The 112,687-nt window shown below is 70.5% G+C and carries 107 protein-coding genes, 1 tRNA gene and 5 pseudogenes (1 of these 113 cut by a window edge); 68 read left to right on the top strand and 45 right to left on the bottom strand.

The annotated features are described in order from the left end of the window. Positions 1 to 44 precede the first annotated feature (44 nt). Positions 45 to 287 (bottom strand): response regulator transcription factor, encoded by a 243-nt coding sequence (locus tag ACFWBD_RS13665; RefSeq protein ID WP_385666561.1) that lies wholly within the window; start codon positions 285 to 287, stop codon positions 45 to 47. Between the two features lie 298 nt (positions 288 to 585). Beyond that, positions 586 to 750, bottom strand: a complete 165-nt coding sequence (locus ACFWBD_RS13670; RefSeq protein WP_385666563.1) for a hypothetical protein — start codon at positions 748 to 750, stop codon at positions 586 to 588. 330 nt (positions 751 to 1,080) lie between these two features. Between ACFWBD_RS13670 and ACFWBD_RS13675 the strand changes: the two genes are divergently transcribed. After that, positions 1,081 to 2,019 (top strand): LuxR C-terminal-related transcriptional regulator, encoded by a 939-nt coding sequence (locus ACFWBD_RS13675; RefSeq protein ID WP_385666564.1) that lies wholly within the window; start codon positions 1,081 to 1,083, stop codon positions 2,017 to 2,019. Between the two features lie 286 nt (positions 2,020 to 2,305). Next, positions 2,306 to 2,866 (top strand): hypothetical protein, encoded by a 561-nt coding sequence (locus ACFWBD_RS13680; protein ID WP_385666566.1) that lies wholly within the window; start codon positions 2,306 to 2,308, stop codon positions 2,864 to 2,866. On the opposite strand, the gene ACFWBD_RS13685 is transcribed toward ACFWBD_RS13680, so the two are convergent. From ACFWBD_RS13685 to ACFWBD_RS13725, 9 genes are all read right to left on the bottom strand, one after another. Further along, positions 2,805 to 3,644, bottom strand: coding sequence for a thioesterase II family protein (locus ACFWBD_RS13685; RefSeq protein WP_385666568.1), 840 nt, complete (start codon positions 3,642 to 3,644; stop codon positions 2,805 to 2,807). The genes ACFWBD_RS13680 and ACFWBD_RS13685 overlap by 62 nt on opposite strands. A gap of 1 nt (position 3,645) precedes the next feature. Continuing rightward, positions 3,646 to 4,164: a flavin reductase family protein gene (locus ACFWBD_RS13690; protein WP_385666569.1), complete on the bottom strand. Its 519-nt coding sequence runs from the start codon at positions 4,162 to 4,164 to the stop codon at positions 3,646 to 3,648. Positions 4,165 to 4,293: 129 nt separating this feature from the next. Continuing rightward, a complete protein-coding gene (locus tag ACFWBD_RS13695; RefSeq protein ID WP_385666571.1) occupies positions 4,294 to 5,046 on the bottom strand; it encodes an SDR family NAD(P)-dependent oxidoreductase in 753 nt (250 codons plus the stop codon). A 116-nt stretch (positions 5,047 to 5,162) separates the two neighbouring features. Then, positions 5,163 to 6,182 (bottom strand): guanitoxin biosynthesis L-enduracididine beta-hydroxylase GntD, encoded by a 1,020-nt coding sequence (gntD, locus tag ACFWBD_RS13700; protein WP_385666572.1) that lies wholly within the window; start codon positions 6,180 to 6,182, stop codon positions 5,163 to 5,165. Beyond that, positions 6,139 to 7,452, bottom strand: a complete 1,314-nt coding sequence (locus ACFWBD_RS13705) for an MFS transporter (RefSeq protein WP_385666573.1) — start codon at positions 7,450 to 7,452, stop codon at positions 6,139 to 6,141. The genes gntD and ACFWBD_RS13705 overlap by 44 nt, the downstream gene beginning before the upstream one ends. Continuing rightward, positions 7,449 to 7,676: an MbtH family protein gene (locus ACFWBD_RS13710; protein ID WP_385666575.1), complete on the bottom strand. Its 228-nt coding sequence runs from the start codon at positions 7,674 to 7,676 to the stop codon at positions 7,449 to 7,451. The genes ACFWBD_RS13705 and ACFWBD_RS13710 overlap by 4 nt, the downstream gene beginning before the upstream one ends. Positions 7,677 to 7,799: 123 nt before the next feature. Beyond that, entirely contained in the window at positions 7,800 to 13,943 is a 6,144-nt protein-coding gene (locus ACFWBD_RS13715; RefSeq protein ID WP_385666577.1) for an amino acid adenylation domain-containing protein, read from the bottom strand. Next, a complete protein-coding gene (locus ACFWBD_RS13720; RefSeq protein ID WP_385666579.1) occupies positions 13,940 to 20,389 on the bottom strand; it encodes an amino acid adenylation domain-containing protein in 6,450 nt (2,149 codons plus the stop codon). The genes ACFWBD_RS13715 and ACFWBD_RS13720 overlap by 4 nt, the downstream gene beginning before the upstream one ends. Before the next feature lie 277 nt (positions 20,390 to 20,666). Beyond that, a complete protein-coding gene (locus ACFWBD_RS13725) occupies positions 20,667 to 21,533 on the bottom strand; it encodes an alpha/beta fold hydrolase (protein WP_385666582.1) in 867 nt (288 codons plus the stop codon). A gap of 75 nt (positions 21,534 to 21,608) precedes the next feature. Here ACFWBD_RS13725 and ACFWBD_RS13730 point away from each other — a divergent pair, with 75 nt between their 5' ends. The 7 genes from ACFWBD_RS13730 (at position 21,609) to ACFWBD_RS13760 (ending at position 28,435) form a co-directional block, all read left to right on the top strand. Further along, on the top strand, positions 21,609 to 22,475 hold the full coding sequence (locus ACFWBD_RS13730) for a helix-turn-helix domain-containing protein (RefSeq protein WP_385666584.1): 867 nt from the start codon (positions 21,609 to 21,611) through the stop codon (positions 22,473 to 22,475). Positions 22,476 to 23,044: 569 nt separating this feature from the next. Further along, positions 23,045 to 24,628, top strand: a complete 1,584-nt coding sequence (locus ACFWBD_RS13735) for an ATP-binding protein (protein ID WP_385666586.1) — start codon at positions 23,045 to 23,047, stop codon at positions 24,626 to 24,628. Next, positions 24,625 to 25,032 carry a roadblock/LC7 domain-containing protein gene (locus ACFWBD_RS13740; RefSeq protein WP_020126464.1) on the top strand — a complete coding sequence of 136 codons (408 nt, stop codon included), beginning with the start codon at positions 24,625 to 24,627 and terminating at the stop codon, positions 25,030 to 25,032. Before ACFWBD_RS13735 ends, ACFWBD_RS13740 begins: the two co-directional genes overlap by 4 nt. After that, positions 25,029 to 25,376, top strand: coding sequence for a DUF742 domain-containing protein (locus ACFWBD_RS13745; RefSeq protein WP_385666588.1), 348 nt, complete (start codon positions 25,029 to 25,031; stop codon positions 25,374 to 25,376). Before ACFWBD_RS13740 ends, ACFWBD_RS13745 begins: the two co-directional genes overlap by 4 nt. Beyond that, a complete protein-coding gene (locus ACFWBD_RS13750; protein ID WP_385666590.1) occupies positions 25,357 to 25,983 on the top strand; it encodes an ATP/GTP-binding protein in 627 nt (208 codons plus the stop codon). The genes ACFWBD_RS13745 and ACFWBD_RS13750 overlap by 20 nt, the downstream gene beginning before the upstream one ends. Beyond that, entirely contained in the window at positions 25,980 to 27,197 is a 1,218-nt protein-coding gene (locus tag ACFWBD_RS13755) for a cytochrome P450 (protein WP_385666592.1), read from the top strand. Before ACFWBD_RS13750 ends, ACFWBD_RS13755 begins: the two co-directional genes overlap by 4 nt. A 2-nt stretch (positions 27,198 to 27,199) precedes the next feature. Next, the gene (locus ACFWBD_RS13760; RefSeq protein ID WP_385666594.1) at positions 27,200 to 28,435 is read left to right on the top strand and encodes a cytochrome P450; all 1,236 of its coding nucleotides are present in this window, start codon (positions 27,200 to 27,202) and stop codon (positions 28,433 to 28,435) included. Positions 28,436 to 28,589: 154 nt separating this feature from the next. Here ACFWBD_RS13760 and ACFWBD_RS13765 read toward each other — a convergent pair whose 3' ends face one another. Then, positions 28,590 to 28,952 (bottom strand): hypothetical protein, encoded by a 363-nt coding sequence (locus ACFWBD_RS13765; RefSeq protein ID WP_385666596.1) that lies wholly within the window; start codon positions 28,950 to 28,952, stop codon positions 28,590 to 28,592. A gap of 38 nt (positions 28,953 to 28,990) precedes the next feature. Between ACFWBD_RS13765 and ACFWBD_RS13770 the strand changes: the two genes are divergently transcribed. Then, on the top strand, positions 28,991 to 29,170 hold the full coding sequence (locus ACFWBD_RS13770; protein WP_385666598.1) for a DUF6480 family protein: 180 nt from the start codon (positions 28,991 to 28,993) through the stop codon (positions 29,168 to 29,170). 270 nt (positions 29,171 to 29,440) lie between these two features. Here ACFWBD_RS13770 and ACFWBD_RS13775 read toward each other — a convergent pair whose 3' ends face one another. Continuing rightward, entirely contained in the window at positions 29,441 to 29,686 is a 246-nt protein-coding gene (locus ACFWBD_RS13775) for a hypothetical protein (protein WP_385666600.1), read from the bottom strand. A gap of 498 nt (positions 29,687 to 30,184) precedes the next feature. After that, positions 30,185 to 31,540, bottom strand: a complete 1,356-nt coding sequence (locus tag ACFWBD_RS13780; RefSeq protein WP_385666602.1) for a lipase family protein — start codon at positions 31,538 to 31,540, stop codon at positions 30,185 to 30,187. 749 nt (positions 31,541 to 32,289) lie between these two features. On the opposite strand from ACFWBD_RS13780, the gene ACFWBD_RS13785 reads away from it, so the two are divergent. Then, complete coding sequence (locus ACFWBD_RS13785) at positions 32,290 to 33,081, top strand: class I SAM-dependent methyltransferase (RefSeq protein WP_385666604.1); 792 nt, start codon at positions 32,290 to 32,292, stop codon at positions 33,079 to 33,081. A 449-nt stretch (positions 33,082 to 33,530) separates the two neighbouring features. Here ACFWBD_RS13785 and ACFWBD_RS13790 read toward each other — a convergent pair whose 3' ends face one another. Then, complete coding sequence (locus ACFWBD_RS13790) at positions 33,531 to 35,423, bottom strand: NAD-binding lipoprotein (protein WP_385666606.1); 1,893 nt, start codon at positions 35,421 to 35,423, stop codon at positions 33,531 to 33,533. Positions 35,424 to 36,108: 685 nt separating this feature from the next. Beyond that, positions 36,109 to 36,786, bottom strand: a complete 678-nt coding sequence (locus tag ACFWBD_RS13795) for a GAP family protein (RefSeq protein WP_385666608.1) — start codon at positions 36,784 to 36,786, stop codon at positions 36,109 to 36,111. A 360-nt stretch (positions 36,787 to 37,146) separates the two neighbouring features. Here ACFWBD_RS13795 and ACFWBD_RS13800 point away from each other — a divergent pair, with 360 nt between their 5' ends. The 4 genes from ACFWBD_RS13800 (at position 37,147) to ACFWBD_RS13815 (ending at position 40,161) form a co-directional block, all read left to right on the top strand. After that, positions 37,147 to 37,710, top strand: coding sequence for a cysteine hydrolase family protein (locus ACFWBD_RS13800; protein ID WP_385666838.1), 564 nt, complete (start codon positions 37,147 to 37,149; stop codon positions 37,708 to 37,710). A gap of 182 nt (positions 37,711 to 37,892) precedes the next feature. Continuing rightward, a complete protein-coding gene (locus ACFWBD_RS13805; RefSeq protein ID WP_385666610.1) occupies positions 37,893 to 38,174 on the top strand; it encodes a hypothetical protein in 282 nt (93 codons plus the stop codon). Positions 38,175 to 38,602: 428 nt separating this feature from the next. Then, positions 38,603 to 38,911, top strand: a complete 309-nt coding sequence (locus tag ACFWBD_RS13810; protein WP_385666612.1) for a hypothetical protein — start codon at positions 38,603 to 38,605, stop codon at positions 38,909 to 38,911. Between the two features lie 302 nt (positions 38,912 to 39,213). Further along, positions 39,214 to 40,161: a hypothetical protein gene (locus ACFWBD_RS13815; protein ID WP_385666614.1), complete on the top strand. Its 948-nt coding sequence runs from the start codon at positions 39,214 to 39,216 to the stop codon at positions 40,159 to 40,161. Between the two features lie 561 nt (positions 40,162 to 40,722). Here ACFWBD_RS13815 and ACFWBD_RS13820 read toward each other — a convergent pair. Both ACFWBD_RS13820 and ACFWBD_RS13825 read right to left on the bottom strand, forming a co-directional pair. Further along, positions 40,723 to 41,688, bottom strand: a complete 966-nt coding sequence (locus tag ACFWBD_RS13820) for an SDR family NAD(P)-dependent oxidoreductase (RefSeq protein ID WP_385666616.1) — start codon at positions 41,686 to 41,688, stop codon at positions 40,723 to 40,725. Positions 41,689 to 41,925: 237 nt separating this feature from the next. After that, positions 41,926 to 42,165 (bottom strand): hypothetical protein, encoded by a 240-nt coding sequence (locus ACFWBD_RS13825; RefSeq protein ID WP_385666618.1) that lies wholly within the window; start codon positions 42,163 to 42,165, stop codon positions 41,926 to 41,928. A gap of 235 nt (positions 42,166 to 42,400) precedes the next feature. Between ACFWBD_RS13825 and ACFWBD_RS13830 the strand changes: the two genes are divergently transcribed. The 3 genes from ACFWBD_RS13830 (at position 42,401) to ACFWBD_RS13840 (ending at position 44,229) form a co-directional block, all read left to right on the top strand. Beyond that, on the top strand, positions 42,401 to 43,270 hold the full coding sequence (locus ACFWBD_RS13830; RefSeq protein ID WP_385666620.1) for a helix-turn-helix transcriptional regulator: 870 nt from the start codon (positions 42,401 to 42,403) through the stop codon (positions 43,268 to 43,270). Beyond that, a complete protein-coding gene (locus tag ACFWBD_RS13835) occupies positions 43,270 to 43,500 on the top strand; it encodes a hypothetical protein (RefSeq protein WP_385666622.1) in 231 nt (76 codons plus the stop codon). Before ACFWBD_RS13830 ends, ACFWBD_RS13835 begins: the two co-directional genes overlap by 1 nt. A 366-nt stretch (positions 43,501 to 43,866) precedes the next feature. After that, positions 43,867 to 44,229: a hypothetical protein gene (locus ACFWBD_RS13840; protein WP_385666623.1), complete on the top strand. Its 363-nt coding sequence runs from the start codon at positions 43,867 to 43,869 to the stop codon at positions 44,227 to 44,229. Here ACFWBD_RS13840 and ACFWBD_RS13845 read toward each other — a convergent pair. From ACFWBD_RS13845 to ACFWBD_RS13860, 4 genes are all read right to left on the bottom strand, one after another. Then, positions 44,205 to 44,831 carry a hypothetical protein gene (locus ACFWBD_RS13845; RefSeq protein WP_385666625.1) on the bottom strand — a complete coding sequence of 209 codons (627 nt, stop codon included), beginning with the start codon at positions 44,829 to 44,831 and terminating at the stop codon, positions 44,205 to 44,207. The two genes, ACFWBD_RS13840 and ACFWBD_RS13845, sit on opposite strands and share 25 nt — an antisense overlap. 78 nt (positions 44,832 to 44,909) lie before the next feature. Continuing rightward, positions 44,910 to 47,204, bottom strand: a complete 2,295-nt coding sequence (locus ACFWBD_RS13850) for an FtsX-like permease family protein (RefSeq protein ID WP_385666627.1) — start codon at positions 47,202 to 47,204, stop codon at positions 44,910 to 44,912. A 3-nt stretch (positions 47,205 to 47,207) separates the two neighbouring features. After that, a complete protein-coding gene (locus ACFWBD_RS13855) occupies positions 47,208 to 47,957 on the bottom strand; it encodes an ABC transporter ATP-binding protein (RefSeq protein WP_385666629.1) in 750 nt (249 codons plus the stop codon). 87 nt (positions 47,958 to 48,044) lie between these two features. Then, positions 48,045 to 48,206 (bottom strand): Arc family DNA-binding protein, encoded by a 162-nt coding sequence (locus ACFWBD_RS13860; protein WP_385666630.1) that lies wholly within the window; start codon positions 48,204 to 48,206, stop codon positions 48,045 to 48,047. A gap of 29 nt (positions 48,207 to 48,235) precedes the next feature. On the opposite strand from ACFWBD_RS13860, the gene ACFWBD_RS13865 reads away from it, so the two are divergent. After that, positions 48,236 to 49,225 carry an RNA-guided endonuclease InsQ/TnpB family protein gene (locus ACFWBD_RS13865; RefSeq protein WP_385666632.1) on the top strand — a complete coding sequence of 330 codons (990 nt, stop codon included), beginning with the start codon at positions 48,236 to 48,238 and terminating at the stop codon, positions 49,223 to 49,225. A gap of 49 nt (positions 49,226 to 49,274) precedes the next feature. Here ACFWBD_RS13865 and ACFWBD_RS13870 read toward each other — a convergent pair whose 3' ends face one another. Next, on the bottom strand, positions 49,275 to 49,790 hold the full coding sequence (locus ACFWBD_RS13870) for a PadR family transcriptional regulator (protein WP_054237748.1): 516 nt from the start codon (positions 49,788 to 49,790) through the stop codon (positions 49,275 to 49,277). A gap of 124 nt (positions 49,791 to 49,914) precedes the next feature. Between ACFWBD_RS13870 and ACFWBD_RS13875 the strand changes: the two genes are divergently transcribed. The 12 genes from ACFWBD_RS13875 (at position 49,915) to ACFWBD_RS13930 (ending at position 62,253) form a co-directional block, all read left to right on the top strand. Continuing rightward, positions 49,915 to 51,183 (top strand): ABC transporter substrate-binding protein, encoded by a 1,269-nt coding sequence (locus ACFWBD_RS13875; protein WP_385666634.1) that lies wholly within the window; start codon positions 49,915 to 49,917, stop codon positions 51,181 to 51,183. A gap of 224 nt (positions 51,184 to 51,407) precedes the next feature. Next, positions 51,408 to 53,039 carry a glycoside hydrolase family 13 protein gene (locus tag ACFWBD_RS13880; RefSeq protein WP_385666840.1) on the top strand — a complete coding sequence of 544 codons (1,632 nt, stop codon included), beginning with the start codon at positions 51,408 to 51,410 and terminating at the stop codon, positions 53,037 to 53,039. Between the two features lie 55 nt (positions 53,040 to 53,094). After that, entirely contained in the window at positions 53,095 to 54,423 is a 1,329-nt protein-coding gene (locus ACFWBD_RS13885) for an ABC transporter substrate-binding protein (protein WP_385666636.1), read from the top strand. Positions 54,424 to 54,429: 6 nt separating this feature from the next. After that, complete coding sequence (locus tag ACFWBD_RS13890) at positions 54,430 to 55,788, top strand: ABC transporter permease subunit (protein WP_385666638.1); 1,359 nt, start codon at positions 54,430 to 54,432, stop codon at positions 55,786 to 55,788. Continuing rightward, entirely contained in the window at positions 55,785 to 56,630 is an 846-nt protein-coding gene (locus ACFWBD_RS13895; protein ID WP_351763894.1) for a carbohydrate ABC transporter permease, read from the top strand. Before ACFWBD_RS13890 ends, ACFWBD_RS13895 begins: the two co-directional genes overlap by 4 nt. Positions 56,631 to 56,694: 64 nt before the next feature. Further along, positions 56,695 to 57,003, top strand: coding sequence for a hypothetical protein (locus ACFWBD_RS13900; protein ID WP_385666640.1), 309 nt, complete (start codon positions 56,695 to 56,697; stop codon positions 57,001 to 57,003). 104 nt (positions 57,004 to 57,107) lie between these two features. Next, positions 57,108 to 57,578 carry a GNAT family N-acetyltransferase gene (locus ACFWBD_RS13905; protein ID WP_385666642.1) on the top strand — a complete coding sequence of 157 codons (471 nt, stop codon included), beginning with the start codon at positions 57,108 to 57,110 and terminating at the stop codon, positions 57,576 to 57,578. A 192-nt stretch (positions 57,579 to 57,770) separates the two neighbouring features. Further along, on the top strand, positions 57,771 to 58,622 hold the full coding sequence (locus ACFWBD_RS13910) for an RNA polymerase sigma factor SigF (protein ID WP_385666644.1): 852 nt from the start codon (positions 57,771 to 57,773) through the stop codon (positions 58,620 to 58,622). Positions 58,623 to 58,692: 70 nt separating this feature from the next. Further along, positions 58,693 to 59,115 carry a hypothetical protein gene (locus ACFWBD_RS13915; RefSeq protein WP_385666646.1) on the top strand — a complete coding sequence of 141 codons (423 nt, stop codon included), beginning with the start codon at positions 58,693 to 58,695 and terminating at the stop codon, positions 59,113 to 59,115. 17 nt (positions 59,116 to 59,132) lie between these two features. Continuing rightward, positions 59,133 to 59,501: a low affinity iron permease family protein gene (locus ACFWBD_RS13920; protein WP_385666648.1), complete on the top strand. Its 369-nt coding sequence runs from the start codon at positions 59,133 to 59,135 to the stop codon at positions 59,499 to 59,501. A gap of 385 nt (positions 59,502 to 59,886) precedes the next feature. After that, a complete protein-coding gene (locus ACFWBD_RS13925; RefSeq protein ID WP_385666650.1) occupies positions 59,887 to 60,513 on the top strand; it encodes a class I SAM-dependent methyltransferase in 627 nt (208 codons plus the stop codon). Positions 60,514 to 60,900: 387 nt separating this feature from the next. Continuing rightward, positions 60,901 to 62,253 (top strand): phosphatase PAP2 family protein, encoded by a 1,353-nt coding sequence (locus ACFWBD_RS13930; RefSeq protein ID WP_385666652.1) that lies wholly within the window; start codon positions 60,901 to 60,903, stop codon positions 62,251 to 62,253. Positions 62,254 to 62,657: 404 nt separating this feature from the next. Here ACFWBD_RS13930 and secD read toward each other — a convergent pair whose 3' ends face one another. The 3 genes from secD to ACFWBD_RS13945 all read right to left on the bottom strand — a co-directional run bounded on the left by secD (position 62,658) and on the right by ACFWBD_RS13945 (position 67,106). After that, positions 62,658 to 64,886 (bottom strand): protein translocase subunit SecD, encoded by a 2,229-nt coding sequence (gene secD, locus ACFWBD_RS13935; protein WP_385666654.1) that lies wholly within the window; start codon positions 64,884 to 64,886, stop codon positions 62,658 to 62,660. 604 nt (positions 64,887 to 65,490) lie between these two features. Continuing rightward, positions 65,491 to 66,156 (bottom strand): response regulator, encoded by a 666-nt coding sequence (locus ACFWBD_RS13940; protein WP_385666656.1) that lies wholly within the window; start codon positions 66,154 to 66,156, stop codon positions 65,491 to 65,493. Then, the gene (locus tag ACFWBD_RS13945) at positions 66,153 to 67,106 is read right to left on the bottom strand and encodes a HAMP domain-containing sensor histidine kinase (protein WP_385666658.1); all 954 of its coding nucleotides are present in this window, start codon (positions 67,104 to 67,106) and stop codon (positions 66,153 to 66,155) included. The genes ACFWBD_RS13940 and ACFWBD_RS13945 overlap by 4 nt, the downstream gene beginning before the upstream one ends. Positions 67,107 to 67,463: 357 nt before the next feature. Here ACFWBD_RS13945 and ACFWBD_RS13950 point away from each other — a divergent pair, with 357 nt between their 5' ends. From ACFWBD_RS13950 to ACFWBD_RS13960, 3 genes are read left to right on the top strand one after another with little or no spacing between them, the layout of a single operon-like run. Next, positions 67,464 to 67,790, top strand: a complete 327-nt coding sequence (locus ACFWBD_RS13950) for a TraR/DksA family transcriptional regulator (RefSeq protein WP_385666660.1) — start codon at positions 67,464 to 67,466, stop codon at positions 67,788 to 67,790. A 32-nt stretch (positions 67,791 to 67,822) separates the two neighbouring features. Beyond that, a complete protein-coding gene (locus tag ACFWBD_RS13955; RefSeq protein WP_385666662.1) occupies positions 67,823 to 68,197 on the top strand; it encodes a TraR/DksA family transcriptional regulator in 375 nt (124 codons plus the stop codon). After that, positions 68,194 to 69,015 (top strand): hypothetical protein, encoded by an 822-nt coding sequence (locus tag ACFWBD_RS13960; protein ID WP_385666664.1) that lies wholly within the window; start codon positions 68,194 to 68,196, stop codon positions 69,013 to 69,015. The genes ACFWBD_RS13955 and ACFWBD_RS13960 overlap by 4 nt, the downstream gene beginning before the upstream one ends. 365 nt (positions 69,016 to 69,380) lie before the next feature. Here the strand turns inward: ACFWBD_RS13960 and ACFWBD_RS13965 are convergent, their stop codons facing one another. The 3 genes from ACFWBD_RS13965 to ACFWBD_RS13975 are packed head-to-tail and all read right to left on the bottom strand — an operon-like array spanning position 69,381 to position 70,587. Next, positions 69,381 to 69,764 carry a toxin Doc gene (locus ACFWBD_RS13965; RefSeq protein WP_385666666.1) on the bottom strand — a complete coding sequence of 128 codons (384 nt, stop codon included), beginning with the start codon at positions 69,762 to 69,764 and terminating at the stop codon, positions 69,381 to 69,383. Further along, a complete protein-coding gene (locus ACFWBD_RS13970; RefSeq protein ID WP_351763878.1) occupies positions 69,764 to 70,003 on the bottom strand; it encodes a hypothetical protein in 240 nt (79 codons plus the stop codon). The genes ACFWBD_RS13965 and ACFWBD_RS13970 overlap by 1 nt, the downstream gene beginning before the upstream one ends. Positions 70,004 to 70,056: 53 nt before the next feature. Beyond that, positions 70,057 to 70,587, bottom strand: a complete 531-nt coding sequence (locus ACFWBD_RS13975; RefSeq protein ID WP_385666667.1) for a hypothetical protein — start codon at positions 70,585 to 70,587, stop codon at positions 70,057 to 70,059. A gap of 349 nt (positions 70,588 to 70,936) precedes the next feature. Between ACFWBD_RS13975 and ACFWBD_RS13980 the strand changes: the two genes are divergently transcribed. Continuing rightward, a complete protein-coding gene (locus ACFWBD_RS13980) occupies positions 70,937 to 71,128 on the top strand; it encodes a hypothetical protein (protein WP_385666669.1) in 192 nt (63 codons plus the stop codon). 112 nt (positions 71,129 to 71,240) lie between these two features. On the opposite strand, the gene ACFWBD_RS13985 is transcribed toward ACFWBD_RS13980, so the two are convergent. Both ACFWBD_RS13985 and ACFWBD_RS13990 read right to left on the bottom strand, forming a co-directional pair. Next, entirely contained in the window at positions 71,241 to 72,224 is a 984-nt protein-coding gene (locus ACFWBD_RS13985; protein ID WP_385666670.1) for an NADPH:quinone reductase, read from the bottom strand. Between the two features lie 20 nt (positions 72,225 to 72,244). Further along, positions 72,245 to 72,823, bottom strand: a complete 579-nt coding sequence (locus ACFWBD_RS13990; RefSeq protein ID WP_385666672.1) for a PadR family transcriptional regulator — start codon at positions 72,821 to 72,823, stop codon at positions 72,245 to 72,247. Positions 72,824 to 72,871: 48 nt separating this feature from the next. On the opposite strand from ACFWBD_RS13990, the gene ACFWBD_RS13995 reads away from it, so the two are divergent. After that, on the top strand, positions 72,872 to 73,342 hold the full coding sequence (locus ACFWBD_RS13995) for an ester cyclase (RefSeq protein WP_385666674.1): 471 nt from the start codon (positions 72,872 to 72,874) through the stop codon (positions 73,340 to 73,342). 377 nt (positions 73,343 to 73,719) lie between these two features. Continuing rightward, the gene (locus ACFWBD_RS14000; RefSeq protein ID WP_385666676.1) at positions 73,720 to 74,184 is read left to right on the top strand and encodes a hypothetical protein; all 465 of its coding nucleotides are present in this window, start codon (positions 73,720 to 73,722) and stop codon (positions 74,182 to 74,184) included. Between the two features lie 113 nt (positions 74,185 to 74,297). On the opposite strand, the gene ACFWBD_RS14005 is transcribed toward ACFWBD_RS14000, so the two are convergent. Continuing rightward, positions 74,298 to 75,392 (bottom strand): barstar family protein, encoded by a 1,095-nt coding sequence (locus ACFWBD_RS14005; protein ID WP_385666678.1) that lies wholly within the window; start codon positions 75,390 to 75,392, stop codon positions 74,298 to 74,300. Between the two features lie 162 nt (positions 75,393 to 75,554). Between ACFWBD_RS14005 and ACFWBD_RS14010 the strand changes: the two genes are divergently transcribed. Beyond that, on the top strand, positions 75,555 to 76,256 hold the full coding sequence (locus ACFWBD_RS14010; protein ID WP_385666680.1) for a 2-phosphosulfolactate phosphatase: 702 nt from the start codon (positions 75,555 to 75,557) through the stop codon (positions 76,254 to 76,256). 65 nt (positions 76,257 to 76,321) lie between these two features. On the opposite strand, the gene ACFWBD_RS14015 is transcribed toward ACFWBD_RS14010, so the two are convergent. After that, complete coding sequence (locus ACFWBD_RS14015; RefSeq protein WP_385666682.1) at positions 76,322 to 76,915, bottom strand: TetR/AcrR family transcriptional regulator; 594 nt, start codon at positions 76,913 to 76,915, stop codon at positions 76,322 to 76,324. A gap of 197 nt (positions 76,916 to 77,112) precedes the next feature. Here ACFWBD_RS14015 and ACFWBD_RS14020 point away from each other — a divergent pair. Together ACFWBD_RS14020 and ACFWBD_RS14025 are read left to right on the top strand one after the other, a co-directional pair. Next, a pseudogene (locus tag ACFWBD_RS14020) lies at positions 77,113 to 77,175 on the top strand (hypothetical protein); the annotation flags it as partial. 107 nt (positions 77,176 to 77,282) lie between these two features. Beyond that, entirely contained in the window at positions 77,283 to 77,549 is a 267-nt protein-coding gene (locus tag ACFWBD_RS14025) for a GMC oxidoreductase (RefSeq protein WP_385666684.1), read from the top strand. A 112-nt stretch (positions 77,550 to 77,661) separates the two neighbouring features. Here the strand turns inward: ACFWBD_RS14025 and ACFWBD_RS14030 are convergent, their stop codons facing one another. Continuing rightward, positions 77,662 to 78,360, bottom strand: a complete 699-nt coding sequence (locus tag ACFWBD_RS14030) for a type 1 glutamine amidotransferase domain-containing protein (protein WP_385666686.1) — start codon at positions 78,358 to 78,360, stop codon at positions 77,662 to 77,664. A 609-nt stretch (positions 78,361 to 78,969) separates the two neighbouring features. Further along, positions 78,970 to 79,628 (bottom strand): annotated as a pseudogene (locus ACFWBD_RS14035) (NADP-dependent oxidoreductase); the annotation flags it as partial. Positions 79,629 to 79,739: 111 nt separating this feature from the next. Between ACFWBD_RS14035 and ACFWBD_RS14040 the strand changes: the two are divergent. From ACFWBD_RS14040 to ACFWBD_RS14070, 7 genes are all read left to right on the top strand, one after another. Continuing rightward, positions 79,740 to 80,330 (top strand): TetR/AcrR family transcriptional regulator, encoded by a 591-nt coding sequence (locus tag ACFWBD_RS14040; protein ID WP_385666688.1) that lies wholly within the window; start codon positions 79,740 to 79,742, stop codon positions 80,328 to 80,330. Between the two features lie 496 nt (positions 80,331 to 80,826). Next, the gene (locus ACFWBD_RS14045; protein WP_385666690.1) at positions 80,827 to 82,032 is read left to right on the top strand and encodes a cytochrome P450; all 1,206 of its coding nucleotides are present in this window, start codon (positions 80,827 to 80,829) and stop codon (positions 82,030 to 82,032) included. 326 nt (positions 82,033 to 82,358) lie between these two features. Beyond that, complete coding sequence (locus tag ACFWBD_RS14050) at positions 82,359 to 82,787, top strand: hypothetical protein (RefSeq protein WP_385666692.1); 429 nt, start codon at positions 82,359 to 82,361, stop codon at positions 82,785 to 82,787. Between the two features lie 302 nt (positions 82,788 to 83,089). Further along, positions 83,090 to 84,148 (top strand): type III polyketide synthase, encoded by a 1,059-nt coding sequence (locus tag ACFWBD_RS14055; protein WP_385666694.1) that lies wholly within the window; start codon positions 83,090 to 83,092, stop codon positions 84,146 to 84,148. Positions 84,149 to 84,612: 464 nt separating this feature from the next. Next, positions 84,613 to 85,206 carry a VOC family protein gene (locus ACFWBD_RS14060; RefSeq protein ID WP_385666696.1) on the top strand — a complete coding sequence of 198 codons (594 nt, stop codon included), beginning with the start codon at positions 84,613 to 84,615 and terminating at the stop codon, positions 85,204 to 85,206. 223 nt (positions 85,207 to 85,429) lie between these two features. Further along, complete coding sequence (locus tag ACFWBD_RS14065; RefSeq protein WP_385666698.1) at positions 85,430 to 85,558, top strand: hypothetical protein; 129 nt, start codon at positions 85,430 to 85,432, stop codon at positions 85,556 to 85,558. A 52-nt stretch (positions 85,559 to 85,610) separates the two neighbouring features. Next, a tRNA-Met gene (locus tag ACFWBD_RS14070) sits at positions 85,611 to 85,684 on the top strand. 330 nt (positions 85,685 to 86,014) lie between these two features. Here ACFWBD_RS14070 and ACFWBD_RS14075 read toward each other — a convergent pair. Together ACFWBD_RS14075 and ACFWBD_RS14080 are read right to left on the bottom strand one after the other, a co-directional pair. Further along, positions 86,015 to 86,443, bottom strand: a complete 429-nt coding sequence (locus ACFWBD_RS14075) for a MarR family winged helix-turn-helix transcriptional regulator (protein WP_385666700.1) — start codon at positions 86,441 to 86,443, stop codon at positions 86,015 to 86,017. Next, the gene (locus ACFWBD_RS14080) at positions 86,443 to 86,859 is read right to left on the bottom strand and encodes an SRPBCC family protein (RefSeq protein WP_385666702.1); all 417 of its coding nucleotides are present in this window, start codon (positions 86,857 to 86,859) and stop codon (positions 86,443 to 86,445) included. Before ACFWBD_RS14080 ends, ACFWBD_RS14075 begins: the two co-directional genes overlap by 1 nt. 849 nt (positions 86,860 to 87,708) lie before the next feature. Here ACFWBD_RS14080 and ACFWBD_RS14085 point away from each other — a divergent pair. From ACFWBD_RS14085 to ACFWBD_RS14105, 5 genes are all read left to right on the top strand, one after another. Beyond that, entirely contained in the window at positions 87,709 to 89,268 is a 1,560-nt protein-coding gene (locus ACFWBD_RS14085) for a flavin-containing monooxygenase (protein WP_385666704.1), read from the top strand. Positions 89,269 to 89,602: 334 nt separating this feature from the next. After that, entirely contained in the window at positions 89,603 to 90,970 is a 1,368-nt protein-coding gene (locus ACFWBD_RS14090; RefSeq protein ID WP_385666706.1) for an SWIM zinc finger family protein, read from the top strand. After that, on the top strand, positions 90,967 to 93,699 hold the full coding sequence (locus tag ACFWBD_RS14095; RefSeq protein WP_385666708.1) for a DUF6493 family protein: 2,733 nt from the start codon (positions 90,967 to 90,969) through the stop codon (positions 93,697 to 93,699). The genes ACFWBD_RS14090 and ACFWBD_RS14095 overlap by 4 nt, the downstream gene beginning before the upstream one ends. Before the next feature lie 486 nt (positions 93,700 to 94,185). Then, on the top strand, positions 94,186 to 94,680 hold the full coding sequence (locus tag ACFWBD_RS14100; RefSeq protein ID WP_385666710.1) for a MarR family winged helix-turn-helix transcriptional regulator: 495 nt from the start codon (positions 94,186 to 94,188) through the stop codon (positions 94,678 to 94,680). Then, positions 94,677 to 95,135: a MarR family transcriptional regulator gene (locus tag ACFWBD_RS14105; protein ID WP_385666712.1), complete on the top strand. Its 459-nt coding sequence runs from the start codon at positions 94,677 to 94,679 to the stop codon at positions 95,133 to 95,135. Before ACFWBD_RS14100 ends, ACFWBD_RS14105 begins: the two co-directional genes overlap by 4 nt. Before the next feature lie 15 nt (positions 95,136 to 95,150). Here the strand turns inward: ACFWBD_RS14105 and ACFWBD_RS14110 are convergent, their stop codons facing one another. Next, complete coding sequence (locus ACFWBD_RS14110; RefSeq protein ID WP_385666714.1) at positions 95,151 to 96,761, bottom strand: cation acetate symporter; 1,611 nt, start codon at positions 96,759 to 96,761, stop codon at positions 95,151 to 95,153. Between the two features lie 263 nt (positions 96,762 to 97,024). Between ACFWBD_RS14110 and ACFWBD_RS14115 the strand changes: the two are divergent. Both ACFWBD_RS14115 and ACFWBD_RS14120 read left to right on the top strand, forming a co-directional pair. After that, a pseudogene (locus ACFWBD_RS14115) lies at positions 97,025 to 97,556 on the top strand (DUF6879 family protein). Between the two features lie 660 nt (positions 97,557 to 98,216). Further along, the gene (locus ACFWBD_RS14120; protein WP_385666716.1) at positions 98,217 to 98,384 is read left to right on the top strand and encodes a hypothetical protein; all 168 of its coding nucleotides are present in this window, start codon (positions 98,217 to 98,219) and stop codon (positions 98,382 to 98,384) included. 152 nt (positions 98,385 to 98,536) lie between these two features. On the opposite strand, the gene ACFWBD_RS14125 is transcribed toward ACFWBD_RS14120, so the two are convergent. Then, entirely contained in the window at positions 98,537 to 99,205 is a 669-nt protein-coding gene (locus tag ACFWBD_RS14125) for a GntR family transcriptional regulator (RefSeq protein WP_385666718.1), read from the bottom strand. Between the two features lie 129 nt (positions 99,206 to 99,334). Here ACFWBD_RS14125 and ACFWBD_RS14130 point away from each other — a divergent pair, with 129 nt between their 5' ends. From ACFWBD_RS14130 to ACFWBD_RS14160, 7 genes and pseudogenes are all read left to right on the top strand, one after another. Further along, a complete protein-coding gene (locus ACFWBD_RS14130; RefSeq protein WP_385666720.1) occupies positions 99,335 to 99,766 on the top strand; it encodes a VOC family protein in 432 nt (143 codons plus the stop codon). A gap of 47 nt (positions 99,767 to 99,813) precedes the next feature. After that, entirely contained in the window at positions 99,814 to 100,467 is a 654-nt protein-coding gene (locus tag ACFWBD_RS14135; protein ID WP_385666722.1) for an NAD(P)H-binding protein, read from the top strand. Positions 100,468 to 100,802: 335 nt separating this feature from the next. Next, positions 100,803 to 101,927, top strand: coding sequence for an NADH:flavin oxidoreductase/NADH oxidase (locus ACFWBD_RS14140; RefSeq protein ID WP_385666724.1), 1,125 nt, complete (start codon positions 100,803 to 100,805; stop codon positions 101,925 to 101,927). A 184-nt stretch (positions 101,928 to 102,111) separates the two neighbouring features. Beyond that, positions 102,112 to 102,363, top strand: a pseudogene (locus tag ACFWBD_RS14145) (aldo/keto reductase); the annotation flags it as partial. A 50-nt stretch (positions 102,364 to 102,413) separates the two neighbouring features. Continuing rightward, positions 102,414 to 102,743, top strand: a complete 330-nt coding sequence (locus ACFWBD_RS14150; protein WP_385666726.1) for a hypothetical protein — start codon at positions 102,414 to 102,416, stop codon at positions 102,741 to 102,743. 354 nt (positions 102,744 to 103,097) lie between these two features. Beyond that, positions 103,098 to 103,307 (top strand): annotated as a pseudogene (locus tag ACFWBD_RS14155) (carotenoid biosynthesis protein); the annotation flags it as partial. Between the two features lie 122 nt (positions 103,308 to 103,429). Continuing rightward, the gene (locus ACFWBD_RS14160) at positions 103,430 to 103,819 is read left to right on the top strand and encodes an MBL fold metallo-hydrolase (protein WP_385666727.1); all 390 of its coding nucleotides are present in this window, start codon (positions 103,430 to 103,432) and stop codon (positions 103,817 to 103,819) included. A 113-nt stretch (positions 103,820 to 103,932) separates the two neighbouring features. Here the strand turns inward: ACFWBD_RS14160 and ACFWBD_RS14165 are convergent, their stop codons facing one another. Further along, positions 103,933 to 104,286 carry an ArsR/SmtB family transcription factor gene (locus ACFWBD_RS14165; RefSeq protein WP_385666729.1) on the bottom strand — a complete coding sequence of 118 codons (354 nt, stop codon included), beginning with the start codon at positions 104,284 to 104,286 and terminating at the stop codon, positions 103,933 to 103,935. A gap of 109 nt (positions 104,287 to 104,395) precedes the next feature. On the opposite strand from ACFWBD_RS14165, the gene ACFWBD_RS14170 reads away from it, so the two are divergent. Further along, positions 104,396 to 105,508, top strand: a complete 1,113-nt coding sequence (locus ACFWBD_RS14170) for an alkene reductase (protein ID WP_385666730.1) — start codon at positions 104,396 to 104,398, stop codon at positions 105,506 to 105,508. A 40-nt stretch (positions 105,509 to 105,548) separates the two neighbouring features. Next, a complete protein-coding gene (locus tag ACFWBD_RS14175) occupies positions 105,549 to 105,830 on the top strand; it encodes a hypothetical protein (RefSeq protein ID WP_385666732.1) in 282 nt (93 codons plus the stop codon). Here the strand turns inward: ACFWBD_RS14175 and ACFWBD_RS14180 are convergent. Further along, a complete protein-coding gene (locus ACFWBD_RS14180; RefSeq protein WP_385666733.1) occupies positions 105,783 to 106,631 on the bottom strand; it encodes an RNA polymerase sigma factor SigF in 849 nt (282 codons plus the stop codon). The two genes, ACFWBD_RS14175 and ACFWBD_RS14180, sit on opposite strands and share 48 nt — an antisense overlap. 237 nt (positions 106,632 to 106,868) lie before the next feature. Between ACFWBD_RS14180 and ACFWBD_RS14185 the strand changes: the two genes are divergently transcribed. The 4 genes from ACFWBD_RS14185 to ACFWBD_RS14200 are packed head-to-tail and all read left to right on the top strand — an operon-like array spanning position 106,869 to position 109,919. Further along, entirely contained in the window at positions 106,869 to 107,672 is an 804-nt protein-coding gene (locus ACFWBD_RS14185) for an alpha/beta fold hydrolase (RefSeq protein ID WP_385666735.1), read from the top strand. Continuing rightward, entirely contained in the window at positions 107,672 to 108,967 is a 1,296-nt protein-coding gene (locus tag ACFWBD_RS14190; RefSeq protein ID WP_385666736.1) for a PP2C family protein-serine/threonine phosphatase, read from the top strand. Before ACFWBD_RS14185 ends, ACFWBD_RS14190 begins: the two co-directional genes overlap by 1 nt. Next, positions 108,964 to 109,302 carry an STAS domain-containing protein gene (locus ACFWBD_RS14195; protein WP_385666738.1) on the top strand — a complete coding sequence of 113 codons (339 nt, stop codon included), beginning with the start codon at positions 108,964 to 108,966 and terminating at the stop codon, positions 109,300 to 109,302. Before ACFWBD_RS14190 ends, ACFWBD_RS14195 begins: the two co-directional genes overlap by 4 nt. Before the next feature lie 44 nt (positions 109,303 to 109,346). After that, positions 109,347 to 109,919: an ATP-binding protein gene (locus ACFWBD_RS14200; protein WP_385666740.1), complete on the top strand. Its 573-nt coding sequence runs from the start codon at positions 109,347 to 109,349 to the stop codon at positions 109,917 to 109,919. A 288-nt stretch (positions 109,920 to 110,207) separates the two neighbouring features. Here ACFWBD_RS14200 and ACFWBD_RS14205 read toward each other — a convergent pair whose 3' ends face one another. Beyond that, entirely contained in the window at positions 110,208 to 110,339 is a 132-nt protein-coding gene (locus ACFWBD_RS14205; protein WP_385666742.1) for a hypothetical protein, read from the bottom strand. Between the two features lie 158 nt (positions 110,340 to 110,497). On the opposite strand from ACFWBD_RS14205, the gene ACFWBD_RS14210 reads away from it, so the two are divergent. After that, the gene (locus tag ACFWBD_RS14210; protein WP_385666744.1) at positions 110,498 to 110,983 is read left to right on the top strand and encodes an ATP-binding protein; all 486 of its coding nucleotides are present in this window, start codon (positions 110,498 to 110,500) and stop codon (positions 110,981 to 110,983) included. Positions 110,984 to 111,151: 168 nt separating this feature from the next. Here ACFWBD_RS14210 and ACFWBD_RS14215 read toward each other — a convergent pair whose 3' ends face one another. From ACFWBD_RS14215 to ACFWBD_RS14225, 3 genes are all read right to left on the bottom strand, one after another. Further along, positions 111,152 to 111,502 (bottom strand): STAS domain-containing protein, encoded by a 351-nt coding sequence (locus ACFWBD_RS14215; RefSeq protein ID WP_385666746.1) that lies wholly within the window; start codon positions 111,500 to 111,502, stop codon positions 111,152 to 111,154. A gap of 464 nt (positions 111,503 to 111,966) precedes the next feature. Continuing rightward, positions 111,967 to 112,137, bottom strand: a complete 171-nt coding sequence (locus tag ACFWBD_RS14220) for a hypothetical protein (RefSeq protein WP_020131495.1) — start codon at positions 112,135 to 112,137, stop codon at positions 111,967 to 111,969. A 409-nt stretch (positions 112,138 to 112,546) separates the two neighbouring features. Beyond that, positions 112,547 to 112,687: the end of an NAD-dependent malic enzyme gene (locus tag ACFWBD_RS14225; protein WP_385666748.1), read on the bottom strand. The gene runs 1,509 nt beyond the window's last position; only the last 141 of its 1,650 coding nucleotides appear in the window; its start codon lies beyond the right edge, outside the window; its stop codon occupies positions 112,547 to 112,549.

Genomic DNA, 112,687 nt, shown 5'->3' on the forward strand with positions numbered 1-112,687 from the left:
CAGGGATCACCCACCGGCGCCCTCCGCCGTCGAGGGGGAGGAGACTACGCCTGTGCCAGGCCGAGGTCGTGGTGCCGGGAGACCTGAAAGGCCAGCACCATGAGATGCGCGCGGTTGCTGACTCCCGCCTTTCCCCGGATTCTGCGCAGGTAGGTGTCCACGGTGTGCGGACTCAGATTCATTCTGCGCGCGATGGAGGAATACGTGTGGCCCTCGGCGAGATAGCCGAGCACTTCGAGCTCACGGTCGCTGAGTTGATCCAGTATTTCGACGGTGAACGGACTCACAGGTGTGCCTTTCTTGGTGAACGCAAGGGCCTCACGGCCGGGCCTTCGCCGGCCCGGTGGACGGGACTGCCGGACCCGCCTCGCGCGCCGCCGGGCCGCTTGCCGGTGACGCGGGTTAAGGTGCGCCCGTGGTCGGGGGACGACACTGTGGGGGTGTGCAAACCGAGTGGTGACCGTCTGCCCGATCCGGGGGCGGCGTTCTGACCTGGCGCCATGGCCGGTTCCGGACACGCCGTTTCCGTCATGGCCTCAGCCGTCGCGCCGTTCCCCGGACTCACCGAGCCGCGTGCGGACCGGGTCAGCTGCCCGAACTGCCCCAGCCGCTGTCGCCGGAGACGGTGATGCCGGCCGCGTCGGTCACCACGTCGTTGATGACGCGACCGCCCCACCCGCTGTCCCCGTCCGTCCCCCCGCCGCCGGCGAGCACGGAACGCGCGGCCGCTCCGGGTGCGGGCGCCGGCACGGTGTGGGTCGCTCCCATAAACGCGCCGAATGCGATGCACGCGACGGCGGAGGCTGCGGCGGCGGCACGGAAGGATTTCATGTGGGGCGCTCCTGGTTCTGATTTTCTCGAACGGAACCGATAGTTCCGCGTATTCGATCTCCGGTGCCTCAAGACTTCCGTGCCGACGGCGGTCATGACCAGCGGCCGAGGTGCTCACCAAGCTGCCCCGCAGCAAAACGAACAGGGGATGAAATGGTTATACCGGACCAGAATCGGGCAATCGAGCCGCCTGCGAGACCCAGTGACAGCGAAGTCGCTCTGTACCGCTGGGTAGCGGCCAACGAACGCATGGACCCGGACCGCGCCGCCCGGGAACTGGGCCTCGCGCGGGAGGAGGTGGAAGCCGCCGTCGTCTCCCTGACCGAACTCGGCCTGCTCAAACCCGATTTAGACGACCCGGTGCGGCTGCGTCCGGTCGACCCGGACCTCGTGGCCGCCGTGGTGACCATCTCCATGGAGGCGGCGATCCGCACCCAGCAGGCCGAACTGCACCGCATCCGCGACCAGTTCGCCAACCTGCGCGGCCACTACCGGGACAGCCTGAGCCGGGAGTCCGTCGACCTCGAGGTGATTCCCGGAGTGGAGGAGGTGCGGGCCGCCCTCAACCGGGCCGCCGAGGAGTGCATGGTGGAGATGCTCACCAGTCAGCCCGGCGGGAACCGCGTTCCGGAGGTCCTCCAGGAGGCCCTGGCCCGCGACACCGCGATGCTCTCGCGCGGGGTGCGGATGCGCACGCTGTACCACCACACGGCACGCTTCAACGGGCCCAGCCAGGCCTATGTCGCCACCGTGTCCGCCCTCGGCGCCGAGTACCGCACCGCGCACGAGCTGTTCGGCCGGCTGATCGTCTTCGACCGCAAGATGGCCTTCGTCCCCGAACGCGGCGGCACATGGGGTGCCGTGGTGATCCGCGAACCCTCGGTCGTCCACTACCTGTGCGAGGTCTTCGAGCAGGCGTGGACGCAGGCGGCGCCGTTCTCCGACGCCGCCGCCGACGGCCTGGAACTGGTCGCGAAGGACATCCACCGGACGATCGTGCGGCTGCTCGCGGCCGGCCTGAAGGACGAGAGCATCGCGCGCCGGATCGGCATGTCCCTGCGTACCGCCAGGAAACACATCGCCGACATCATGGAGACACTCGGAGCCGAGAGCCGCTTCCAGGCCGGGGTCCTCGCTGCGCACCAGGGACTCCTCGACGAAGCCCCGGAGGCCGCACCCGTCGACTGACCCGGGCGCACGCCGCGGACCGCAGGGGCGCCGCCGGGTGGCGACGGACCGCCACCGGTTCGGTACCGTGATCCCGGGACTGTCCCAACCCCCTTTGTGTGCAGCAGAGTTCCTGCAAACCGCGGGCACGGGTCGACGCCACTGGCGCCGCTCGTCCCTGCGGCCATGTGGCGGATGAACAGGAGACCTGCCCTTCCCGGGATGTCCCGTGCACCACGGACGGGCCGTCCGCGCGTGAACCACGGCACGCGGGACGTTGCGGGTGCGATGCGGAGCGGAGCGGGACGTGGATTACGAAGGAGACTGGGGGAAGGGCGCATCCGGGCTGGAGCTCTTCGTCAGGGATCTGGCCCTGTGTCTGTCGGTCCACCGGGACAGGGGGCCGGCCCTCGTGTGGCCGGACGGCGTCGACGCCGTCCTGTCGGGGAACGACGGCGTACGGCGCGGGCGCGCGGACCCGGAACCCGGGCCGGACCTGGAACCTGACCGGGACCTGGAACCCGAGCCGGACGGCGTGGCCGCCGGGACGACGGACCTCACCTCCGGGCTCGGTGAACTGCTGGGCTGCCGTGTCGGGAGTTCGTATCTCACCCTGCCCACCGGCGCGCAGAGCACCGGCAACACCGCGGCGACCGATCTCGTGCTCCTCCCCGTGCGCGGAAGCTGCGGCGGCCGGGTGGAACCCTCGCCGCCGGGGCAGGCCCGCGCGGTACTGGACCGCGCCCTGGAACTGCGGCTGAGGGTGGGGGAAGCGCTCTACGTGCCGAACGGTTTCGGCTACGCGCTCAACGGGGCGCATTCGCCGTGCACACTGCTCGTCCTCGCGCTGCACCCGCCGGTCTGGTGAGCGGGCGCACCGACGCCAGGAGCCGCTCGCGCAGGTCGGCGGTCAGCGCCCGTCGGGCCTCGCGCAGATAGAAGTGCCCGCCCGGGAAGGATCTCGCCTCGGCCGTCCCCCGGGCGTAGCGCCGCCACTCCCGCACGGCCGCCTCGCTGACGGCCGGGTCCTGGCGTCCGTGATACGCGAGGACCGGAGTGTCCAGCGGCTCGGCCCCGGCGTCGGGCCGGTAGGTGTCGATCAGCCGGTAGTCCGCCCGGACGGCGGGCATGACGATGGCGCGCAGCTCGTCGTCGGCCAGGACCTCGGCGTCGGTGCCGCCCTGCGCGAGGAGTTCGGCCACCAGCCCGGCGTCCGACAGCAGATGCCGGGAGCGCCTTCGGAGCAGGTGCGGCGGAACCATCGCGGAGACGAAGAGGTACGACAGCTCGATCCCGTGACGCGCCCGCAGCAGCTGCGCCGCCTCGTACCCGACGGCCGCGCCCATGCTGTGCCCGAACAGGGCCAGCGGCCGGTCGGCGAGCGGGACGAGGGCGGTGGCGACCGCTTCGGCCATCTCCGCCATGGTGGTGACCGGGAGTTCGTGGAAGCGGTCCTGGCGCCCCGGGTAGCACACCGCGAGCACGTCCACCCCGGGGGACATCAGCTCCGGCCAGTCGCGGAAGAACGTCGGCGAACCGCCCGCGTGCGGCAGACAGACCAGGGTGGCCTCGGCCGCGGGCGGTTCGGCACCGTAGCGGCGCAACCAGGCGCCCAGGCGCTGTGACCGAGTGGTGGGGACGTCCATGTCACACCTCCGGGCGGGTCTGCCGACGGGCGAAGTGGATCAACGGCTCGGCGTTCTCGTCCGTCTCCGCGTGAACCACGTGACCGATGACCAGGGTGTGGTCCGCGAGGGGCACGTACCGGGTGACGCGGCACACCACACCGGCCACCGCTCCGCCGATGGGGGCGCCGTGCGAGGAGACATGGTCGACGCCGTCGAAGCGCCGGACCGCCGGCAGCTCGGCGAACCGTGCGGCCAGTGCGCGCAGCCGATAGGGAAGCACGCTCACCCCGAAGCGGCCGGCGGCCCGGATGTGCCGGAGTGTTCCGCTGCCCGAGGCGAGCGAAGCCAGGAGGGTGGGCGGCCGGTCGGTCAGGGAGAGGACCGCGGTGGCGGTGCAGCCGACCGGGTGCTCCCCGTCGTAGGCGGTCACCACGGTGACACTGCGGGCGAAGCGGGTCATCACCTCGCGGAACACCTCCGGCGGGACCGTCTCGGGCCCGCCCGCGGGAGTGACGGCTTCCCTGGTGGTCGCTGTCATGGGTGAGGTTCTGCCTTTCGGGGCGTGGGGTTCTGTCGACCCCCGGCGCGTACGGCCGTCCCGCCCGGCAGGGGCGCCGAGGCCGGGCGGGACGGTGGCCACGGAGGGCGGCAGAGGGTGCCGTGTGGATCAGGCCGGCACGGAGGCGCGTACCGCCGTGCCGAACTCGGCGGTGGTCGCGCCCGCCGTCTCACCGCCGTCGACGACCAGCTCCTGGCCGGTGAGGAAGGCGGCCTCCGGCGAGGCCAGATAGTGGAAGGCCGCCGCGATCTCCTCGGGCCGGGCGTGCCGGCCCGCCGGGATCCGGGCGTTGACGTCGGCCAGCATGTCGTCGGTGTACTCGGCGAGCTGCATGGGTGTCAGGACCGCTCCGGGACTCACACAGGCCACCCGGATGCGGGGACTGAGTTCCAGGGCGAAGGTCTGGGTGAGGGCGATGATGCCGGCCTTGGTGGCGTTGTAGTCGGCGTAGTGCGGGTAGCCGCGGCGGCCGTTGACGGACGCCGTCGCCAGCAGGACCCCGCCGTCGCCGTCGGTCATGAGGCGGGCAGCGCTCCGCCACAGGCCCAGGGTGCCGAGGAGGTTGACGTCGATCACACGGCGTGCGGCCTGCTCGGTGATGTCGAGGACGCCGTGGCGGACACTGATGCCGGCGTTGGCGATGACGACGTCCAGGGAGTGGTCCCGGTGCACCCGGGCCAGGGCGTCGTCCACGGCCTGCCAGTCGGCGACGTCGCAGCGGATCCACGAGACGGGACCGCCGGGCTCGTCCTGGGGTTCGGCGATGTCCAGGCTGACCACACGGTCACCCGCTCGCGCGAAACGCTCGACGGTGGCCCGGCCGATGCCGCTGGAGCCACCGGACACGACGATGGTGCGCATGTCTTGCCGTCCCTTTCGGTGAGGGGAACGAAGGAGGTGGTGAGGGGAGTGTTCAGGGAGAGGGGAAGAGGGGGGAGGGAGAAGGGGGCGCGGGGAGGGGCGGGTGTCGGGCGTGGTCAGAAGAGGACCCGCCTGTCCCCGGGCGAGGCGTGCGAGGTCGTCTTGCGCAGGTCACGGCTGACGATCATGCGCTTGAGCCAGCGGTCCGTCCCGTCGTGCGCGGCCCGGAAGGCCCTGCGGCCGTGCACGGCGACATAGTTGTCCACCACCGCCAGGCTGCCCTGCTCCACGACCACGTCGAGCTGGACCCGCTCCAGCTCCTCCATCAGCTCGTCCAGGGCCTGCCGGGCGGCCCCGTCCCGGCCCGCGCACGTCATGAACGGGTAGTCGATCCGCAGGTAGGGGCGCTCCCGGTCACCCGACAGGACCGGCACGGGCTCGGGGTCGGACTGCATCCGCAGCATGCCGGCCAGGGCCGGGTGACCGGGGTGGCGCTCCTGGAGCTGTCGTACGTGCTCGTCGTCGGGGCGGATGAGGAAGCTCGGCGTGCGGAGCAGGTCCGCGGTCTCGTCACTGATCTTGACGTCGCGCACGGACGACACGATGGTCGGCACCCGTTCGTGGTTGCGCATCCCGAAGAGGAGCAGGTAGTCGCAGCGGCCCGGGTGGAAACCGTCCTCGGTGTGGAACTCCAGCAGGCACTCGCTGCCGTGGCCGCTCTGCCGCAGTTCGTCGCCCCGGATGGGCAGCAGGTTCTGTACGACCCGGCCCAGCTGGAGGGTGGAGAAGGTGAAGGGGTCGCCGAGGGCCGTGCCCACCATGGCCAGGAACAGCTCCTGGTCGAGGGGCGGGCCGTCGGCCGGCACGTCGGCCCAGTGGGCGGGGGTGGGGCCGACGGCCTCGTCGTCGACCGGGAAACCGTGGATCACCAGCGCCGCGGCGGGTTCGGTGCGGCGGAAGTGCTCCAGGAAGGTGCGCAGTCCGGTCGGGAGGTGCGAGGCCGCGTCCCAGTGCCGGTCGTAGAAGGCGGACTGTGCCGGGGCCGGGGTCGAGTCGCGCAGGCCGGCGAGCGCCTCCTGGATCTGTTCGGTCTCAGCGGCGGACAGGACGTATTCGAGGGGAAGACCGTGATACATGCGGGGACCTGCCGGTTTCTGATGAGGAGAGCGACGACGGGGCGGACGGGGGAGCAGCGGGCGGGCGGGTGGACGAGGCGGGGACGGGGATCAGGGAGGCGGCGGCGCACAACAGGCACAGGACGCCGCTGAACCGGAAGGCGTCGGCCGCACCGCCCTGGGCGAGCAGCGCGCCGCCCAGCGCCGTGCCCAGGCCACTGCCGAGGGCGTCCGCCGTGCCGAGGAAGCCGAAGGCCCTCGCTGTGCGGCCGGGGCCGGCGTCGCGCGCCACCTGCGCGGAGACGAGCGGCAGGGCGACGGCCAGGAGGACGCCCTCGGCGAGGGACACGGCGACCGCCGCGGCCACCGAGCCCACCAGCGGGTACAGGCAGGCGCAGCAGCCGAGGAGCAGTGCGGCGCAGCGGATGCGTGCGTGCCGGGACACCCGTGGCAGGACGGCGCCGGCCCGGGGCGACAGGACGAGCGCGGGCAGCGCCAGGCAGGCCGCGGACCAGGCGATGAGCGCGTTCCGGGCGCCCAGGTCACGGAGGTACACGGCCCAGACCACGGAGTAGCCGCCGTAGAGCGCCGTGATGCCGAACAGCAGCACCAGGGGCGGCCACAGTGTGCCCAGCAGGGCGGACGGGGGGCCGGCCGCCGGCTCGGGGAGCGCCGGCGCCGGAAGCTTCTCCCTCGCTGACAGCCGGGCGCCGGAGTCGCTCGCCGTGGCGCGCTCGCGCCGGTCCGCCGTACCCGCCACCGCGGCCGCGGTGAGGGCGACGGCGGTGGCCGCCCACGCCGCCCCTGTGGTGCCGCCGTGCAGGAGGACGGCTCCCGCGCCGAGCGGGCCCACCAGGGCGCCCAGCATCTGCGCGGCCGTCAGCCGGCCGTAGGCGCGCTCCAGCTGGTCCGGACCCGGCCCCCGGCCACCGGGAGCGTGCGCGGCCAGTGTGGCGCGCAGTCCCGTCGCGGTCAGCGCCGCCCCCGCCATCAGCAGGAAGTCGGCGGCGGCCAGGCTCCACCACGGGGTGAGCGTGGCGAACGCCAGACAGCCGGCGCTCTGCACAACCGTGCCCAGCAGCGTCATCCGGGTGGTGCGCCGGCGGTGTCCCCAACGGCCGGCGGCGAGTTGGGCCAGCGCCCCGCCGGCCGCGGCCGCGGCCATCACCAGCCCGATCGCGCTCTTGGCGACCCCCCGGTCGAGGAGGATGAGCGTCTCCGCCGAGAACAGGCCGAGCTGGCTCGCCCGGGCGAGGAAGGCGACGGCCGTGACCGGAAGGGGCGCGCTCACCGCGCCGGCGCGGCGTCGGCGGCCATCGCCCGGACCAGGCTCGCGGGACGGATGTCCGTCCAGTGCGCGCCGATGTGGTCCAGGCAGTCCTGGCGCGAGCCTTCCGGCCGGGCCACCGTCCAGCCGGCCGGCACCTCGGCGAACGAGGGCCACAGGGAGTGCTGGTTCTCGTCGTTGACGAGGACGAGGAAGGTGCCGTCGGGGTTGTCGAAGGGGCTGCTCATGGGTTCCTCCTGGTATGCGGGCATGGATGGGTCGACAGGGGTGCGACATGGGGGCGGCATGGGGGTCGTGAGAGGGGGATGCCGAGGGGCGGGCGCCCGTGCCGGCCGGGTGTGACTCCTCGGTCAGCCGAGGCGTCCGGCGAGCGCCCGGGGGGTGGGCCGGTCGAAGACCGCGCGCACCGGGAGCCGGGGATCGAGGCCGAGGGCGCGGACGCGGCCCGCGAGCCGCAGCGCGCGGAGCGAGTCGCCGCCCAGGGCGAAGAAGTCGTCGTCGGGGCCGATGTGTTCGAGACCGAGGACCTCGGCGAACAGCGCGCGTACGGCGTCCACGGGGCCCTCCGCGGGAGCCGGCCGGCCGGGGAGCCCGGTGAGCACCTGGCGGAGTCCGGCCGCGACGCGCTCGGCGGTGTCCCGGTCGAAGAGGTCGGGCCGGTAGCGGAGTTGCAGGTGGAGCCGGTCGCCGGGCACGCCCATGACGGTCATCGGGTAGTGGTAGGCGTCCCGGCCCTCCAGACCGGACAGCCGTACGTCGCCGGCGCGCACCTCGTCCGTGCCGCCGGGGTAGTTCTCGAAGACGGTCGAGGTGTCGAAGAGCGGGGTGCCGCCGGCCAGCGCGTGGATGCGGGGCAGGCCGAGGTGGTGGTGCGGCGCGAGGGAGGACTGCTCGTCCTGGACGCGCGCGAGCAGGTCTTCCAGTGGTTCGCCGTCCGTCAGACGCACCCGCACCGGAACGGTGTTGATGAACAGCCCGACCCCGTCCTCCGCCCCGGGCAGCTCCGGGGGACGCAGCGACACGGTGGCGCCGAAGACCACGTCACGCCGTCCCGTCGCCTCGGCCAGGACGAGCGCCCAGGCCGTCTGCAGCACGGTGTTGAGCGTGACCCGCAGCGTGCGGGCCAGCTCGGTCAGCGCGGCGGTCTCCGACTCGGTCAGCTCCGTCACGACCCGCTCGGGCAGCAACGGCGTACCCCCGCGTGCGGCGTGCGGCGCCAGCAGGGTCGGTCCCTCGAGCCCGTCGAGCGCGTCCCGCCAGGCCTTCTCCGCGGCGTCCCGGTCCTGCCCGGCCTGCCAGGCCAGATGGTCGCGCACGGTGGCCCCGGGCAGCGGCCTGGGCAGGTGCCCCGCGCCCCCCTCCCGGGCCTCGTACAGGGCGAACAGATCGCGCAGCAGCACCGGCAGGGACCAGCCGTCGAGCAGGAGGTGATGGACGGTCAGGATCAGCGTGTGGTGCTCGGCCGTCTCCCGTACGAGGGTGAAGCGGGCCAGTGACGGCCCCGTGAGCGGGAAACGGGTGCCGCGGTCCGCGGCCAGGAGCTCCGCCCGCTCGGCCTCCCGCGCGACGGGGGAGAGGTCGTGTTCGGCCCAGGACGGTTCCACGTCCCGCAGGACCACCTGCACCGGTGTGCCGGAGACGAGGGTGTCGAAGGCGGTGCGCAGCGGGGCGTGCCGGCGGACCAGGTCCCGGCACGCGGTGCGCAGGGCGTCGCGGTCGAGTGGGCCGTCCAGTCCGAGGGCCAGCTGCACGGTGTAGACGTCCGCCGTCTCCTCGTCGTACAGCGCGTGGAACAACAGCCCTTCCTGCAAGGGCGTGAGAGGCAGCACATCGGTCACCGTGTGCCGGGCCCAGCGAGTCTCGAGCGCGTCGAGCTCGTCCTGGCCGATCCGCTCGCCCGCGACGGCGACGACCCCGAGGTCGGACGGGGTGAGACCGCCCCCGCCGGGACCGGCGGTGTGCGCGACGAGGGCGCGCAGCGCCCGGAACCAGGTGTCGGCGAGTTCGCGCACGCGCGCCTCGTCGAGCAGTTCGCCGGGCCAGGACCAGTTGGCGACCAGGCGGGGCCCGTCGGGACGCTCCTCGGTGACGGCGTTCAGGTCGACGGCGTGCGGCAGCGGCATCCCGGGGTCGGCCGGGGAGATGAGGGCGTCGGCCTCGTCGGCGGCCTCCCAGTCGCCGGTGTGGCCCGCGGCGAAGCGGCCCAGGTAGTTGAAGCCGAGCTGCGGGGTGCGGCCGGCGGCGAGCAGGGGACCGGTGTCGCGGTTGAGGTGGCGAAGCAGCCCGTAGCCGATGCCCCGGTCCGGTACGGCGCGCAGCTGTTCCTTCACGGTCTTGACGGCACGGCCGAGTGCGGCCCCGCCGGCCCACACGTCGTGCCAGTCTGTGGCGCGGGCGTCGAGACGTACGGGGTACAGGGCGGTGAACCAGCCCACCGTGCGTGAGAGATCGAGGCCGGGGGCGATCTCCTCCTGCCTTCCGTGGCCCTCCAGGTCGACGAGGACGCCACCGGGTCGCTCCGGTCCGCGCCAGTGGGCGACGGCCAGCGCGAGAGCGGTCAGCAGGATGTCGTCGATCCCGGCGTGGAACGCCTCGGGCACGGCCGTCAGCAGCGCGGCCGTCTCCTCGGCGGGCAGGGTCAGGGTGAGGTCCTCGCGGGTGGCGTAGACGTCGCGGGCCGGGTCGAGCGGGCGGGCGGTCAGCAAGGGGTCCTCGGCGGCCGACACCTCCTGCCACAGCGGCAGTTCCGCCGTGCGCGCCGGGGAGTGGGCGGCCTCGGTGAGACGGTGCGCCCAGGTGCGCAGGGAGGTGGGCACCGCATCCAGCGCGGCGAACGCGTCCTGTCCCGCCACCGCCGCCCGCCAGGCCGCCGCGAGGTCGGGCAGGAGGATCCGCCAGGACACACCGTCCACGGCGAGGTGGTGCACCATCAGCAACAGGCGGCCCGGCTCCGCCTCGCCGCGGTCGAGCCACACGGCCCGCAGGACCCGGCCGCCGTGGGGGTCGAGTGCGCGCTGTGCCGCCACGGCCAGGTCCGCGACGGTCTCGCCGGGTCCGCGATACCGGGTGAGACAGTCGGCGGCCCGCACGCTGCCCCGGGCGGCGACGTCCAGCGTCCACCGGCCGTCACCGTCACCGTCGCCCGCACCGCCGTCGCCGAGCCGCAGACGCAGCGCGTCGTGCCGGTCGAGGATCGCCTGGAGAGCCGTGAGCAGGTCCTTCTCGCGCAGCCCGGCCGGGACGCGCACCAGCGTGGACTGGTGGAACCCGGCCACCGGCCCGCCCTGCTCGCGCAGCCAGTGGGTGATGGGCGTGGCCGGCACGGGTCCGGTGCCGGCGCCGTCGGGCTCGGTGGCGGGCGCCGGGCCGGCCGGGGAGGCCACCGTGGCGAGCGCGGCCACCGTGCGGTGCCGGAACACGTCGCGCGGGGTGAGGGTCAGCCCGGAGCGGCGGGCCCTGGCGACGAGCTGGATGGACAGGATGGAGTCGCCGCCGAGTTCGAAGAAGCCGTCGTCCGGCCCGACGCCCGGCACACCGAGCACCTCGGCGAAGAGCGCGCACAGCGCCTCCTCCACCGGGCCCTCGGCGGTCCTTCCGCCGACGGCGGTGAACGCGGGGGCGGGCAGCGCCCTGCGGTCGAGCTTTCCGCTGAGCGACAGGGGAAGCCGCGCCAGCGGCACGAACGCCTGCGGGACCATGTGCTCGGGCAGGCCGCCGGCGCAGTGGGCGCGCAGCGCCTCGGCGTCGAACTCGGCGGCGCGTGCCGGGTCCGCCGGGACGACGTAGGCGACCAGACGTCTGACGCCGGGCCGGTCCTCGCGGACGACGACCGCCGGGGTGCCCACGGACGGGTGACGGGCCAGGACGGACTCGATCTCGCCGAGCTCGATGCGGAAGCCGCGGATCTTCACCTGGTCGTCGGCCCGCCCCAGGTAGAGGAGTTCGTCGTCCTCGGTCCAGCGCACGATGTCGCCGGTGCGGTACATCCGCGAGCCCGGCGGGCCGAACGGGTCGGCGACGAAGCGTTCGGCGGTCAGCGCCTGCCGCCCGTGGTACCCGTGGGCGAGTTGGACGCCCGTCAGGTACAGCTCGCCGGGAGCGCCCGGGCGGACCGGCTGCAGACCCGCGTCGAGGACGTGCACGCCGGTGTTGTCGACCGGGCGGCCGATGGGCACGGAGGCCGTGGACGCGCCGCGGTGGCTGCGCCGGTGGGTGACGTCGACGGAGGCCTCGGTGGGGCCGTACAGATTGTGGAGTTCGGTGCCGGCGGTGTCGAAGAGGTCGTGGAAGCGGTCGGCGAGGGGGGCGGGGAGCGCCTCGCCGCTGCAGATGACCCGGCGCAGGCCCGTGCACTCGGCGGCCGCCGGGGTCCGGAGGAAGGACTCCAGCATCGACGGCACGAAGTGCAGCGTCGTCACGCCCTCGCGCCGGATCAGCGCCGCCAGGTACTCGGGGTCCTTGTGCCCCTCGGGCCGGGCCACGACCAGCGTGGCGCCGGTGATCAGCGGCCAGAAGAACTCCCACACCGACACGTCGAAACTGGACGGCGTCTTCTGCAACACCCGGTCCGCGGGCGTCAGTTCATAGGCGGACTGCATCCACAGCAGCCGGTTGACGATGCCCTGGTGAGGGACGAGCACCCCCTTGGGGCGGCCGGTCGAACCGGATGTGTAGATCATGTAGGCGGCCTGGCGCGGGTCGACGCGCGGCAGCTCCCCGCCGTCGGGCACGGCCTCCTCGGCCAGCCGGCCGTAGACCTCCGGGGTCACCACCAGGGCGGGAGAGGCGTCGTCGAGCATGTACCGCACCCGGTCCGGCGGATAGTCCGGGTCCACCGGAAGATACGCGGCTCCCGCCTTGTGCACGGCGTACAGCGTCACCAGCAGGTCCACGGACCGGGGCAGGGCGACGGCGACGATCCGCGACGGGCCGGCGCCCCGGGCCCGCAGGGCGTGCGCCAACCGGGTGGCGCGCTCGTCGAGTTGGGCGTACGTCAGCGTGGTGCCCTCGAAGACGACGGCCGGCGCGGACGGTGTGCGCGCGGCCTGCGCGGCGAACAGCTCGGGCAGGGTGGTGGCCGGATGCGGGACGGCCGGGCCGGTCCCGGCGGCCGGCAGCGCCGCCCGGTCCTCCGTGTCGAGCGCGCCGACGCTGCCGCAGGGCAGTCCGGGGGTGGCGGCGAGGGCGCCCAGGATCCGTACCAGACCGCGGGCGAGCCGCCGGGCGGACGCCTCGTCCACGACGTCGGCGCGATGGCTCAGGTCGAGGCGCAGCCGCCGTCCGGGTACGGCCGTCAGACTGAGGGGGTAGTGCATCGTTCCCGTGGTGGCCGTGTCCTCCAGGAGGGCGACGCGCACTCCGCCGAAGGTCCGGTCCAGCGCCTCCTGGTCGAAGGGGGCGTTCTCGAAGACGACCGCGGTGTCGAACAGGTCACCGAGACCGGCCAGCCGCTGGATGTCGGCGAGACCGAGGTGATGGTGCGGGAGCAGAGCGGCCTGTTCCTCCTGAATGCGCTCCAGCAGGCCGCCGAACGGTTCGGCGGGATCCAGGCGCACCCTGACCGGCACGGTGTTGATGAACAGACCCACGGTCTCCTCCACGCCCGGCAGTTCCGCCGGCCGGCCCGAGACCGTCGCCCCGAAGACCACGTCCTGGCGGCCGGTCGTCCGGGCCAGCGACAGCGCCCAGGCGGCCTGCACCAGGGTGTTGACCGTGATACCGCGCGAGCGGGCGAACCGGGTCAGGTCCGCGGTCAGCGACTCCGTGAGACGGGTGACCACGCGCTGGGGGAACACGGCCGGTCCGCCGCCCGACCCGGCGGCCGCCAGGAGGGTGGGTTCGTCCAGGTCGCCGAGGGCCGTGCGCCACGCCTGCTCGGCGGCCTCCCGGTCCTGCCCGGCCAGCCAGGCGAGATGCCGGCGGAAGGAGGGCGCCGGCGGCAGCCCGTCGGCGCTGCCACCCCGGTCGTACAGCTCGAACAGATCGCGCAGCACCAGCGGGAGCGACCAGCCGTCCAGCAGGATGTGATGGTTGGTCAGGAGCAGGACGTGCCGGTCGGCGGCCATGCGCAGCAGCCGGAAGCGTACGAGTGGAGGGGCGGAGAGGGTGAAGCGGCGCTCCCGGTCCTCGGCCGTGATCCGGTCGAGCGCGGCGGACCGCTCCGCCTCGGGCAGCGGGCTCAGGTCGTCCTCCGCCCAGGGCGCCTCGACGGCACGCGGCACGATCTGGACCGCCCGTCCCGTCCCGCGCTGGAGGAAGCCCGCCCGCAGCGCGGGGTGCCGCGTCAGCACGGTCCCGCAGGCCGTCCGCAGGGCGGCCCGGTCGAGCGGGCCGGTCAGCTCCAGCGAGGTCTGGACGGTGTACACGTCGCTGCCCTCGTCGTCGTACAGGGCGTGGAAGAGCATGCCCTCCTGGAGGGGCGTCAGCGGCAGGATGTCGAGGTCGGGGCGGTTGCCGGTCGTCGACCGGGGCGCGGTGCTCGGTGTCGCGTTCACTGGGCGGACTCCCATTCGGCCACCAGCTCGGCCAGTTCGTCGTCGGGCAGGGCGATCGGCGGCAGTTCGGCTTCCTCGGACCACGCGGGGGCCTGCGCGGCCGCGTCCTGGGCGACCGGGGCGAGCGCGGCGGCCGTCCGGTGCGTGAAGACGTCCCTGGCGGTGAGGACCAGTCCCGCCCGCCGGGCCCGCGCGACCAGCCGGACCGAGAGGATGGAGTCGCCGCCGAGGGTGAAGAAGCCGTCGTCGGGGCCGACTCGGTCGAGGCCGAGGATCTCGCCGAAGAGGGCGCAGAGGAGTTCCTCACGGGGGCCGGCCGGGGCGCGTCCCGCCGCGTCGGCCGTGACGGAGGGCGCGGGCAGGGCACGTCGGTCGATCTTGCCGTTGCGGGTCAGCGGCAGGCCGGGCAGCGTCATGAACGCGGCGGGTACCTGGTAGTCGGCCAGCAACGGGATGAGATGGGCGCGCAGTTCGGCGTCCGTCGGCGCGTCGACACCGGGCGGCGGCACCACGTACGCCGTCAGCCGCTTGACGCCGGGAGTGTCCTCGCGCGCCACCACACAGCACCGGGTCACCGCGGGGTGCCGGGCCAGAGCGGCCTCGATCTCGCCCGGCTCGACGCGGAACCCGCGGATCTTGAGCTGGTCGTCCGCGCGGCCGAGGAAGACCAGTTCACCCCGGTCGTTCCAGCGGACCAGATCGCCGGTGCGGTACATGCGTCCGCCCGGTGCGCCGAAGGGGTCGGCGACGAAACGCTCGGCGGTCGCCTCCGGACGGTCCAGGTAGCCGCGGGCCAGTCCGGCGCCGGCCAGGTGCAGTTCACCGGCGACGCCCGGCGGCACGGGCCGCAGCGCGCTGTCCAGGACGTAGGCGCGCATGCCGTCCAGCGGCCGCCCTATGGGCACCGTCGCCGGTACGTCCTGCTCGGCGCGCATCCGGTGGCGCGCGGCGAACACGGTGGTCTCGGTGGGCCCGTAGCCGTCGACGACGACCAGGTCCGGGTTGACGCTCATGACTGCGCGCACGGCCCGGCCGGGAACGACGTCGCCGCCCGCCCACACCTCCCGCAGCCCGGCGAAGCTGCCCGGCGACTCCTCGGCCAGCAGCCGGAACAGCCCCGCCGTCAGCCACAGCGCGCTCACGCCGTGCTCGGCGACGAGCCGCTCCAGGACCGGCCCGTCCAGCTGGCCCGGCGGCGCGAGGACGATCCGGCCGCCGCCGAGCAACGGCACCCACATCTCGTACGTCGCCGCGTCGAAGGCCTGGGTGGAGTGCTGGAGCACCGACCGGTGCGCCTCGGCGGCGAACGCGCTGTCCCCTGCCAGGTCCACAACGGCCCGGTGGGTCACGCCGACGGCCTTGGGCTCACCGGTCGAGCCCGAGGTGAACAGGACGTAGGCGAGCTGGTCGGCGCGGACCTCGGGGAGCGGTCCGGTGGCGCCGGGCACGGCCGGGCCGGGTTCGTCCACCACGAGGAGCCGCCCGGCGTCGAGGTCCCGTGCCGTGGCCCTCGAAGCGAGGTCGGTCAGCAGGATGCGGGCCCGCGTGCCGCTGGTCATCGCGCGCAGCCGGTCGGCGGGGGAGCGGGCGTCGAGCGGCATGTACGCGCCGCCCGCCTTGAGTACGGCCAGCAGGGAGACGATCAGCTCGGGCGAGCGTTCCTGGAGGACGGCGACCCGCTCCTCGGGCCGCAGTCCGAGAGCGAGCAGCCGACGGGCCAACGCGTCGGCCCGGGCGTCGAGTTCGGCGTAGCCGAGGGTCCCGGCGGCGCCGGTGACCGCGACGGCGTCGGGCGTGCGCGCCGCCTGTTCGGCGAACCGCCGGTGGATGGCGCTGTCCGACGGGGGCACGACGGCCGCGTTCCACTCGTTCAGTACGCGGGAGCGTTCCGCGGGGGACAGCAGATCGACGGCGGCGAGCGGGGCGTGCGGCGCGGCGGTGAACGCCTCCAGGAAGCGGGCTGTGCGCGCGACGACGGCCTGAGCGGTGGCGCGGTCGACGAGATCGGGGCGGTAGGCGAGCCGGAGGGTCAGCCGCTCGCCCGGTTCGGCGATGAGCGTCAGGGGGTAGTGCGTGGCGCCGTAGCTGTCGGCGGTGCGCACGGTCAGCCCGGCCCGCTCCCGGACGTCGGCGTCCCCACCGGAGTGGTTCTCGAAGACCGTGGAGGTGTCGAAGAGCTGGTCGAGCCCGGTGTGCCGGCGCAGGGCGGCGAGGCCCACATGGTGGTGCGGGGAGAGCGCGGACTGCTCGTCCTGGACACGGGCCAGCAGCCGTTCCAGCGGTTCGGCCGCGTCGAGCCGTACCCGGACCGGCACGGTGTTGACCAGCAGACCGGCCAGCCGGTCGACACCGGGGAGTTCGGGCGGGCGCAGGGAGACGGTGGTGCCGAAGACGACGTCGTCGCGGCCGGTCAACTGCGCCAGAGTGACCGCCCACGCGGCCTGGACGACGGTGTTGGGCGTGAGGGATCGGACGCGGGCGGCGGCGGTCAGCGCGGCGGTGCGCGCCGGGTCGAGGGTCACCCGGACGTGCTCGGCGAGGACGGGTGCCCGGCCCTGGTCCGCGTCGGGCACCGCGAGCGTCGGCTCCCCGACGCCGTCCAGCGCGGTGGCCCACGCCTTCCCGGCCGCCTGCTCGTCCTGCGCTTCGAGCCACTCGGCGTAGTCGCGCAGGGCGAGGGGGGCCGGTGTGCCGAGGTCTTTGCCCGTGTATCCGTCGAGCAGGTCGTCCAGCACCAGGGCGAGCGAGGCGCCGTCCAGCACGATGTGGTGGCCGGTGAAGACGAGGACGTGCCGCTCGGCGTCCAGACGTACGAGCAGGAAGCGCACGAGGGGTGCCGCGGCCATGTCGAAGGAGCGCGCGCGGTCGGCGGTCAGCTCGCGGGCGATCCGCTCCCGCCGGCCGTCCGCCGGAAGCCCGGTCAGGTCCAGTTCGGTCCACGGCACGCTGTGCGCCCCGGTGATCACCTGGACGGCCCGACCGGACACGGTAGCGGTGAAGGCCGCGCGCAGGCACTCGTGCCGGGCCAGGAGCGCGTCGCAGGCGGCGCGCAGCCGGTCAGGGCGCAGCGGGCCGGACAGTTCGTACGCGGTCTGCGCGATGTAGGGGTCGATGCCGGCCCTCTCCCCGTCCGCGCCTTCGTACTGGGCGTGGAAGAGCATGCCCTCCTGGAGCGGGGTGAGCGGCAGGACGGCGGTGTGCCCGGGGTGGGAGACGGCGAGGGCGGCGCGCTCGCCGTCGTCCAGGGCGACCAGCGGACGGCGGGAGCGGACGGGCGGCTCCCGGCTCGGCTCCGGGCCGCGCGCCGCCTCGGCGAGCCTGGCGACGGTCTTGTGCCGGAACACGTCCCGGGAGTCGATGACGACCGAGGCCTCCCGGGCCCGCGCGGTCAGCCGAACGGCCAGCGGGGAGTCGCCGCCCAGGGCGAAGAAACTGTCGTCGATGCCGACCCGGCGCACGTCGAGGAGTTCGGCGAACAGGGCGCACAACGTCTTCTCGACGGGGGTGCGGGGCGCGCGGCTGTCGGCCGCGGCGGTGATCTGCGGGGCGGGCAGGGCGGCGCGGTCGAGTTTTCCGTTGTGGGTCAGGGGCAGCGCGTCCAGGGCGACGTAGCCGGCCGGGACCATGTACTCCGGGAGGGACGCGGCCAGGTGCTCCCGCAGCGCTCCGGCGTCCGGCACGCCGACACCGGGGGCGGGCACGACGTAGGCGACGAGCCTGCGCACCCCCGACCGGTCCTCGCGCACCACGACCCCGCACTGGGCGACGGACGGATGGGTGGCCAGGACGGACTCGATCTCCCCGGGCTCGACGCGGAAGCCGCGCAGCTTCACCTGGGTGTCGGCCCGGCCCACGTAGACCAGGAGGCCGTCCGGGCCGCGGCGGACGAGGTCGCCCGTGCGGTACATCCGTTCGCCGGGAGCGCCGAACGGGTCGGCGACGAACCGTTCCGCGGTGAGCGCGCCCCGGCCCAGATAACCGCGGGCCAGTCCGGCGCCGGACAGGAAGAGTTCTCCCACGGCCCCGTCCGCGACGGGGCGCAGGGCGCTGTCGAGGACGCGGGCGCCCAGGTTGTCGACGGGTCGTCCGATGGCGGGGGAGGCCGCCGCGCGCAGGTCGCAGTACATCGAGTCGACGGTGCACTCGGTCGGCCCGTAGACGTTGCGGGCGGTCAGGCCCGGGGTGGCGCGCAGCTCGGCCCAGAGGTCGTCCGGGATGGCCTCTCCGCCGAGCACGAGCACGCGGGGGCGGTGCGCGCCCTCCAGGAGTCCGGCGGTCAGGAGCTGGCGGGCGTGGGTGGGCGTGGTGTCGAGCAGATCGACGGCGTGCCGGTCGGCGTAGCCGGCGAGCGCACCGGCGTCCCGGCGGGTCGCGTCGTCGACGACGTGCAGCTCGTGCCCGGCGACGAGCCACAGCAGCGCCGTCCAGGAGGCGTCGAACACGAACGCGTTGGTCAGCGCCACCCGGAAGCGCTCGACGCCCGCCTCCGCCACGGCAGGTTCGATGAGGACGCGCCGGTGGTGCTCGTAGAGGTTGCTCAGACTGCGGTGCTCGACGGCGACCCCCTTGGGCCGGCCGGTGGATCCGGAGGTGTGGATGACATAGGCGAGGTGCCGGGGGAGCAGGGGCCGGGTGCGGTCGCCGTCCGTGGGGTCGGTGTCGGGCAGCCCGGGCAGGCCGAGCCCGGCGTCCTCGAGGAGCAGCACCCGCGCGTCGTCGCCCCGGGGGAGGGCGCCGGCCAGGCCGGCGGTGGTCAGGATCAGCGCCGGGTCGGCCTCGGCGAGGATCTGCCGGGTGCGCTCGGCCGGGTGGTCCGGGTCCAGCGGGACGTAGGCGGCACCGGCCTTGAGGACACCGAGCATGGCGACCACCGTGTCGGCGCCGCGCGGGAGAGCCAGCGCCACGCAACTCTCGGGTCCGACGCCGAGGCCGGCCAGGAGATGGGCCAGCTGGTTGGCGGACGCGTTGAGCTCGTGGAAGGTGAGCGTGCGGCCTGGGGAGACCAGGGCGCGGGCGCCGGGGGTGCGGGCGGCCTGCGAGGCGAACAGGTCGGCGACGGTGGCGGGGGCGATCGAGCGCGGCGGCTCACCGGTGCCGGACAGCGTCGCCTCGGTCTCCGGTCCGGTCAGGGTGTCCAGACGGCCGAGGGGCAAGGTGGGGTCCGCTGTGGCCATGGCGGTGAGGAAGGCCAGGAAGCGCTCCTGGATCCGGGCCAGTTCACCCGCCTCGTAGAGCGCGGGGTTGGCGTCGAACGAGAACTGGAGCCCGTTGCCGTCGGAGCGCTCGTAGACGGAGAGGGAGAGATCGCCGACCGGCCCGTTGGACATGTTGTGAACGGTGATCGGATGCCCGGCGAACGTGACGTCGAAATCGAAGGGCATGATATTGATCATCGGGCCGAAAAGATGCCGACCCTCGTCGAGCAGGCGCAGATCACGACGCAGATCACCGTACGGATAGCGCTGGTGACGCAGCAGCTTCCTGAGTTCCCCGGATACATCGCGCAGCACGTCCCCGACCGTCATCTCCGGGGAAAGGCTGACGCGCAGAGGGAGTTCGTTGGACACCATTCCCGGCACGTTCCGGGCCTCGGCTCCATGGCGGGCGGAGACGGGAATTCCGAGGGTGATGTCACGTATTCCGGTGACACGATGGAGATGTGCGGCGACCGCCGCGACGACGACGGCCGACCAGGTCGTGCGGGAGGCTCGGGCGGTGGCGCGCAGGCTGTCCAGGACCTCGGGGGAGAGACGGGTGAGGTGGCGCAGGAACGTGTCCGAGGGCGGTGCGGTGCCTCCGGAGCCGGCGAAGGTGGCGATCTCGTCGGGACGGTCGGCGAACCGCTCGGTCCAGTGCGCCCGGTCCTTGCCGTACTGCTCGGAGTCGCGGTAGGCGGTCTCACCGTCCAGCAGTGCGGTGTACGGCGCGAAAGCGCCCTCGTCGGTCGGCTCACCGGCGGCCAGTGCGGTGTAGACGCGGGCCACGCGGGCGGTGACGGCCGCCGCTGCGAACGCGTCGACGACGAGGTGGTGGTAGCGCTGGTGCCAGAAGTAGCGGTCGTCGGCCAGCCTGATCAGGGCGTACCCGAACAGTTCCCCGTGGGCCAGGTCGACGGGACGCGCCAGATCCGCGGCGATGTACGCGCGCGCCGCCGCCTCCGGGTCGTCCTCGCCGGACAGGTCGAGCCGGGTCAGCCGGGCGCCTGGCGCGGCGCCGAGCACCTGCCGAGGGCCGTCGCGTTCCTCCGTCGGCCGGATGTGCAACGTTTCGGCCTCGCGGACCACTTGCTCCAGAGCGGTCTCGAATATGTCCCCGTCGACCGGCCCGTGGATTTCCACGAATTCGCCGACGTTGTAGACGGGAGAATTCTGATTCAGCTGGTGCGCGAACCAGACCCCGCTCTGGGCTGCCGTCAACGGCAGCGAAGTGTGCTGGGCAGCAGACATGACTCCACCTCGGTCGGAGCTACGGCGGTCGGGAGCACCGCGGAATACCGTGAACGTGCCGCGCCGCATGAGTCCTTGCGCAGGGACCGGACGCTTTACAGATGATTTCCTCGACGCGTTTTTCGCTCAAGTCACGGGATGGCGTTACAGAGGCGTGGTCGGCGCGCTCGGGGATCAGCGCACCGACGCACTCCAGCCCTCTCCGACCGTGCCCCTCTGTACGCCCCGGACGAGGTGGGTCTGGCCGTGGCCTCGATGCGCGGGTGGGTCAGATCTTTCAAGTGGCCTTGGGCGCCCGAGCGGTGTGGCTCGCGGCGAAGGACAGGAGAAGTGCGGCGGTCCGCGCCGGATCCTCCAGAATGGGTGTGTGTCCGGCCCCGGGCAGCAACTCGACCTGCGCGCCCGGAACGAGGCGGTAGTCGGCCGCGGACGACGGTCGCCACCGGCGGTCCTGGTCGCCGAAGATCACCTGCAGTGGCTTACCGAGGACCATCAGCCGATCCGGGAGAGCACGCTGGTTCAGGTAGGCGGTGGACGCCTGCATGGCTGCGGCGACCGCGCGGTAGGTCATGCCGCGCAGTTCGTCGACGAGTTCCTGTGGGACGTGGTAGCCCGCGCGGAATCCGGTGCTCGCGAACCGGCGGATCCGCTCGTCGGTCGGTGGCCACTGCGCGGGGTCGATCGCGGCGGACCCGGGCGCGATGAAGGCACCCATGCTGGGGCCGGTGTTGATGAGCGCGAGCGCGGTCACCAGGTCGGGTCGTTGCTCGGCGAGAGCGGTGGCGGCATAGCCGCCGCTGGAGTGGCCGACGACGAGGGCGTGCTCGACGCCGAGCCGGTCCAGTGCCATGCCGATCCTGCGTCCCTGCTCCGGGATCGCGTAGTCGCCGCCGGCCGGTTCGGCCGAGCGGCCGTGGCCCGGCAGGTCGATCCGGATGACGCGATGGCGCGTGGCCAGCAGCGGAACCAGCGCGTCCCACGATCGGCTCGAGGAAGCGGAGCCATGGATGAGCAGGAGCACAGGGGCGTCGCGAGGGCCGTCCTGGCGGACGTGGATGTCGCCGTGCTCCAGGCAGAGGATCGAATCCTCGGTGGTGGCGGCGGCGTCGTCGTTCACATGAGGGTGCCTGTCGGGAGGAGTCATGAGTCCACTGTCGCCACCGCTGCTCACCGGCGGCTTGGACGAATGTTCCCTCCTCGGCCCGCGTAGCATTCGGTGATGGGGTCCACGACGGCCGAACGTGACGAGCCCGCCGGGTGGGACGTCGCCCGTCCGCGGCGGCCCGGCCGGGCGGCCGGTGTCGACATGGCGGGGTTCCAGGTCCCTGGCCCGCTCGTCGGTGGTCTGCGGGTGGTTCCGCACCCGGCCGTGATGCTGATCCTGGAGTGGGGGGCGACTTCGTCCACCGTGGAGGACGACGCCGGGCGACGACATCGGGGAAGTCTCGTCGCCGGCCCCGGGTTCGGCTCCGGAGGCGGGGTTCGGGCGTGGGGCGAACACGTCGAGTGCGTGCAGGTGCGCCTGTCCCCAGTGGTCGCGGGCACGGTCCTGGGCGCCTGTCCGGCCGATCTGGCCGGTTCCCCGGTGTCCCTCGACGACCTCTGGGGCAGGGAGGCGTCACGGATTCGCGAGCAACTGGGCGAACTCCCCTTGTGGGAGTACCGCTTCGCCTTCATCGACACGTTGCTCGCCCGCCGCCTTGAGGCGCGGTCGCTGATGGACCCGGCGGTGGCCTGGGCCTGGAACCGGATCGTCGTCGGCAGGGGCCGAGTCCGGATCGACCACCTGGCGGCCGAACTCGGATGGAGCCGCAAGCGTCTGTGGTCCCGGTTCCACTCCCACATCGGCATTCCACCGAAAGCTGCCGCGAAGCTGGTCCGATTCGACCACGCCGTACACCGTCTCGTCGCGGGCGAAGGCGCAGCCCAAGTCGCGGCGGACGGCGGCTACTGCGACCAGTCCCATCTGCACCGGGACGTCATGGCGTTCACCGGCACCACTCCGGCGACCGTGCTGAGCGAGCCGTTCCTGACGGTGGACGACCGCGCCTGGCCGACCACGGAACCCCCGACTGGCAACGGCTGAAGCAATGAAGGACCGGGGACCGCACCTACCGGTATCCCGGCTCGGCGTGGGCGACGAACCGCGTCAGGGTTCGCTCAACAGCTCCAGGAAGTGCCGCAGGTCATCAGCCGCTCTGTCGAGCTCGGGTTCGTCCAACGACGCCGTCCGCGTCCGGTAGAACACCCCACCAGGGCCGCGACAAGACGGGCGGCCGCGGTGGCCGGGTTGGGCACACCGCCGAAGGAGCCGGAGTGGATGTCCTGGTCGGGGCCGAACAGCCGGATCTCGCACAGCTCGCACAGCTCGCACAGCCCACTCGGCCCGCTCGGTCCGCACAGCTCGCACAGCCCGCACAAAGAATCTCTGGTCAGCCGGGGGAGGAGGCCGTCGAGCGGGGTCGTCCAGCGCCGACATATCGCGTCCCCTGCTGGGGAGTTTGCGGACTCTGCTGGTCGAACACTGTTCGGCGTGATCGAAACTCTCGTATAGTGACGCCCGGTTGATCACCGACTACAAACTTCTGTGCATTATCTGCCCCTTAGGACGACACAAGGGTCGCGTTCCCGAGCGGCCACCCGAGGACCTGAGCGATGACCGCGCCCGCCCCTTCCGGCGACCGATCCACCATCCGTTCGCTGCTTCCCCTGCCCCTGCTGACCGCCGCCCTCTCCGCCCTTGCCGTCATATGGACCGTCACGTCCGTACCCGAGTCGGCGCAGGCGCTCGTGGGCAGCGGCGGCGCCACCGCCGCGGTCCTGCTGTGCGTGGCGGTCACCTTCGCCGTGCACGCGCGGCGCGCCGGGCGCTCCGTACATGCCGCGCTGCTGACGGCGACCGCCGAGGCCGAGCGGGCCGCCCAGGAGCGCGACCTCCAGGCGGAGCGATGGCGCCGCGAACACCAACGGCACACCGACGCCACAGCACACGAACGAGCCCGGCTCGCCGAGGAGTTCACCAGGGAACGCGCCGTGCGCGCCCAGGAGGCCGAGGCCGAACGGGTCCGGCTCGCGGCCGAGGTGCGCAGGCTCTCCGAGCAGCTCGACCGCGCCCTCGGCGACCGCGACACCGCGATCTCCGCGACCGCCAACGCCGCGGCCAGGATGCAGGCGCTGGCCACCGGCACCCTGGCCGACCTGCGCGCCATGGAGGAACGGCACAGCGACGAGGACGTCCTCGCCGACCTGCTGCACCTGGACCACCGCACCGCCCAGGCCGGCCGTCTCGCCGACTCAGTCGCCGTGCTCACCGGCGCGCGTTCGGGCCGCCGTTGGGCGCGCCCCATCTCCATGGAGTCCGTTCTGCGCGGCGCCATGGGCCGGATCAGCGGCTACCAGCGCATCCGCCTGCACTCCGTCAGCGACACCGCGGTGGCCGGGCACGCGGCCGAGGGCGTGATGCACGCGCTCGCCGAAGTGCTGGACAACGCCGCCAACTTCTCGCCTCCCAACGCCGAGGTACACGTCTACGTCGAGGAGGTGCCGGCCGGCGCCATCGTCTCGGTGGAGGACAGCGGGCTCGTCATGAGCGATGTCCAGCTGCGCCGCGCGGAACAGGCCGTCTCCGGCGACGCGGGCGGACTCGGCGGACTCACCGGCACCCGGCTCGGTCTCGCCGTGGTGGGACGCCTCTCGCGCAAGCACGGCATGAAGGTGTCGTTCCGGCCCTCCGCGCGGGGCGGCACGGGTGTGCTCATGCTGATTCCCCAGGACATCCTCACGGTGGCGCCGTCCCCCGTGCGACGTGCGGCGGACCCGCCCGCGCGCAGCGCCCCGACGCGCGCTCCGCGGGCGGACCTCGGCGCGCCCGCTCCCGCCGAAGTCGCCAGGCCCCCGGAGCAGGTCCAGCCTCAAGAGGAGACCGGCGCCGACGTCCCGCAGACAGGCGACGGGCTGCCCAAGCGCCGGCGCGGGCGCACCCTGGCCGCCGCCGAGGGCGCACGCGCCGCCGCCCAGAGCGCCGAGCGCCGCACGGACCCGCCCGAGGACATCCGCACCCGCGCCAACCGCTTCGGCGCCTTCCGCCAGGCGGTGCGCGCCGCCGGAGCGGCGGAGCGCACGGGCGGGCACCCGCTGCCGGCCGCCCCCGACGACCCGCACGCCACGCCGTCCCCGCAGACCGAGACGGCTCCCGGCAGTCCCACCTCCTCGCACCCGGAAGGCGACACCACCTCATGACCGGCACGACCACCGCCGACGAGAAGCTCACCTGGCTCATAGAAGGACTCCTTGAGCGCACCCCGGGCGCCCGGCACGCCCTCGTGCTCTCCCGCGACGGGCTGAAGCTGTGCCGTACCCCGGAACTGACGGTCGACCAGGCCGACCAGCTCGCCGCCATCGCCGCCGGCATCCAGTCGCTGTCGCACGGCGCCTCGGTCGAGTTCGGCGACGGCAGCGGAGGCGTGCGTTCCTCGATGACAGAGTTCTACGGCGGAACGCTGTTCATCGTGGAGGCCGGTGAGGGCGCGCACCTGGCCGTGGTCACCACCGAGGAGGCCGAACCCGGCCTCGTCGGGCACAACATGAGCGAGCTGGTGGAACAGCTCGGCGAGCACCTGACGGCCCCGCCCCGCACGGCGTGAAGCGGCCAGGCAGGGACGACGCCCCCGACCGGCTCTACACCCTCACCGGGGGACGCAGCCGCTCGGGGCCCGACAGTCCCTTCGACCTGGTGACGCTGGTCGTGGCCGAGTGCGACGCCACCGTGGGCATGCAGTCCGAGCACGCGGCGGTCCTCAGACTGACGCAGGCGCCCACCGCCGTGGTGGAGGTCGCCGCCGAACTGGGGCTTCCGGTGAGCATCACCAAGATCCTGCTGTCCGACCTGCTCGCCGCCGGCCGGGTCAGCGCCCGCCACCCCCGCAACTCCGCCCTTCCCGATCCCGACGTCTTGGAGCAGGTGCTCGTTGGACTCCGCAACCTCTGACGTGCGCACCCCCCTGGGTGCCACCGCCGACAACGGTCTGAAGATCGTGGTCGTGGGCGGCTTCGGCGTCGGAAAGACGACCATGGTCCGTTCGGTCAGCGAGATCCGTCCCCTCAACACCGAGGAGACGATGACGAGGGCCGGCGAGACGGTCGACGACATCAGCGAGATCCGCGGGAAGACCGCGACGACCGTGGCCTTCGACTTCGGCCGGATCACCCTCGACGAGCGCAACGTGCTGTACCTCTTCGGCGCGCCCGGCCAGGAACGCTTCTGGTTCCTGTGGGACCGGCTGTTCTCCGGAACCCTCGGCGCGGTCGTCCTGGTCGACACCCGTCGCATCGACGACTCCTGGTACGCGATCGACCGTCTGGAGCGCCACGGCACGCCGTTCATCGTGGCCTGCAACGACTTCGGCGGCGCCCGCCACGCGCACAGCGACGTCCGCGAGGCCCTCGACCTCGATCCGCAGGTGCCCCTGATCGACTGCGACGCCCGTACCCGGGAGTCCAGCAAGCAGGTCCTCATCACGCTCGTCCAGCACATCCAGAGCCGGTACGCCGGGCAGAGGGCCCACACCGCCGCTTCACCACGGGAGTTCGTGTGAGCACCGACGCCGTACCGCTCAGCGGTCCGCGCTTCCAGACCGATCCTGCCCGGCTGTACCGGGAGATGCGTGCGCAGCACGGCGCCGTCACCCCTGTCCTGCTGGACGGCGGGGTCCCGGCCTGGCTCGTCCTCGGCTACCGCGAACTGCACCAGGTCACGGGCGACCCCGTCCTGTTCAGCCGCGACTCGGAGTTGTGGAACCAGTGGGACACGATCCCCGGCGACTGGCCCCTGCTGCCGATGATCGGCCGCAAGCAGCCGTCGATCCTGTACACGGTCGGTGAGCGGCACCGCGACCGGGCCGCCATGATCAGCAACGCGCTGGAGGCGAGCGACCCGACCAGGCTGCGCCGCCACGCCGAGCGGTTCGCCGACGAACTGATCGACGCGCTGTGCGCCGAGGGCACGGCCGATCTCGTCGGCCAATACGCCATGCTGCTGCCCGTACGCGTCCTGGCGCGGCTGTACGGCTTCTCCGACGAGGACGGCCCGGGCCTGGTCACCGCGCTCAACGACATGATCGACGGCCGGGAGCGCGCCCTCGCCGGACAGAGCCATCTGGCCACCTCCATGAGCGAGTTGCTCGCCGCTCGCCGGGCCGCGCCCGCCGCCGACGTCGTCTCCCGCATGCTGGCCGACCCCGGTGGTTTCACCGACGAGGAGATCGCCCAGGACCTCATGGTGATGATGGCGGCCGGGCACCAGCCCACCGCCGACTGGATCGGCAACTCGCTGCGGCTGATGCTCACCGACGCTCGTTTCGCCGCCTCGCTCTTCGGCGGCCGCAACAGCGTCGCGGAGGCGATGAACGAGGTGCTCTGGGAGGACACGCCCACCCAGAACGTCGCCGGCCGCTGGGCGTCGCGGGACACCCACCTCGGCGGGCAGCACATCCGGGCCGGAGACCTGCTCCTCCTCGGCCTGCAGGCAGCCAACTCCGACCCCCAGGTGCGACCGGTCGGAGACGATCTCACCGGCGGCAACAGCGCCCACTTCTCCTTCGGCCACGGCGAGCACCGCTGCCCGTTCCCGGCCCAGGAGGTCGCCGAGGTCATCGCCCGGACGGGGATCGAGGTCGTCCTGGACCGGCTGCCCGACATCGATCTCGACGTCCCGGCCGATTCCCTGACCCGTCGCCCCTCGCCCTGGCTGCGCGGGCTGACGGCACTGCCCGTGCGGTTCACACCCACCCCTGCCCTGGGAGGCAACTGATCATGACGTCCGGAACCGAAGAGCTGCGGATTCCCCTGGATCCGTTCGTCACCGACCTGGACGGGGAGAGCGCCAAGCTGCGGGCGGCGGGACCGCTGGCCGCGGTCGAACTGCCCGGAGGGGTCCCGGTGTGGGCGGTCACCCGGCACGCCGAGGCCAGGGCGCTGCTGACGGACCCCAGGCTGGTCAAGGACATCAACGTGTGGGGCGCCTGGCAGCGGGGCGAGATCCCGTCCGACTGGCCCCTGATCGGCCTGGCCAACCCCGGCCGCTCCATGCTGACCGTGGACGGCGCCGACCACCGCAGGATGCGCGGCCTCGTGGCCCAGGCCCTCACCCCGCGCCGGGTGGAGGCGATGCGGGAACGGATCACGGAGCTCACCGGGCGACTGCTGGACCGGCTGCCCGCCGACGCCGACGTCGTCGACCTCAAGGCGGAGTTCGCCTACCCGCTGCCGATGTACGTCGTCGCCGACCTCATGGGCATCGAGGAGAGCCGGCTGCCGCGGCTGAAGGTGCTGTTCGAGAAGTTCTTCTCCACCCAGACGCCGCCCCAGGAGGTGGTCGCCACCCTCGTCGAACTGGCGGGGATCATGGCCGAGACCGTCGCCGCCAAGCGTGCCGAGCCCGGTGACGACCTGACCAGCGCGCTCCTCCTGGCCTCGGAGGACGGCGACCGTCTCACCGACGAGGAGATCGTCTCCACGCTCCAGCTCATGGTCGCCGCCGGCCACGAGACCACCATCTCGCTGATCGTCAACGCCGTCGTCAACCTTTCCACCCACCCCGACCAGCGGGCAATGGTCCTGTCGGGCGCGGCGGACTGGTCCGCGGTGATCGAGGAGACCCTGCGCTGGTCGACGCCGACGTCGCACGTGCTGATCCGGTTCGCGACCGAGGACGTGCCGGTCGGCGACCGGGTCATCCCGGCGGGCGACGCGCTCATCGTCTCCTACGGCGCGATAGGCCGCGACGAAGAGGCGCACGGCCCCTCGGCCGGCGACTTCGACATCACCCGTGAGACACGCACCCGCCACATCTCCTTCGGCCACGGCCCGCACGTCTGCCCCGGCGCGGCCCTGTCCCGTCTGGAGGCGGGTGTGGCACTGCCCGCGCTGTACGCACGCTTCCCCGGGCTGGACCTGGCGGTGGCGCCGTCGGCCCTGCGCAACAAGCCGGTGGTGACCCAGAACGACCTCTTCGAGCTCCCCGTGCGGCTCACCTCCTCGACCGTCTGACGCGCTCTCGAGCGCCACTTCCACACCCGTGCATCCCTACGGCCGTGATGCGAAGAAGAATCAGCCGTGATGCGAAGAAGAATCAGGTGACGCGCTCCCGTCCCGTGCCCCCCCGAGCCGGGACGGGAGCCGTTCTGGCAGAGGCCGGCCGCTGCTACTGGCACCGCGCCGGTACGAAACCTACCCCCGGGACCACGGCCAGGCCGTGCCCGTCCTTGCCCCCACCCCGGAGCAGCTGACGGAGCACGGCGCGGACACGGCGGTGTGGCGGCGGCTGGGACGCGAGGGCGAGCAGACCCTGACAGCCGCGCTCGACAACCCCGACGGCGACGCCCTCCACCTCCACCAGGCCGCCCGCGCCGACGCGCAAGAGGAGCAGCGTCGGGCCGCTGAGCGGGAGGAGGTGCGGCGGCCGGCGCGCTGCGGGGGCCTCGTCCTTGGCGCCCCCGCTGGAGCGCAACCGTGGGACGCCGGGCAGCAGGGCAGGCAGGGCGGGGCAGGGGGCCGAGAGGGTCACCGGATGCGTGCTCGGGGAACCTGTACGAGCCTGAAAGCATGACTGACCCGCTCGTACCTCCTGAGGAGACTCCGCCGGCCGAAGGCTCAACAGCCGAGGCCCACCAGGAACGCGCCGATGGCGGCATGTGGGAGCACCCCGGCATCTGGGTGTGGCTGATCGTCGTCGGTGCCGTGATCGTCGCGGGCTTCTACATTGCCCGCGTCATTTCGCTGTAGGCCGGGCACCCGGCACAGCCAGATCGAGAGGCGGGCCGGGGCGAAGGACGCGTTCGTCGTGTATCTCTCTCTGGAGCCCGACGAACGCGTCACGGAGTGAGCTTCCCCGAACGCCCATCCGGGCCGCCCGGTGGGCGCCAAGCTGTCCGCCACGCCCGCACGCACGGATGCCTCCACGCCCAGCCTCCTGACCCGATGCGGCGGCGCCAGGCGATGACGAACGGCACGTAGGCGTCGGACGCGCAACGCAGGTACCCCCGCCTGTCCGGATCACAGATCCTTGGTGTCCCGCACGTCGATCTCGCACACCAGATCGGGAATCACATCGAGCTGGTTCTTCACCGCCTCGCGGACATCGCCGGCCAGCGATACCGATACCCCGGCGGGGACGCCGGGGGCGTCCGAGCGGCTGACAGATGCCACGATCGCATCCGGATCCATCTCCTCCAGCGCGTGGAGAACCTCGTCGACGCGGTCGTTCCGCACGGTCGTCGAGACGTAGGTACGGACAGTCATGGTTGTCTCCCTTGCGGTAGCCGCACTCCGCCGGCCCGCCGCCCACCCTCCCCGTCGGGTGGGTACGCGGCACGGGCATCACGGAAGCCCTGCCGCCAGCCTCACCCTGGGCCGGATGACTCGCATCCGGAGCGGCGCGCCAGGGCGGGGAACGACGTGCCAAGGAAGTGCCCGCACCCCGTGAATCGGCAGGTCAAAGCCGACACACCGCATGCCTTATGCGGTGACAGGGTCCGCGCTCGTGCGTCTGCGCCCAGGACTGCCGGAGCCACTCCCCGCGCTTGTCTTGCGTGGACGGCTGTCGAGTTCGGTTGCGACGGCCTGGCAGGTCCTCGGAAGTGTGCGTGGACAGGTCGGTGCTCTTGGGAAGATGCTGCCGGAGCAGGCCGTTGGTGGATCGCCACCTCTGAGCCGAGGTATCGGAACGACTTCGGCTGTTTCGCCGGGCCCAGGCCCGCCCGTGCGGAGGCCGGGTGGGCGGGCCGCTGAATGGCTCAATCAGGGCTGGAAGGGCATCGTCCAGCAGTTGGATGTGGCCGCTTCGCCCTTCAGGCGACCGGTGAGCCAGGAGATCGCCGCTCCCTGGTCGGCGATGAGGGGCGCGAGGTGGTTGGTCAGAATTTTGTCGCCGAGGTTGGGCAGATCGACGGCCGCGTAGGTGACGTTGCCGCCCTTGCGGCACCAGTCCACCGCCAGCTGTCGGGCCTGGGCGTGCGGAACGATGTCGTCGGCGACGCCTGTGGCCAGCCGGACCGGACCGGCCGGCTTGAGCGTCCCGAGGCGCTGCTCGTCGAGGGCGGCCTGAGCGCGGGGTTCGGTGGCGATGATGTCGGTGATGGACTTGCCGCTCGTAGTCCACGCCGTGCTCCGGGTGAAGCCGTAGCGGATCATCGCCTCGCCGAGGCACATGGTCGACGAGTCGGCGAGGGCTGTGCGCCCGGCGTCGTTGAGGTTCGCCTCCGCGACGTCGGCCAGGTCGGGGTAGGTCTGCGAGAAGCCGTTGATCGCCCAGCCCAGGGCACTGACCAGAATGCTCCCGTCGATCCCCTTCATCACGGCCATCAGGTCGGCGGGCGGCGCGCCCGCGTAGGTGCCGGCCAGTTGGACGTCGGGCGCGTAGGTGGGCTGGAGTTCGGCCGCCGACGCGGTGGCGCCGCCGCCCTCGCTGTAGCCGTACAGGCCGACGCGCGAGGCGGAGGTGAGGGACGTGCCGGACAGCGCGCGTGCCGCACGGACGGCGTCCAGCAGCGCGTGCCCCTCATCCACGCGGTTGACGTAGGTGTGCAGACGGTCGGTGGCGCCCAGGCCGACGTAGTCGGCGATGACGACGGCCGCTCCGGTGGCCAGGAGACGGTAGATCGCGAGATTCTCGTAATTGACGGACAGGCTTTCCCCGCTGACGGTGAGCGGGTGTTGCAGAGCGTAGGAGGGTGCGCACTGGTCGCCCTGGCCCATGGTCCCCGAGGCCACCGCGACCAGCGGGCGGGCCCCGCCGCCCTTCCACTCCGCCGACGGCTCGATGTAGGCGCCGGTCACCGCGACGGCGTCGCCGCTCGAGTCGGTGGACTTGTACATCAGGCGGGTGGCGGTCCCCGGCAGGGGGCGGCCGTCGAGGCCGGGCAGCGAGAGCCCCAGGGGGAGAGGCTCCTGCCGGATCAAGGCGCCGTTGGCGGCGGGTAGTTGGGTGGGTGGGGTGTAGAACGCCGGGATGGTGACTCCCCGAGAGACGACCGGTTCGGTGTCGGTCCCGGTGGCGTCGGCCGTGGTCGCGCTGACGCAGACGCAGGCCACAGTGGCGATGGCGGTGGCGGTCAGGCGGTTGAACGTGGAACGCGGACGGCTGTAACGGCTCACGGTTCGCTCCTCGCGCTGCTTCGTTGCAGGGTGCGCGAAAAACTAGCACTGTTAGTTAAAGGTGGTAGCGATCGATTAAGTTACGCTTCGGTAACTTCTTGTGCGGGCAAGCGCATGGCGAAACGCGCGGCCATGGTCCTCGAGCCTGCCCCAGCTGCCCCAGCTGCCCCAGCTGCCCCGGGCGTAGACGCACCTGCGCTCGGTCCGAGCATCGACGGTGTGGGAAGCCGACTGAAGTGAGGCCCACTGCGGCGCTTGCCGTACGAGCCTTTCGCTGCGTCTGCGTCCTCGCGGGTCACCATGCGCCTTCCTGCGTGGTCGAGGGGTCTGACATCCCCGCAGACCACCCCGAACCGCACCCGCCGCGCGGACGCCTGAGCCGAAGGCTTGATTCGGCCACTCAACGTCGGCACCCGGCTGCGACGTCGGCAAGACCGTCAAACGCGCCGAGACCCTCAAGGCCATCGGCAAACCTGGAAGATCCTGGTAGGTAAAGAACAAGCTGAGCCGCACGAACGCAACCAGCAATGACGGCGCCAACCGGGTCATCAAGACCATCGCCCGCGACGCCTACGGCTTCCGCAACCCCGGCAACCAGCGCTTACGCACCCGCCGCGCGACCACCCGTCGAGCTCGTGGACACCTCGATGCCGGCTAATTTCGTTGAGCCCGCACCCTGCAATCGTGTTGGCTAGCGGCACCGGACTGTCAGTCGCAGGTGTCCACTTGGCTGTAGCAGGGAGTTGAACGTGCAGGACGTTGTTGTCGACCCCGTTGCCCACAATCGGGCAGCCTGGGACAAGTGTGTCCAAGAGGGCATCGAGTGGTCGAGGCCGGTGAGTGCTGAGGATGTCGAGCGCGCCCGCATGGGCGACTGGTCGGTTGTTCTCATCGGGCGTGAGCCAGTCAACCGCTCCTGGCTGCCGACGGACCTGACCGGCAAGGACGTGTTGTGCCTGGCCTCCGGCGGTGGCCAGCAGGGTCCGATCCTCGCCGCCGCAGGGGCGCGGGTCACCGTATTCGACAACTCACCCCGCCAGCTCGGCCAGGACCAGATGGTGGCGGCGCGCGACGGACTCGAGCTGCGCACCGTCCTAGGCGACATGCGCGACCTCAGCGCCTTCGGCGACGCAACATTCGACGTCGTGTTCCATCCGGTCTCTAACCTGTTCGTACCAGACTTGGCACCGGTGTGGCGTGAGTGCTTCCGCGTCCTGCGACCGGGCGGAACTCTGCTCGTGGGCTTCCTCAACCCTGATGTGTACTTGTTCGACCACGAAGCGCTCGACGAGCGCGGCGAGCTGATCGTCGTGCACAAGCTGCCCTACAGCGATGTCACGCAGTACTCCGCCGAGGAACGCGCCACGAAGTTCGGCGCGGATGCCCCTCTTGAATACAGCCACACCCTCACCGACCAGATCGGCGGGCAACTCGCCGCGGGGTTCGTCCTCACCGGCTTCGCGGAAGCGCCGCACCAATCCAACGCATCCGCTCACTACATGTCGAACTATTTTGCGACGCTGGCGGTCAAGCCGGGCTGACCCAGCCGTGGGACCGGCCGAGACGGCCGTGTCTCCGAATGGCCAAGTGGAGCGCTGTGCCAGCCCGACCCCCACCAACTTCGCTGAGCCGGCATGGGACCCGGCAACGGGGACGGCGCTTGTCGTCGACCCAAGCGAGGCGCCATGCGTCCCGTCACGGACTACGAGGATTTCTCCCACCTTGAGCAGGCCGACCAGGTCGTAGCCGCAGCGCCTGGTGGCGGGTGGCATGCTGGACGGGGCGCCCTGGCCTGGCCTGCTGCCGGCGGGAGCCAAAGAGCCAGCGTTGACATGGGTGCGCCAGATGCCGGCCGCCCTGTCGGCAGCCCCGCACCCGCACCCCACGCCACTCGCCTACGCTTTCGTGACACGGTGGAAAAGGACTTCGCCCGCACGCGCCGGGTCGATGACAATGCCGCGCCACACCACTCATGCTGTGAGGGGCTGCGTCAGTCCAGCGTGATCACGACCACCTCGTCGTGATTACTCCAGCGGCGTCGCTCGCTTTTGTCCGGGTTGATACGCACTCCGTGGTCGGGAACGGCCGTGGCCCGGTCGTGACGGCGGTATCCGATGGCGCATTCGCCCCGTTGCCGCGCCGCTGCGACGACTGTGGCGAAGGACGCCTCACAGTCAGGCATGACGTACGACGCCGCTGGGCGCAGGTGGATTTGGCTGCCGGTGTGGGAGAACAGCTCCTCGAACACGGAGGCCAGGTGCCGGTTCTGAGAGATCTGGGCCATCAGCAAGCCGATCAGTTTTCCACTGATGATGACGTCGGCTCCGGGGCTGATGGGCGCGAGCGTCCGGTTGCGGTCGTCGGTCATCTCGGTGACCACCGGCAACTCCCGTCCGCTTTCCTGCTCCAGGAGGTGCAGAACGAGGAGCGTGACGAGGGTCCGGTTGTCAGCGTCGTCGGGTTGCTGTCCCGGAACGGGGTCCGGCCCAAGCACGACGATGCTGTCGTAGGAGTCGATCTCAAGGCACCGTAGTGTCTCGGGCCGGGTGACGTCTCCAGGCCGGAACGTCATCGTCAGCCGGGGTGCGAAGTCTGTACCGGTGTCCTGTACCTGGTCGGCCGTCACCTCCCTGTGGTCCGCCACCACGGCGATGACCGAGCCGTGAACGGCACACCGGCCGAACTGGTCGACGATAAGCGAGGCCCGCCGGTTCCAGCCGAGGATCAGGACCCGTTCGGGCTGGGCGCTCGCCGGCTGCCAGGGCGTCATCACCGACTCGTCGACCAGCCCGGAGCAGTCGCTGCGCCGTGCGGTGTCGTCGTCCCGCGTGATGACGATCAGCCGGTCGCCGGGGCCGATCAGGGTTTGGGACGGCGGGCTCAGCATGGGCCTGCCGTCACGCAGCAGGCCGACCACGCTGGAGGTGGTGAAGGCCAGCAGCGTGTCGCCGAAGGAGTGGCTGGTCAGTGTTGGGTCGAAGGTGAGGTAGAACTCGTCTCCGGCGAAGTCCAGGAGGTCGCGGTACACCAGGGAGAGTCCGGGCCGACGGGCGGACTGGACGATCAGCCGGGCGGTGATCGCGTCGCTCTCCAGGACAATCCCGCGCGTTCCCGCGGCGAGGGAGGCCGCCAGCCGGTACCGGTTGTCCCTGACGGCGGCGACGACGGGCGGACCTTCTTCCTCTCCGAGTGCGGACCGCAGTGCCAGCAGCGTCTTGACCACTTCAGGGTCCGCTGACGGATCGTCGTGGGGCAGCACCAGCACAGAACTGGCCGCGCCGGGGTTGGTCAAGGCGAGCAGATCGGGGTCGGTGGGGGAGCCACTACGGCAGACAAGCCGGGTACGGCCGGTGGTCCCCACCTTTCTGCCGAGGGCTTCCTCCATCGTGGTCTTGTCCCGGTCCGCCAGTACGGCCACCGCGCCATACCGCTGATTGGCGTTGGCGGCCACCAGTTCGCTCACCACCGTGAACACCTGCTCCGACCAGCCCAGCACCACCGAGTGCCCCTGCTCGATCACGGTGGAGTGGCCCCGCCGCAACGCGGTGAGCCGCTCAGTGAGCCCGGTGGTGATCAGACCGACGAGGGTGGAGACATACAACAGCGCGACCAGGGCGAGCAGTACCGACAACAACACGCGCAAAAGCGGGCCTGTCGCCCCGCCGAGCCGCAAAGTCTCACCAGTGAGACGCCAGATCGCTGCCAGCCTCCCCGACCGGGACGCGGGCGCATGGGGATCCGTCCACACCAGCACGGCGCTCACCGGAAAGACGACGACGAGACAGCCCAGAGCCAGCCAGCCGACGAGCGCCGGGGTGCCACGTGCCAAAGTACTGTCGAACCAGTAGCGTGCCCTGCCCTTGAGTGAAACCCCTCGTGCCACGCCTGCCCCCTGTCCCGTCGGGTTCCGGCGCGGCAGCCATGCCGCTCCGGTTAGCCCCGCCCGTTCCCCCACCGGCTACGCACGGCCACGCGGCCACCTGGAAGTGTGCAGACGAGACGGCTGCGACACGCGGATGACCGTCGATCTTCATCCCTTCGGGGGGACGTCGCCGACGGAGCAGCTCCGCCCGACGGGCGACCGGGCCGTGCAGCAGCCGGTGAACGGGCCGGCCCGCATCGGGGCCACGGGGTTCTACCGCTCGCCTTCAGCCGAACGGCCGTCCCCACAGGCAGGACGCCCCGACTTCCCCCACAGCCGTACGGACAGGCGCAGCAGGCGGCGGCGCAGGGCAGTGGTGCCCGGCGGTGGGGCGCGGCGAGCGCGTTGCAGGTGGCACCTCTGGCGGGTTGCGTCTGCACCAGGCCGTCGTGGCACCCGTACTGGGACACCGTGGCATCGTCGATGTCTCGTCTCGTGACAGCACTTGTGCACGAGTTCCGGTCGCAGTTGGTGATCAGCTCACTCCGGATTGTTGACAAGAAATGACAGCACAGCAGGTTGCCTCGCGCGCCGTGTCGAGCCGGCGCTGCGACTGGATGCGGGCCCGTCCACGGGTTCGTGAATGGCGAACGAGTGAACGAAGTCGTTCGGCTTGACGCCTCATCCGTGCTGACAGTGGGAGGACTCACTGACCGAGACCGGTGAGTCCGTCGCCCAGGATGCTGGCGCCCAGAAGGAGGAGCACGATCGCGGTGATCACGGTGCTGTTGGTGATCATGAATTGCCTGACACTGTCCAGGAACGACGCCGCACGCTGTCCGCCGAGGAGATGGATGATGACGGCCCCGAGGACGGAGCAGGATCCGACGAGAACGAAGACGATGACCGCCACAGTGAGATCGCCATGGTGAGCCCCCGCTTCGACGATCGACGTGGCCGCCGAGGCCGTCAGGACGAGATTCTTCGGGTTGGCGCCCGCCAGCAGCCCACCGAGAAGCAGTGCCCGCAGGGCCGAGACGTCATCGAGTGACGCCATCCAGCGTGGCGTCTCGGTCTCGTTGCCGACACCTGGACGCTGCCACCATTTGCGCGCCCCCAGCACGATGAGGGCCACTCCGGCGAGTACCCGTCCCCAGTCTGCGATCGCTGACGAAGGGCTTTCGGGGTCGTCGGCTCCACCGAACACGACCACGACCAGCGTTGCCACGATCCCGAGCCCGGCGATCCACCCGGCCGTGAACAGCAGGCCGTTGCGCCGGCCCTGTCGGCCGGCCAGGATCAGCACGATCCCGATCAGAGGGAATGGGCTGAGGGCGACCGCGAGCGCCGCCGGCAGAACGGCTCCAATTGCCTGGATCAGCACCCGTCTCCCCTTCCGAACCCCATGCCCAGGGCACCGCGGAGTGTCCTTCCCCGGACGGTACCGAGCGCACCCGTCCGGCAACCTCTTGCGCCTGCGTCCATCTGGGTCATCGAGTGATCCTTTTGCGGCAGCCGTAGGGGAGCGGTAGGAGCCGGCGCCGGTCTCGTTGGCGGGCGACACCGCTTGTCACCGAGTCTGGGCAGCACTTGGTGATCACAGCGCGAGAAGGTGTCGATGAGAACTGACATCGGTCGGGGCGCGCTGCGGCGCGACGCTGCCGACGATCTCCGAAACCTCCACCGCAGCTCGGCTGATCCACCAGACTTGCTCTTGTTCACCAATGGAGAAGGGACGGCAAGCATGGCAAACGGCGCACTTCTGGTGATGGACGTCCAACGGGACGTCGTGGCCATCGCCGACGACGGTTCCGGATATCTACCGCGCTTGCGCAGGGCGATCGACGGTGCCCGGGCTGCTGGCATCCCCGTGATCTATGTGGTGCTCGGGTTACGGCCGGGTGATCCGGAAGTCAGCTCTCGCAACAGGGTGATGACAAATGCCGTGCAGGCCGGCTTGTTCACCGAGGGGACCCCTGGGACCGAGATCCATCACGATGTTGCGCCCCAGAAGGGCGACGTGGTGGTCACCAAGAGGCGGGGGAGCGCGTTCTCGGGCAGCGACCTCGACTTGGTACTCAGGGCTCGCGATATCGACAGCCTTGTTCTCACCGGCATCGCCACCAGCGCTGTAGTGCTGTCCACCCTGTGGCGCGCCATCGACCTGGACTTCAGTCTCACCGTCCTGGCGGATGCCTGCCTCGACACCGACCCCGAGGTGCACCGGATGCTCACCGAAAAGCTGTTCCCGCAGTGGGCGGATGTCCTCGCCGTCGAAGACTGGCTCAAAGCCATCGCACCGCAATAGCGGGAGGCCGTCCGGACCGTCGCGCCCGGGGGCGAGATGGCATCGCCCACCCTCCTTGCCCGGCCGGTTGTGCGGCTTTCCCTTGGGCTTCCGCTCGGGCGAGTTCATGTAGCCGCGTTTAGGCGACAGTTCGTGCCGGTCCTTGGCGTACCGCCACTACTACCTCATGAGGACCAACTGACATGCTCGACAGGGAAGAGGCCGAGCGCAGAGCTGCGGAGTTCCTCGCTGCCGAAAGCAAGTCCTGGGGCCGGTCCTGCCTCGTCCGGATCATTCCCGAGTACTGCTTCACTGACGGGGGCGATTTCATCGCTCCCTACGACCACGTCGACTACCTCGACCACGGACACGAGGACATGCAACTCGGCGGGAACCTTCCAGTCGCAGTCGATTTGAAGACCGGGTCTTGCCGCTTCGTCGACTGGGAGGAGGCGGACGGCTTCATGGAGCGCGACCTGCTCTGACCAGGCGTCATTCCGAGTACGTGTGGCGGGCCTTGTCAGGATTGTCCTGGCGGGGCCCGCTGTCCACGAACATCAGACGGGGTGTGCACGATGTTGGCCTTGGCGCTGCGAGGAGATCAAGCGCCTCACCGGACAGATCCATCCGGACGAGACGTACGAGGGCCGGATGCGCGAGAGGGCGTTCCAGCAGGCTGAGGACAACGAGCCGTACGACTACGACGAGCCCTGCTCTTGATCGTGGACGGCAACCTGGTCCCGACCCGCGACAGGAGCGTGGCCCCTTCAGCATGAACGACCGCTGTTCCACCAACCACCGGGTCGCATGAGTCATAAGGTCGCAACTCACGCGGTGGGATGTCCACCATGCCGCGGCAGCGCGGCCGTTGGGGTCTTCGCCGCCAGACCGCCACAGCCCTTGGAGCGATCACGTGCCCAACTCCACAGAGACGGCCTTCACCGCCGGCGACATCACCTACCGGCTCACGGCCGACACGGTCCGGGCTGCCGCCGCCCGCCTGGCGCCCGCCGATTCCGCCGACCCGCACCCCAACCGGAGCTGGTACGCCCTCGTCGGCACCCACCTGTACTACGTGGTCGACCTGGTCGAAGAGGTCACCGGTGCCGAGGACGTCAAGGTCAGGACAGCCCGTCTCCGCCTTTCGGAACTCGGCTTCCCAATCTTCGCCCTGGCTTGGAACACCCTGCTGACCCAGGGCCATCCCGGTCACACCAGCTGACCGCCGCACCGCACCGATCACCGAGGTAACGGCCGCAGGCGTGGTCCAGGGCGCCCTCGGGACTACCGACAGCGCGCCGCGATCGTGCTGCACGCGGCCCGCGGGCGCTCCAACGCGCGTATCACAGCGAGACGGGCCTGCACCTGTACCGCACCTGCGCATGCGGATCAGAGCAGGCAAGGTCCACCTGAAGGATGACCACGGGCTCCGCCGCCTGACGGAGGTAGAGGCCCCCTGAAGCTGACGCACGTCGGATATGAGATGCGCAAGGCTGGAGTCCTTGCCGAGGAAGGGACATCCAGGTGGAAAGCTGGGACCGGGTCGGGAGGTTCGCGGGGTACGGGGCAGCCCTGGCGCTATCACCCTATTTATTGATCAAGGTGGCGTGGGTTGGCGGCTCTCTGTTGGGCCTGGCACCGATCGGCGAGGGCTTCAACCTGGCCGGCTGGGTACTCCTCAACACGGTGACCATCGGCATGGCGGGAATCGGGATCGCCTTGGCGCTCGCTCTGGTCCGGCCTTGGGGCATGCGGATACCCGGGTTCCTGGTGGCCTTCTGCGCCTGGACGGGGGCGGGATTCCTGGTGTCGATCCTGCCGTACGCCGTGCTCAGTACGGTGCTCGACACCGGGCGCGGCACAGCGGCCGACAGCGGGGGCGATGACCCTTCCATGCCCGGCTGGGAAGGCGCGCTGATCCAATTCGGCTTCATCGGGATGGGATTGGGGCTGGCCCTTGCGGTCCCGGCCTACCTGCGCAGGCGCTGGCCGGAGGCGTTCGCCCGTCAGGTCGGGGACGGTACCCCCACCGTTCCGACGTGGGCGGCAGCCGTCGCAGGCATCGTCGGTCTTGTCTGGGCGTACTGGGCGGCCGGCGGCACCCTCGGAATCGCGAGACCTGCCGAACGGGATATCAACTGGTACCTGCTGACGAGCGTCGGGGCGCTCTGGGCACTCGCCGGCGCCGTCGCCAGCTGGGCGCTCGCCTGGCAGAGTCCGGCCTGGGTACCCCATCGGCTCCTGCTGGCCCTCGGCTGGCTGGGATCGGGCTCGCTCTTCGCCTGGAGCGGCTGGAAACTGCCTCTCACCTTGTTCGTCGCCGTGGCTGACCCCGCCGATGTCGGACTACCGGAGAACCTCGCTGTCGCCTCGGTGTTGCACCTCGCCGCTGTAGTGGCGGGGGTCGGCATGGTGAGAACACTGGTCCGCTCCAGCCCACGCACCGGCGCCCAGCCCGACACTCATACATGAGTAGACCCTGGGTGACACAGACGGCGCAGCCCGCCACTTGAGATGGCCGGCCACACCCTGATCCACCAGAATCGACGGTTGCTCCGTCGGCGGTCACCACCGAGTTCTTCAGATCCAGGCCGTCCAGCAGGCGTGCGAAGGAGGGATCTCGTTGCTCTTGGAGGCGACCTGCTTCCGGGCCAGGACCGCGCCGCGCTGGTCCATCACCGCCAGCAGCTGGACCCGCCGTGGCAGTCTCGGTCCGCGAACCGCGCACCACCTTTCCGTCAACCGCGACTCACCCGCCGCACCGACCCCGCTTCGTCTCCGACTCGGCCGGAGGTCGCATTCTGGCCTGCGGAGACGCTCCGATCGCCGCGTCCACACGCACCACAGTCCACACGCACCACATGATCACCAGCACCGTGCCTGCTCTGCTCCCCGGAGCCCTTGTCGCGCAACGGGTGTGACGTCATGTCAGTCACGAGACCCGGCGAACCGGACCAACCCTCATCACGCAATGCCCTCTGCCGCCCGTGTCGAGTAGCTCTGCTGCCACGGCGACGAGCTGCTCGACTGGGTTCATCGCAGCTGCGGGGCCTCCTCCTCGGCGGTCAGGTGGACGAGTTGCTTGGAGTCGTCCCACAGCTTCGCCGCGCGCTGCTCGTCATAGGAGATCCGTGCCGATCGTACGGCCGAGAGGGTTCCGTCATTCGCCTGGAAGTACTTGCCGGAGTGGTCTGCATAGTCGGGATCGGCGGCGATCGCCGCCAAGGACGCGCCGGAGAATTCGACGTCGGACGTGATGATGCCAATGCGCTTGGACGTCCACTTCATGACCGATGTGTTCGAGAACCACTGGATCGGCTTCGGCATTCCGCGGAGGAAGCCGGTCTCAGGCACGGATCCCGGGTCGAAGGCGATCGAGGCAACCGAGCTGTCGGCCCGGCGGAGCCGGCGGTCCAACTCGTAGGCGTACATCACCGTGCACAGCTTCGAGGTGGAGTAGCGCTTCCCGGCGGACAGCGCCTTGCCGCCGCACTTGCCGTCGTTTGCCAACGCGATGGCGTCCGGCTCCACGGCGGCGCCAACCGCCTTTCCATCGGTCGAGTCCGGGTCGTGGGTACCGCTGGCGGTATACACGACCCGGCCCCGCTCGGCCAGGCTCGGAAGCAGGAGCTCGACGAACAAGAAGTGCCCGAGGCAGTTCGTCGCGAAGGTTGTCTCATACCCGTCAGGGCTGTACGAGACCTCGCCGTCGAAGCGGCCGCCTGCGTTGCAGAGGATCGCGTCCAGCGAGTCGATCTCGCCGGCCTCGATCGCCGTCCGGAACCGCGCGGCGCCAGTCCGGACCGACGCGAGTGATGACGTGTCGAGCGTCAGCGTGGTCACGGTCACGCCGTGCGCCGCGCGCAGCTCGTCTGCGACCTGTCGCATGCGCTCCAAGCTGCGTCCCGCCAGCACGATGTCGATGTTCTGTGCGGCGAGCGTGCGCGCCGCGGCGAGGCCAATACCCGAGTGGCCGCCGGTGATCAGAATGGTGGTCATAAAAATTGCTCCCTCGTTGACGGCGTCAACCTGAACCAAGACGCGACGGCAGAGTTGGTGCAGCCCGTGTGGGCAGCGATAGAGACCTGTTCTGGATATCGGAGAGGCGAACGGCACCCTGATCCCTTGAGGCGGGACGTGCGGACGCGTCCTGAACGTGGCCGCGTTTCTCGCGGTGCGAGACAGGCGCCCCGAGGTCGGGACCGTCTCTCTCCTGCTGGCGCCGGCCGACGCGGACTACGTCGGCGAGGAAGCGGCCGCTCCTGTCGCCCGCAGGATCTGCGCCGTGTGCGGGTTGAGCTCGATCGGTTCGCCTTCGCCGACGATCACCGTGCCCCCGAGGCGGACCAGATGACGCCCGAATGCGTAGTTCGGCTCGAAGGCGAAGCTCATTCCCGGTACCAGTTCCATGTCGGGCAGGAACGTGGGGTGGCCAGGGACGGCCATCAGATGCCCGGCGTCCTCGCGACCGCGCATCTCGTCATGTGCGCCGAGGAAGGCGCTCCGGTCAAGCTCACCCAGACGGCGTGCCGTCCATGGCCCAACCCCCTGTCAGCGCCGCTGAACAGAACGGCCGGGGCAGGGGCTTGAAAAGCTGTGAGTTTCGCTCATGCCTCCATGATGCGCCGGTGGCGGAACGCGATACAGGTACGCCCGTGGGTAGGACTGGCCGTACCAGGATGTCAGGCGCCGTCAGCGAGATGATGGGTGCATGGATCGTCTCGAACTCGCCCGTGTCCTCAAGGCTGCCCGGGCACGCATCGCACCCCGGGAGGTCGGTCTCACCGCCGGCCCGAGGCGGCGGGTCACCGGACTGCGCCGGGAGGAGGTGGCCCTGCTCGCGGGGGTGAGCGTGGAGTACGTCGTCCGCCTCGAGCAGGGCCGCGGACCGCGGCCCTCCACCCAGGTACTCAAGGCACTGACCCAGGCTCTGCGACTCGAGCCCGACGAACGCGACCAGGTCTTCCGCCTCGCCGGCAGCACACCACCGCTCCTCGGGGGGATCGAGATGTCGATACGGCCGAGCGTGCTGCGGCTGCTCCAACGACTGACCGACCTCCCCACGGTGGTGTTGTCGGCCAAGGGCGACGTCCTGGCGCAGAACCCGATGGCGTGCGCGCTCCTCGGCGACCTGAGCCGGTGGCCCGAGGGCCGTCGCAACATCATCTGGCAGCGGATCCTCGGCACCGGCCACGCTCGCGTGACACTCACCCTGGAAGAAGAGACGACGTGGACGCAGCAATCGGTCGGTCTGCTGCGCACCGCGCTCTCGCGCTACCCGGACGACCTGGACCTCGCTGGGCTGATCGAGGAGCTGACCACCGGCAGTGAGCGCTTCCGGAGCATGTGGGAGGAGGGACGCTCGACGGTGCACCGGTCGATGCGCAAGACGATCGACCACCCCGAGGTGGGACGTCTCGTCCTGGACTGCGACACCCTGTTGCTCCCGGACACCGACCAGTCGATGATCGTCTACTCCGCCGCAGCCGGTACGCGGGAGGCATCGGCACTCGACGTACTGCGTGTCATCGGCACCGAACGGATGTCGGCGCTCCCCCAGCCTCACAGGGGCATTGCGTGATGAGGGTTGGTCCGGTTCGCCGGGCTCCCCTCCTCCACCAGGTCCGGGACCGTACGTTCCGCGAGGACGACTCCAGGCTCCGCACCGGCACCCTCGCCCCGCGCCACGGCTTCCTGCGCAACCTTGCCATCAGCGTCTTCCGCCAGGACGGCAAGACCAACATCGCCGCCGCCCTCCGCCGACCAACCGCGACTACCTCCGGGCCCCTGCAAACCCTGGGCCTCACGTGACGAACCCGGACAGACCCCGATCACGCAATGACCCTGGGTCCACCGCGCACTGCTGCGCTGGATGAAGGCCCGCAGCCGCTGAATCCGGAGGCGCTCCGCGCGCCTTCCGAATCCGGAGGAAAACGTGCGAGTGGAATCAAACGAGTCGGCTGGCTCGACTGTCCCACGGCGAGGAAATCGGCGGCCGCCGCCGGGGGGACGGACCCGGCCGCGCGGCCCACGCGCCCCCAGCACTCCCTCACTCCTGCATCCCCCGATCAGGGAGTTTGATCGCTGATCCCCCGCCTGCCCTCTTCGCCGTCCGGCAGCGTTGGCGCCTGTGACGGGACACCGGCGAAGGCGTCCCGTATGACTTGGAGGAGACACATGCGAGGTACGAGGGCCCTCACCGCCGGCGCGCTGGCTCTGGCTCTGGCAACCGGTATCGGCTGGGCCGCCCAGGCATCCCCCGACCACACCCCCGCCAGCACCCCCGCACAGGCCCGGATCATCGACGGCTACCAGATCGTCAAGCTCCCCAACGCGAACGTGCCCAACTTCCAGCGCCGCACCGTCTACTGCCCGGCGGGCAAGCACGTGATCGGCGGAGGCGCCGAAGCCCAGGGCAACGACGCGATCCTCGTCGGCAGCTTCCCCACCACCGACGCAACCGGCTGGGTCGCCCTCGGCCGGCAGAACAGCTACAGCACGGTCGGCATCAGCGTCTACGCCATCTGCGCCAACGTCTGACCGCACCTCCAGGCCGGAGGGCCCCACAACCCCACAGCCCGGCTCTCCGGCCTCCAGCGCCCCGCCCCGGACACTCGGCGGCGGGGCGCTGGAGACTGGTCGCCGCCCGAGTCGAAGTCCCCGGCGTCGGACCAGTCCGGGCCGTCCGGCGGGCCGGTCCCCTCTCGGGCCCGGCGGACCGAGGGGGCGAGGGCCGTCACGGTGACGAGGCCGGCGAACGAGGCCAGCAGCAGCGCCGAGGCCGAAGCGACCACGGCCTCCAGCGGGCGGCCGGTCCGGCCGAGTACGCCCAGGGTGATCATGGTGGGGGGTATGAGGAAGATCCCGCTGAAGCAGGAGGCGGACACCGTCACGCTCTGGTGATCGTCCACGAGTTGCTGCGACCCGGCCTCCGCTCCGGGCCACAGGACCCCGAGCACCGAGACCGCTTCGATCGCGAAACAGACCAGGTGAAGAGCGAAGACGTTACCGGCCGTCGTCCCCTGCCGGATGAGGTACCCGACTCCGGCCACGGCGCAGAGCCAGTACGCGGCACCGGCCCCCACCACCCATACCCGGCGGGAGACCCCGTGTCTGATCAGGTGCTCGACCCTGGCGCGCATGCGTCCCCCGGTTGCTCGGCCACCCCGGTACACGTCATGCCCGGCGCCCGGGCACCTGAAAGCCGTCCGACTCCCGTGCTACGCCACCGCGCTCAGCGTGTCCGCGAGACGGCGCCGTGAGGCACGGGTCGCGGGCAGCGCCGCGAGCGCCAGAGCGCCCAGCAACGCCGTCGCGCCGAACGCGGACAGCGCGACGGGGGACGGCGCCTGTGCGATACCGGCCCCGATGCCGCTCGACCGGCCCTGGGCGTCGATCAGCCAGTGGGAGAGGGGTATGCCCAGCGCCATGGCGACGGCGACCGCGGCCAGCACGGTGCAGCCGATGGCCGTGACGGTGATCGCCGTGATCTGCCGCGGAGTCAGCCCCATTGCCTTGAGAGCGAGCAGATCCCGCTCGCTCTCACGCACCGCGCCGCCGATGGCGGTCAGCAGATCGACGAGGCCGATGAGCGCGAGGACGCCGAGCAGGCCGACGACGACACTGCGCAGGGGCGACAGCCCGTCGGCGGGGTTCGTCACGGTGTGCACGTCCAGTTGGCCACGCCCGGCCGAGGCGCTCAGCTCGGTGGCGACGCGGTGCGGATCCGCGCCGTCCCGCAGCCGGACCTGGTACAGCGTCGGCCGTAGTGCCGGGTCGTTCTCCCGCAGGGTGTCGAGCGACGTGGAGACGACCCGGCCGGCGTTCTCCGGCTCGATGCTGCGGCCCACGATATGGAGGATCTGGGGCCGGCCGCTCACGGTCATCCGCACCCAGTCGCCGACCCGGACGTCCAGCAGATCCAGCAGTCCCTGCCCGGCCACCGCCTCGTCGGAACCGCGGGCGGTGCGGCCCTCGGCCAGCGTGTAGGGGTACGGGTCCGCACGGGTACCGAGGCCGCGCAGCGCGATCGTCGCCGTCTGGCCAGGCACCAGGGCCGCCACCTCGACGCCCGGATAGGCGGCGGCGACCTCCGGACGCCGCGCCAGCAGCGTCCGGATCGCGGCGTCGCTCAGGCCGTCGTCGGCGCGGACGGTGAGCGCGGCCGCCAGCCCCATCTCCTCCGGTGTGCTGCGGAAGCGGTCCATGGTCGTCCACGCGCTCATCGCCACCACGATCAGCGTCAGCGGCAGCGCGAGGCGGGCGATCGTGGCCAGTGAGCGCGGGCGACGCGTGAACGCCTTGTGCCAGCCGAGGACCAGCGCGGGCGGCAGCCGCAGGCCCAGCGCGCGGCGCGCCACGCCCGACAGACGCCCGCCGGCGGGCGCTGCGGCCCGGGGCACCGGAACCGGCGGCACCCGTCCGGCCCGCCAGGCCGCGAGCCCGGTGGTCGCGCCGATGAACAGCACCGCCCCCACCGGCACCACGACCAGGGTCGCCGCGTGACCCGGCAGCCCCTGCCACACCCCGACCGCGTCTCCCAGCCGGCCCGGCAGCCGACTGCCCAGCGCCTGTACGAGCCCGGCGGCGGCCACGGCGCCGAGCAGCGCGTAGGCGAGATGCTGGAGCAGGAAGACCCGCATGACCTGGCCCGGCGTGAAACCGATCGCCTTGAGAATCGAGATGTCCCGCAGATGACCCCGGATGCGGGTGCCGATGGCCCCGTGCACGGCGAGTCCGGCGGCGACGAGCGCGCCGAGTCCGAACAGGCCCAGTATCTGGCCGAGCAGCCGGTCGTCGCCCTGCGCCTCGGCTCGGGCCTGCTGCCAGGTGGAGACCTCGCGCACGGCGCCGGCGCCGAGCACGGTGACGGCGCGCTGGACGGCGTAGTCGGTGTCCCCGGGATCCGTCAGGCGCAGCCCGATCACCTGGCCGCGGTCGGAGCCGGTGCGGGGCACGGCGGACGGCAGCGCCCAGGCCAGGCCCGGCTGCTCGCCCTGGCGGTAGCGCGGCTCGGGGCTGTCGGCGACGCCGAGCACGGTCAGCGTCGACGTGCCGCCGGGCAGGGTGAGCACATCTCCGGGCTCGGCCAGCAGCGCCCGGGCGAGGCTGCTCTCCAGCACCACACCGTCGGGCGCCGCCGGGTCGAGCCAGCGGCCGGAGACGAGCAGGGGGCGTCCGACGGCGGGTCGTCCGGTGGTGCCGCGCAGCTCGACGGAGGCGCGGGCGCCGCGGGAGGCGACCGTGGTGGAAGCGGTGGGATAGGGGCCGGCGACGGACTCGACGCCGTCCAGTCCGGCGAGCTTGGCCGCCTCGGCCGAGGGGCCGGTGTGGATCGACACGTGTGCGCCCCGGGACTGGGTGAAGACACGCTCCCACGGGTTCGTCGCGTACCCGAAGAGCGCCGCCGCCAGCAGCAGGGAGGTGACGACGCCGACGGTGGCGAGCACCAGGAACAGCGCTTCGCCGCGATGCGTCCGCAGGTCCGAGTGCGCCCAGCGCAACGTGGCTCGCATCGGTCAGTCCCTCAGTTCCAAAACCGCTGATATCCCCTTGCCGGGGGACGGTGTGCCGTCCAGCGCCGCGTCGTCGGCGATCCGGCCGTCGAAGAAGCTGATCACCCGGTCCGCGGAGCTCGCCATGCGCGCGTCATGGGTGACCAGGAGGATGGTCTGGCCGCGCTGGTGGAACCGGGACAGCAGCCGGGTCACCTCGCGGGTGCCCTTGCTGTCCAGGCTGCCCGCGGGCTCGTCCGCGAGCAGCAGGGGAGGGTGGTTCACCAGGGCCCGGGCCAGCGCCACCCGCTGCTGTTCGCCGCCGGACAGCTCGCCCGGCATGCTCCGCTCCTTGCCCGTCAGGCCGAGCTCGGCCAGCAGTTCCTCCCGCTCCGCGCGGGCCCGCTTCGGGGAGACCCCGGCCAGCAGCGCGGGCAGTTCGACGTTGTCGGCGACGGACAGGTTGGAGACCAGGTTGAAGAACTGGAAGACGACGCCGATACGACGCCTGCGGGCCACCGCCCACTGCGATTCGCTGTAGCCGTCCGTGCGCACGCCGTCCAGCCAGATGCTGCCGCTGTCCGGCCGCTGGAGGCCGCCGAGCAGATGCAGCAGCGTCGACTTCCCGGCGCCGGAAGGACCGGTGACGGCCACGAACTCGCCTTGCCGTACGCACAGGTCCACCCCGCGTACGGCATGGGCGGGAGCACCCTCGCCGTGATGGGTCTTCACGAGACCCTCGGCCCGCAGGGCAGGAGTGGGGGTGTCTTTCACCGAAGTCCTCCGTGGATACCCCAGGGGCTTTCAGGCCGGGGAGTGATCGGACTCCTGCGGAGCAGGGAAGGGAAAGGCGAATCGCCGTCAGGGTGTTTCGGCGTTCGCTGCGGAGGCGCGGTACTCGCCCTCGATGCGGTGGACGATCTCGGAGTTGAGTGACCGCCAGTTGGCTTTGGCCTGCGCCGTGAGCCAGGCGTGGAGGTCGGCGGGCAGCCGGAGGGTGATCCGGGTTTCTTCACGGTCCATGCCTCGCAGCGTAGTGGCACGGTGACACCATGGCGACACCAGATGGCGCGGGAGGGACCGGGCACGCCCGGTACACCTACCGGCTTCGGGTGTCGACCACCGCGCTTGCCGGCCTGGATGCCGAGTGGGCGCGCTGCCGCTGGGTGTGGAACGAGTGCGTGGCCATGTCCCAGAAGGTCCACGGCCTGAACGGAAATGCCGCCGAGAAGGTGACGTGCGGTCCGGCGCTCGACAAGCTGCCGACCGACGCCCGTGACGCGATGGGTTGGCTGCGCCAGGGCAGCTCGGTACCGCAGCAGCAGATGATCCGGGACTTGGCGAGGTCCCGCGCCAAGGCACTCGAAGACCTCAAGGCCAAACTGCCGATGCGGCAGCGCGCCGGGATGCCCCGCATCAAACGCAAGCGCGCGGCGCTGCCCTCGATGAACTACACGCGGCGTGGCTTCCGCCTCAAGGACGGCCGTCTGTGCTTGGCCGGCAACATCGCCCTGACCGTAGTGTGGTTCCGCGACCTGCCCGCCGACCCGACATCGGGGCGCGTCTACCGGGACAGCCTGGGCCACTGGTACGCCTCGTTCGTCGTGGAGATCAGCACCGACCCGCTGCCCGCCACGGGACGCGCGACTGGCATCGACTGGGGTGTGAAGGAGACCGCCGCCACCACCAGTGCCGCCCATGACCTGGCCCACCCGAAGGACTTCCGCCCTAGGTTCCCTGCCGGATCCACCATGGCCCGCAAGGCTGCCGATGCCGCCACCAGCGCCACCAAGAACGCGCTGCTCGAGATGGCCCGCAAGCACGGACGCACCGTGCATCTGGTCAACCCCGCGCACACCACCATGGACTGCGCACGCTGCGGAGCGAGAACCAAGCACGCACTGCCCCTCTCCGAACGAACGTATACGTGTACCGCGTGCGGAGCCGTGTCCCCGAGGGACAAGAACTCCGCCCGTGTGGTGATCGTCCGGGCTGGTCTCGACCCGGCTAGTGCTGATCTTGTAAGCCCCGCCACCTGCTAGGTGGAAGGCGAAGTGAGCCAGGAATCCCCCTCTGCTGGAGGGGGAGGAGTCAATCCGGCTCCTCCAGTTCTTCCTGGCAGCGCTCCAACCAGTCGAGGTCGGCTTGCAGGTGCAGCATGGCGCCCTCGATGAGCAGCCGGGCCGTCCGGTTGTCGCGGTTCTCGCCCGTGACGAGCTTCGACAGGGTGCGCATGGTGTTCAGGTAGTGGCGTCGTTGCTTGTTGATCAAAGCGATCTGGTCGGCGAGACCGGTCTGCGGGGCGAGCGCGAGCTTCATGAAGAACTCGTCCCGCAACCGCGGCTCGTCCGCCGTCTCCTCGTACCAGACGCGCAGCGCTTCCTGCCCGGCGTCGGTGAGGTGGTAGATCTTCTTGTTGGGCCGACTCGACTGCTCGACCTCCTCGCCCTCGATCAGCCCCGTCTTCTCGAGGCGGCTCAGAGTCACGTAGATCTGGCCGATGTTCGGCTGAGGGTACGCGGCGCCCAGGAGTCGCTCAAGGTCCTGCTTGAGCTCGTAGCCGTGGGCCGGGCCGCGCGCCAGCAGGGCCAGGAGGGGCAGGCGCACTCGTGCTGTCCTCCTCGCAGCCTCGTATTGTGGTCCAGGCCCTAGTATCGCCCATACCTAACGGGTATACATAGCCTCTGACTCCGGGCGAGGGTGCCCGGCGCCGGTGTACAGGGAGGAACCTATGCGGTGGATACGCGCCGCCGGTAGGGGCCTCCTCGTTCTCGCCGTGGTCCTGGCCGGTTACGGCGCGTCCGGCGCCCGGGCGGCCGGTGGGCTGGAGGGTCGCGGACCGCTCACCCTCGCCACCGCCGGCGACCTCACCGGCTATCTCGGCCCGCTGCTCCAGGGCTGGAACCGCGCCCACCCCGGCGAGAAGGTCACCCTCGTCGAACTGCCGGACTCCGCGGACGAGTCGCGCGCCCAGATGATCACCGATCTGCGCGGCGGCGCACGCAGCCGGTTCGACGTCCTCAACATCGACGTCGCCTGGACCTCGGAGTTCGCCGCCGCCGGCTGGATCCGCGCGCTGCCGCGAGACCGTCTCCCGCTGGGCAGCTTCCTCCGGCCGGTCGTGGACACGGCGACGTACGACGGCCGGCTGTACGCCGTCCCGTACGTCACCAACGCCGGGCTGCTCCTCTACCGCAAGGACATCCTCGCCGAGGAGGGCGTCCCCCCGCCCCGTACCTGGGCCGAGCTGGAGCGGGCCGCGAAGACCATCGCGCCCCGGCACGGACTCGACGGCTACGCGGGGCAGTTCCTGCCCTACGAGGGCCTCACCGTCAACGCGGCCGAGGCCGTGTACTCGGCGGGCGGCACGATCCTCGGCGACGAGGGCGACCGCGTCACCGTCGACGCGGCCGCCCGCGAGGGCATCGGATTCCTCGCACGCGGGGTCCGTGACGGATGGGTGCCGAAAGAGGCCCTGACCTACACGGAGGAGGAGTCCCGGCAGGCCTTCCAGGACGGACGCCTCCTCTTCCTGCGCAACTGGCCCTACGCGTACGTCAGCGCCTCCGCCGGGGGGTCCGCGCTCGCCGGCAAGGTCGGCGCCGTACCGCTGCCGGGGCGCGACGGCCCCGGGACCAGTGTGCTCGGCGGCTCCAACCTGGCTGTCAACGCGCACGCCGAGCACCCCGACACCGGCGCGCGTCTGATCGCGTACCTCACCAGCGAGGGCGTCCAGCGGCAGGTGCTCACCCGGGGCGCGCTGCCGCCCGTACGCGCGGATCTGTACGAGGACCCGGAGCTGGTGCGCCGGTTCCCGTACCTGCCGACCCTGCGCGCGAGCGTCCTGACGGCCGCACCGCGCCCGAAGAGCCCCCGCTACGACCAGGTCAGCATGGTGGTGCAGGCGGTCGTGCACGACGCGATGTCCGGGCACTCGACGCCCGAGGCGGCGGTGCGGCGGCTGGCCCGGGAGCTGGCGGACATCTCCCGCCGCGGCTGACACTCCTCAGTCGATACCGAACTCTGCTACTTACATGTTAGGTAACGCCGCCATATCAACCGGGTGTGATTTGCCCCGGTATCGCCGCATCCGAGACCCCCGCCTGCCAGATAGCTGCTGTCTGTTCGTTGACACCCCCGTGAAACGCCTACATAACATGCATGCATAACAGTCAGCCCGCACAGACAGGCCAACGGGTGAGCTCCCAGCACATCGACACGCGCATCGACACGCACCACTGGTGGCGTGAGGCAGTGATCTACCAGGTGTACGTCCGCAGCTTCCTGGACAGCACCGGCGACGGCGTCGGCGATCTCGCCGGAGTCCGCGCCGGACTGCCGTATCTGAAGAAGCTGGGCGTGGACGGGATCTGGCTGAGCCCCTTCTACCCCTCCCCGCAAGCCGATCACGGCTACGACGTCGCCGACTACTGCGACGTCGACCCGCTCTTCGGCGACCTCGCCGAGTTCGACCGGCTGGTGACGGCCGCCCGGCGGCTGGGCGTCAAGGTGCTGCTCGACATCGTCCCCAACCACTGCTCCAGCGAGCACCCCTGGTTCCACGAGGCGCTGGCCTCGGCGCCGGGCAGCCCCGCCCGGGCCCGCTTCCACTTCGCCGACGGACGCGGAGCGGACGGCGCCGAGCCGCCCAACAACTGGCACGCCATGTTCGGCGGCCCGGCCTGGAGCCGGGTGACCGAGGCGGACGGCCGCCCGGGCCAGTGGTACCTGCACATGTTCACGCCCGAACAGCCCGACTGGAACTGGCGCGACCCCGAGGTCGGCGCGTCCTTCGACCGAGCCCTGCGGTTCTGGCTGGACCGGGGCGTCGACGGCTTCCGCATCGATGTCGCCGCCGGCCTCTTCAAGCACCCCGAGCTGCCCGACTCGCCGGATCCCGAGGCCGACGCCCGCACCCGCGACTCCGTCAACCCGCTCGCCTGGAACCAGCCCGAGGTGCACGACGTGTGGCGGCACTGGCGGGCGGTGTGCGAGGAGTACACGGCACGCGACGGCCGCGAACGGCTCCTGGTCGGCGAGGTCTCGGTCCCGACCGCCCGCGAACACGCGCTGTACGTCCGCCCCGACGAACTGCACCAGGCCTTCTTCTTCGATCTGCTGAGCGCCTCCTGGGACGCCGACGCCTTCCGCAAGGTCATCACCGAGGCCATGCAGGACATCGCGGGAACGGGGTCGACCGTCACCTGGGTGCTCAACAACCACGACCAGGTCCGCACGGTCACCCGCTACGGCGAGCCGGCCGTCGAGGGCAGCGGCCTCGGCGCCGCCCGCGCCCGCGCCGCCGCCCTGCTGTTGCTGGCGCTGCCCGGCGCCGCCTACATCTACCAGGGCGAGGAACTGGGCCTGCCCGAGGTCGTCGACCTGCCCGACGACGTGCTCACCGACCCGATCTTCCGCCGCACGGGCAGCCGCGCCCGCATCAGGGACGGCTGCCGGGTCCCGCTGCCGTGGTCCGGGCAGGCCTCACCGTTCGGTTTCACCTCCGGCGTCGACGGCACCAAACCCTGGCTGCCGCAGCCCGAGTACTTCGCCGAGTACGCCACCGATCGCGCCCTCGCCGACACCCGCTCCTTCTGGCACCTGTACCGCGACGGCCTCCATCTGCGCGCCACCCTGCCCCAGCTCGGCGAGGGCTCGCTGCGCTGGCTGGACACCCAGCCCGGCGTCCTCGCCTTCGCCCGCGGCGACGGCCTGGTCTGCGCCGTCAACTTCGGAACGGCGCCCGCTCCGGCGCCCGTTCCCGGCAACCCCCTGCTGTCCAGCGGCCCCTGCCGGGCCGGGGTGCTCCCCGGCTCCACGGCTGCCTGGTGGATCGGTGACGACACCGACTCCTGAGCACGACCATTTCCCAACCCGCCGCCAACTCCCTTTCTACGAACGGACATCGACGATGATGCGACGACGTACCACCCTGCTCAGCGGCTGCACCGCCCTCGTCCTGGCCCTCGGCGCGACCGCCTGCGGAGGCGGCGACCCCGTCTCCGCGGGCGGCGGCGACAAGTCGCTGGACGGCCAGACGGTCACCGTGGCCGGCGTCTGGTCGGGTGCCGAGCAGAAGAACTTCCAGAAGGTGCTGGAGGCGTTCACCGAGAAGACCGGCGCCAAGACCCAGTTCGTCTCCACCGGCGACAACGTCTCCACCGTCGTCGGCAGCAAGATCGAAGGCGGCAACGCCCCCGACGTCGTGATGGTCCCGCAGGTCGGCGTGCTCCAGCAGTTCGCCGGCAACGGCTGGCTCAAGCCGCTGTCGTCGGCCACCCAGAAGTCCGTCGCCGCCAACTACGCGACCGTCTGGAAGGACTACGGCAGCGTCAAGGGCACCCTCTACGGCCTCTACTTCAAGGCCGCCCACAAGTCGACCGTCTGGTACAGCCCCGCCGCCCTCGACCAGGCGGGCGTCCAGCCGCCGAAGACCTACGACGAGATGCTGAAGGCCGGGCGGACCGTCTCCGACTCGGGCCTCGCCGCCTTCTCCGTCGCGGGCCAGGACGGCTGGACGCTCACCGACTGGTTCGAGAACGTCTACCTCTCCCAGGCAGGACCCGAGAAGTACGACGCCCTCGCCGCCCACGAACTGAAGTGGACCGACCAGAGCGTGGTCGACGCCCTCACCACGCTCGGCAAGCTCTTCCAGGACAAGCAGCTCCTCGCGGGCGGCCAGAAGGGGGCCCTCAACACCGACTTCCCGGGCTCCGTCGAGAAGGTCTTCGGGCCCGAGCCCGAGGCGGGCATGGTCTACGAGGGCGACTTCGTCGCAGGCGTCGCCAAGGACCAGTTCGGCCGGAAGATCGGCGAGGACGCGAACTTCTTCGCGTTCCCGCCCGTCGGTGGCGGGGAGGCACCCGTGGTCAGCGGCGGCGACGCGGCCGTCGTCCTCAAGGACGGCAAGAACACCAAGGCCGGCATGGCGCTCCTGGAGTACCTGGCCACCCCGGAGGCCGCCGCCGTATGGGCCGAGACGGGCGGCTTCCTCTCCCCGAACAAGAAGCTCGACCTCGCCTCCTACGGTGATGACGTCACCCGCACCACCGCCAAGTCGCTCATCGCCGCCGGGGACTCCGTCCGCTTCGACATGTCCGACCAGGCCCCGGCCGCGTTCGGCGGGACGAAGGGCGCCGGCGAGTGGAAGCTCCTCCAGGACTTCCTGCGCGACCCGTCCGACCCGAAGGCCACCGCGGCGCAGCTGGAAACCGCCGCGGCCAAGGCCTACAAGGGCTGACCGGCGATGACCGCCACGCTCACGAAGCCGGCCGCACCACCCGCCGCCGCGACCGCCGCCCGCAAGCGGCGCGCCCGGCGGCGGGGCAGGACCGTCGCCCTGCTCTTCGTCCTCCCCTCGCTGCTCCTGCTCGGCGCCCTCGTCGTGTACCCCGTGCTGTTCTCGGTCGGCCGCAGCTTCTTCGACGCCTCCGGGACGCAGTTCGTGGGCGGCGACAACTACACCGAGATGTTCCGCGACCCGGCCACCCTCAAAGCCGTACGCAACACCGCCATCTGGGTGGTCGTGGCGCCGACCCTGCTGACCGGCCTGGGCCTGATCCTCGCCGTGCTCGTGGAGAAGATCCGCTGGGCCACGGCGTTCAAGCTGCTCCTCTTCATGCCCATGGCCGTCTCCTTCCTGGCCGCGGGCATCATCTTCCGGCTCGCCTACGACGAGGACCCCGACAAGGGAGTCCTGAACGCGGCGGCCGTCGGAGTTCACGACGCCTTCCAGGACACCGCCACGTACCCGACGGCCCGCGCCCGTGACGGTGAGGGACTGACCCAGGGCGCCGGCGGCTCGTACCGCACGGGCACGAGCGTGTCACCGGGTGACACGCTCGCCCTCGGCCTGGTCGGTGTCGCGCCCAAGGAACTGCCGGCGGGCGCGGAACCGGCCTACGCGGCGGGCGCCCGCACGGCCGGTCCCGACGAACTGCGCGGAGTCGTCTACCTGGACTTCACCCCCGGCGGGGGAGGGAAGCAAGGCGTGGTGGACCGCCAGGAGAGCGGGCTGCCCAAGATGAAGGTCGAGGCGGTGCGCGAGGGGAAGACCGTCGCGAGCACCACCACCGCGGCCGACGGCTCCTTCCGGTTCCCCGGCCTGGAGCCGGGCTCGTACACCGTCACCCTCCCCGGTTCGAACTTCGCCCCGCCCTACGACGGCATCTCCTGGCTGGGCCCGGCGCTGGTCACGCCGGCGATCATCGGCGCCTACCTGTGGATCTGGACCGGGTTCGCGATGGTGCTCATCGGCGCGGGCCTGTCCGCGCTGCCACGCGACTCGCTCGAGGCGGCGCGGATGGACGGCGCCAACGAGTGGCAGGTGTTCCGCCGGATCACCGTGCCGCTGCTGGCGCCTGTGCTGACGGTGGTCTTCGTGACCCTCGTCATCAACGTGATGAAGGTGTTCGACCTCGTCTACATCATCGCGCCGGGCCCGGTGCAGGAGGACGCCACCGTGCTGGCCACCCAGATGTGGCTGGTGTCCTTCGGCGGCGGCAACGACCAGGGACTGGGCAGTGCCCTCGGTGTTCTGCTCCTGCTGCTGGTGATCCCCGCCATGGTCTTCAACGTCCGTCGTTTCCGAGGGAGTCAGCGATGAACCTCAGTGCGCTTCGGCGCGGGCTCGGCAACAGCCTGGTGCAGGCCGTCCTCGTGGTCGTCGGACTGCTCTGGCTCACGCCGCTCGCCGGACTGCTCGTATCGTCCCTGCGGTCGGCGCAGGACACGGCCAAGGGCGGCTGGTGGACGGCGATCACCACTCCGGGGCAGCTGTCCTTCGACAACTACACGTCGCTGCTGGGCAACGCCGGGATGACGCAGGCGTTCTGGAACACCGTGCTGATCTCGGTGCCGGCGACGTTCCTGGTGGTGGCGATCGCCGCGCTGGCGGGGTACGCCTTCGCCTGGCTGGACTTCCCCGGCCGGGACGCCCTCTTCCTGCTCGTGGTCGCGCTCCTGGTGGTCCCCGTGCAGATCGGCCTGCTGCCTGTGGCCAAACTCTTCGGCCAACTGGGGCTGTTCGGCACGATTCCCGGCGTCGTCCTCTTCCACGTCTCCTACGGACTGCCGTTCGCGATCTTCCTGCTGCGGAACTACTTCGCCGAGATACCCCGGGAGATGCTGGAGGCGGCCCGTATGGACGGGGGCAACGAGTGGCGCATCTTCACCCGGCTCGTGCTGCCGGTGGGACGGCCCGCCCTGGCGAGCCTGGCCATCTTCCAGTTCCTGTGGGTGTGGAACGACATGCTGGTGGCCCTGCTGTTCGCCGACAGCTCGTCACAGCCGCTGACCGTGGAACTCCAGTCACAGATACGGCAGTTCGGCAGCAACATCGACGTGCTCGCGCCGGGGGCGTTCCTGTCCCTGATCGTCCCGGTGGCCGTGTTCTTCGCCTTCCAGCGGCACTTCGTGCAGGGGGTCATGGCGGGATCCGTGAAGTAGGGCCTGCACCGGCAGACCCGTGTGGCTCCTCTGCTGCGCCGCCGCCCACCGGCAGACTCCTGGCGTGACACCTGACGCGCGACCGGAGCGCACCCCGGACGGACGGTTCATCGTCGTGGGCGGACGCCGCTGGCGGGCGACGGATCCGCTCATTCCCGAGGAGGACGCCGCACGGCTCCGCTCCCACCTCATGGCGGCCCGCCGCGCGGTAGGGGCCGCTCTGCGGGCGCAGGACCCGCAAGCCGAACGTGCCGCCCGCGCGCGCGTGCAACTGGCGAAGGTAGCCCTGGGCGAGCGGGGCACCCCCTGGTGGGAGCAGAGCGACGAGGAGCGCCGTACCCGCTGGCACGAGGGGCTCAAGGCGCTCGACTGAGCCACGGGGAGCCGGTGGCAACCGGGACGCGTTCACGGCGTGGTGACATGGGGTCCGTGGTAGCGGGCACACGCGATGGAATGCAGGGAAACCAGACGTATGCCATGAGCGACGCGCAGGGCCGGCCTGGACCACGGGAAGGCGCCGCACCACGACGGGCCGAGGGAAGGCACCGGCGCACCGGACGACGAGGGGGCCGGTGGCACCGCAGGCTGCTGGCCTATCGCGATGTCGAGCTGCTGCCGTCGTCCTCCCTGGAGGGCGGCGCGGGCGAGGAGTGTCTGCTCCTGGTGCACATCCGCAAGGTGGTCGGACGGATCACCTATCGAGCGTGCGACGAGTGCGCCGAGGGCGTGATCACCGATGTGGTCCTGGACGAAGCGTTTCGCGGCTGCGGGCTGGGCACCAGGGCGCTGTCGCACCTGCGCTCCACACATCCCGACGTCACCTGGCGCACCACGCTCGACCGCCGGCTCACTCGCGACGTGCTGCGCCGGATGCGCATCCCCAGGGCGGCCGTGGGAGGAAACTGCTCCCACGGCCGGCCCGGCGCCATCGCCCCCGCCGGTACATGAGCGGGCGCCGTCAGATCCGTCTCACCTACCGAAGACTCGTACATGCGTTTGGCGGCGGGTGGTACGGGCTAAGCACGTACGCCCGCGCCGGCGCATTCTCCAGGCATGTGCATGCTCTGCGGATGACGGGGTAGGCGCGGCCACAGCAGCTCGAGCGCAATGCAGGGCACCGGCCGGGCGGGGAGAACACAGATGACGACGACGATCGCACAGGCGGCAGAGGAACAGACGACAGCGGCACTGCCGGCAGTCCCCGAACCGGCCAAGATAGCGCCCAAGGACGCCCGATCCCTGTCGAAGCTGTTCTTCGCGAAGCTGGCGGTGCTCGAGGAAGGCACGCCCGAGTACCAGTACGCGCGCAACACCCTGATCGAGATGAACATGTCCCTGGTCCGCTTCGCGGCCGGCCGGTTCCGCAACCGGGGCGGGGCGGACGGGATGGAGGACGTCGTCCAGGTCGGCGTCATCGGGCTGATCAAGGCCATCGACCGCTTCGAGATATCCCGTGAGGTGGAGTTCACCTCCTTCGCCATCCCGTACATCGTCGGCGAGATCAAGCGCTTCTTCCGGGACACCTCCTGGTCCGTACATGTGCCGCGCCGCCTGCAGGAGGCGCGCGTGCAACTGGCGAAGGCCGGCGAGGAGCTCCAGAGCCGTATGGGCCGGACCCCCACCGTCAAAGAGCTGGCGGAGCTGATGGACCTGACCGAGGAGGAGGTCATCGAGGCCCGGGTCGCGTCCAACGGCTACAACTCCGCCTCGCTGGACGCCACCATCGGCGGCGGCCCCGACGGCGAGACAGTACTGGCGGACTTCATCGGGTCCGACGACGCGGCCATGGAGCTGGTGGAGGACTTCCACGCGCTGGCCCCCCTGCTCGCCCAGCTCGACGAGCGCGAACGGCGCATCCTCCACTGGCGGTTCGTCGAGGAGCTGACTCAGGCACAGATCGGTGAACGGCTCGGCTGCTCGCAGATGCATGTATCCCGGCTGCTCTCCGGCACCCTGAAGCGCCTGCGCGAGGGCATGCTCACCACCCACTGACCGATCACCCGTGGCCTGCCGCGGAAGCCCGCCCGGGACCGGGCACGTACCAGAGAAGAGAGGACCTGTGGTGAGCGAATACGGTGCCGCGCTCCCGCCGATCGACGCGCATCTGGAGATCCTGCTGCGGCTGGTCGACGCGCAGCCCGAGGCCGCCCTCAAGATCTGCCTGACCACGCCCGGTGGAATCGTCGCGGGGAACCTGGTCGGGTCCCGCACATGGGCCGACCGGTGGGAGCGCGTGGTGTCGACGGCCACCGGAGCGGAAGACGCAGCCGACCACATGGCACACCTGGCGCACACCGTCCGGTCGGCCCTGAAGGAGACCGATTCGGAGCCGGGAACGGGAGACGGGCTGCACGCGTTCATCCATCTCGTCGACGTCACGTTCCTGTCCGTGCCCGGGACCGCGACCGCTCCGCTGTGGCGTGGACGGCTGGGCGATGTCTCCGGCTGGGCCCTGGGAGCTCCTGCCGACCGGCCGGTCTCGTGAAGACCGCTGGTGACCTGATGGCACCTCAGCACCCCGCGCACCGCGACGGCGACCGGCCGGGCCGGTTCACGCGTCTGGCCGAGCACGCCTCGAACTTCACCAGCTCACCCGCCTTTTTCGGCGTGTGCCTCGTTCTGGTGGCCGGCGCGATCACCGCGCACGCACTGAAGCTGCCCACGCCGTGGCTGCTGATGGTGGGCGAGGCGATGTCCGCTGTCTCGCTGCTGCTCCTGGCACTGCTCAAGAATTCCGAACGGCGAGCCGAGCACGCCATCCAGCGCAAGCTCGACGCCATCGCCGCCGCACTGCTGGAGATCCAGCGGCAGGAACCGGGAGCGGCGAGCGAGGAACTCCGCCGGGCCATCAGGATGGAGCAGCAGACCTGACCGCGCACGAAATGGGCGACCAAGGCCTTGCCCGCCTCACCGCCGCAACCATCTGCCCGCGTAGTCCGTGAGCGAGAATGCCGCCCCGGCGAGAAGTCGAGGATGCGCACGACGGCCTCGACCTGCTGAACCGTGTCACGGGGCGCGAGGTAGAACTGCGTACCCGTCAGTACCGCTCCGTGCTGCGCCGTGATCACGTGCGCCAGTGCGAACCGGCCGCGACGGAGGTGGCCGGCAGGGCGGACCCCTCGGGGCGCCGTCTGGTCGTGGTCAGCGGGAACAGAGGCTCGGGAGCCGGCGTTCGACGAGCGGGAAGGCGACCGGAGCGGCTACCGCGCTGAAGTCCTCACCCCACCGACCGAGACATCCGGGAGACACGCAGACCATGAGCAGCCGACGTGACCGCTGGGCGGACCTGACCGGCGGACAGGGCGGAGAGGAGTACGCCCTGCGGTTCGCGCGGCTCGCGGCGTCAGGCCACGACATCCACGGCGAGGCCGCCTTCTGCGAGGCGCTGCTGGATCCTGCGGCGCGGGTACTCGACGCCGGCTGCGGTACCGGGCGGATCGCGATCCGGCTTGCCGCGCTGGGTCACCTCTGCACGGGCGTGGACGTCGACCGCTCCATGCTCGCCGTCGCGCGTCGCGATGCCCCCGACCAGGAATGGCTCCACGGCGACCTGGCCCGCCTGGACGCCCTCGGTCTGGAACCCGGCTTCGACCTGGCGCTCGCCGCCGGAAACGTCATCCCCTTGCTGGCCCCCGGCACCGGCCCGACTGTTGTCCGGCACCTGGCCGCCGTACTGCGCCCCGGCGGACTGCTGGTAACCGGCATGGGACTGGACGCGGAACACCTGCCGCTGCCGGAACCGACAGTGACGCTGCCGGAGTTCGACCACTGGTGCACACAGGCCGGACTGACGCTGAGGCAGCGCTTCGCCACCTGGGGCGGCGACCCGTACGGTCCGGGCGGCGGCTACGCCGTCAGCGTGCACTCCCGCCCCACCGACTGAACGCGAGAGCGCTCCGCTGCACTTTGACCGAGGCCAGCCAGGCGCGCCAAGCCCGGAGCGAAGGCTTCGAAGGCACGTCGACCGTGGCTCGCAGGGCTCGGCCGGCTCGGTAAAGGGCGCCCGGTGAGGCGGGCTCGACTCGTGTCAGCACGGCGGGGTGAACCCGTCCGCTCGACGATGCACATTTCGTCGGAACCCACCCGCACCACTCCGTTAACATGTTCGAACCTCGCGATGAACGCCGCCATCACCCGTCCTTCGCCGAAAAAGCATGCCATCCGGCGTGATAGGTAACTTGGCTAGTCAAAATCGAGCAAATTGGTCAGGCAATTGATAAACGTAGCATTGCGGGAGCTTTCGCGAATAAAGGGCAGAACCGTGCTCTCCGTGAGGCGTCATCCCCGGGCGATACTGTGGGCCGCGGCGACCGTCGTGGCCCTCGTGTTCCTCATCGCGCTGGAGGGTGCGGCGCGACGCTGCGGCCTGCCGGGGCCGATCACCAACCAGGTGGGGGAGCTGATATTCCCTCCCAAATCGGGTTTCCTGCTGTACGCCAGTTTGACGTTGATGATGGTGGTTCTCACCTGGCGGCAACGGTTCATCGCGGTGGGCGCCGCGCTCGGTATCGACGCCGTTTTCGGGTTGGTCCGGTGGGCGGTCGACGCCAAGGTGACCGGCGGCCACCCGTTCGGCAACGGGGCGTTGTGGGTCATGCTGGGCTATGCGGTCATCGCGGTCACGCGCCGCACCGGCAAGGAACGTGTCCTGCTGCTGAAGGGCGTCGGGCTCGGCCTGCTGTTGGTGGCCGGCCGCAAGACCGGCGACATCTGGCTGGTCATCACCTCGAAGACCCGCCCCTCGGTGCTCGACCAGTACGTGGCAACCGCCGATCACGCGCTCGGCGAACCGTCGTGGGTGGCAGGCCGGATCGTCACCGCCACCGGCTCGATCGGCTTCAACTTTCTCGATGTCGTCTACGGCCAGCTCGCGGTGGCCGCGGTCATCGTCGCGCTCTACCAACTGCGCAGCGTGGCGGTCGACCGTCAATTCCCGCGGCACCATCTGGTGCGCACCTTTCTGGTGATCGGCCTCCTCGGGCCGGCCATTTACATGATCTTCCCGGTGGTCGGGCCGGTCTTCGCCTACGGCACCGGCGTCGAGCACTGGGCATCGGTCAGCCTGTGGTCCCCAACGGTGCCCGGCAGCGAGCAGTGGGCGGTGGCCGACCTGTGGCCGGTGACGCCGTCGCCGATCAATGTTCCGCACCACATGCCGTTCGACGAGATCACCCCGCGCAACTGCATGCCGAGCCTGCATACGGCGTGGGCCACCGCGATCTTCATTCATTCCCGGAAGGGCCCACGACTTCTGCGATTCGCAGGCGTGTTCTGGCTGATTGCCACGCTCACCGCAACGCTGGGATTCGGCTACCACTACGGAGTGGATCTCATCGCCGGGGTGGTGTTCACGTATACGATCGAGGCAGCTCTGCGCTCGTTCGACCGCGGCTGGGATCGATCAGGGATCCAGCTGGTCGTCTACGGTGCGACGGTCTTCGTTGCGCTCCTGCTGTCGTATCGCTACCTGCCGTTGGAGATGGCCGGACACCCGTGGGTGTCCGGACCGCTTCTCCTGCTGGCGATGACCTCAGTGGTCTACGGCTACGTCCGGACCACCGCACGGTGGGAATCGAGGACCGCACCAGAACGGCAACCGGAACCGCAGCCCGAACTCATCTGAGTCGCGCCACGCCGTGTTGCGGGCTGAGCGCCGCCCGAGTGAGGCCGAGATGCGGATGCTGAGCGGAGACGGCATCTCGGCTCATGACGGGTAGTCGTCCCCGGCGGACTCGGGCGGACTCGGGTGGACTCGGGTGGACTCGGGCGGACTCGGGCGGACTCGGGCGGGCTTCGGTCCGCGGGACGGCAGCGATCGTTACGCGCCTCCCGGTCCACGGGACCGGGCCGTCGCCGAGGCCCGGGAGGCGGCCCGCCGGAGGTCGGCCAACGCCGCCGGCCAGGGCGTTGTCACGCGGGCGGAACGTGCCGGCGCAGGCGAGAAGGACATGCGAACGCTCCCACTCCGCCCGCTGCACAGCTGCGTACTGCGTGGCCTTGACACGGGCGCACCCCAGCGAGCCCCGCCTATGTGCGGTGGTGCAGTTCGATGGCCAGGGGTGTGGCAGTGAACATGGAGGAGTAGGTGCCCACTGCGAGGCCGATGAGGAGGGCGAGGGCGAAGTCGGTCAGGGTTTCGCCGCCGAAGACGGCCAGCGCGGTGAGGATGAATGCGGCGCCCATGCCGGTGTTGACCGTGCGGGGCAGCGTCTGCAGGAGTGCCTGGTTGGCGATACGGGCGAAGGGCTCCAAGCGATCGCGGCGGCCGAGTTCCCTGATCCGGTCGAAGACGACGACGGAGTCGTTGACGGAGTAGCCGGTCACGGTCAGCAGCGCGGCGAGGAAGACGCCGTCGACGGGCTTGCCGAGCCAGGCGAAGATGCCGATGAGGATCACGACGTCGTGGACGAGGGCGGCGACCGCGGAGCTCCCCAGCAGCCAGCGGAAACGTGCCGCGAGATAGATCAGCTGGGCGCCGAGGGCGACGACGAGCGCGATGAGGGCGCCGTGGCGCAGTTCCTTGCCGAGGCTCGGCCCGATGGCTTCGTCGCGGATCTTGTCGGCGTTGCGTGCCAGGTCGGTGACGGTGTCGGTGATGGCCGCTGCCTGGGCGTTGCTCAGGTGGTGGGTGCGGACGGTGAACTGGTTCTCGCCGGAGGTCTGGACGACGGCGCGCGGGAACCCGGCCTCGGCGAGCGCGGTACGGGCCCGGTCGGGGTCGACGGGTGTGGCCGTGGTGTATTCGATGAGGCGGCCACCGGTGAATTCGACGCCGAAGTCGAGGCCGCGTACGGCGATCCCTGAGGCCGCAAGGACGAGGGCGGCAGCGGAGGCGGCCAGCCACCGGCGCGGGTGGCGCATCAGGTTCGGGTTCGTGCGGGTGAGACGGGCGCGGACGGTGCCGGTGTGGGCGATGCCGGTCAGGTGGGGGCGGCGACGAAGGCGGGGGCGGGCCACGGCGTAGTCGGCGAGGGTGCGGGTGATGACAAGGGCGCTGAGCATGGAGGCGAGGACGCCGATGCCCAGCGTGACACCGAACCCGCGCACCGGTCCGGAGGCGAGGAAGAACAGCAGGCCGGCGGCGATGAGAGTGGTGATGTTGGAGTCGGCGATCGCGCTGAAGGCCTTGCGGAACCCGGCGGTCAGCGACGACCGGGGGGTGGGGCGGTGGCGAGAGGCGTACTCCTCGCGGGCGCGTTCGAAGACGAGCACGTTGGCGTCCACCGCCATGCCGATGGCCAGGACGAACCCGGCGAGGCCGGGCAGGGTGAGGGTGGCGCCGAGGGCGGCGAGGGCCGCGTAGGAGATGAGGCCGTAGCAGGCCAGAGCCACCGTCGCCAAGGCTCCCATGATCCGGTAGACGGCGATGATGAACAGCGAGGTCAAAGCGGTGCCGATGACGGCTGCCCAGGCACTGGCCGCGATGGCCTGCGCGCCCAGGGTGGGGCCGACGGTGCGCTGCTCGATGGTCTCGACCGGTACCGGCAGGGCGCCGCCGTTGATGAGCAGGGCCAGCTCCTTGGCCTCGCCGTCGTCGAAGGATCCGGTGATCTGGGTGGAGCCACCGCTGATGCCGGAGCGGCACGCCACCGACGGATCGACCTGCGGTGAAGAGATGATCTTGTCGTCCAGGACGATGGCGACCCGGCGGGTCGGGTCCCCGGCCGGGCGGCAGGCGGCCTCGCCGGTCAGGCGGGCCCATCCCTGTTTCCCTGATCCCTTGAAGTCGACGGTGACGTGCCATCCGGCACCGCCCTGCTGGTCGAATCGGGCGGCCGCCTTCTCGACGTCCTTGCCGGTCAGCGAGGCCGACTGGAGGCGCAGAAGGTGACCTGATTCATCGGCCGTCACCTGCTCGTGGGGCCGCTTGGGCAGCGGTTCGGGCAGATCGTGAGGGCCGGCCGCCGTGCCGAGCACCTGGTGGAAGGTGAGCTGGGCGGTGCGGCCGAGCACATCGGCGGCCTTCCGGGGATCCTGCAGGCCGGGCAGTTCGACGACGATCCGGTCGCTGCCGGAGCGGGTGATGGCGGGTTCGGCGACACCGAGCGCGTCGATACGACCGCGCAGCACCTCCACGGTGCGGTCCGTGGCCTCGGTGTCGGCGTCGGCAGCGGTGGTGGGGCGGGTTTCCAGCACGATCTGGGTGCCGCCCCGCAGATCGAGTCCTAGGTGGACGGGCACGGTGAGGGCGATGTACAGGGACAGGGCTACGGCAGCGAGGGCGATCAGCCCTCTGCTGCGCGGGGATCGGTTCACAGCAGGCCTCCGGCAGGCACACCGCGGCCGGGACAGTGGCTGCGGGTGAGGAAAGGAGAGGAGAGGAGATGGAGAGGAGGGGTTCAGGTGCCGGAGGGCGAGGGGGGTGCCCGTACCCCGTGACGGTGTGCCGGTTGCTCCGAGGCAGGTGAGCTCGCCGCCGGCAGCGGTCTACGCGTGGGCCGGAGCGGGCCGGCCGCCGTGCCACGTGACGCGTCGGGGGCGGAGACCGGCGGCGCATGACGCTCGCCGGTGGCGTCCCGATGGCTCCGGGTCGCGGCAGCGTAGACAGCGGACTCCACGTCGTCCGCGTACGGCCCGCCGTGCGCCGACGTGGCCTGGACGGCGGGTGCCGTGCCGCCCGGTGCATGAGGGTGTGGGCCGACGAGTGCCGGCGTGCCGAGCAGGGAGATGAGAACGCTGAGCAGGACGGCCGACACGGATGCCAGGCTCAGGCCACGGGTGCGCGGGACGGCGTGACTGAAGCGTGCCATGGCCGTCCTCTTCGCGTGTGGTGGCGGTGTGCCGGGGCGGTCGGGATCCTCCAGGCTCCGGCTGGGGGAGTGGGCAGCCGAAGCCCGGTGCCTTGAAGGAGCCAGCGGGGTCAGGCTTCGATGAGGCCGGCCCGGATCGCGTAGCGGGTGAGTTCCAGCCGGTCACGCAGGCCGAGCTTGTGCAGCAGGTTCGCTCGGTGCCGGTGGACGGTCTTGATGCTGATGAAGAGCATCTCGGCGATCTCCTTGGAGGAGTGGCCCTCGGCCACGAGCTTGAGGACCTCCTCCTCGCGCGCGGTCAGCACCTGGTCGGGCGGCTCCTCACCGTTGCGGACACGGTCCAGGTAGTTGCGGATGAGCGCGGTGACCGCGCCCGGATACAGGAAGGGCTCGTCGCGCATGGCGGCCCGGCACGCGGCCACCAGGTCGCGGTCGGCGACGGACTTCAGCACATATCCGCTGGCCCCGGCCTTGAGCGCCTGGAAGAAGTACTGCTCGTTGTCGTGCATCGTCAGCATCAGCACCCGCACGTCCGGCTTGAGTGCGAGGAGTTCGCGGGTGGCCTGCAGGCCGGTCATCCGGGGCATGGCGATGTCCAGCACCGCCAGGTCGACCTCATGGGTGCGGGCCAGGTCGATGGCCTCCGCGCCGTCCCCGGCCTCGGCGACGACATCGAGGTCCGGCTCCCGGTCGAGGATGAGTCGCACCCCGCGACGTACCAGCGCGTGGTCGTCGGCGAGGAGAATGCGGATCACGGATCTGTCGCGCGTGGTCATGGCTGCTTCCTGAGGAGGGGCACGGTCAGCCGGACCTGTGTACCGGCCTTCGGCTGTGAGGTGACGTCCAGCGTGGCCCCGATCAGCAGGGCCCGCTCGCGCATTCCGCGGATTCCGGCCCCTTCGCGGGCGACCCCGGTTCCGCGGCCGTCGTCGACGACGGCCAGCACCACCGCCTCGCCGGTGTGGCGCAAGCTCACCTCGATCTGACCGGCCTCGGCATGACGGGCCGCGTTCGTCAACGCTTCCTGGGCGACGCGGTACAGCACCAGTTCCGTCTGCTGGTCCAGCGGGGGCAGGCCGGTGTCGAAGCGGCGTCCCACGCGCAGTCCGACGTGCGTGGAGAACTCCGTGGTCAGCGAGGTCAGGGCACTGATCAGGCCGAGGTCCTCCAGTACGCCCGGCCGCAGACGACGCGCCAGACGGCGCACCTCGTCCAGGCTCCCCCGGGTGATCTCCTGTACTTGCCGCAGTTCCCCGCGCAGGGGATCGTCCGCCTCGTCGGCGGCCCGCTCCAGGGAGAGCAGGATCGCGGTCATGCTCTGGCCCACCTCGTCGTGCAGTTCCTGGGCGATGCGGCGCCGCTCCGCTTCCTGAGCGAGCAGGACACGGGCACTGCTGGAGGCACGCTCGTGCTCGAGGCGCTCGAGCATCGCGTTGAAGGTGCGGATCAGCTCTGCGGTCTCGCCGCGGCCCCCTTCCGGCAGCCGCTGCCCGGGGCGCAGCAGATCGACGGTGGCCATCAGCCGGGTGAGCCGGTCGAGCGGGGCCAGACCGATGCGCAGCAGGGCCGCGTTGGCGACCAGCATGACGACGAGGCCGGCCACGAGGATGACCGCCTCGGTCAGCACCACCGGCACGGACACGGTCACCGGAGCCCACAGCAGCAGCGCGGTGGCGCTGCCCAGCACGACCGCGTTGAGCACGAAGATCCGCCAGAACAGGGACACCGGGCTGACGCCTTTCTCTGGGTGGCACGGTTTGTCACTACTTTCGGTCACCGCGCACCCCGAACGTGAGCTGCCGCCTTTGGTTGTGACCGGCCTGCCCCCAGGCTGCCCGCTCCTGGACCCGCCGTCGATGGGCTCCCATACCCATTTCCTGGACTTGGCCTGCCCACGCCGCGATGGGTCCTGGGACAGACCGGAGATGGGTATTGCGCCCGATGGTTTCAGCGTGGCGTTGCGGCCACGGTGGAGGCATGAACCGCCACCGGTAACTTCCCCCGGCTCTTCCCCCCGGGCCCTCGCCTCCCGACGCATCCCTGCCCGGCGCGCCCCACCTCCGCATCGAAAGAAGGAACCGCCATGTCGCTCGATACGCCCCAGACCGAAACCCGCCGTGAACGGCTGACGGCGCACGAGGCCCTCCAGCGCCTCGAACACGAACGTGCCTCCCGCCTGGTGCAGCTGCGGGCCATCGCCGAGGCCGCGCCGGTCGGGGAGGAACAGGCCATGTCCACGCAGAAAGACACCATCCAGCGAGTGCTCACCGAGATCGAGGCCGCCTTCGTCCGCGTCCAGGACGGCAGCTACGGCGTCTGCCGGAACTGTTCCAAGCCCATCCCGGTCGAGCGCCTGGAGATCCTGCCCTACACGCCGTGCTGCGTCCCCTGCCAGCGCGACGCCGCCTGACAACTGTCCGTCCACCTTGCCCCGGGGGTGAATTGGTGAACCACCAGATCATCGACGACCGCAGCACAACGCTGTCGATCGAGGACTTCGCCGCACTGCGCGAGAACCTGCACGAACAACTCCTGTTCCGCCAGGAACAGCTGCAGCAGCTCTCATCCGTCGCCACGACCCGCGCCGACGCCCTTCTCGACCGGCAAGCCGCCTCCCAGATCGAGGTCCGCGTCAAGCTCGCCGCCTCCGCCCGCATGGTCCTCACCGACGTCGAAGCCGCACTCACACGGCTGGACCAGGGCAGCTACGGCACCTGCCATCTGTGCCGCAGGCGCATCGCCCGCGAACGACTCATGATCGTGCCGCAGGCCCGCTACTGCGCCCGCTGCCAACACGTCAGGGAGGCCGGACGGTGACGACTTCACTGGGGCCCGGCCCCGCGATCGCCCGGCACCGCTCGTGGCCCTGGTGCCGGCAGTGCTCCGGCATCGCCCTCGACCTGGGCAGCGCCCGCACCCGTGCCTGGATGTCCGGGCGGCGACTGATCCTCGACGTGCCCACGGTCACCTTCCCGGGCGCGGGCGCCACCTACCCCATCCAGCGCGGCACCATCGTCGACACCCCCGGAACCGCCCGGATGCTGAACCGGCTGCTCGGCCACCGCCTGCCCCGTTTCGGCCGTCCCCTGCTCATCCTGACCACACCCGTACTGGGCGGAATCGCCTACCGGACACAAGCCCGTGCCGCGGTCGAAATCCTGCGTCCGCGCACAGTCCTGACCGTCCCCACCGCGCGCGCCGTGGCCGTCGCAGCGGGCGCCGACCTGACCCGTCCCCTGCTCGTCGTGGACCTCGGCGCCCACCTCACCGAGGTCACGCTCCTCGCCGGCGGCGCGGTGACCGACGCCCGCCACACCGCCCTGGGCACCAGCGACCTGGACAGCCTCACCCCGCCCACGCTGATCACCGAAGCCGTAACCGCCATGGTGACCAGCATGCTGGAGCAGGACCACACCTCCCAGACACTCGACGCCCTCCAGCGGGGCGCCCTCCTCGCCGGCGGGGGCGCGCTACGACCCGACATCACCTACCGCCTCACCGACCGGCTGCACGCTCCCGTCCAGCCCGTCCCCGCCCCGCACACCGCCGCAGTCCGCGGCGCCGCACGCCTCGTCCAAGCCGCGCACGCCCACCCCTCCACCACCGCGATCACCGACACTGCGCCCCGCGACTAGCCCACGCCCCGTCGCTCCCGCAGTCGCTCGGGGTCTGGCATCCGCCGACAGCCCGAACGCGGGGCAAGGTGACGGGCTGCGGCACTCGCGGCCGCGGTGTTGAACACCGCGGCGCCGAGAGACCCGCCAGTGCCGAGAGACCCGCCGATCAGCTGGGACGTCGTGAACAGCGGCAGCCCGAACATGCCGCTCCGGCCGAGTCCGGTCACCAGCAGCGCGCCAGCCCGGCGCCGGGCAGGACGATGCCCAGGGGAGCAGTGGGTGGCTGGCCCGGGTCTGCCGGACGACGAACAGGACGAGCAGCACCGTGTCCGGGCAGGAGGCATCGGGCACTTCCGCACCTGTGCGCTCGCAGTGGCCCCGTGTCAGATCCGCCAGGAGCGGAGTGTGTCCGCGATGTCATAGATACTCAACCGGGATTCGCGGACTTTTCTGATCAGGTCGGAGAGAGCTCCGTAGGGAGGGTCGATTCCTTCCCCGGACTGGTCCATGTACTGACCGGTGACAAAGGCGGCGAAGAGGCTGTTGCGGTGGGGGAGCGGTTCGAGACGCACGACGGTGTGCAGAAGGGCGGCCGCGCGCCACGCGGTGTCAGGATTGGACGTGGCGAGGGTCGGCATGCGCGTCTTGTGGCGCGCGACAGCCGCCACAAGGGCCGAGTAGTCGGTGACCGACACGTCGTCGTTGTCGAGGGCGGCGTCCTGGACGTCCAGGAGCCAAGGGACATCGATGTACAAGATCTCGCTCATCAGGCGGCGTTGGCTCCCTCGCCGCGCTGGGACGGAGGGATCTCGTCGGGGAACGCCTCGTCGAACTCGGCGCGCAGCCGTTCCGCCCACGAGGAGGCGCCGGCCACGAACCGCTTGCGCTGCATCTCGCGGACGCCGAGGTCGTGCATGTACTGCTTGAGACTCTTGCCCTCGGCGGCGGCAGCCGCGCGCACGCCTTCCATTTCTTCCTCGGTGAAGGACACGTTCAGTGATGGCATACCGGCATGGTACCTACTCGGTACCAGCCGCGCGACCCATAGGGCGGAGAGCTTCAGGCGGCGCGGCAGAGCGCCGTCGGGCCAGTGGGCGCCGTGGCGCGGACCGTGGTCGCGTGCGTGGGAAGGGCGGTGCGGACGCCGGTCGCGACCTGTGAGGGGTTGCCGGACAGTGCGAAGACGACGAGGCGCAGCACCGCGAACCGTACGGCGCCTGCGAGTGCGGAGGCGGCCAAGTAGACGACCTGCTGAAGCACTGTGCTGGGTGCCGCCACCAACTGCTGCAGGACAAGCATCGCCCCGCAGGTCACCGCATATGCGGCCGCCGCGGACCCGGCCGACTGCGCATGCTGGCGCGAGGTCGCGCGCCCGCCTGTGCCGAAGGTGAAGCGGGCGTGCAGCTCGGTGGCGAGGAGTGTGGAGGCCGCGGTGATCAGGGCGTTGGCCAGGATCCAGGGAATCCAGGAGGCGAGTGCCGCCACGGCGAAGCTGGAAGCGAGCCCTACTCCGCCGCCGCAGAGCGCGAAGCGGGCGAAAGCGCTCAAGGCGCCGGGTGTCGCCTGCCGCGGGTGCTGTGCTGTCTCCATGATCCGCCCCCTGGGATCGCTTCTCCGTGAAACGCGCACCTCTCGACCTGTGAGGTCTTTGGCTCGTTGTTTCCTGTGGCAGAAACGCTACGTTGCATTCATGGATCGGGCAACAGATTATCCGCGCAAAGCCTGTATATCTCCAGGTAGTTGCGATGAAATCGTTGCAATGGCTTGTACGTTAACGCAATAGGCGTCCTTCGTTCGTTGCAATGACTGGAAGGTGAACGCTATGCCGGGGACGTCCACCCGGTCTTGGACCGGCCGCCCCGCGCCGGCGGGGTCGGCCTACGCCTACGTCAGCGGACCGCGCCCGCGACGCTTTGCCCTCTGCTGAAAGGTGTCTCCCATGCGTTCCCTGCTGACCGCGCTCGCCGCGGGCGCCCTTGTGTTCGGCACTGCCGGAATCGCGAGTGCGGACGTGAACGTGGACATCGGTCCGCAGTCGTCGTACACCATCGTCTTCGGTGACTGGCTTCGGTTCGCGGGCGACGACGTGTTCAACGCGGGCAACGACAACACCGTCGGCTCCAACAACTGACGCGTTCCGTCACTCCCGGCGCCCCGCCGCATCTCTTCGGCCGCGGTGGCCAGGGCTTCCCGGAAGCTGAGTAGGGCTAGGCAGTTGAGCAGGGCGGTGTTCCGAGTCTGCGCTATTGGGGGATGGTGAGCAGGATGCGGCCGTGGCCACCGCCGGCGTCGACGTGGTCGTGGGCCTTGGCGATGTCGTCCAGCGGGTAACGGTCGCCGACGGCGACGGTGAGGGCGCCGACGGCGGCTGCGGAGGTGAGGTCGCGGGCGGCCTGACGCTTGGCCTCGGCGGGGAAGTCGTCGCTGCCGAGCAGCCGCAGGGTGACGTTGTTGAACAGCAGCGGCCAGAAGGGGATCTCGGTGCGGTCCGTGCGGGTGGCGTAGGCGGCGATGACGGCGTTGTTGGCGGCGACGGCGTTGTCGAGACCGGCGTTGTCGGACAGCGCGACCTCGATGATCCGGTCGACGCCCCGCGGCGCGTACGAGCGGATGGCCGCGGCGGGGTCGCCGGTATCCAGGGCGACGGCGTGGGAGACGACGGCCGCGTCGACACGGCTGAGGTCCGCGGTTCGGCGGACGGTCGCGATCACAGTCGCGCCGGCCCAGTGGGCGAGCTGGGCGGCCAGGGAGCCGACGCCGCCGAGAACTCCGTGGACCAGGACCAGTTGGCCGTCGACCGGGCCGTCGGCGAAGACGGTGCGGTGGGCGGTGATGCCGGGGATGCCGAGGCTCGCCCCCAGCTCATCACTCAGATGATCCGGCAGAGGTACGGCTTGGTGGTCAGGTACGACGGTGTACTGGGCGGCTGTGCCGAAGGGGCGGTAGGACTGGGCGCCGTATACCCAGACCCGCTGTCCGACGCGGCGGGCGTCGGCTTGGGCGCCCACGGCGTCGATGACTCCGGCGCCGTCGCTGTGCGGGATCACCCGCGGGAAGGGCATGGACGAGCCGAGCCAGCCGCGCCGTTTCTTGGTGTCGCCGGGGTTGACGCCCGAGACGGTGACGCGGACGCGGACCTCGCCGGGGCCGGGGACGGGATCAGGGAGTTCACCGACGTGCAGGACATCGGCGGCGGGGCCCTGGTCGTCATACCAGGAAGCAAGCATGGGGGTACCTCCGTGGACAGTCAGCTCGCGGGAGCGGCGGGCGCATGCGGATCGCTGTCGGTGCATGCGGTGTCGAATGCGGGCGCCTTCTCCCCGAGGGCCTCGCGCAGCCAGCTCCGTTCGGCGCGGCTGGTGGCGCGGGCGGTGAGCAGCATGCCCCGCCGGTAGGGGTCGGCGATCTCCTCGGCGCGCAGGGGCCGCTCATTGTCGTAGAAGAAGCTCGCCGGTTCCTCCAGGAACTCCAGCCGTCTGCGCAGCACCGCGTGCTGTGCGGCCACGTCGGGCAGGTGGGAGAGGAAGGCCAGGACGACGTAGAACCGGGTGAAGTCGGTGATCTCGTGGTCGGCGGGCTTGCGCAGGCGCTGAAGCATTTCGGCCCGTCCGGCCGCGGTCAGGCTGAGCACGTACCGGGCCGCCCCCGCGGCCGGGTCGGCGCGCCGCTCGATCAAGCCCGCCCTGGTCAGACGATTGATCGCCGGATACAGGCTGCCGTCACTGACCGGCCGCGTATAGCCGGTCAGCTGTGAGATGCGGCGGCGCAGCTCGTGTCCAGGCAGGGGTCCCTCGGCGAGGAAGCCGAGTATCGCGAGTTCCAGCATGAGTCCATCTTCGCACGCGAACATCGATTCGATGCGAACATCGATTCGATGTTACGCTCGCTGGTACCCGTCCAAACGTCTCTGGAGAGGCACAGCAAGATGCCATCGCAATCCACCGAGTCAGTGATGAACCGTTTCGTCGAGTTCATCAACACGGGCAACGAGGATCTCGCCCGCGAGGTCATTTCTCCGGACGCGGTGTTCCATGCGCCAAGCCACCCGGCACCACTGCGGGGGCCCGATGGGTACTTGGAAGTCCTCGGGATGATGCGCAGCGCCTTCCCCGACGTCCAGTGGACGCTGGAGGAGACGGTCACCGAAGGCGACACCGTGGCCGCGCGGTTCACCATGCGGGGAACCCACGACGGTGAATTCTTCGGGATCCCGGCGAGCGGCAACAAGATCTCGGTGCAGGCCATGAACTTCTACTACCTGGCGGACGGCCGGATCGTCGGCGAACGGGGCCAGCCCGATCTCCTCGGGGTGATGCAGCAGATCGGTGCCGTACCGGCGCCGTGAACCTCGTAGCGCCGGGTGAGCCTTCTGCCGCGCGGGATTGCCGCTGCCGGGCGGGGGCCGTACGGCGCGGTGGCAGAGGGCGAAGGCCCGCACCGGAGCGCGGGCGGCCGGCGCGGGTTCACCGCAAGAGGCCCGTCTTCTTCTTGCTCCGGCGTCTTCGCGCAGACAGCGCCCGTTCGGCGAGAGCTTTACACCTTGTCACCGCTGACGTGACCGAGCCGGGTACGGAACTGCTCGCTCTACGGCGAATACTGCAACCCTCGAATACCGACAGTCCACCAGTGGCAGCGGAATCCGCCGGCCGTCCTGACTCGGTGGGCGGGGGCCGTCACCACGGGGAGCTGTCCGGACGATCACGAGGTGCGTACTATCGGCTCGTGATCGATCACGGTATCGCTCTGCCCTACTACCGCCTCCATGTCGTGCCTGCGGTCGTTGCGCTGGCCAGCCCGACATGGCAGCGAGAGGTGTGGCTCGACCCGGATCAGTTCGAGGACCTCGACCACATCGTGCACGCGCTCTTCGACGACTTCTGTGATGCGAACAGTCCTCTGCCTTGGCTGGGGCAGTCCCTTCGCAGCGAGGAGGAGGTTGAGCTGATGGCACGTCTTGGTGCTGCCTACAGCGCGGTGCAGGACTCGGTCGGCGCCGCTGCCCACGACGAGGTCTATCTGGACTCACCAGGCTGGTCTGCCGTAATCGCCGCGGCAGCACGGTTGGCCCAGCTGCTGGTGTCCAATGATCACTCGGCGTTGAGCAAGTTGCATGACGCCGGCCATCGCCGGCCGCCTGGCACCGAGCCGGTTGAGTCCGGGACGGAAGGCCAGCACGTCGATTCATGACCGCATCCAGATGACCTGGGCCGCGTCGAAGCCCGGTGGTCGTCCTCCTGGTGACCCCTACGCAGGCGACAGCAGCGTTGAGTCACCACTGCGGCGGCGCGGTGGAAGTTGATTCACATGAAGGTCACGCGCATCCCGCCCTCGGTCAGGACTTCGAGCACCAGGGCGACCAGGTCATACTGCTCGCCCTCCGGCGCCAGGACGCGGGACAGGTGCTCGCGCGCGGTCGCGGAATCCCGCCAGAGCAAGGTTGCTGGGGCGGTGCAGCCGAAATTGCCGCGCAGACAGTCCACGAGGGCGTCCAGGCAGCCGCCGAAGTAGCCGCCCGGACCGTTGACGGCCTCGCCGAGTGCCAGATAGAGGCCCGGTTCGTCGGTGATGTGCCGGCCGTCCAGCTCGTACGCGTGTCCCGTCGGCCGGGCCTGGTGCGCGAGCCGACAGCCCCGTTCGCGTACGAGATCGAGCCAGGCCCCGCGCTGCCGGGTTTCGAGCCCGGCCCAGGCGCCGGGGGCGTCCGGCGGGCCGGCGAGCCAGCGTTCCCAGACGGGCCGGGCGTATCCCGGTACGGGTGCGAGGTATCCGTCGATTTCCAGATCAATCAGGTCCGACCCGTGGGACGACGGGTGCCACGTGCGGACTTGGGGCCGCAACAGCCGGTCGGTGAGCGGCTCACCCCCGTCGTCCCGTATTTCCAGCCAGGCCTCCTCAAGGTCCAGCGCGCGCCGGGTGCCAGTCGTCAGTGCCCGCCGTAGCCGATCACCCTGGGCGAGCCCCCGCAGCACGATCGGGGGCGCTGCCTGCTCGGGCGGCAGGACGCGGGTGAACTCTCGGCAGGAGCCCAGCCACCGGTACCCATCGTGCAGTCGGACAGGAGCCCGGTATCCCTCGGGCGGGCCCTCGTAGTCGTCCAGACCCGTGAGGACGAGACCGTCCGTTCCCGGGTGCCGTCCAAGGCTCTCCGCGTCCCCCAGCAGCCAGGCATCGAGCGTTCTGTCCTCCGGCACCAGCCAGACCCGGCTGCCGACCCAGCCGCGCACCTCGGCTCCGTCCGGAACCCAGCCGAACAGTTCGTACGTCCCGCGCCGGGGTTCCCTGAACAGTCCCTCCGCCTCGGCGCAGACGCCCCAGACATGGCCGCCGTCTGTGTCCGTCAGCGTGTAACGTCCCTGCTCGCGATGGCCTCTGTCCCTATGCACGGTGGGAATCATGCCCGGACCGGGAGTGGACCGTGCGGTGCTTTTCGTGGTCGGTCAGAGTGACTCGAGGCTGTGCGCTCCGTCCGGCGGACGGCGCCTACCAGGGCTTGCCGTCGAAGTGATGTGGATCACTCTGCGGCTGCTTCGTGTCGGGCCTGCGCGATCATGACCGGAATGGACGCTCGTTTCCTTGGCATCACTGATCTCGTCGAAGCCCCGTCCGTGGCGGTCGTGGTCGACGTCATGCGTGCTTTCACCGTGGCTGCCTGGGCCTTTGCCCAAGGGGCGGAAAAGATCGTTCTTGCCGAGTCGCTGCAGGAAGCCCTGGCGCTCAAGGCTCGCCACCAGGATTGGGTGGCGCTCAAAGACGGTCCGCCCGCGCCCGGGTTCGACATGGTCAACTCGCCAGGCCTGCTGCGGTCTGTCGACCTTGGCGGACGGACCGTTGTGCAGAAGACCACGGCAGGGACGGTCGGCGCCCTTGCGGTCAAAGAGGCGTCGTTGGTGCTGTGCGCCGGCTTCGTGGTGGCGGAGGCAACGGCTCGGCTCCTGCGGACGCGGAAGAGTGACAGTGTCACGTTCGTGGTCACCGGCGAGGGTGGGGACGCCGATGAAGATCTGGCGTGTGCTCAGTACATCGCTCGGAGAGTCACCGAGGCTGGGACGGATGCTGCTGAGTTCCTCCGCCGCGCTGCCGAGTCGCGCGCCGCGGCCGAACTGGCGAAGGGGGTGCGTCAAGGAGCGCATCCTGACGACGTTGCGCTCTGTCTCGAGGTCGACCGGTTCCCGTTCGCCATGGTGGCGACCTTGGAAGGCTCCCTCATGGTCCTGCGTTCACACGCGATGCCTTCGCTGCCTGACGAGAACCCTGTCTGATCGTCGGCGAGGTCAACTCTCAGCATGCGAGAGCGAGTTCCCTGTCGAGCTCCCTGGCGGGCTCTTCACAGGTGCAGAAGCGTGCGAGTCACGGCTGTAGCGGTGTCGAGGGGAGCGAGGCTGCGGTGGATCTTGGCCATGACGCTCGCGCCGAGCCACAGGTCGTACAGGGGCTGGGCGATCTCGCGGGGGGTGCCTTCGATGGAGAGCGATCCGTCCTGCAGCCCGTCGGCGATGGTCTGCTCGAGGCGGTCGACGATTGCGTTGGTTCCTGCCTTGAGCTGCAGACGCATCGGCTCCGACAGGTCGGAGACCTCGGCGCCGAGTTTCACGGCGAGGCACTTGCCCTGGCACTCGTCGAGGCTCTGCGTCTCGCGCCACTGCTGCCAGTAGGCCATCAGTCGTTCGGCGGCCGGCTTCCCGGACGGGGCGAGAATGCGGTCCATGTCCGTTACATAGTCCGCGAAGTAGCTGCTCAGCAGCGCTTCGCCGAAGGCGTCCTTCGAGGGGAAGTAGTGGTAGAAGGAGCCTTTGGGCACGCCGGCCTCCGCGAGCACCTCGTTGAGGCCGACCGCGGAGTAGCCCTTGTGGGCCATGATCCGCTGAGCGGCGTCGAGAATGTTCTTGCGGGTGTCGGGGCTGCGTGCGGTGACTGGCATGACAGTAATGCTAGCCCGGATTAGACCAGTCGTCTAGATCTTCAGGAATCCAGGCGGTCAGCGGAAACGTCGCCCCATGCGTACGAGCAGGAGGCTGATCCGTCGCGTCTCTCCGCGTACGGTTTCCCGCCTGACATTCCCGCATGGCGGACGGGACTACCGAGAGCTCGGGGCGGGGACTGGATGTGCTGCTGACGATGGCGCGTGGCGCCGGGCCCGCACCGGGATCGGTGATCGCGGAGGGGCTCGGGCGGCACCGGGTTCAGGTGGTGCGGACTCTGCAGAGCCTGGTGGCGGCCGGGGTGGTCACACACGATCCGGTCGGCCTCACCTACGACCTCGCCCGGCTGCACATCAGGCGGTCCGGGTGGTGCGGGCGCGGCTGCTGGCCGAGGGGCCGGAGGTGCTGCGTGAGGCCTCCGAGGCTCGGTACTGCCACCCGGCCGGAAGCTGCCGCATGGGCCGGGCCGACGACCCCGCCGCCGTCGTGGACCACACCGGCACGGTCCACGGCATCGAGGGCCTGCACATCGCCGACGCGTCTGTCTTTCCCGACATCCCGCGCGGGACCCCCGCGCATCCCACGGCGGTCGTCGGGGAGCGGATCGTGGACTTCCTGAAGGAGCTCTTGTGACTTCGTCGGTCCTGCCCGCAGGTCAGGCCGCCGGGCCGGTGCCGTGTAGGCATCCGGCCCGGCGATGTCGGTGGCTGCTCGCGCAGCATCAACGACATACGAGCTCACGCGCTCACGCGTTTGCCTTGAGGGCCTCGGGGAGCAGCTTGATGAGGGCGTCGGCTGCCGGGCCGGAGGAGGCGGGGTTCTGGCCGGTGATGAGCAGGCCGTCCTGGACGACGTACGGCTCCCAGTCCCCGATCTTGGAGTAGAGGCCCCCGAGCTTCGTCAGTTCGTCCTCGACGAGGAAGGGGACGATGTCGGTGAGTGCGACCGCGTCCTCTTCGGTGTTGGTGAATCCGGTGACCCGCTTGCCGCGGACCAGCGGGGTGCCGTCTTCGTTGGTGGTGTGGCGCAGGACGCCGGGGGCGTGGCAGACCAGGGCGAGGGGCTTGCCGGAGCGCAGGGTGGTCTCGATGAGGCGGACGGAGACGGTGTCTTCGGCCAGGTCCCAGAGCGGGCCGTGGCCACCGGGGTAGAAGGCGGTGTCGAAGTCGTCGGCGGCGACGGAGTCCAGGCGTGCGGTGTTCGCCAGCGCGGTCATGGCTTCGGGGTCGGCTTCGAAGCGGCGGGTCTGGTCGGTCTGGGTGGCGGGCTCGTTGCTCTTGGGGTCCAGCGGCGGGCGGCCGCCCTTGGGCGAGGCGAGGGTGATGTCCCAGCCGGCTTCCTTGAACCGGTAGTAGGGGGCGGCGAGTTCCTCCAGCCAGAATCCCGTGGTGCGGCCGGTGTCGCCGAGCTTGTCGTGCGAGGTGAGAACGATGAGGACCTTCATGGACACTACTCCTTCGAATCAGTAGACCGGTCGTCTCTTGAGGGTGAAAAAAATGGACCGGTCGTGTCGGGTTGAGTTGGAGCGGGGTTGCCTGCGGCCGGTCGGCGCGGGCCGTGGCGTGGCTGGTGAGGCGTGACAACGAGGCGGACCGGGATGTCGGGGACTGCGTGTCGCATTCCGACACCCAGGACTATACGACTGGTCTACTCGGTCGTCAATGATGTTCCGCAGGGTCAGGATGTGTGGGCGGCCGGTGATGCGGGCAGCCAGGGCCTTGGGCGCGGCGCGATGCGTGTCCCGGCGGCCGGGCGATGAAGGTCATCGCCAAGCCGGCTACGGCGAGCACGGCCCCGGCGCCAGCACGGAGGCCGGGTTCCACGCACTGCTCAGTGCCTGCACGAGGACGGGGATGGCGCACCCGATGTAGGTGAGGCCGTAAAAGACGGCGATCACTGTTGCGACCGCCGACCGCCGACCGCCGACCGCCGACCGCCGCCCTCCTGAGCATGGGCGAGCGACTCCACCAGCCCCGCAAGCCGCTCACCGGAAGAAGGCCATGGGCCGAGCCCAGAAGGACGGCGGCGGCGACGAGAGAGAATGAGTCGGTGCGTCGATGAACTGATCGGCGCCCAGCTCGCTCAGGAACGATTCATGCGCGCCCGATGCCACCGCGATGACGCGTGCGCCCTTCCATTCCGCCGGCTGGAGCGCGAAGTGCCCCACGCCGCCAGCGGCGCCGTTGACGAGCGCCGTCGTGTCGGCGTCGAGTGCCGTCGGGCGATGCGGTGCCTCCTGGCAGGGCGAGGGGTGATCGTGTCCGACCTCGGTCAGGAACTGCCACGCTGTCAGCCCGGCCATGGGCGCCCCGGCGGCGTGCACGTGGTCGATGCCGGCCGGCTTGTGTGCGAGGTCCGAGGCGGGCGCGGCCACGTACTCGGCGTATGCGCTGCCGTCGAAGCTGGGAAAACGCAGAAGACCGAAGACTTCATCACCTGCGGCGAGGCCGTCCACGTCCGCGGCGACGGCCTCGATGACGCCCGACACGTCCGCCCCCGGAGTCACCGGCAGGCTGACCGTCGATTCCGTCTCCCCAGGCATCCTGGTCGGCCCGTCGCGCAGGTACCGGTCCGGAGAATTGATGCCGACCGCGTGCACGCGAACAGCGTCTCACCCGGCCCCGGGTCGGGAATCGGCACCTCGTCACAACGCAGAACCGCAGGGCCGCCGTGGTCATGGAGCCGCACCGCCCTCATCGTGTGTGCCGGCATCGTTCTCTCGCGCCCGCGTTGCGGGATAGGCTTATTCGGATCAGCGCTCCACATAAGTGGACCGCTGATCCGAATACATGGACCATTGATCCGGATAGTCAAGAGGGGCAGATGCGGGCCGACGCCAGGAAGAACCGCGACCACCTGCTCGCAGTCGCGGGCACCGCCATCACCGAGCAAGGCGTCGACGTGTCCATGCGCGACATCGCACGCAGGGCCGACGTCGGGCTGGCGACACTGCTGCGGCACTATCCGACGCGTGAGGCGCTGCTCGAGGCCCTGCTCCACACGAGCTTCGACGAGCTGACGGCGGCGGCAGACGCCCTCGAGACGTCGAGCTCGCCCGAGGATGCTCTCGTTTCGTGGCTACGCGACTGCGTCGCGTGGACCACCGAGTACCGGGGCGTGACAGTGCTGATGGCAACCGCCATCGAGGACACCGACTCCGCACTCCACGCCTCGTGCGTCACCCTGCGCGCGGCCGGTGCGCGGCTCCTCACCCGTGCGCAGGCCGCAGGCATGGCGCGGACCGACATCGACGGCACCGATCTGTTCGCCCTGATAGCGGCGCTCGCGTGGCTCAGCGATCAACCCTCGCTCGCCCCACGCGCCGATCACCTCTTCGATGTAGTCGCGAGCGCGATCCTGACGAATGCGGCGAGCACCGACACCGGGGGAGCGCCGCCCCGGGCCCGTAGCTGATTTCGTCGCGCATGGATTTGTTGATCTGGTGATGTGATCGGCTGAGTGAACGCAAGCCGTATCCTCTGCGGGCCGAAGACGTCTGCGAAGCCCTCGGCCGCGAACTGCTGCCGAATGACGTCGAAGGCACCCGCGCCAGCTGAAACGCCTGGTCGAACTCGGGATCCTCACCGAGGCCGACACCGGCAACTTCGCCAGGAAGCGATAGCCGACAGAACCTCCATCAGCGGCCTTGCTCCCGCCTCAGCCAGAAACGGACATCACCTTACGAACCGCCCACTCAGGGCACGCAATACGTCCTGCGCGCCCCTGGACTCCACTCGAGGAACTCCTCTGCGGTGGTGAACATGCACCGCCACCTCCAACGGCCTTGTCAGGGACTGTTAGGCCGATTGGCCGGAGGGGTGAGTGCCTTTGCAGGTGATCGGGCACCCATGTCCTGTCCGGCCCCCGGGCACCCTCGAGCTACTCATCAGACCCCCGTCGGGAGCCTCGCATGGAACCAGCCGCTGTCTCGAGAAACTGTCCGTTCGACTATGCCGAGGCGCTCGAGTTCGACCCTGTGCTCAAGCACTTGATGACCGAAGAGCCCGTCTCCCGCATCCGGCTGCCCCACGGCGACGGCGAAGCCTGGCTTGTCACCGGCTACGACGATGTGCGCACGGTGACCACCGATCGGCGTTTCAGCCGAAGCGCCGTCATCGGCCGGAATTTTCCGCGCATGACCCCTGAACCCATTGTTCAGGACGAGGCGATCAACGTGATGGACCCACCGGGCAGCAGCCGCCTGCGCAGCCTGATCTCCAAAGGCTTCGCGCCCCGCCACATGGAACGCATGCGGGTCCGCACCCAGCATGTCGTGGACGAGCTGCTGGACCGGATGGAGGAGCACGGTTCTCCCGCAGACCTCACCGAGCACCTGGCGGACCCCCTGCCCCTGGCCACCATCTGCGAGGTCCTCGACATCCCCGAGGCCGATCGCGCCCAACTGCGGTCCCACGCCCGGACCATGATGGACACCGGCATCGGCAACCGGGACAACGCCGTACAGGCCAAGGCCGATCTGCGTGCCTACTTCGAGAGACTGACGGCACACCGGCGTGAGAACCCCGGCGAGGACCTGATCAGCACTCTGGCCGCGGCTCGTGACGGAGATGAGATTCTCAACGACCAGGAACTGGCGGTCATGGCCATGGTCCTGCTCATCACCGGCCAGGACACCACCACCTACCAGATCGGGAACATCGCCTACGCCTTGCTCACCCGTCCCAAAGAGCTCGCCATGCTGCGCTCCGATCCTGGGATGCTCCCGCAGGCCATCGAGGAACTGCTGCGCTTCATCCCCTTCCGTAAAGGCGTCGGCATCCCCCGCGTCGCCACCGAAGACGTGGAACTGAGCGGGGTGACGATCCACGCCGGGGACATCGTGCACGTCTCCTATCTGACGGCCAACCGTGACGGCCGGAAGTTCGACCGTCCTGATGAGCTGGATCTGGAACGCGCTGGCCCGTCTCACATGACCTTCGGCTGGGGTGGGCATCACTGTCTCGGCGCTCCGCTCGCCACCACAGAACTGCAAGTCGCACTCGGAACCGTTCTGGAGCGCTTCCCCGGTCTGAAGCTCGCGAAGCCGGCCGAAGAAGTGCGCTGGAACAAGACGTCGATCTGGCGCTATCCGCTCGCGCTGCCCGTCCTCTGGTGACCGCCGCGCCCCCGGCAACGCGCCGAGTCCATGTGTCCGAGGTCCCCTCGTAGGCCCTTTGGACGGCTGCCGCCCACAGCACTGCGCCCCGCCGCCGGGCCCAGCGGCGGGGCGCAGTGCTCGGCTCCGGGGGTGCATCGCCCGCCTGTCGGCGATCAAGGGTGGTTCAGGGTCACGTAGTTCCCCATCCCGGAATTCTTCTGATCGGTGATGGGGTAGGGCGGAGTTCGGGATCGAGGGACCTGGTCATCGCGGGGCTCGCGTTGGCCGGCCCTCGGCCCGGGTCGGCAGGCCGACGGTCCGTCCGGATGAGGAGAACGTCCGTCGTGGGCGACATCACCGAGATCTACGTCCACTGGTACGCGGGCCGCTCGCAGAGCGAACCGGCCGCGTCCCCGGGACTGGATCGCAGGACGATCGGGAAGTACCTGGCGCCGGCGGAGACGTCCAGGATGGCCCAGGGCAGCAACCCGATGATCCCTTGGTCAAGGAGATGGGCGGCTGAACCCCTCTTCGAGGCGGCCGCTCGTCGTCACGCCGTGACCGCATCTCAGATCCTCGGCCGGCCACCGGCCACCGGCCACCAGCCACCAGCCCTCGCCGGACGAAGGCCGAGCCGTCCCTCCACCGGAGCAGGGCCTGGGGAACTACGTGAAGTCACCCCTGGGGAAATACGCGAACGTCCGCACCGCCTCGCCGTGGCCGAGAACAAGGCCGTCACCGAGGGCGTCGGCCAGGAGGCCGGCCTGCGATGATCCGGGCCGTCCCGTTGTGCTTCTCGCTCGACATGCGACGCTCACCCTCCCGTCGTAGCGTGAGTCGGACGGCTGATCAAGCCGTGGCGGATCACCTTCCGCCCCAACGGGGAGAGCTTGAGTCTTCGACATCTGCCCCGACCGCGCCCGTGCCAGGGGTATCGAAACCGGCGCCGGAGCCCACCGCAGGTCTGTTCGCACCGTTTCCGCGCGGACGGATGCGGGTGGCTGCCGCCGGAAGACGAACAGCCCGCATCCGGCCAGGGCCCGGCTATGTGGACCACGTCCGCGGGAGGCATTCCATGGCGGTTCTCTGTAAGCCCGCAATCCAGGTACCCGAGTACGTCATCACCAACGAAGAAACCCTTGAGCTGGCGCAACGGTTGCACGGCGACCATCCGCAGCTCGATCTGATCCTCAGACTGATCGAGCACACCGGGGTGCAGAAGCGGCATCTGATCCAGCCGATCGAGACGGTGCTGCAGCACCCGGGCTTCGACGCACGCAGCACCACCTACGAGGCGCACACCAAGGCCCGCGTGCCGGCCGTGGTGCGCCGGGCGCTCGACCACGCGGAACTGGAGCCGCAGCAGATCGACATGATCATCTACGTCTCCTGCACCGGCTTCATGATGCCCCCGCCGACCGCATGGCTCATCGGCGAGATGAGCTTCCGGCCGGAGACACGACAGATGCCGATCGCCCAACTCGGCTGCGCAGCAGGCGGCGCGGCCATCAACCGGGCACACGACTTCTGTACGGCGTACCCCGACGCCAACGTGCTCGTCGTCGCCTGCGAGTTCTGCTCGCTGTGTTATCAGCCCACCGATCTGGGCGTGGGGTCGCTGCTGTCCAACGGCCTGTTCGGCGACGGAATCGCCGCGGCCGTGATCCGGGGCAACGGTGGCACCGGAGTCCGCCTGGAACGCAACGGCTCGTACATCATCCCCAGCACCGAGGACTGGATCTCCTACGCGGTCCGGTCCACAGGTTTCCACTTCCAGCTCGACAAGCGCGTGCCCGGGACCATGGAGCCACTCGCCCCGGCGCTGCAGGCCGTCGCGGAACAGCACCAATGGAACGCCAGCAAGATGGACTTCTACATCATCCACGCGGGCGGCCCGCGCATCCTGGACGACCTGAGCCTCTTCCTCGACGTGCCACCCGAGGCGTTCCGCTTCAGCCGCGCCACGCTCACCGAGTACGGCAACATAGCCAGCGCGGTGGTACTCGACGCCTTGGCCCGCATGTTCGACGAAGCATCAGCCCTTGAGGGCCACCGCGGCCTGATGGCCGGCTTCGGGCCCGGCATCACGGCCGAGATCGCCCTGGGCACCTGGACTTCGGAGTTCGAGTCCTGACGCGTCGCCGTGCCGTCTCACGATGAGGATCGGGTCACGTTCACGCGCACATCGTGGATACCGGCACCGATTCCGTCACGCTCACACCCCTCCGGCTCTGCTGGCCTCCCAGGCCCGCCACTCTGCCGGGCAGCGACCCACGGCCGCAGCGACGCCTGCGGCCGTGGCCGCCGCCCGCGCAGAGGACGTCGCTTCGGCAATCGTCCGGGAGGCCCTGCCGGGCAGACGCGGGTCGAGCTCGATTGAACCCGGCCTCGCGCCAACGCTCCCGCACTTTTGCAGCACCTCCAGCAGGACGCTCGGCGCGGTTACCACGCGATGCGAAAACGAGCGACCGTCTTGAATCGGTCTCAGAGGTCGGCACCCAGGTTCTTGTTCTTGGAGAGACTGAAGGGGGCACGGGAATCCCCGCAGTTGGCGGCGACAATGAGCAGGCAACGGGTTTGACGGCTGGGGGGAACGGGATGCTGACGGGGATCGTGATGGACGCGCTGGATGTGGCGCGCATGGACCGCTTCTGGCTGGACGCGACGCGAGGCCGGACGGGCGGCCTGCAGCTGCGGTTCGTGCCGAGCGCGACGCCGAAGGCGGCGCTCAAGAACCGGCTCCACCTCGACCTGGCCGGAGGGCTGGACTGGGAGGCCGAGGTGGCGCGTCTGCTCACACTCGGTGCGAGGCGGGTCGACATCGGCCAGGGGGACGTCCCGTGGGACGTACTGGCGGACCCGGAGGGCAACGAGTTCTGCGTGCTGCGTCCCGGTCACCCTGGCGTGCTCGCCGACTCCGGTCTCGTCGCGATCTGCCTCGACGTTGCCGAGGAGGACCGTTACGCGCAGTGGGCCTTCTGGGAGTCCCAGGCAGCATGGCACGCGGTCGAGTCCCGCAACTGGGGCGTCCGGCTGCGACGGAGGCCCACCAGCACGGTCTCCCTGGTGATGGGGCCGCCTGCGGCGCCGAAGACGGGGCGCAACAGGCTGCGGCTGGAGGTGACCCAGCGCGACTGGGAATCCGGCGAGTTCCTCGACGCAGGCGGGAACGAGTTCCACGTCATGTGCTGACTCCCGCCGTCCATGGCCTGCCTTGCTGGTCGCTTCGTCGACCACGATCGCGGGGACGCCGACAGGCCGGGTGACCAGGGTTGCCGCAGCGGCCTTGTCGACGGCCGTTTGGGCGTAGGCGTGACCGTCGCTGTGCCTGCCCTGGAGGGCGACGAACAGCGACCCCTCGACGGCCTCGCGGGGGTGGGCGGCGGATCTCCTTGGACATGGAGGCCATCACCACGTGTCCGGCGTCCAGGAGCGCGACCGGGCCGTCCAGGTCGAGGCCGCTGTGCACGGCTCCGGGAAGTCGGTGCGTGTGCGCCGTGTACTCGTAACCTTCCGGGAGGCCGAGGGCATGGTCCGCTGCTGAAACGGCCGCGGTATTGCCACGGCGGGCCACTGTGTAGAGTAGGCATCACCGACGCGGGGTGGAGCAGCTCGGTAGCTCGCTGGGCTCATAACCCAGAGGTCGCAGGTTCAAATCCTGTCCCCGCTACGAGAAGAAGGGGCCCGGCATCGCCGGGCCCCTTCGCCTTTTCGGAGTCATGACCCCATCGTGCCGAATCCGCCCGAGGCGAGTGCTCAGCGCATGGAAACTCCGGCGGCCTCACCGGCCAGGCGCCCGCTGTGGGCTTGGTTGTACAGCCCCCTGGCCTTCGCCCACGTCGTCCTCTCCGGCCTGTTGCTGAACCTCACGTACGACGTGCTGCGGAGCCGGGTCCTGGCACGCAGGCAGCAGTTGCCTCGCGGCGGCGGCGCGGCGGCGGCTTGTTGCGGATGCCGCCGTCCGGTGGTTCGGGGCCCTGCAGTTCTCGATGAAGGCGTTTCAGGGGTGGGGATGTGCCAGGCGGCGGAGGAGGGCTACCGCGTCGTCGACGGGCACCGGCTTGAAGAACCGCGCGTCCGCGAGCTCGACGGCGGCAATCGCGCGTGGGGCCAGGTCGGCGCCGGTGTCGGTGACGCGCAGTCGCTTGGCGCGAGTGTCGGCCGGGTCGACTTCGCGCTCGATGAGGCCCTTGTGTTCCAGAGCGCGCAGGACCTGGGAGGTCATCTTGACGTCGGTGCCTGCTTGACGGGCGAGAGCCAGCTGGTTGGGATGCTCGCCCTGGGAGTTGAGCCACCAGGTGCAGGCGAGCAGCACGAACTGGACGTGGGTGAGATCGAGGGGTGCCAGGGCGGTGGCGATGTCGCGCTGCCAGCGCAGTGTGGCGTGCCACAACAGCAATCCGGGGCTGTCGCCGGGGCTGAGAGGCATCAGTGCAGAGCCAGCTTGATCAGTGAGGCCATGGTGTCGGGCCAGTCGGCGGTGATGCCCGGGCCGATTTCGGGGCCGACCTCGTCGGCGCCGGGGCCGGTGATCTCCATCCGGTACACCACTCGGATCCGGCCGTGGTCGATCCGGTCGATGCGGTGGACGGTCCGCAGGACCAGGTCGCCGAAGCGGGCCTCGTCGATGAACAGTTCGCCTTCGGCGGCCTCGGCGATGCGCAGCTGTATCGGGTCGTCCCCGGGCGGCGTCATCGTGATGTGGGTGCCCGTCGCGAACGGGCCACTGATCTCGATCTTCTCGATCTCGGCGTTCCAGGCGCCCCAGTTCTCCACGTCGGCCCAGAGGCGCCAGATCGCGTCGGGGGTGGCGCTGGTCTCGATGCTGTGCTCGTACTCCCACATGCGGGGTGGCCTCCTCGGCTGGATTATGTGCCTACAGATTATCTACGCGAAGACTATTTGTCGAGGGTTTGATGGTCCGGCTGGGGGAGGTGGCCGCACGCCGACCGGTGCCGCCCGGGGCGCAGTGCAGCAGCAGGTCACCGCCGACTCCCTCGCGTGCGCCGTCGCGGCACTCCGGTCGGCTGTCCCCACCGGCTGTCTGCACCGGCTGCGGATCTGGGCGGCTGACCGTGTGCCCCTCGGCGGCCTTCGGTCTCCTGTCGCGGAAGTCGGTCCTCGCGGCCGCGATGGCCACCCGTACGGAGCGGTATGCGGTCGGTACGGCGGGGAAGCCGGATGCTGCGCCGCAGGTGTGGAGTGCTTCCCGCACTCCGGCGTTCGGGTGGCCGCAGTCGAAATGCCCCGACCCGACCGCGGTGACCCGAGCAACGAGAAGTCCCGCGTCGGTGGTGGCGGGGGGCGGGGGGCACGTGGCTTTCAACGCACAGGTAAGACCGCACGAGGAGCCCCCGCTCGGTGGTAGGGCGGGACTTCCGCGACCGTTCGGCGCGTCTGCCACACAAAGCGGCGGGCCCCGCGCAAGTGACCGTATGGTCCTGACACCGTCGATCGCGCCACCGGTGTTCGCCCCAGCCCAGCGACAGGGGTGACGCCGCAGGGTCCTGGTCGTTGGCGGTACGTGATCACACCACTCAAGCGGAGCCTCGCCCCGCTCGCCCTGCTGCCCCACGCTTCCGCTCTGCCCGCCGCACCACGGCCCGGGCTGCTGAAGTCTGCCCGCCCGACGGCTCCGCGAGAGCCGCGTGCGGGCTGTGGCCTGTTGGCCCACCGCGCGGCTGGAGCGTCGTTGTGATCCCGGCACAGGGTGAGCGGACTGTCAGGGACGTGCGGGCCGTGGTCGTCGGGGCGGGGTTCTCCGGGATCGGGGCCGCCGTCCGACTGCGCGAGGCAGGGTATGACGACGTCGTCGTTCTGGAGAAGGGAACGCACCTCGGCGGCACCTGGAGGGAGAACACCTACCCGGGCTGTGCCTGTGATGTGCCCTCGACGCTCTACAGCTACTCCTTCACACCGGATGCCGCCTGGAGCAGGGTCTTCGCCGGGCAGCAGGAGATCCTCGCCTATCTGCGGGCGACGGCCGAGCGGTACCGGCTCAGTGACGTGCTGCGCTGCGGCGTCGAGGTGCTGGGGGCGCGATGGGACGGGCCGGCCGGCCGCTGGCTGCTGGAGACGAGCGACGGGCCCTACAGTGCGGCGGTTCTGGTCCTGGCCACCGGCCCGTGGCACGTCCCGCGCCGCCTGGAGGTGCCCGGCATCGAGGACTTCGACGGTCCCGTGTTCCACAGCGCCCGGTGGGATCACAGCGTCGACCTGACCGGGCGGCGGGTGACCGTCGTGGGCGGCGGCGCCTCCGCCGTCCAGATCGTCCCGGCCATCGAAGCCCGGGCAGCGACCGTCAACCTCATCCAGCGCACACCCCAATGGGTGCTGCCCAAGCCCGATCTGCCGGTACCCGCAGCGTTCAACCGGCTGGTGGACCGCGTCCCAGGCGCACGCGGCGCCATGCGCGCCGGCCAGTACGCCCTGCAGGAGGGCTTCGGCTACGCCTTCCGCCACCCGCAGGCCGCCCGCCTCCTCGAGGCGGGCGCCCGCGCACACCTGCGCCTCGCCGTCCGCGACGGGCAGCTGCGCAGGCACCTGACACCGGACTACCGGCTGGGCTGCAAGCGCCTCCTGACGTCGAGCACCTTCTACCGGGCCCTGTCCCAGCCGCACGTGCACCTGCATCCGACCGCGGTGAGCGCCGTACGCGGCAACGAGGTCGTCGGCGCCGACGGCACCATCGTCCACACCGACGTGCTCATCGAGGCCACGGGCTTCCGCGTCGGCGAGCTGCCGCTGGCCACGACCCTGTACGGCACGAACGGCCGGACACTCGGCGAAGACTGGGGCAGTGAACCGCGGGCGTACCTGGGCACCACCGTCAGCGGCTTCCCCAACCTCTTCCTGCTTCTGGGACCCAACCTGCTCGGCGGCTCCACCTCCGCGATCACGGTCCTGGAAGCGCAACTGACGTACCTCATGGCTGCCTTGGCCCACCTCGACCAAGGAGGCCAGCGCGCCCTGGACGTCACGCCGGCCGCACAGACCGCGCACAACATCGCCGTGCAGGAGGCGCTCGCGACCACGGTCTACAACACGGGCGGCTGCACCAGCTACTACTTCACCTCCACCGGGCACAACGCCTTCGCCTGGCCGTGGTCCACCGGACGGCTCGTGCGCCACCTGAGCCAATTCGACGCCGACGCCTACACCTCCGACACACCGGACCGCCGCATTCCCGTCCCCACTCAGGGGAGGCCGCATCCTGCGGACCGTACGGCAGCCGCGAACGCGGAGCAGCCATGACGCGGTGTCGTTGCGACGGCGGTGGCAAGCAGCGCCGGTTCAGCCGATGCTGTTGATCGCGAGAGGCTTGTCGTCGCCGTGGTGGTGAGCGAGCTGACGGGTGGCCTGGTCGTCGGTGTGTAGGTTGTCGGCGCCCAGGACGATGTTGTGGACCGGGCCCGTCGGAGGGCCGTTGCGTGTGCGTGGTCTCTTGGCCCGGCGGGGCCTTCGTGGGCGCGCCCGGCGGGGGCTCCGGCGGTGTGCGGGTGCCCCCGCGGCCGGTGTCAGTCCTTGGCCGTAGCGTGTGCGCGTGACCCAACTCACGCAGACCTACTCTTACTTACGGCCCTCGGCCATGCGCGAAACGACAGCCGGACGCACCCTCGCGCTGGAGACCTCCGGCGGTGCCACCCCGGCCGGAGAGGCGGCCAACCCCCGGTTCTTCAGCGGGTTCCTGACCGCGCCGGCCGCCGCGGCGACAGCGCTGCTCGCGGTCGCCGACGTGGCCGCCGCCCGCTACTACCGGCCGAGCGCGAATGCCTCGCTCGATCCGGTGGTGACGGCCGACGGCGACCGGTTGCGCCTTGAGTCCTTCTCCGGCTGCTGCGGTGTCTACGCCCGGCTCGACGTCCTCGCGCCCGGCCTCGACGGTGACGACGTCGGGCACGGCACCACGAACGTGGACGTCAACCTTCCGCTGCGGCGGGCGCTGGCCGGGCTCGGCGGCCTCGACCCCCTCCATCTGGCTGTCGGGCCCGAGGAGTTGACGGTCAGGACCTTCGACGGCGAGTTCGTGGAGAAGAAGGTCCCGCTGCCGGAGCGCTGGCTGCGCGGCTTCGCCGAGGCCCAGGTGCTCGCGGCGGGCTTCGCCCTGCGGGCCGAGGTGCCCGCCGTGGAGGCGGCGTCCCTGCTGCGGGCGCTGCCCCGGCCCACCCGGCGGCCCGATGCTCGTACGAGCCGCTGGGTGGTGCCCGCGGGCCGTACCCTGCGTCCCACTACCAGGCCGGCGCCGGGTGCCGTGTGCCTGCCCGGGCCCGAACGGCTGCTGACCCTCCAGACGGTCCTGCGGCACGCGGCGACCGTACGGGTGTACGCGCCGGCTGCCGCGGACGGGGCCGCCGCCGTCGCCTGGGAGGTCGAACTGCCCGGCATGCGGCTGACGTTGATGCTCTCCCAGAGTGCCTCGCGCGGCTTCTCCGGCGAGGGCGGAGTGCTCCACGACCTCGCCACCGGGCCCGCGGCGGCGGACGCGGAACGGGTCGCCGAACTGCTGGCCTGGGAGCCGAGGATCGACGTCGCCGAGTTGTCGGCGCAGGCCGGGCTGCCGGCCGGCCGGGTGCGCGCCGCGCTGACCATGCTGGGGACGTCCGGCCAGATCGGCTACGACCTCGCCGAGGAGGCGTACTTCCACCGCCATCTGCCCTACCGCGCGAGCGCCGCCGAGTCGCGCAACCCCCGGCTGCGCGGGGCGCGAGCGCTCGTCGCGGACGGGGCGGTGCGGCTCGAAGGGCCGCTGGCCCGGGTCGGGAAGGGCGACGACGCCCATGTGGTCCGCGCCGACGACGCGTCGGGCCGGCTGAGCTGCACCTGCTTCTGGTGGGCGAAGTACCGGGGCGGACGCGGCCCTTGCAAGCACGTGCTCGCGGTGGGCATGGTGCGCGGCACGGCGGCGGACGCGGAAGCTGCTGCTGAGAGCACGGCACGATCGGAGACGGCACGATGACGCTGGTCCAACTCGCGGAAGCCTTCGACGTCGAGGGTGTGCTCCGGGAACTCGGCACCCTGACACCGGACGAGCGCGCGGCACAGGCTGAGGCCCTGGAGGCCCGGCGCGCGACGCTGCGGGCCGACTGGTACCACCGCCCCGAGGAGGAGAAGGCCGCCCAGTTCGCCGCCGAACTCGGCTGCCGGACAGACCCCGTGGCCGCGGCCGACTGGATCCTGCGGCCCGAGAACGACAGCAACGCGGTCCGCCTGCCCCTCGGCGGCGTCTGGATGCTCGACGTCGTGAACCTCCACCCCGTCGCCTGGCGGGCCGAGTTGGCCGCGCAGCTCGCCGATCGGTCGACGACCGGGAAGACCATCAGGTCCGACCTCGTCGAACACCTCGTCCACGACACGGGCTGCCCCGTCCCGATCTCCGACGGGTTCATCGAGAGCTGGCTGCGCTGGCGTGACAGCACCTGGGAGCATCCCGCACACCTGCGCGGCGGGGCCCGGCCCGGCGCCGACTTCCTGAAGCGGCTGCGCGCGGACGACCTGTCGCCGAAGCTCCTCCCGCTGGTGCTGGAACGACCGGGCGTGTACCTCGGCGCGGGCTCGTTCCACCACATGCTCCGCACCAGAGGCCTGCCGTTCATCAGGGAGGACACCAGGCTGGGCGTGTTCATCAGCCTCTCCGAGGAGGGCCTGGTGGACCGTGCGGCGCTGATCCGGCGCGTCTTCGCCGACCTGTCCGCCGACGAGGGGTGGGGATGGGACGCCGCGACCGCGTTGACGGAACTCGCCCTCACCCCGGCGGAACACGCCACGGTGGCCCGCGAACGCGTCGCACTCGCCGAGCCGTTGCTCGTCCGGTTGCTCCAGGACGGTACGCGCGCGGAGACCGCGCCGCCGCTCGCGTACCTGCGCGCCCTCGCCCTCACCCCGGCCGAGAACGCGCCCGCGCTCCGGGACCATGTGGCACTGCTCGACCTGTCGTCGCCGGTGGCCGCCTACGCCCAGGAGGTCCTGATCGGCCTGGACGAGGCCGGGCTGCTGGAGCCCGAGGTGCTCACCGAGGCGGGCGAACGGATCCTGCTCCGACCCGAGAAGAAGCTGGTCCGCGCCCAGCTCACCCGGCTCGACCGCGCGGCCCGGAAGGACCCCGCGCGCGCCGCGCGGACCGTGCTCGACGCGGCGACTGCCCTCGACCACCGGGACGTCGACATGCAGGAGCGCGCCCTCGATGTGATCGCCCGGCACCTCAAGGCCGCGGGAGACTCCGTACTGCCCGAGCTGCGCACGGCCGCCGCACGGATCAGCCCCGGTCTCGCGGCCCGGGCCGCCGATCTGTTCGGCACCACACCGGACCGACTCACCGACCAACTCGCTTATGAGTACGCCGACTTGTTGCCCGCCGCGCCTGAACCGCGCCCGGTGCAGGGGCCCATCGAGACGGCCGTCGAGGTTGCCGAGGAGCTCGCGGCGGTCGTCGCGGACGACAAGGACGTGGTGACGTTCGAGCGTGTCCTGGACGGCCTCGTCCGGCACGCCCACCTCGACCGGGTCGCGCTGGCCCAGGCGTTGAAGCCGGTCATGCGCAAGGAACCCCGCGAGGCGTCCGACTTCACCCAGTCCGACGTGTACGACGTGGCCAGGGCGCTGCGGGGCGACGAGCCGAGGGAGTGCGACTTCACCGCCCGCCTCGGTAACAACGCCTTCTCCCCGGCCGGAGAGCTGCTGAGGGCGCGCCTGGCCGAGGCGATCGACGTCATCAGGACCGACGCGCAGCCGTTCCTGCTGGCCGTGCCGACCGATGCCACCGGTGCGCTGGACGCCGCCGTGCTCGTGCAACGGCTCTCCGTGCTCGACGGGCTCGGCATCACGCCCGCGCCGGTCGACCTGGCCCAGGCGCTGCTGCGCGTCACCCAGACCGTCGACGAGAAGGTGCTGGGCGCGGCGGGGGAGCTCGGGTCGGACGCCGGGCAGCGGCTGGTGCGGTGGCTGCGCGAGGGCGGTCTGCCGCACTGGGATTCCAGGCCGGATGGCTGGCCGGACGTCAAGCCGGGCGTGCACCTGGAGATCGGGATGAGCCACACACACCCCGAGCCGGCCCCCGGGCCCCCGCTGCTCCCGGCCGCCGAGACCCTGATCGGGCCGTACCGGAACAACGGTCTCTACGACCCGATGGTCCCCTTCTGGCTCGCCCAGATGCCCCACCACCGCGAACTCGTGCTCGCACGCGACTACTTCAGGTGCCGCGTGTCCATGCGGGGCTGGGCCCACGCCCTGCCGTTCGCCGCGCAGTCCGGCGGCCCGGCGGGATTCGCGCTGCACCTGGCAGTGGCGTACACCCTCACATACGACCGGCAGGGCGAACGCGACGCGGCGGTGGACGCGCTCCTCGTGCTCGCCGGGCGCGGGCAGCTGGACACCGGCCTGCTCGGACAACAGCTGGCCGAGATGCTGCGCGGCAGGTGGATCGAGGCGAACCGGGTGACAGCCTCCCTGAGGACGGCGGCCGAGACGGGCGCGTACGCCACCATCTGGTCCGTGCTCGAAGTCACCCTGCCCCCACTGCTGCGCGACCCCGTGGTCCGGGGCGCCGGAGCACTGCTCGCCCTCGGCGTCGACTGCGCCTCCCGCTGCGCGGCGAAGGGCGAGATACCCGAGGTCACAACGGCCGCGGGGCGCACAGGATCGAGCCAGGTGGTGAAGAACGCGCGGCTGCTGCGCGACGTACTGGGCTGACCGGTCCTACTTCGCGCTCTCCGCCCGGAGCGGCTCCCGCAGCTCCCCGAAGGACTCGTGCAACCCCGGGAGCGTCTACGTCGTCCGTGCGCAGTCGGGTCGTCGAAGGAGAACCCCGCCATCCCCGTGTGCGGCCACCGCGAAGGACGCCACGGTGCGGTGGTCGCCGTACGACTTCGTCCACACCATCCACCCAGCCGGGCATCAAGTTCGACGCAGTCGAGCCCGGCGTCACCGCGACAGATCTGACCGCGGCGTTCGGCATCGGAAGGGCGCCGGAGGCGAGTGCCAGGGTCGTCGTGCGTCTGGTGCCTCCGCGCCGGATGCGGTCAGGGGCGAGGCCCGAGGACACCGAGGACGATCAGGCGATAGGGCTGGTCCTGGGCCGTGGGCTCAAGGTCGGCGTCGTTGGTCTGTTCGGGGTCCGCCATCACGGCCGCCAGATAATGGTAGCCATGGACATAATAGCCATGTACTCTATCTGGCATGAGCAAGGTTTCACCGGGCCCCACGCCTGGCTTCCTGGTATGGCGGCTCGCCAGCAAGTGGCGTGTGGCGGTCGATCGCGCGGTGGCTCCGCTGGGTCTCACCCACGCGCAGTACGTACTGGCCGCGTCGCTGCACGGCATGCAGCGCAACGGCGAGCGGCCCAGCCAGCGCCGACTCGCCGACCACACCGGCCTGGAGGCGCTGTACGTCTCGAAGCTGGCGCGCGCCCTGGAGACGGCCGGCCTGATCGAGCGCACCCGCGACCCGCGCGACCCGCGCGCCGTACAGCTCGCCCTCACCGAGCAGGGCCAGGCCGTCACACGGCAGGCCATTACGACGGTCCAGGAACTGCTTCAGCAGTTGCTGGAGCCGCTCGGCGGCCTCGACGCCCCGCGGACGCGCGCGTTCACCGACGAGCTGACGGCCCTGCTCGACGCACCTCTCACTCGATCCGTACCGAACGACGAGAGCACTCAGGGGACAACACCATGACTACCACTGCATCCACCACCACCGAACCCGTCGCCGACGCCCGAGCCCTCGCCCTGGCCCACTACGCCGCTCGCGGCGTCCTGGAGCACGTCCTGGCCCGGCACGGCATCACGTTCCAGCAGCAGATCGCCCTGCGCGCCGCCCTCACCGCCGAAGCTCCGCAGACGCCGGACGACCTCGTCACCCAGGTCCAGGGCTCCCTCAAGGCCCATCCGGCCGACATTCGCGCCACTCTCGACGAACTGCTGGCCAAGCGGCTGCTCGTCGCGGACGGCGCGCACCTTCGCCCCACGGATGCAGGGCGCGAGCTGACGACCGCTGTCGGCGCGGAAACCGCGCCCGTCAGCGCCCGCGTCTGGGGCGGGATACCCGCCGCGGACCTGGCCGCCGCCGGCCGCGTCCTGGCCCTGGTCACCGAGCGCGCCAACGCGGAGCTTGCTGCGCTGACGGGGTGAGGCGGCGGACCAGGCTCAGGGGCGTCCCGCGGCGTCGGGGCTGCGTGCGTCACGGCGCATGGTTCCCGTCCCGTGGTGCCAGGGTTCTGGCGTGGCCGCGGGACGGGTGCGGCCCCTGAGACCGAGCAGGAAGCCCGCGGTGATGGTGATCAGCCCCGGGGTCTGGAGCGGGAACCAGTGGAAGTCGTGGTCGGGGAAGAGCGCGGTGGGCGTGCCCGAGACGGCGGGGGACCCCGCCAGGAGCAGCGTGATCAGCGGCAGGGTCCCGTAGACGGTCCAGCGCGCCCCGGTGGCGGTGTGGCCGGGCAGGAAGAGCGCGTACAGCAGGACCGGAGCGAGCACCGAGGCCGCGACGGTGAACGACAGCGAGATCAGTGTCAGTCGGCCGCGGTCCTGGACGAGCACGGCCAGCACGACTGCGGCGGCTCCGACCAGGACGATGCCGATCCTGGCCCGGCGGATCTCACCGCCGGGCGAGCGACGAGCGGTGCCGTGGACCGGCCGGCCGGTGAAATCGCGGACGAGGCTGGAGGCGGCCGCCAGGGTGATACCGGCGACGGCCGCGAGCGTGGTCACGAAGACGGCGCAGGCGACGGCGGCGAAGACCATGCTGTGCCGGACGCCCCCGGCGACCGGGTCGAGCGCGCCCGTCAGCATCAGCAGCGCGGTCGCTCCCCCGGGATCGGCGGCCCGCAGCAGGTCGCGGCCGATCAGCGCGCAGGCGCCGAGTCCGGCCACCACCACTGCGGCGCACACCACCGTGACAGGCCCCACGGCCCAGCCGACGGCACGGCGAGCGGTACGGGCGTCGCGCAGCGGGTGCAGCCGCATGGTGAGGTGCGGCAGACAGGCGGCGCCGAGCAGGAGGGTGGTCTCGAAGCTGATCAGGTCGAGGCGCCCGGCGAAGGAGTGGCCGAAGTGCAGTCCGGGGCGCGCGTAGTCGGCGCCCGCCTCGGAGCGGTCCTGGGCGGCGTTGAAGAGGCCCGCCGGTGACCATCCGTACCGCGCCAGGACGAGCCCCGCCACAAGCAGCACCGCGGTCAGCACGACACCGACCTTGAGGACCTGTACATAACCGATGCCGCGCATCCCGCCGAACGCGGCGTAACAGACCATCAGCGTCCCGGCAGTGACGGTGCAGCCGGTGAGCGCGCCGTCGGGGAGACCGAACATGGCCACCATGATGTGACCCGCGGTGGAGAGCTGTACCAGGAGGAGCGGGGTGAGGACGACGAGGGTGGCGACGCCGAGAGCACGGCGCACGGAGAGGTCGCCGAGCCGGTCGGCGAAGAAGTCCCCCAGGGTGAACACGCCGCCGCGGCGCAGAGGTCCGGCCACGATCCGCATGACCAGGTAGAGCGAGACGACGGTGGCGCAGGCGAAGAGGATGCCGTCGGCGCCGTCGAGGGCGACCGAGCCGGTGGTGCTGAGCAGGGTGGCCGCGGAGATGTAGTCGCCGGCGATGGCGAGTCCGCTGCCGACCGGGCCGAAGGCGGCGCTGCCACCCGCGTAGAAGTGCTCGGGGTCGTCCAGGTCGGCCGCCGCCAGCCCGCACATCAACAGGGACACCGCGACGAAGACGAGGAAGACCACGACGGCGAGCGAATGTCCGTCGCCGGTGCTCATGCTCGGCGCCCCGGTGCCGTCGTCGCGTACGAAGTCGTCGAAGCGGACGGGGCTTTCGGCGCGTACGGGTCACTCGGTGCGTCCGGGCGTGGCGGTGAAGAGGATGCGGAAGACATGCCGGTCATGGCATCAGCCGGCCGGGGCCGCGTACAGCGGGCGGTCCACGCGGGAGGCGGTGACACAGCGGGGCCGCGGCGGGGGTGTGCGGGGGCACAGGCTCGCCGCGAAGGCCGTCCCCGCGTCCGCACGCGGCCGCGAAGGAGATGCAGCGCGTGCCCAAGCTCATCAGCATCGAGGAGTTCGGCCTGCTCTTCGAGACGTTCGAGTACGCGGCCTGGCACCTCGAGACACGGCGCGGCTACGTTGCGGATCGCGAGGATCCCTCATACGCGGAGTTCCTGGAGACCGGCACCGCGGTTATGGATCTGGACAGCGAGTGGTGGCACGAACACCTCCCGGCAGTCGTCGAGCGGCAAGTACGCGGGACGGGTCCGGATTGTCGACAACCCACCCACACAAGGGCGGCTGTGCCTGCTGGACTGGGCAAGGTGCGCCGCGACCGGCGAGGACGTCCGCAACCCCTGGCGCGAGGACGCAGGCCGTGCACACCTACCAGCCGATGGGTGTCGGGGCGAGCCGATCCCCGGCAACACGACCGGTCTGCCGCGCAAGACGGCTAGCCGCTCCCGCCGATGGTCAGCGGTGGTCGCGGCCTTCCCGCAGCCGGTCCCCGGGCAAGATCGCGCTGTATGGCTGGAGCACCAGACCGCGCTCCCGCGGGTTCATCGTGAGTGAACCACCCCATCACGTGAGTGAACCACCCCATCACGCCCCCTCCCTCCCTCCCTCTCATGAGGTCACGTGACGTACCAACAGCCCGCGCAACGGACTTCCGGCCAAGCCAACCAGACCACCTGCCTCGCATCCGAACCACGCCCCTGGCACGCACACCGGCCGGGAGCGGGTAAGCCGCCCTGCCTCCTGTCGGGCGCCCGATGAGCTGGGTGCCGGGTCGAGGGTGGGTACCGGACTTCCTGTTGCGCAACTGTCCTTGCCGGCGGCCTGGAGATCCGTCGCGGAGGTCGAAAACGGGATGCGGCAGGACAGCCGTGCCTGGCATCATGGCTCCCATGATCGTGTGTCGAAAGGCCGATGCCGCGTAGACGGCCACGCGCGCTGCGCGCTGAGCGACCGGTCTCCCGCATATGGGGGTCGGCCCCGCCGTTCCGGATTCACGGACTCTCCACTGGGGCGAGCCTGGCTGTACACCGGGTCGAGTGCCTGAGCGACAGCTTCTACATATACCGGGGAGCCACCGACCGGGCATTGCGGCGCTACCGAGAGTTCCTGCGCCCGCCGGGGACACGTCCGCTGTACCCGCGGGAGTCGTTCTGCTCGTGCCCCGGGTGCTCCTTCGACGACGTCAGACACGCACGCGACGTGCTGGAGGAGGTCATGGAGACACTGCCGGAACGGGCCCGCGCCGAGCTCGTCCGGCTTGTGAAGCTTCTTGACGCGGTGTTCTTGCGCCGCACTCTGCCGGACCCGTTCGCGTACCGGCGCCAGTGGCGTACGCAGTTCTGGTGGTACCGCCGCCTGGCCGACAGGTCGGAGTGGGGGTGAAGGGAACCCCTGGTCGACCCGTACCGAGGTGGGGTGATCGCGGCCATCTCGCTGTGAACACGGTGCCTGCAGCAGGTCACCCTCATGCCGACCGGTCAGCCCAGCCGGCCGGGTGTGCGCCGCGCCCGATTCCAGCGGGGGCGGCACGGCGTTCAGCTCGCGTCGGCTGTGGTGGCGAGGACGTCGACGGCGTGGCGGCGGTGGGCGGCGAAGAGGGCGAGAGCGGTGTCCGTGTCCCGGGCGCGCAGCGAGGCAACGAGTTCGCGATGCTCGCGCGGGATGCAGTCGAGGTAACCCTTGGTGCTGCGGCCGATCCGGGTCAGCAGGAACAGGTGGACCTGGCACCGGATGCCGTCCCAGGCGTCGGCGAGGCGCTGATGTCCTGCGGCGGCGAACACCGCGTCGTGGAAGGCGATGTCCAGGCGCACCATCTCGTGCGCGTCCACGGCCCGTTCCATCATGTCGGCCGTCTTCGCGACAGACGTCAGGTCCTCGTCCGAGGCTCGGGCGATCACCTGCCGGACGGCGAGGTCCTCCAGCGCTCCGCGCAGGCTGTCGAGATCGGTCACGTCCTCGGCGGACAGCGTTGTCACCGTCGTACCCCGGTGCCAGGCGCAGTGCACCAGTCCCTCGCGCTCCAGCAGCTTCAGCGCTTCGCGCACCGGTCCTCGGCTGACGTCCATCTCACCGGACAGCTCCACCTCGCGCAGCTGCTCACCGGGAGCGTAGGCCCCGCTGAAGATGGCCTCGCGGATGCGGTCCGCGACCTCGTCGGCCAGGCCTCGACGGCGAGCCGGTGACACCTTGCCCTGATCATTCATGTCCGGTTTACCCCTCCTCGATCAATGCCTTAATGTTAACATTCACCTGTTGTCGCAATGTCAACATTAGGACAACAGGTGGAGGGCTTGCTCCGGGCCCGCACCGTTCACCGGCAGGAAGGCAGTGTCATGACCGTTTTCGACTCTCCGGTCCCGCGGTTCCACCTGGCCGTGCCGGTCCACGACCTGGCCGCAGCACGCCGCTTCTATGGCGACGTCCTGGGCTTGGAGCAGGGCCGCAGCGCGGACACCTGGGTGGACTGGAATCTGCACGGCCACCAGTTCGTCACCCACCTCGCACCGGAGCGCACCCAGCGCGTACACAACCCGGTCGACGGCCACGACGTCCCGGTGCCGCACTTCGGGCTGATCCTGACGATCCCCGCCTTCCAGGGACTCGCCGAGCGGCTTCGAACGGCAGGCATCGACTTCGTCATCGAGCCCTACGTGCGCTTCGCGGGCCAGAAGGGCGAGCAGTGGACGATGTTCCTGCTCGACCCGGCGGGCAACGCCCTGGAGTTCAAGGCGTTCGCCGACGACTCGCAGGTGTTCGCCGCCTGACCGGCGAACACCGCGCCCCTTCCCCACCTGAGAGACAGGACCAGACCATGAAGGTGTTCCAGATCGGCGCCGCCGGAGGAGTCGGCCACCGCCTCACTCAACTCCTCGCCGCCCGCGGCGACTCAGTGACCGGGATGCATCGCGGACCCGCTCAGGGCGAGACAGTGCGAAAAGCCGGGGGGACTCCGCTGATCGGTGACCTCATCGGCGACTCGGCCGACGACCTCGCGCAGATGATGCAGGGCCATGACGCCGTGGTCTTCTCGGCCGGTGCACACGGCACCGGCATGGACAAGACGACGCTGATCGACGGCAAGGGCCTGGAGAAGGCCGCCGACGCGGCTGCCGCCGCCGGGGTACCTCGGTTCGTCCTGGTCTCGGTGTTCCCGGACGCGCTGCGCGACGGACAGGCCGGCGAGGGTTTCGAGCACTACGCCAAGGTCAAGAAGACCGCCGACGTGTATCTGGCGCGCACGGATCTCGACTGGCTGATCGTCCGCCCCGGAACCCTCCTGGACACCCCGGGCAGTGGCCGCGTCACCGCCGGGCCCGCCATCGAGTACGGCGACGTGCACCGTGACGACGTCGCCGCGTTCATCGACGCGGCCCTTCACGAGCCGCGCCTGAGCCGCGTGATCGTCGAACTCACCTCCGGCGACACCCCCGTCGCCGACGCCGTCGCGCAGCTCGCGGCCCCCTGACCACCCCGCCGCTCACACCAATCCCGGACCGCGCTCAAGACGACAATCGACCGCCCCGGCCTGCTCGGCGACGAGCCAGGCACCGGCCGGGCCACGCTCGCCGGGCGAACGGGACCGGGGCCGATCTCGCGGGCCGATGTCGCAGCTGTCCTGCTGGCACCGCTCGACGAGCCCCGTCTCGACGGCCACACCGTCGAGGTCATCAGCGGCGACACCCCGATCGCCGACGCAGTGGAGGCCCACGCCGAGCGCTGAACGTCCACGTCCTACTTCGATTCCCCCCTATCACCGGCGTTGCCCCGCCCGGCGATGCCCCCCGATGAAAGAGAACCACTGTGAGCACTCTGTTCACCCCCCTCAAGCTGCGCTCCCTCCAGATACCCAACCGGGTCTGGATGTCCCCGATGTGCACGTACTCCGCCGCCCCCGCCGGCCCCGAGACCGGCGCGCCGACCAACTTCCACCTCGCCCACCTGGCCTCGCGTGCCGTCGGCGGCGCGGGCCTGGTCATGGCCGAGGCCACCGGCGTACGGCCCGACGGGCGCATCAGCCCCTGGGACCTCGGCCTGTGGAACGACCGCCAGCAGGAGGCCTTCGCCCGCATCACCGACGCCATCAAGGCCCACGGTGCCGTCCCCGCCATCCAGCTCGCGCACGCCGGGCGCAAGGCATCGGTGGACAAGCCCTGGCTGTCCGACCGGTACGTACCCGGGACCGAGGGTGGCTGGCAGCCCGTGGCGCCCAGCGCGATCGCGTACGACGGACTGGCCGTCCCGCACGAGCTGACCGTGGACGAGATCCAGCAGCTGGTACGCGACTTCGCCGACTCCGCCCTGCGTGCCCTGGCGGCCGGATTCCAGGTGGCCGAGGTGCACGGCGCCCACGGCTATCTGATCAACTCCTTCCTCTCCCCGGCCTCCAACCACCGCACCGACGCCTACGGCGGCGGCTTCGAGAACCGGATCCGTTTCGCCCTGGAGGTCGTCGACGCGGTCCGCGCGGTGTGGCCCGAGGACCTGCCGGTCTTCTTCCGCACCTCGGCCACCGACTGGCTGACCGAGAACCCCGAGGACAGCCGCGAGGGCTGGACCGGTGAGGACACCGTCCGCCTGGCCAAGGAACTGACGGCCCACGGGGTCGACCTGCTCGATGTGTCCACCGGCGGCATGGTCCGCGACGCCAAGATCGTCGCCGGGCCCGGCTATCAGGTGCCCTTTGCCGCCCAGGCCCGCCAGGCCACCGGCATCCCCACCGGCGCGGTCGGCATCATCACCGACCCGCACCAGGCCGAGGAGATCGTCACCTCCGGGCAGGCCGACGCCGTCCTGCTCGGCCGCGAACTGCTGCGCGACCCCTACTGGGCGCAGCACGCCGCTCTCGAGCTCGGTGTCGAGCCCCGCTGGCCGGACCAGTACGCCTACGTCGTCAAGCGCGCACCAAGCCGGCCGCGAACCCCGTGACCGGGCCCTGCGCGAACGCGTCGATGACTGCCCGCCCTAAGCGCGCTGTCGCGCACTCGGTGGGCCGTGCACACGTCCGCATCCGTCACCCCGCTTCCAGCGTCAGGCGGACATGCTCCGTGTCGCCGCGGATCTTGGCGAAGCGGCGGCCGTCGGTCTGGATCTGGATGCCGCAGTGACCAGCATGGGGCACCGTCTGCTGGGCCGCACCGGCCTGTCGGTCGGCAAGATGTGCCTGGGCACGATGATGTTCGGCCCGTGGGGCAACTCGCCCTCCGACGAGTCCAGCCGGATCATCCACAGCGCGCTGGACGCCGGCATCAACTTCATCGACACCGCCGACGTCTACTCGCACGGCGAGTCCGAGGCGATCGTCGGACGGGCGGTCAAGGGCCGCAGGGACAACGTGGTGTCGGCCACCAAGTTCCACAACCCCTCATCACCCACCACGAGATCGTCCCCGCCGTCAACCAGATCGAGACGCACGTGTTCTTCCAGCGGGCGGGCGAACAGAAGCTGATGCGTGAGTACGGCGTCCAGCACGAGTCCTGGGGACCGCTCGCCGAAGGCGGTCAGGGCTTCTTCGACAACCCCGTGCTCGGCGACATCGCCCGCGCCCACGACAAGTCCGTCGCGCAGATCGCCCTTCGCCGGCTCGTCCAGCGCGAGATCGTCGCGATCCCGAAGTCGGTGCGGCCCGAACGCATGGCAGCCGGGAACCTCGCCAATGCCGGATTCGACGCACCCCACGACGCGGAACTGCAGTGCGGAACCATCAACCTCGACGCCCTCACCTCGCACTCCCGGCACCACTGATAGGGGGCACGGGTGTTGCCACCGACGGACGCGCTCCGGATGGGCAGCCCGACCTCGCCCGGTTTCCCCGGGACGTAGTCGACGTTGTGCCCAGGGGGCCCTTCGACGTGATCGACGCCGGCCGCGAGCTGGACACCTGACTGCGCCGAGTTTTGCGGCTCCGGTCGGCACCGTCGTAACGGCCCGGCTGCCGGTCGCGTACGGGAGTGTCGCAGGGGGCGGTGCGGGCGGTGTCTCTGCGGGCGATCTTCACGAGGGCGAGGAGTCCCACGACGATGAGACCGAAGATGTTGATGGTCATCATCGTCTCGTTGAGTGCCGCGGTGTCCCAGGCCGCTCGCGTTCATCCACGGGATGCGCCGCTACGGCGTGGGCCGGTTAATGACCTTCTTTGTGGTCACCTTCGTCGTCAGCAACTTCTTCGAGAACCTCGGCATCTCCGCCGGGTTCCCGTTCGGTGACTACCACTACACCGGGAGCCCTCAGCTCCTGCAGGTCCCGATACAGATCGGACCGATCCACTTCGGCCTCGGCTACCTGGCCTGGCCGACGTCCTCCGCCCTGCTCGACAACGCGGACTCCCGTCTGGGGCGGGGCAACGGGCGCACGGGGACCATCAAGACCTTCGCCCTCCCCGCACTTGCCGCCGCCTTCACGTCCTTGCCGAGGGGGCCGACCTCACACTGGTGGACGCGGGACTGCCCGCGCACCACGGCCGGCCGGCCGCAGCACTGGATGGCATCGGACGGTCCGTGCGGGACGTGCGAGCCGTCATCCTCACCCACGCCCACCTCGATCATGTCGGCCTGGCCGAGCGACTGCGTCACGCACGACACGGCGCAGGCGTGAATGTCGCTGGAGGCATTGACCTCGTTGGCGCGGACCTGGTGCTGCCAGGTCACGGAGACCCGTTCCACGGGCCGTCGCCGATGCCGTGGCACAAGCTCGACACACCCCGTCCTGATCTGGCGTTTCCAAGGTTTCTGACCGACGCGGGGCGTCAGCGTGAGGAACGGCGCCGTGAAGGACGGGCCACCCGCGACAGCGGCGCAGACTGCTTGCCGCGGACGCCGTGATGCGAGGCGGTCCCGTTCGTCGCCCAGATCCAGGGCTGACCAGGGCGAATGAGTGCGTCATGCCGCAGCGGCGGGTTTGGTTCGTCGCGTCCAAGGAGGGGCACCCCGGAGCGTCAGGCGCTGTCGCAGTCGGTGTAGGGCTCCACGCGGCCGACGCTCTCCTTGAGGACGAGGTCGATCAGTCCGGGGAAGCGCTGGTCCAGTTCTTCCTTGCGCAAAGTGTTGATGCGGCGGGTGCCGACGTCGCGCTGCCGGATGACGCCGGCCTCGCGCAGGACGCGAAAGTGGCGGGTGAGCACGGACGCGGTGACGTCCCGGTTGAAACCACTGCAGGCCAGACCGGGTGAGGCAGCAAGAGTGACGACGATGGTGAGCCGGAGCTCGTCGGTCAGTGCGCTCATGATCTTGAAGAGGTCGAAGTCTTCCACGGCGGGGTGGACAAGGGGGGACGACGTGCGGCTGGCCATGAAGGAAGGGTACGCCCGACATCATGTTCGCGTTCACGCGTACATGGGCTACAGTGAAGAAGCGAAATGACCTTCATCCCGTTATCCACCGCATTGCAAGAGGACGCCCATGCCTGTCAACACTTCAGAACTTTCGCCTGCTCCGTCGCTTTTCTCCCCTGTCACCCTTGGGAAGATCGAGCTCGCCAACCGCATCGTCATGGCGCCGCTGACCCGGGTCAGGGCCGGTACCTCCGGCATCCCCGGGGACCTGATGGTGGAGTACTACCGGCAGCGGGCGAGCGTCGGACTGATCATCACCGAGGGCACCTACCCCGACCACGCATCGCAGGGATGGGTCGGCGAGCCGGGCATCGCCACCGAGGAGCAGGCGGCCGGCTGGCAGCGGGTGACCGAGGCGGTGCACGCCCAGGGCGGCCGCATCGTCATGCAGATCATGCACGCCGGCCGCGCCGCACACCCCGACATCAACGGTGGCCGGCGCGTCCTGGCTCCCAGTGCGACCGCCATCGACGGCAAGGTGTTCACGGAGAAGGGCGAGCAGCCCTTCCCCACGCCGGAAGCGATGACCACCGCAGAGGCCCGGACAGCCCTGGAGAACTTCGTCACCGCTGCCCGCAGGGCCGTCGAGGCGGGAGCGGACGGCGTGGAAATCCACGGCGCCAACGGCTACCTGCTCCACCAGTTCCTCTCCCCGGCGGCCAACCAGCGCACCGATGAGTACGGCGGCTCGCCGCAGAACCGGGCTGGCTTCGTCGTCGACGTGGTCACGGAGGTCGCCAAGGCCATCGGTCCGGAGCGGGTCGGGCTGCGGATCTCGCCGGAGATCAGCATCGGCGACGTCTTCGAGACCGACCGGGACGACGTCCTCGCCACCTACGGCACCCTCGTGGACCGACTGCGCCCGCTGGGCCTGGCCTACCTTTCCGTGCTGCACAGCGAGCCGGGCGGCGAACTGGTGCAGGAGCTGCGCCGGCGCTTCGACGGCAAGCTGATCGTCAACAGCGGCTTCCTCGGGGGCCAGACCACTCGCGAGGACGCGATGCAGCGGATCGAGGCCGACCACGCCGACGCCGTGGTCGTCGGCCGGGCCCTGATCGCCAACCCCGACCTGGTCGAACGCTGGCAGAACGGGCACCCCGAGAACGAGCCGCGGCCGGAACTCTTCTACGCGCCGAGCGCGGAAGGCTACACCGACTACCCCTTCCTCCAGGCGGATTGAGGCCCACGGTCACGCCTGTCCCTACCGCAGCCCACCCCGCATGACGACGGTCAGCGGGAGGACCGACGCCGCCTACGTGTGGAACAACGACCACGACACCGCCACCCTGCGCGACGACGACCTGGTGCTGGTCCTCGAAGTCGCCGGCGTCGGCGATCCCGAGGGTGTGCTGGACGATCGGGACCGACGGCGCGCAGGGTGGTGGCGTGGTGGAGGGGGTCACCACGCCACGGGTCACCACGCCACGCAAGGCGGGCGTTGCGAGGTGGCGGTGTCAGTGGGTGGTGAGCATGCCCTCGCGGAGCTGGGTCAGGGTGCGTGACAGCAGGCGGGAGACGTGCATCTGGGAGACGCCGAGCCGTTCGCCGATCTGGGCCTGGGTCAGTTCCTCCACGAACCTCCAGTGCAGGATCCTGCGCGAGCGCTCGTCGAGGTCGGCGATCATCGGGGCGAGTACGTGGAAGTCCTCCACCAGTTCCAGCGCGCTGTCGTCGTGGCCGATGAAGTCGGACAGGGCCGACTCGCCGTCCTCGCTGTTGTTGATGGCGGCGTCCAGGGAGGAGGAGCGGTAGCCGTTGGAGGCCAGCCGCGCCTCGATGACCTCCTTCTCCTCCAGGTTCATCAGCTGGGCCAGCTCCGCCACGGTCGGGGTGCGGCCCAGGCGGCTGTGCAGTTCCTCGGTGGCGCGCGCCAGCTGGACGCGGGCCTCCTGAAGGCGGCGCGGAACGTGCACGGCCCAGGTGGTGTCCCGGAAGAACCGCTTGATCTCGCCCACTATGTAGGGGATCGAGAAGGAGGTGAACTCCACCTCGCGGGAGAGCTCGAAACGGTCGATGGCCTTGATCAGGCCGATCACGCCGACCTGGACGATGTCCTCCATCTCCTCCGGGTCCCGGCTGCGGAAGCGGGAGGCCGCGTAGCGGACCAGGGAGATGTTCATCTCGATCAGCGTGTTGCGCGCGTACTGGTGCTCCGGCGTGCCCTCTTCCAGCACCGTGAGCTGCTGGAAGAACAGGCGGGTGAGCTCACGCGCGTCCTTCGGAGCGACTTTCGAGGGGTCCGGGACCTCCGGCAGTTCAGCGCACTGCGCCTCCGCCGTCGTCATTGCCGTATCCGTAACCATGTGTCCCTCCCCTGTCGCCCCTGCTGCCACGGTCGCGTCTACCCCTTCTCCCCACCTTCATGCCTACTTCTTCGGCGGGGGCGAATCGCCCAGGAGTGCTGCGCCGGCACCGCTGCGCAGGCTCCCTCGAGTTCTGTCTGCGGCGCCCCCGCGTGGGTTTGTGAAGAAGCTGCGCAGGGTGGGGGGTGCTGAGGGGCTGTGCAGGACTGGTGGGCGCAGCCTGAGAGAGTTGCGGCTATGGATATCGATCGCAGGAACAACGTCACTGTCACCGGTAACCCGCAGGGGCCGACGGTGGTGCTGGCTCACGGGTTCGGCTGTGATCAGAACATGTGGCGGCTGACGGTGCCGGCTCTGGTCGAGGACTACCGGGTAGTGCTCTTCGACTACGTGGGTTCGGGCCGTGCTGAGCCGTCCGCTTTCTCGGATGACCGTTACGCCTCGCTCGGCGGCTACGCCCGGGACGTGGTGGAGGTGTGCGAGGCGCTGGACCTGCGCGACGCGGTGTTCGTGGGCCACTCGGTCAGCGCGATGATCGGGGTGCTGGCCGCCGACAGGGCTCCGGAGCGCATCGGCGCCTTGGTGATGGTCGCTCCGTCTCCTCGCTACATCGACGACGAGGGCTATCGGGGCGGGTTCAGCGCGGAGGACATCGACGAGCTGCTGGCCTCACTGGAGTCGAACTATCTGGGCTGGTCGGCGGCGATGGCTCCGGTGATCATGGGGAACGCGGAGCGGCCCGAGCTCGGTGAGGAGCTGACGAACAGCTTCTGCGCCACCGACCCGGACATGGCGCGCGTCTTCGCCCGGACCACGTTCCTGTCGGACTCCAGAGACGACCTGAAGAGCGTGCGGGTGCCGACGCTGGTGCTGGAATGCACCCAGGACGTCATCGCCCCCCGCGAGGTCGGCGCCTTCGTCCACCAGGCGATCCCCGGCTCGAAGCTGGTTACGCTCGACGCGACCGGGCACTGCCCGCATCTGTCCGCGCCCGAGGCCACCAACGAAGCAATCACCGGCTTCCTGGCGGGCCTGCACTGATGTGCCGCACCGGGCAGCAGCCCGACCCGCACGGCACAAGCAAGGAGAAAACAGCGAATGCGGTGTTCGCCGCCTTGCTGGAGGACAGCGCCGAGGAACTGTACGAGAACGCGCCGTGCGGGTATCTGTCCACACTCATGGACGGCACCATCGCGAAGATCAACATCACACTGCTGGACTGGCTCGGCCTGGAGCGGGAGGCGATGGTGGGCCGGATGCGGTTCACCGACCTGCTGACCGTGGGCGGCAAGCTGTACCACGAGACGCACTTCGCGCCGCTGCTGCGCATGCAGGGCAAGCTCGGCGGCATCGCCCTGGAGATCAAACAGGCCGGCGGTGCCCGGATACCGGTACTGGTCTCCTCCGTGGTCAAGCACGGCGGTACCGGCGAGCCGCTACTCATCCGCACCACCGTCTTCGACGCCCGCGACCGCCGCGCCTACGAGCAGGAACTCCTGCGAGCCCGGAAAGCCGCCGACGAAGCACGCAGACAGGCCGAGACCGACCGCGCCCGGCTGCAGGACGCCCTCGCGGTGCTCCAGCAGTCACTGCTGCCCGCCACCCTGCCCCACGTGCCCGGAGTAGAGGCGGCCGTCCACTACCGCACAGCCTCCCCCGACCGGCTCGGCGGCGACTTCTACGACCTCTTCCCCGTCGACAACAAGCGCTTCGCGTTCTTCCTCGGGGATGTGTGCGGCAAGGGCCCCAAAGCCGCCGCCGTGACCTCTCTGACCCGCTACACCCTGCGCGCCGCCGCTGTGCACGACCCCGACCCCGTCGCCGCCCTGACCACGCTCAACAGGGTGCTCCACGAGCGTTACGCAGGCAGCGGCGATCCGCGCTACTGCACCGTCATCTTCGGCACCCTCGACCCCGATCCAGTCACCGGGCAGGTCACCGTCCGACTCGCTGCGGGCGGCCACCCCCCGGCGCTCGTACTGCGGGCCGGCGGCACAGCCGACTTCCTGCCCACCCCCGGCGGCTTCCTCGTCGGCGCCCTGCCCGACGCGCGCTTCGCCACCGCCACCGCCGTCCTCGCCCCCGGCGAGACCCTCCTTCTCTACACCGACGGCCTCACCGAGGCCCGCACCGGCAAAGACCGCACCACCTTGTACGGGGACGAGGCCCTGCGGGACTTCACAGCCGGCCACGCCGACAAGCCCCCGCATGCCCTCATCCAGGCCCTGACCGGCTTGCTGGACGAGTTCGGCGACGGCCTCGACGACGACACCGCCCTGCTCGCCCTCGGCATCCCCACATCCACCCCCGACCCGAGGACGAAAGACACCGAATGAGTCCGCTGAAGATCACCACCCGAGACGCCATGACCGGTCCCGTTCTGGAGATCCTCGGCGAACTCGACTACACCAACGCCACCGAACTGCCGGACCTGCTCACGACGATCCTTCTACAGCCAGGACAGCGCCTCGTCCTGGACTTGGCAGGCCTGGAATTCTGCGACTCCAGCGGCATCAGCGCCCTGATCGCCGCCCGCAATCTCGCCCACGCCGCCCAGGCCGACATCGCCCTCGCCGCAGTTCCTGCCCATACCCTGCGCGTGCTGCGTATCGTCGGCCTCGACCAGATCTTCTCCCTCCACCCCGACAGCGACGCCGCTACCCAGCCCTGATCCACAGAGCGTGCCATCAGATGGCGGTGTCGGGAGCGGTGTGTGTGGCAGGCATCCGGGTACGCGACAGAACGGAGAAGTCAAAAACACCGAAGAGCGTGAATGCGACGAAAGAGCACCGTATGGTCATCCCGCTGAGGAAGCAGACGGCAGATGAGCAGGGTAAGGATGAGGGCGATCCGTTGCGCTACGGCGCGATCTGGGGGGATGGCGCGGCCCGCGCCGCAGACGCCCGCCAGGCCCTGCGCGCCTTCCTCGGCCACGCCCCGCGAACCGGCCGCACAGCAGTGCCGACTGCCCTGGCAGCCGACGCCGAACTCGCCGCCAGTGAGCTGGTCACCAACGCCCTTCTGCATGCTCCGGGCCCCTGTGGGATGACCTTGCAGTTGTCCAGCGACGAGTTGACGATCACCGTGTGGGACAGTTCCACCGAGAAGCCGACGGCGAGGACGGCTGACCCGCGCCGCATCGGCGGCCATGGGATGCACCTGGTGCACACGGTCAGCGACAGAGTCGTCGTGGCACTTCGCGAAACGGGAAAACGGATCACCGCCCATCTGTCCCTGACACCGAGCCAGAGCACCGTCAGTCTCGGCGGAATGGCCCTTTCGGGCTGAACACCACCGTCACCGGTCGTAGCTGGCAGCGAAGACAGCCGCTGATCTCGGCGGTCGACAAGCGCACCACCACCCGCGTGGCCGCCACATCACCGGAAACGCGATAACGGCCAGGAGGCGGTGGCACTCGGGACGTTGTACTCCCTCAGCGACTCCAGCCAGCCTTCCGGTCTGGTTACACCGTTGATCGGCCAGTCCCGCGCGAGGGAGACGCGCGTGAGCAGGGGTGGGGCAGTCAGCCTCCGGGGCTCTTCGCCGCGGGCAGGGGCCACTGCGCGCGGGAGGTCGTCATTCCGGGTCTCCATACAGGGGCGACGTTTCCAGTACGCCTGCCCCGGACTGGACGACGCGCACGCCGCCGACCAAGCGGTGTTCGGCGGAGAACCGGTCCGGCCGGTCCGCTTGCTCGATGTCGCTCACCGTCTCCTCGACTGCGCTTGGGCCTGCCCCGGGATACGGGGTGCACGGACGATTCTGCCCCACCGCCCGGACCCCATGCACGCAGGTGACCGCGCCGAATAACATGCCTCTGACATGGATGACGGGATCGGGGGTAGTGGCGCGCTCGTGAACGGTGAATGAGGGCGACGCCAGAGGCATCCCATGACGACGATGACGGCGGTCCGGCGCCGGATGAGTACCTGATACGCGCCGACTACGCCCTCAGCGGAGGCGACGGCTGCATCGCAGACGCCCGTCGGCACGCCCTCGCCTTCCTCGACCAGGCCGAAGCCGACTACCCCCTGTCGGTGCCCGCCCGCACGAGGGACCTGACCCAGCTGGTGGTCAGTGAACTGGTCACCAACGCCCTCAAGTACGCCCCCGGCCCGGTCCTGGTGGAACTGCGCATCACCGCCCGCGTCGTGAACGTCGTCGTGTGGGACAGCGACCCCACGGTGCCGGCGGCCCGGGTCGCCGATCCCGGCCGGATCGGCCAGCACGGACTGGAGATCGTCAAGGCCATCACCGAAGCCCTCTTCGTCGAGCAGCAGCCGGTCGGCAAATGCATCACGGCCCGTATCGCCCTGACCGACACACCCAGCAGCGGCACCGCCCGCCGCTGACAAGCAGTCACCCCAGGCGGATCCGGTCGGGCGTGGATCTGCACGGAGCGAGGAACGGGGGAGCGAGCTCCCGTACGCGTGTCCCTGAGCCGGGACGGGAGTTCGTGGGTCTTGTCCCTGCTCGGGGACCGCGACTCGTGCAGTTTGTCGGCCCCTGGCCGGGACTCTTCAGCAGGGGAGGGCGGCCTCGAGCGTGGGGTACATCGGCATGAGGTCGTCCAGGCCGACAAGGTGCAGGAGCCGCCGCACGGGCGGGGGAACGCTGGCCAGGCGGAGCCAGCCGTCGCTCATCTGGGCGGCACGATGGGCGCGGATGAGGAAGGAGATGCCGCTGCAGTCCATGAACGTGACGTTTTCGAAGTCGATGACAGTGCAGGGGGCGCATCGGTCGCCTGCGCCGCTGTCGAACGCCCAGCCCGCGAAGGCCACGCTGTTGTAGTCGATCTCTCCGCGCAGCGTCAGGACGTGCACGCCGGCTGGAGTGGTGTGCTGGGAGACGGCCAGGGGGGATACGTGCATGTGACCACCTTGTTCTTCCTCCGGCGAGCCACGCACGGAGTCGGTGTCCTGACCCCACGCAAGCGCATGGCGCTTGCAACGTCAACAAAATCCGGGTTCGTATACCCGCCACTCCATGGGAAGGCGCGCAGGGGTGACGAGTACGTGAGGCCTCACCGGGCGGGGCTGTCCCCGTTGAAGGACGCGAGACCCGTACGGCCCGACGACGCGGCGTCTGCTGGGCGGCCGGGCCGGCAGCACGGCCGCCGGCCGCGCCCGGCCGGCCGGTGCGAGGCGCGGGTGCCGCTGGGGTCCGGTGGTTGGAGGGCAGGTTCCGCTGCTTCACCGGGCCCCAGCTATGGAGTCTGGTGCCCGGTGAAGGTGGTGGTTACACGGTTTGTCCGAAGGGATGTCCTGAGGTGGGACATGGCTGTGGGCCCCGGGTGTTCCCGGGGCCCACAGGGCCGGTTACTGGTGTGGTGGGGTTACCAGCGGTACCAGCGGCCCTTGCGGCCGCCGGTGCCCGCGCTGCGCATCACGAAGCCCAGCAGCCACACCACCAGCACGATCACTGCGATCCACCACAGTGCCTTCAGCGCGAAACCCGCGCCGAAGAGGATCAGAGCCAACAGAAGAACGAGAAGCAGGGGAACCATAGTAATCAACCTCCGTTGCTCCTTGTGCCCGGGGAATCAAAGAACACGCGGCCGGTTTCCCTGGTTTCTCCACTGCCTCTGCGGGCACTCGACGCGCTTTCACCACCAAACTTCCTCGCGCGTCCATGTCGCGCCATCGTGCGCTGCGGGTCACATCGTGGCTGCCAGGTGCGGCAGCTTCCCGCAGCCGCTCGCGTACGCAGTACATCGGGGTTGGCCCCGGCGCCAGGGCGCTCTGGAGCAGCCATGTCGGTGGTACTGGCTCACCGACGCCTTCACCGGCAGTGCTGCCCTGCACAGCGTCCGAGCCCTCGACGAGCGCCAACCGTGTACGGGCTCGCCGGGCGACTGGCCGACTCGCGAAGAAGGGGGCGCGCTACCGCGTGTCCGCTCTGCCGGGGGCAGCCTGTCACCGTGCGTACTCAGGGCTCCATTGGGCAGCCTCGACAGCCGTGCGCAGTTCCTCCTGTGTGGCCTTCGGGGCGACGCCGTCCTGTACCGCCGCTGTCGCTGCGGCCATCGCGATTTCCCGGGCAGCGTCCCGCATCTC

This window comes from Streptomyces sp. NPDC060002, from assembly GCF_042737245.1.
In the GTDB taxonomy this organism is placed as follows: Bacteria; Actinomycetota; Actinomycetes; order Streptomycetales; family Streptomycetaceae; genus Streptomyces.

Coding starts and splice junctions, on each gene's coding strand:
- ACFWBD_RS13850 (WP_385666627.1), bottom strand. CDS start 47,204: ATGCGAGCCACGTTGCGCTGGGCGCACTCGGACCTGCGGACGCATCGC.
- ACFWBD_RS13720 (WP_385666579.1), bottom strand. CDS start 20,389: ATGTCTGCTGCCCAGCACACTTCGCTGCCGTTGACGGCAGCCCAGAGC.
- ACFWBD_RS14055 (WP_385666694.1), top strand. CDS start 83,090: ATGGCGGTTCTCTGTAAGCCCGCAATCCAGGTACCCGAGTACGTCATC.
- ACFWBD_RS13770 (WP_385666598.1), top strand. CDS start 28,991: ATGACTGACCCGCTCGTACCTCCTGAGGAGACTCCGCCGGCCGAAGGC.
- ACFWBD_RS14100 (WP_385666710.1), top strand. CDS start 94,186: ATGAGCAAGGTTTCACCGGGCCCCACGCCTGGCTTCCTGGTATGGCGG.
- ACFWBD_RS13975 (WP_385666667.1), bottom strand. CDS start 70,587: ATGGAGACAGCACAGCACCCGCGGCAGGCGACACCCGGCGCCTTGAGC.
- ACFWBD_RS14195 (WP_385666738.1), top strand. CDS start 108,964: ATGAGTCCGCTGAAGATCACCACCCGAGACGCCATGACCGGTCCCGTT.
- ACFWBD_RS13990 (WP_385666672.1), bottom strand. CDS start 72,823: ATGCTGGAACTCGCGATACTCGGCTTCCTCGCCGAGGGACCCCTGCCT.
- ACFWBD_RS13920 (WP_385666648.1), top strand. CDS start 59,133: ATGGCACCTCAGCACCCCGCGCACCGCGACGGCGACCGGCCGGGCCGG.
- ACFWBD_RS14180 (WP_385666733.1), bottom strand. CDS start 106,631: ATGGTTACGGATACGGCAATGACGACGGCGGAGGCGCAGTGCGCTGAA.
- ACFWBD_RS13875 (WP_385666634.1), top strand. CDS start 49,915: ATGCGGTGGATACGCGCCGCCGGTAGGGGCCTCCTCGTTCTCGCCGTG.
- ACFWBD_RS14130 (WP_385666720.1), top strand. CDS start 99,335: ATGACCGTTTTCGACTCTCCGGTCCCGCGGTTCCACCTGGCCGTGCCG.
- ACFWBD_RS14190 (WP_385666736.1), top strand. CDS start 107,672: ATGTGCCGCACCGGGCAGCAGCCCGACCCGCACGGCACAAGCAAGGAG.
- ACFWBD_RS14105 (WP_385666712.1), top strand. CDS start 94,677: ATGACTACCACTGCATCCACCACCACCGAACCCGTCGCCGACGCCCGA.
- ACFWBD_RS14110 (WP_385666714.1), bottom strand. CDS start 96,761: ATGAGCACCGGCGACGGACATTCGCTCGCCGTCGTGGTCTTCCTCGTC.
- ACFWBD_RS14040 (WP_385666688.1), top strand. CDS start 79,740: ATGCGGGCCGACGCCAGGAAGAACCGCGACCACCTGCTCGCAGTCGCG.
- ACFWBD_RS14220 (WP_020131495.1), bottom strand. CDS start 112,137: ATGGTTCCCCTGCTTCTCGTTCTTCTGTTGGCTCTGATCCTCTTCGGC.
- ACFWBD_RS13840 (WP_385666623.1), top strand. CDS start 43,867: ATGCGAGGTACGAGGGCCCTCACCGCCGGCGCGCTGGCTCTGGCTCTG.
- gntD (WP_385666572.1), bottom strand. CDS start 6,182: ATGTATCACGGTCTTCCCCTCGAATACGTCCTGTCCGCCGCTGAGACC.
- ACFWBD_RS14005 (WP_385666678.1), bottom strand. CDS start 75,392: ATGATTCCCACCGTGCATAGGGACAGAGGCCATCGCGAGCAGGGACGT.
- ACFWBD_RS14010 (WP_385666680.1), top strand. CDS start 75,555: ATGGACGCTCGTTTCCTTGGCATCACTGATCTCGTCGAAGCCCCGTCC.
- ACFWBD_RS13685 (WP_385666568.1), bottom strand. CDS start 3,644: ATGGACGTCCCCACCACTCGGTCACAGCGCCTGGGCGCCTGGTTGCGC.
- ACFWBD_RS13985 (WP_385666670.1), bottom strand. CDS start 72,224: ATGCTTGCTTCCTGGTATGACGACCAGGGCCCCGCCGCCGATGTCCTG.
- ACFWBD_RS13775 (WP_385666600.1), bottom strand. CDS start 29,686: ATGACTGTCCGTACCTACGTCTCGACGACCGTGCGGAACGACCGCGTC.
- ACFWBD_RS13820 (WP_385666616.1), bottom strand. CDS start 41,688: ATGACCACCATTCTGATCACCGGCGGCCACTCGGGTATTGGCCTCGCC.
- ACFWBD_RS13805 (WP_385666610.1), top strand. CDS start 37,893: ATGCTCGACAGGGAAGAGGCCGAGCGCAGAGCTGCGGAGTTCCTCGCT.
- ACFWBD_RS13865 (WP_385666632.1), top strand. CDS start 48,236: ATGGCGACACCAGATGGCGCGGGAGGGACCGGGCACGCCCGGTACACC.
- ACFWBD_RS13710 (WP_385666575.1), bottom strand. CDS start 7,676: ATGAGCAGCCCCTTCGACAACCCCGACGGCACCTTCCTCGTCCTCGTC.
- ACFWBD_RS14060 (WP_385666696.1), top strand. CDS start 84,613: ATGCTGACGGGGATCGTGATGGACGCGCTGGATGTGGCGCGCATGGAC.
- ACFWBD_RS14185 (WP_385666735.1), top strand. CDS start 106,869: ATGGATATCGATCGCAGGAACAACGTCACTGTCACCGGTAACCCGCAG.
- ACFWBD_RS13860 (WP_385666630.1), bottom strand. CDS start 48,206: ATGGACCGTGAAGAAACCCGGATCACCCTCCGGCTGCCCGCCGACCTC.
- ACFWBD_RS13690 (WP_385666569.1), bottom strand. CDS start 4,164: ATGACAGCGACCACCAGGGAAGCCGTCACTCCCGCGGGCGGGCCCGAG.
- ACFWBD_RS13830 (WP_385666620.1), top strand. CDS start 42,401: ATGGATCGTCTCGAACTCGCCCGTGTCCTCAAGGCTGCCCGGGCACGC.
- ACFWBD_RS14015 (WP_385666682.1), bottom strand. CDS start 76,915: ATGCCAGTCACCGCACGCAGCCCCGACACCCGCAAGAACATTCTCGAC.
- ACFWBD_RS14165 (WP_385666729.1), bottom strand. CDS start 104,286: ATGGCCAGCCGCACGTCGTCCCCCCTTGTCCACCCCGCCGTGGAAGAC.
- ACFWBD_RS14095 (WP_385666708.1), top strand. CDS start 90,967: ATGACGCTGGTCCAACTCGCGGAAGCCTTCGACGTCGAGGGTGTGCTC.
- ACFWBD_RS14135 (WP_385666722.1), top strand. CDS start 99,814: ATGAAGGTGTTCCAGATCGGCGCCGCCGGAGGAGTCGGCCACCGCCTC.
- ACFWBD_RS14215 (WP_385666746.1), bottom strand. CDS start 111,502: ATGCACGTATCCCCCCTGGCCGTCTCCCAGCACACCACTCCAGCCGGC.
- ACFWBD_RS14210 (WP_385666744.1), top strand. CDS start 110,498: ATGAGGGCGACGCCAGAGGCATCCCATGACGACGATGACGGCGGTCCG.
- ACFWBD_RS13845 (WP_385666625.1), bottom strand. CDS start 44,831: ATGCGCGCCAGGGTCGAGCACCTGATCAGACACGGGGTCTCCCGCCGG.
- ACFWBD_RS13940 (WP_385666656.1), bottom strand. CDS start 66,156: ATGACCACGCGCGACAGATCCGTGATCCGCATTCTCCTCGCCGACGAC.
- ACFWBD_RS13980 (WP_385666669.1), top strand. CDS start 70,937: ATGCGTTCCCTGCTGACCGCGCTCGCCGCGGGCGCCCTTGTGTTCGGC.
- ACFWBD_RS13695 (WP_385666571.1), bottom strand. CDS start 5,046: ATGCGCACCATCGTCGTGTCCGGTGGCTCCAGCGGCATCGGCCGGGCC.
- ACFWBD_RS13835 (WP_385666622.1), top strand. CDS start 43,270: ATGAGGGTTGGTCCGGTTCGCCGGGCTCCCCTCCTCCACCAGGTCCGG.
- ACFWBD_RS13675 (WP_385666564.1), top strand. CDS start 1,081: ATGGACCCGGACCGCGCCGCCCGGGAACTGGGCCTCGCGCGGGAGGAG.
- ACFWBD_RS13970 (WP_351763878.1), bottom strand. CDS start 70,003: ATGCCATCACTGAACGTGTCCTTCACCGAGGAAGAAATGGAAGGCGTG.
- ACFWBD_RS13895 (WP_351763894.1), top strand. CDS start 55,785: ATGAACCTCAGTGCGCTTCGGCGCGGGCTCGGCAACAGCCTGGTGCAG.
- ACFWBD_RS14175 (WP_385666732.1), top strand. CDS start 105,549: ATGACGACGGTCAGCGGGAGGACCGACGCCGCCTACGTGTGGAACAAC.
- ACFWBD_RS13735 (WP_385666586.1), top strand. CDS start 23,045: ATGACCGCGCCCGCCCCTTCCGGCGACCGATCCACCATCCGTTCGCTG.
- ACFWBD_RS13950 (WP_385666660.1), top strand. CDS start 67,464: ATGTCGCTCGATACGCCCCAGACCGAAACCCGCCGTGAACGGCTGACG.
- ACFWBD_RS14125 (WP_385666718.1), bottom strand. CDS start 99,205: ATGAATGATCAGGGCAAGGTGTCACCGGCTCGCCGTCGAGGCCTGGCC.
- ACFWBD_RS13725 (WP_385666582.1), bottom strand. CDS start 21,533: ATGACTCCTCCCGACAGGCACCCTCATGTGAACGACGACGCCGCCGCC.
- ACFWBD_RS13910 (WP_385666644.1), top strand. CDS start 57,771: ATGACGACGACGATCGCACAGGCGGCAGAGGAACAGACGACAGCGGCA.
- ACFWBD_RS14030 (WP_385666686.1), bottom strand. CDS start 78,360: ATGAAGGTCCTCATCGTTCTCACCTCGCACGACAAGCTCGGCGACACC.
- ACFWBD_RS14045 (WP_385666690.1), top strand. CDS start 80,827: ATGGAACCAGCCGCTGTCTCGAGAAACTGTCCGTTCGACTATGCCGAG.
- ACFWBD_RS14075 (WP_385666700.1), bottom strand. CDS start 86,443: ATGCCTCTCAGCCCCGGCGACAGCCCCGGATTGCTGTTGTGGCACGCC.
- ACFWBD_RS14090 (WP_385666706.1), top strand. CDS start 89,603: ATGCGCGAAACGACAGCCGGACGCACCCTCGCGCTGGAGACCTCCGGC.
- ACFWBD_RS14120 (WP_385666716.1), top strand. CDS start 98,217: ATGGAGACACTGCCGGAACGGGCCCGCGCCGAGCTCGTCCGGCTTGTG.
- ACFWBD_RS13885 (WP_385666636.1), top strand. CDS start 53,095: ATGATGCGACGACGTACCACCCTGCTCAGCGGCTGCACCGCCCTCGTC.
- ACFWBD_RS13800 (WP_385666838.1), top strand. CDS start 37,147: ATGGCAAACGGCGCACTTCTGGTGATGGACGTCCAACGGGACGTCGTG.
- ACFWBD_RS14080 (WP_385666702.1), bottom strand. CDS start 86,859: ATGTGGGAGTACGAGCACAGCATCGAGACCAGCGCCACCCCCGACGCG.
- ACFWBD_RS13965 (WP_385666666.1), bottom strand. CDS start 69,764: ATGAGCGAGATCTTGTACATCGATGTCCCTTGGCTCCTGGACGTCCAG.
- ACFWBD_RS14170 (WP_385666730.1), top strand. CDS start 104,396: ATGCCTGTCAACACTTCAGAACTTTCGCCTGCTCCGTCGCTTTTCTCC.
- ACFWBD_RS13905 (WP_385666642.1), top strand. CDS start 57,108: ATGAGCGACGCGCAGGGCCGGCCTGGACCACGGGAAGGCGCCGCACCA.
- ACFWBD_RS13730 (WP_385666584.1), top strand. CDS start 21,609: ATGGGGTCCACGACGGCCGAACGTGACGAGCCCGCCGGGTGGGACGTC.
- ACFWBD_RS13740 (WP_020126464.1), top strand. CDS start 24,625: ATGACCGGCACGACCACCGCCGACGAGAAGCTCACCTGGCTCATAGAA.
- ACFWBD_RS13890 (WP_385666638.1), top strand. CDS start 54,430: ATGACCGCCACGCTCACGAAGCCGGCCGCACCACCCGCCGCCGCGACC.
- ACFWBD_RS13760 (WP_385666594.1), top strand. CDS start 27,200: ATGACGTCCGGAACCGAAGAGCTGCGGATTCCCCTGGATCCGTTCGTC.
- ACFWBD_RS13925 (WP_385666650.1), top strand. CDS start 59,887: ATGAGCAGCCGACGTGACCGCTGGGCGGACCTGACCGGCGGACAGGGC.
- ACFWBD_RS13995 (WP_385666674.1), top strand. CDS start 72,872: ATGTTACGCTCGCTGGTACCCGTCCAAACGTCTCTGGAGAGGCACAGC.
- ACFWBD_RS13825 (WP_385666618.1), bottom strand. CDS start 42,165: ATGCGCGGTCGCGAGGACGCCGGGCATCTGATGGCCGTCCCTGGCCAC.